This window comes from Ancylobacter moscoviensis (assembly GCF_007559435.1).
Lineage (GTDB): Bacteria > Pseudomonadota > Alphaproteobacteria > Rhizobiales > Xanthobacteraceae > Ancylobacter > Ancylobacter moscoviensis.
The window spans coordinates 614,766-729,710 of record NZ_VMBP01000002.1; the positions used below are offsets into that span (position 1 = coordinate 614,766).

99 protein-coding genes and 2 tRNA genes (2 of these 101 running past the window's edge) are annotated in these 114,945 nt (G+C 67.9%); 53 read left to right on the forward strand and 48 right to left on the reverse strand.

The genetic code is table 11. The annotated features are described in order from the left end of the window. Positions 1–6,510: the 3' portion of a GH36-type glycosyl hydrolase domain-containing protein gene (locus tag FO470_RS09020; RefSeq protein WP_210244916.1), read on the forward strand. The gene continues 2,022 nt to the left of window position 1, outside the view; only the last 6,510 of its 8,532 coding nucleotides appear in the window; its start codon lies off the left edge, out of view; it ends in the stop codon at positions 6,508–6,510. Between the two features lie 370 nt (positions 6,511–6,880). Here FO470_RS09020 and FO470_RS09025 read toward each other — a convergent pair whose 3' ends face one another. The 5 genes from FO470_RS09025 to FO470_RS09045 form a co-directional block, all read right to left on the reverse strand. Then, positions 6,881–7,720, reverse strand: coding sequence for a protein NO VEIN domain-containing protein (locus FO470_RS09025; RefSeq protein ID WP_144342593.1), 840 nt, complete (start codon positions 7,718–7,720; stop codon positions 6,881–6,883). Positions 7,721–7,762: 42 nt separating this feature from the next. After that, positions 7,763–8,188, reverse strand: coding sequence for a type II toxin-antitoxin system VapC family toxin (locus tag FO470_RS09030; protein ID WP_144342594.1), 426 nt, complete (start codon positions 8,186–8,188; stop codon positions 7,763–7,765). After that, positions 8,188–8,430: a type II toxin-antitoxin system Phd/YefM family antitoxin gene (locus FO470_RS09035; protein WP_144342595.1), complete on the reverse strand. Its 243-nt coding sequence runs from the start codon at positions 8,428–8,430 to the stop codon at positions 8,188–8,190. Before FO470_RS09035 ends, FO470_RS09030 begins: the two co-directional genes overlap by 1 nt. A 130-nt stretch (positions 8,431–8,560) precedes the next feature. Next, positions 8,561–9,190: a DUF6088 family protein gene (locus FO470_RS09040; protein ID WP_210244917.1), complete on the reverse strand. Its 630-nt coding sequence runs from the start codon at positions 9,188–9,190 to the stop codon at positions 8,561–8,563. A 107-nt stretch (positions 9,191–9,297) separates the two neighbouring features. Further along, positions 9,298–9,669: a helix-turn-helix transcriptional regulator gene (locus FO470_RS09045; RefSeq protein WP_144342597.1), complete on the reverse strand. Its 372-nt coding sequence runs from the start codon at positions 9,667–9,669 to the stop codon at positions 9,298–9,300. 584 nt (positions 9,670–10,253) lie between these two features. On the opposite strand from FO470_RS09045, the gene FO470_RS09050 reads away from it, so the two are divergent. Both FO470_RS09050 and FO470_RS09055 read left to right on the forward strand, forming a co-directional pair. Then, positions 10,254–10,958: a L,D-transpeptidase gene (locus FO470_RS09050; protein WP_144342837.1), complete on the forward strand. Its 705-nt coding sequence runs from the start codon at positions 10,254–10,256 to the stop codon at positions 10,956–10,958. Between the two features lie 93 nt (positions 10,959–11,051). Next, complete coding sequence (locus FO470_RS09055) at positions 11,052–11,276, forward strand: con-10 family general stress protein (protein ID WP_144342598.1); 225 nt, start codon at positions 11,052–11,054, stop codon at positions 11,274–11,276. Between the two features lie 109 nt (positions 11,277–11,385). Here FO470_RS09055 and FO470_RS09060 read toward each other — a convergent pair whose 3' ends face one another. Then, positions 11,386–11,667 (reverse strand): hypothetical protein, encoded by a 282-nt coding sequence (locus FO470_RS09060; RefSeq protein WP_246659529.1) that lies wholly within the window; start codon positions 11,665–11,667, stop codon positions 11,386–11,388. Between the two features lie 167 nt (positions 11,668–11,834). Between FO470_RS09060 and ku (FO470_RS09065) the strand changes: the two genes are divergently transcribed. Both ku (FO470_RS09065) and ligD read left to right on the forward strand, forming a co-directional pair. Beyond that, the gene (ku, locus tag FO470_RS09065) at positions 11,835–12,752 is read left to right on the forward strand and encodes a non-homologous end joining protein Ku (RefSeq protein WP_144342599.1); all 918 of its coding nucleotides are present in this window, start codon (positions 11,835–11,837) and stop codon (positions 12,750–12,752) included. Between the two features lie 3 nt (positions 12,753–12,755). After that, positions 12,756–15,290, forward strand: a complete 2,535-nt coding sequence (ligD, locus tag FO470_RS09070; protein WP_144342600.1) for a DNA ligase D — start codon at positions 12,756–12,758, stop codon at positions 15,288–15,290. Between the two features lie 30 nt (positions 15,291–15,320). Here ligD and ku (FO470_RS09075) read toward each other — a convergent pair whose 3' ends face one another. From ku (FO470_RS09075) to FO470_RS09125, 11 genes are all read right to left on the reverse strand, one after another. Beyond that, positions 15,321–16,133, reverse strand: coding sequence for a non-homologous end joining protein Ku (gene ku, locus FO470_RS09075; protein ID WP_144342601.1), 813 nt, complete (start codon positions 16,131–16,133; stop codon positions 15,321–15,323). An 85-nt stretch (positions 16,134–16,218) separates the two neighbouring features. After that, positions 16,219–16,893 carry an HAD family hydrolase gene (locus FO470_RS09080; protein WP_144342839.1) on the reverse strand — a complete coding sequence of 225 codons (675 nt, stop codon included), beginning with the start codon at positions 16,891–16,893 and terminating at the stop codon, positions 16,219–16,221. A gap of 69 nt (positions 16,894–16,962) precedes the next feature. Then, positions 16,963–17,913 (reverse strand): LysR family transcriptional regulator, encoded by a 951-nt coding sequence (locus tag FO470_RS09085; protein ID WP_144342602.1) that lies wholly within the window; start codon positions 17,911–17,913, stop codon positions 16,963–16,965. Between the two features lie 109 nt (positions 17,914–18,022). Further along, on the reverse strand, positions 18,023–18,697 hold the full coding sequence (locus tag FO470_RS09090; protein ID WP_144342603.1) for a DUF1028 domain-containing protein: 675 nt from the start codon (positions 18,695–18,697) through the stop codon (positions 18,023–18,025). Positions 18,698–18,716: 19 nt separating this feature from the next. Then, on the reverse strand, positions 18,717–19,130 hold the full coding sequence (locus FO470_RS09095; RefSeq protein WP_144342604.1) for a RidA family protein: 414 nt from the start codon (positions 19,128–19,130) through the stop codon (positions 18,717–18,719). A 79-nt stretch (positions 19,131–19,209) separates the two neighbouring features. After that, on the reverse strand, positions 19,210–20,730 hold the full coding sequence (locus tag FO470_RS09100) for a 4-hydroxyphenylacetate 3-hydroxylase family protein (protein WP_144342605.1): 1,521 nt from the start codon (positions 20,728–20,730) through the stop codon (positions 19,210–19,212). Positions 20,731–20,929: 199 nt separating this feature from the next. Continuing rightward, positions 20,930–22,078, reverse strand: a complete 1,149-nt coding sequence (gene argE / locus FO470_RS09105) for an acetylornithine deacetylase (protein ID WP_144342606.1) — start codon at positions 22,076–22,078, stop codon at positions 20,930–20,932. Further along, positions 22,075–22,773, reverse strand: coding sequence for an ABC transporter ATP-binding protein (locus tag FO470_RS09110; protein WP_144342607.1), 699 nt, complete (start codon positions 22,771–22,773; stop codon positions 22,075–22,077). Before FO470_RS09110 ends, argE begins: the two co-directional genes overlap by 4 nt. Further along, positions 22,760–23,572, reverse strand: a complete 813-nt coding sequence (locus tag FO470_RS09115) for an ABC transporter ATP-binding protein (protein ID WP_144342608.1) — start codon at positions 23,570–23,572, stop codon at positions 22,760–22,762. The genes FO470_RS09110 and FO470_RS09115 overlap by 14 nt, the downstream gene beginning before the upstream one ends. A 2-nt stretch (positions 23,573–23,574) precedes the next feature. Next, entirely contained in the window at positions 23,575–24,750 is a 1,176-nt protein-coding gene (locus FO470_RS09120) for a branched-chain amino acid ABC transporter permease (RefSeq protein WP_144342609.1), read from the reverse strand. Next, positions 24,750–25,667 (reverse strand): branched-chain amino acid ABC transporter permease, encoded by a 918-nt coding sequence (locus FO470_RS09125; RefSeq protein ID WP_144342610.1) that lies wholly within the window; start codon positions 25,665–25,667, stop codon positions 24,750–24,752. The genes FO470_RS09120 and FO470_RS09125 overlap by 1 nt, the downstream gene beginning before the upstream one ends. A gap of 305 nt (positions 25,668–25,972) precedes the next feature. On the opposite strand from FO470_RS09125, the gene FO470_RS09130 reads away from it, so the two are divergent. Both FO470_RS09130 and FO470_RS09135 read left to right on the forward strand, forming a co-directional pair. Next, positions 25,973–27,136, forward strand: a complete 1,164-nt coding sequence (locus tag FO470_RS09130) for a branched-chain amino acid ABC transporter substrate-binding protein (protein WP_144342611.1) — start codon at positions 25,973–25,975, stop codon at positions 27,134–27,136. A gap of 344 nt (positions 27,137–27,480) precedes the next feature. Further along, complete coding sequence (locus tag FO470_RS09135) at positions 27,481–28,767, forward strand: flavin-containing monooxygenase (protein WP_144342612.1); 1,287 nt, start codon at positions 27,481–27,483, stop codon at positions 28,765–28,767. 150 nt (positions 28,768–28,917) lie between these two features. On the opposite strand, the gene FO470_RS09140 is transcribed toward FO470_RS09135, so the two are convergent. Next, entirely contained in the window at positions 28,918–29,079 is a 162-nt protein-coding gene (locus FO470_RS09140; protein ID WP_144342613.1) for a DUF1127 domain-containing protein, read from the reverse strand. A gap of 200 nt (positions 29,080–29,279) precedes the next feature. Continuing rightward, positions 29,280–30,572, reverse strand: a complete 1,293-nt coding sequence (locus FO470_RS09145; RefSeq protein ID WP_144342614.1) for an O-acetylhomoserine aminocarboxypropyltransferase — start codon at positions 30,570–30,572, stop codon at positions 29,280–29,282. 235 nt (positions 30,573–30,807) lie between these two features. Between FO470_RS09145 and FO470_RS09150 the strand changes: the two genes are divergently transcribed. Beyond that, positions 30,808–31,407, forward strand: a complete 600-nt coding sequence (locus FO470_RS09150) for a tyrosine-protein phosphatase (RefSeq protein WP_144342615.1) — start codon at positions 30,808–30,810, stop codon at positions 31,405–31,407. Positions 31,408–31,414: 7 nt separating this feature from the next. Here the strand turns inward: FO470_RS09150 and FO470_RS09155 are convergent, their stop codons facing one another. Further along, entirely contained in the window at positions 31,415–31,855 is a 441-nt protein-coding gene (locus tag FO470_RS09155; RefSeq protein WP_144342616.1) for a CoA-binding protein, read from the reverse strand. A gap of 295 nt (positions 31,856–32,150) precedes the next feature. Here FO470_RS09155 and rplM point away from each other — a divergent pair, with 295 nt between their 5' ends. From rplM to FO470_RS09175, 4 genes are all read left to right on the forward strand, one after another. Beyond that, positions 32,151–32,612 carry a 50S ribosomal protein L13 gene (gene rplM, locus FO470_RS09160; RefSeq protein WP_144342617.1) on the forward strand — a complete coding sequence of 154 codons (462 nt, stop codon included), beginning with the start codon at positions 32,151–32,153 and terminating at the stop codon, positions 32,610–32,612. A gap of 2 nt (positions 32,613–32,614) precedes the next feature. Then, positions 32,615–33,091 carry a 30S ribosomal protein S9 gene (gene rpsI, locus FO470_RS09165; protein ID WP_144342618.1) on the forward strand — a complete coding sequence of 159 codons (477 nt, stop codon included), beginning with the start codon at positions 32,615–32,617 and terminating at the stop codon, positions 33,089–33,091. 171 nt (positions 33,092–33,262) lie between these two features. Then, the gene (locus tag FO470_RS09170) at positions 33,263–34,441 is read left to right on the forward strand and encodes a GGDEF domain-containing protein (RefSeq protein WP_144342619.1); all 1,179 of its coding nucleotides are present in this window, start codon (positions 33,263–33,265) and stop codon (positions 34,439–34,441) included. 108 nt (positions 34,442–34,549) lie between these two features. After that, the gene (locus FO470_RS09175) at positions 34,550–35,746 is read left to right on the forward strand and encodes a GGDEF domain-containing protein (protein ID WP_144342620.1); all 1,197 of its coding nucleotides are present in this window, start codon (positions 34,550–34,552) and stop codon (positions 35,744–35,746) included. A gap of 84 nt (positions 35,747–35,830) precedes the next feature. Here FO470_RS09175 and glnA read toward each other — a convergent pair whose 3' ends face one another. The 3 genes from glnA to FO470_RS19515 all read right to left on the reverse strand — a co-directional run bounded on the left by glnA (position 35,831) and on the right by FO470_RS19515 (position 38,081). After that, complete coding sequence (glnA, locus tag FO470_RS09180; RefSeq protein WP_144342621.1) at positions 35,831–37,240, reverse strand: type I glutamate--ammonia ligase; 1,410 nt, start codon at positions 37,238–37,240, stop codon at positions 35,831–35,833. Between the two features lie 134 nt (positions 37,241–37,374). Continuing rightward, on the reverse strand, positions 37,375–37,713 hold the full coding sequence (locus FO470_RS09185) for a P-II family nitrogen regulator (protein WP_013167021.1): 339 nt from the start codon (positions 37,711–37,713) through the stop codon (positions 37,375–37,377). Positions 37,714–37,922: 209 nt separating this feature from the next. Then, positions 37,923–38,081, reverse strand: a complete 159-nt coding sequence (locus tag FO470_RS19515; RefSeq protein ID WP_186291891.1) for a hypothetical protein — start codon at positions 38,079–38,081, stop codon at positions 37,923–37,925. Between FO470_RS19515 and FO470_RS09190 the strand changes: the two genes are divergently transcribed. The 12 genes from FO470_RS09190 (at position 38,080) to FO470_RS09245 (ending at position 49,789) form a co-directional block, all read left to right on the forward strand. After that, a complete protein-coding gene (locus FO470_RS09190; protein WP_144342622.1) occupies positions 38,080–39,570 on the forward strand; it encodes an NAD(P)H-hydrate dehydratase in 1,491 nt (496 codons plus the stop codon). The two genes, FO470_RS19515 and FO470_RS09190, sit on opposite strands and share 2 nt — an antisense overlap. A 147-nt stretch (positions 39,571–39,717) precedes the next feature. After that, positions 39,718–39,802, forward strand: a tRNA-Leu gene (locus FO470_RS09195). 135 nt (positions 39,803–39,937) lie between these two features. Beyond that, on the forward strand, positions 39,938–41,293 hold the full coding sequence (gene tig, locus FO470_RS09200; protein ID WP_144342623.1) for a trigger factor: 1,356 nt from the start codon (positions 39,938–39,940) through the stop codon (positions 41,291–41,293). Positions 41,294–41,449: 156 nt separating this feature from the next. Continuing rightward, positions 41,450–42,082: an ATP-dependent Clp endopeptidase proteolytic subunit ClpP gene (gene clpP, locus FO470_RS09205; RefSeq protein WP_144342624.1), complete on the forward strand. Its 633-nt coding sequence runs from the start codon at positions 41,450–41,452 to the stop codon at positions 42,080–42,082. Between the two features lie 378 nt (positions 42,083–42,460). Then, positions 42,461–43,732: an ATP-dependent Clp protease ATP-binding subunit ClpX gene (clpX, locus tag FO470_RS09210; RefSeq protein WP_144342625.1), complete on the forward strand. Its 1,272-nt coding sequence runs from the start codon at positions 42,461–42,463 to the stop codon at positions 43,730–43,732. Between the two features lie 252 nt (positions 43,733–43,984). Continuing rightward, complete coding sequence (gene lon / locus FO470_RS09215; protein WP_144342626.1) at positions 43,985–46,423, forward strand: endopeptidase La; 2,439 nt, start codon at positions 43,985–43,987, stop codon at positions 46,421–46,423. Positions 46,424–46,753: 330 nt separating this feature from the next. Then, on the forward strand, positions 46,754–47,032 hold the full coding sequence (locus FO470_RS09220) for an HU family DNA-binding protein (RefSeq protein WP_013167015.1): 279 nt from the start codon (positions 46,754–46,756) through the stop codon (positions 47,030–47,032). A gap of 285 nt (positions 47,033–47,317) precedes the next feature. Continuing rightward, a tRNA-Val gene (locus FO470_RS09225) sits at positions 47,318–47,393 on the forward strand. 46 nt (positions 47,394–47,439) lie between these two features. Beyond that, the gene (locus FO470_RS09230; protein ID WP_159599026.1) at positions 47,440–48,111 is read left to right on the forward strand and encodes an HAD-IA family hydrolase; all 672 of its coding nucleotides are present in this window, start codon (positions 47,440–47,442) and stop codon (positions 48,109–48,111) included. Next, positions 48,108–48,866, forward strand: coding sequence for an ATP12 family chaperone protein (locus FO470_RS09235; RefSeq protein ID WP_144342628.1), 759 nt, complete (start codon positions 48,108–48,110; stop codon positions 48,864–48,866). Before FO470_RS09230 ends, FO470_RS09235 begins: the two co-directional genes overlap by 4 nt. 24 nt (positions 48,867–48,890) lie before the next feature. Beyond that, entirely contained in the window at positions 48,891–49,367 is a 477-nt protein-coding gene (locus FO470_RS09240; protein WP_144342629.1) for a DUF1801 domain-containing protein, read from the forward strand. Positions 49,368–49,381: 14 nt separating this feature from the next. Further along, entirely contained in the window at positions 49,382–49,789 is a 408-nt protein-coding gene (locus FO470_RS09245) for a DUF1801 domain-containing protein (protein ID WP_144342630.1), read from the forward strand. An 88-nt stretch (positions 49,790–49,877) separates the two neighbouring features. Here the strand turns inward: FO470_RS09245 and FO470_RS09250 are convergent, their stop codons facing one another. After that, entirely contained in the window at positions 49,878–51,065 is a 1,188-nt protein-coding gene (locus FO470_RS09250) for an acetate/propionate family kinase (protein ID WP_144342631.1), read from the reverse strand. Positions 51,066–51,068: 3 nt separating this feature from the next. Then, entirely contained in the window at positions 51,069–52,193 is a 1,125-nt protein-coding gene (locus tag FO470_RS09255) for a phosphate acetyltransferase (RefSeq protein WP_335880644.1), read from the reverse strand. Between FO470_RS09255 and FO470_RS09260 the strand changes: the two genes are divergently transcribed. Beyond that, positions 52,192–52,893 (forward strand): fumarylacetoacetate hydrolase family protein, encoded by a 702-nt coding sequence (locus tag FO470_RS09260; protein WP_144342632.1) that lies wholly within the window; start codon positions 52,192–52,194, stop codon positions 52,891–52,893. The genes FO470_RS09255 and FO470_RS09260 overlap by 2 nt on opposite strands. A 6-nt stretch (positions 52,894–52,899) precedes the next feature. On the opposite strand, the gene FO470_RS09265 is transcribed toward FO470_RS09260, so the two are convergent. Continuing rightward, positions 52,900–53,292, reverse strand: a complete 393-nt coding sequence (locus FO470_RS09265) for a RidA family protein (protein ID WP_244616750.1) — start codon at positions 53,290–53,292, stop codon at positions 52,900–52,902. 303 nt (positions 53,293–53,595) lie between these two features. Between FO470_RS09265 and FO470_RS09270 the strand changes: the two genes are divergently transcribed. The 10 genes from FO470_RS09270 to FO470_RS09315 all read left to right on the forward strand — a co-directional run bounded on the left by FO470_RS09270 (position 53,596) and on the right by FO470_RS09315 (position 68,611). After that, positions 53,596–55,341: a hypothetical protein gene (locus FO470_RS09270; protein WP_186291892.1), complete on the forward strand. Its 1,746-nt coding sequence runs from the start codon at positions 53,596–53,598 to the stop codon at positions 55,339–55,341. Between the two features lie 175 nt (positions 55,342–55,516). After that, positions 55,517–56,248, forward strand: a complete 732-nt coding sequence (locus FO470_RS09275; RefSeq protein ID WP_144342634.1) for a hypothetical protein — start codon at positions 55,517–55,519, stop codon at positions 56,246–56,248. Positions 56,249–56,408: 160 nt separating this feature from the next. Further along, positions 56,409–56,717, forward strand: coding sequence for a hypothetical protein (locus tag FO470_RS09280; RefSeq protein WP_144342635.1), 309 nt, complete (start codon positions 56,409–56,411; stop codon positions 56,715–56,717). 531 nt (positions 56,718–57,248) lie between these two features. After that, the gene (locus tag FO470_RS09285; RefSeq protein WP_246659530.1) at positions 57,249–60,065 is read left to right on the forward strand and encodes a beta strand repeat-containing protein; all 2,817 of its coding nucleotides are present in this window, start codon (positions 57,249–57,251) and stop codon (positions 60,063–60,065) included. Positions 60,066–60,128: 63 nt separating this feature from the next. Beyond that, positions 60,129–61,883, forward strand: coding sequence for a type I secretion system permease/ATPase (locus tag FO470_RS09290; RefSeq protein WP_144342637.1), 1,755 nt, complete (start codon positions 60,129–60,131; stop codon positions 61,881–61,883). A 40-nt stretch (positions 61,884–61,923) separates the two neighbouring features. Beyond that, positions 61,924–63,291, forward strand: a complete 1,368-nt coding sequence (locus FO470_RS09295) for an HlyD family type I secretion periplasmic adaptor subunit (RefSeq protein ID WP_144342638.1) — start codon at positions 61,924–61,926, stop codon at positions 63,289–63,291. A gap of 379 nt (positions 63,292–63,670) precedes the next feature. Next, positions 63,671–64,378: a LuxR C-terminal-related transcriptional regulator gene (locus tag FO470_RS09300; RefSeq protein ID WP_186291893.1), complete on the forward strand. Its 708-nt coding sequence runs from the start codon at positions 63,671–63,673 to the stop codon at positions 64,376–64,378. Positions 64,379–64,646: 268 nt separating this feature from the next. Beyond that, a complete protein-coding gene (locus tag FO470_RS09305; protein ID WP_144342640.1) occupies positions 64,647–65,333 on the forward strand; it encodes a response regulator transcription factor in 687 nt (228 codons plus the stop codon). 394 nt (positions 65,334–65,727) lie between these two features. Further along, positions 65,728–67,989 carry a TonB-dependent hemoglobin/transferrin/lactoferrin family receptor gene (locus FO470_RS09310; RefSeq protein WP_144342641.1) on the forward strand — a complete coding sequence of 754 codons (2,262 nt, stop codon included), beginning with the start codon at positions 65,728–65,730 and terminating at the stop codon, positions 67,987–67,989. Positions 67,990–68,029: 40 nt separating this feature from the next. Next, positions 68,030–68,611: a biliverdin-producing heme oxygenase gene (locus tag FO470_RS09315; RefSeq protein WP_144342642.1), complete on the forward strand. Its 582-nt coding sequence runs from the start codon at positions 68,030–68,032 to the stop codon at positions 68,609–68,611. A gap of 31 nt (positions 68,612–68,642) precedes the next feature. On the opposite strand, the gene FO470_RS09320 is transcribed toward FO470_RS09315, so the two are convergent. Genes FO470_RS09320 through FO470_RS09330 form a run of 3 tightly spaced genes read right to left on the reverse strand, consistent with a single transcriptional unit; the run spans position 68,643 to position 71,413 of the window. Then, complete coding sequence (locus FO470_RS09320) at positions 68,643–69,404, reverse strand: heme ABC transporter ATP-binding protein (RefSeq protein WP_144342643.1); 762 nt, start codon at positions 69,402–69,404, stop codon at positions 68,643–68,645. 3 nt (positions 69,405–69,407) lie between these two features. Continuing rightward, the gene (locus FO470_RS09325) at positions 69,408–70,496 is read right to left on the reverse strand and encodes a FecCD family ABC transporter permease (RefSeq protein WP_246659531.1); all 1,089 of its coding nucleotides are present in this window, start codon (positions 70,494–70,496) and stop codon (positions 69,408–69,410) included. Beyond that, on the reverse strand, positions 70,493–71,413 hold the full coding sequence (locus FO470_RS09330; RefSeq protein WP_246659532.1) for a heme/hemin ABC transporter substrate-binding protein: 921 nt from the start codon (positions 71,411–71,413) through the stop codon (positions 70,493–70,495). The genes FO470_RS09325 and FO470_RS09330 overlap by 4 nt, the downstream gene beginning before the upstream one ends. 363 nt (positions 71,414–71,776) lie before the next feature. Here FO470_RS09330 and FO470_RS09335 point away from each other — a divergent pair, with 363 nt between their 5' ends. Next, entirely contained in the window at positions 71,777–73,399 is a 1,623-nt protein-coding gene (locus tag FO470_RS09335) for an ABC-F family ATP-binding cassette domain-containing protein (RefSeq protein ID WP_144342645.1), read from the forward strand. Positions 73,400–73,438: 39 nt separating this feature from the next. Here the strand turns inward: FO470_RS09335 and FO470_RS09340 are convergent, their stop codons facing one another. The 12 genes from FO470_RS09340 to FO470_RS09395 all read right to left on the reverse strand — a co-directional run bounded on the left by FO470_RS09340 (position 73,439) and on the right by FO470_RS09395 (position 84,550). Beyond that, on the reverse strand, positions 73,439–74,410 hold the full coding sequence (locus tag FO470_RS09340; RefSeq protein WP_144342646.1) for a YncE family protein: 972 nt from the start codon (positions 74,408–74,410) through the stop codon (positions 73,439–73,441). Next, positions 74,407–74,934, reverse strand: coding sequence for an SRPBCC family protein (locus FO470_RS09345; RefSeq protein WP_144342647.1), 528 nt, complete (start codon positions 74,932–74,934; stop codon positions 74,407–74,409). The genes FO470_RS09340 and FO470_RS09345 overlap by 4 nt, the downstream gene beginning before the upstream one ends. Before the next feature lie 11 nt (positions 74,935–74,945). Beyond that, a complete protein-coding gene (locus FO470_RS09350; RefSeq protein ID WP_144342648.1) occupies positions 74,946–75,923 on the reverse strand; it encodes a vWA domain-containing protein in 978 nt (325 codons plus the stop codon). Further along, on the reverse strand, positions 75,920–76,480 hold the full coding sequence (locus FO470_RS09355; protein WP_144342649.1) for a hypothetical protein: 561 nt from the start codon (positions 76,478–76,480) through the stop codon (positions 75,920–75,922). Before FO470_RS09355 ends, FO470_RS09350 begins: the two co-directional genes overlap by 4 nt. Then, entirely contained in the window at positions 76,477–77,544 is a 1,068-nt protein-coding gene (locus FO470_RS09360) for a vWA domain-containing protein (protein ID WP_144342650.1), read from the reverse strand. The genes FO470_RS09355 and FO470_RS09360 overlap by 4 nt, the downstream gene beginning before the upstream one ends. Further along, complete coding sequence (locus FO470_RS09365; protein WP_144342651.1) at positions 77,541–78,464, reverse strand: nonribosomal peptide synthetase MxaA; 924 nt, start codon at positions 78,462–78,464, stop codon at positions 77,541–77,543. The genes FO470_RS09360 and FO470_RS09365 overlap by 4 nt, the downstream gene beginning before the upstream one ends. Next, positions 78,465–79,328, reverse strand: coding sequence for a DUF58 domain-containing protein (locus tag FO470_RS09370; protein ID WP_144342652.1), 864 nt, complete (start codon positions 79,326–79,328; stop codon positions 78,465–78,467). Then, on the reverse strand, positions 79,325–80,356 hold the full coding sequence (locus FO470_RS09375; RefSeq protein WP_144342653.1) for an AAA family ATPase: 1,032 nt from the start codon (positions 80,354–80,356) through the stop codon (positions 79,325–79,327). The genes FO470_RS09370 and FO470_RS09375 overlap by 4 nt, the downstream gene beginning before the upstream one ends. Positions 80,357–80,590: 234 nt before the next feature. Then, positions 80,591–80,905: a methanol dehydrogenase [cytochrome c] subunit gene (locus tag FO470_RS09380; protein WP_144342654.1), complete on the reverse strand. Its 315-nt coding sequence runs from the start codon at positions 80,903–80,905 to the stop codon at positions 80,591–80,593. Positions 80,906–80,949: 44 nt separating this feature from the next. Next, the gene (gene moxG, locus FO470_RS09385; RefSeq protein ID WP_144342655.1) at positions 80,950–81,558 is read right to left on the reverse strand and encodes a cytochrome c(L), periplasmic; all 609 of its coding nucleotides are present in this window, start codon (positions 81,556–81,558) and stop codon (positions 80,950–80,952) included. Between the two features lie 69 nt (positions 81,559–81,627). After that, a complete protein-coding gene (gene moxJ, locus FO470_RS09390; RefSeq protein ID WP_144342656.1) occupies positions 81,628–82,509 on the reverse strand; it encodes a methanol oxidation system protein MoxJ in 882 nt (293 codons plus the stop codon). A 139-nt stretch (positions 82,510–82,648) separates the two neighbouring features. Continuing rightward, the gene (locus FO470_RS09395; protein ID WP_144342657.1) at positions 82,649–84,550 is read right to left on the reverse strand and encodes a methanol/ethanol family PQQ-dependent dehydrogenase; all 1,902 of its coding nucleotides are present in this window, start codon (positions 84,548–84,550) and stop codon (positions 82,649–82,651) included. Positions 84,551–85,011: 461 nt separating this feature from the next. Here FO470_RS09395 and FO470_RS09400 point away from each other — a divergent pair, with 461 nt between their 5' ends. Genes FO470_RS09400 through FO470_RS09410 form a run of 3 tightly spaced genes read left to right on the forward strand, consistent with a single transcriptional unit; the run spans position 85,012 to position 87,661 of the window. Beyond that, positions 85,012–85,539: a hypothetical protein gene (locus FO470_RS09400; RefSeq protein ID WP_144342658.1), complete on the forward strand. Its 528-nt coding sequence runs from the start codon at positions 85,012–85,014 to the stop codon at positions 85,537–85,539. Further along, a complete protein-coding gene (locus FO470_RS09405; RefSeq protein WP_144342659.1) occupies positions 85,536–86,999 on the forward strand; it encodes an ATP-binding protein in 1,464 nt (487 codons plus the stop codon). The genes FO470_RS09400 and FO470_RS09405 overlap by 4 nt, the downstream gene beginning before the upstream one ends. Next, positions 86,996–87,661, forward strand: coding sequence for a response regulator transcription factor (locus FO470_RS09410; RefSeq protein ID WP_144342660.1), 666 nt, complete (start codon positions 86,996–86,998; stop codon positions 87,659–87,661). Before FO470_RS09405 ends, FO470_RS09410 begins: the two co-directional genes overlap by 4 nt. A 34-nt stretch (positions 87,662–87,695) precedes the next feature. On the opposite strand, the gene FO470_RS09415 is transcribed toward FO470_RS09410, so the two are convergent. The 6 genes from FO470_RS09415 to FO470_RS09440 all read right to left on the reverse strand — a co-directional run bounded on the left by FO470_RS09415 (position 87,696) and on the right by FO470_RS09440 (position 96,421). Then, entirely contained in the window at positions 87,696–88,355 is a 660-nt protein-coding gene (locus tag FO470_RS09415) for a CoA transferase subunit B (protein ID WP_144342661.1), read from the reverse strand. Next, positions 88,355–89,074 (reverse strand): CoA transferase subunit A, encoded by a 720-nt coding sequence (locus FO470_RS09420; protein WP_144342662.1) that lies wholly within the window; start codon positions 89,072–89,074, stop codon positions 88,355–88,357. Before FO470_RS09420 ends, FO470_RS09415 begins: the two co-directional genes overlap by 1 nt. Before the next feature lie 109 nt (positions 89,075–89,183). Beyond that, complete coding sequence (locus tag FO470_RS09425) at positions 89,184–89,693, reverse strand: acetone carboxylase subunit gamma (protein ID WP_144342663.1); 510 nt, start codon at positions 89,691–89,693, stop codon at positions 89,184–89,186. Between the two features lie 65 nt (positions 89,694–89,758). Then, positions 89,759–92,089, reverse strand: coding sequence for a hydantoinase B/oxoprolinase family protein (locus tag FO470_RS09430; RefSeq protein ID WP_144342664.1), 2,331 nt, complete (start codon positions 92,087–92,089; stop codon positions 89,759–89,761). A 37-nt stretch (positions 92,090–92,126) separates the two neighbouring features. Continuing rightward, the gene (locus tag FO470_RS09435; RefSeq protein ID WP_144342665.1) at positions 92,127–94,280 is read right to left on the reverse strand and encodes a hydantoinase/oxoprolinase family protein; all 2,154 of its coding nucleotides are present in this window, start codon (positions 94,278–94,280) and stop codon (positions 92,127–92,129) included. Positions 94,281–94,474: 194 nt separating this feature from the next. After that, positions 94,475–96,421 (reverse strand): sigma-54-dependent Fis family transcriptional regulator, encoded by a 1,947-nt coding sequence (locus FO470_RS09440; RefSeq protein WP_144342666.1) that lies wholly within the window; start codon positions 96,419–96,421, stop codon positions 94,475–94,477. 321 nt (positions 96,422–96,742) lie between these two features. On the opposite strand from FO470_RS09440, the gene FO470_RS09445 reads away from it, so the two are divergent. The 11 genes from FO470_RS09445 (at position 96,743) to FO470_RS09495 (ending at position 111,021) form a co-directional block, all read left to right on the forward strand. Beyond that, on the forward strand, positions 96,743–97,435 hold the full coding sequence (locus tag FO470_RS09445; protein WP_144342667.1) for an HAD family hydrolase: 693 nt from the start codon (positions 96,743–96,745) through the stop codon (positions 97,433–97,435). Next, positions 97,432–98,391: a sugar-binding transcriptional regulator gene (locus FO470_RS09450; protein ID WP_144342668.1), complete on the forward strand. Its 960-nt coding sequence runs from the start codon at positions 97,432–97,434 to the stop codon at positions 98,389–98,391. The genes FO470_RS09445 and FO470_RS09450 overlap by 4 nt, the downstream gene beginning before the upstream one ends. 255 nt (positions 98,392–98,646) lie before the next feature. After that, positions 98,647–99,966 carry an ABC transporter substrate-binding protein gene (locus FO470_RS09455; protein WP_144342669.1) on the forward strand — a complete coding sequence of 440 codons (1,320 nt, stop codon included), beginning with the start codon at positions 98,647–98,649 and terminating at the stop codon, positions 99,964–99,966. 185 nt (positions 99,967–100,151) lie between these two features. Further along, a complete protein-coding gene (locus FO470_RS09460) occupies positions 100,152–101,024 on the forward strand; it encodes a carbohydrate ABC transporter permease (protein WP_144342670.1) in 873 nt (290 codons plus the stop codon). A gap of 2 nt (positions 101,025–101,026) precedes the next feature. After that, a complete protein-coding gene (locus tag FO470_RS09465) occupies positions 101,027–101,857 on the forward strand; it encodes a carbohydrate ABC transporter permease (RefSeq protein ID WP_144342671.1) in 831 nt (276 codons plus the stop codon). Positions 101,858–101,867: 10 nt separating this feature from the next. Then, positions 101,868–102,866, forward strand: a complete 999-nt coding sequence (locus FO470_RS09470; protein WP_144342672.1) for an ABC transporter ATP-binding protein — start codon at positions 101,868–101,870, stop codon at positions 102,864–102,866. Positions 102,867–102,979: 113 nt separating this feature from the next. Continuing rightward, a complete protein-coding gene (locus tag FO470_RS09475; RefSeq protein ID WP_144342673.1) occupies positions 102,980–104,416 on the forward strand; it encodes a mannitol dehydrogenase family protein in 1,437 nt (478 codons plus the stop codon). Between the two features lie 30 nt (positions 104,417–104,446). After that, positions 104,447–105,430: a carbohydrate kinase family protein gene (locus tag FO470_RS09480; protein ID WP_144342674.1), complete on the forward strand. Its 984-nt coding sequence runs from the start codon at positions 104,447–104,449 to the stop codon at positions 105,428–105,430. Between the two features lie 149 nt (positions 105,431–105,579). Then, on the forward strand, positions 105,580–106,665 hold the full coding sequence (recA, locus tag FO470_RS09485; RefSeq protein ID WP_144342675.1) for a recombinase RecA: 1,086 nt from the start codon (positions 105,580–105,582) through the stop codon (positions 106,663–106,665). Between the two features lie 270 nt (positions 106,666–106,935). Continuing rightward, positions 106,936–109,587 (forward strand): alanine--tRNA ligase, encoded by a 2,652-nt coding sequence (gene alaS / locus FO470_RS09490; protein ID WP_144342676.1) that lies wholly within the window; start codon positions 106,936–106,938, stop codon positions 109,585–109,587. A 195-nt stretch (positions 109,588–109,782) separates the two neighbouring features. Further along, positions 109,783–111,021: a cyclic nucleotide-gated ion channel gene (locus FO470_RS09495; protein ID WP_144342677.1), complete on the forward strand. Its 1,239-nt coding sequence runs from the start codon at positions 109,783–109,785 to the stop codon at positions 111,019–111,021. A gap of 87 nt (positions 111,022–111,108) precedes the next feature. Here FO470_RS09495 and FO470_RS09500 read toward each other — a convergent pair whose 3' ends face one another. After that, the gene (locus FO470_RS09500) at positions 111,109–112,320 is read right to left on the reverse strand and encodes an NADP-dependent isocitrate dehydrogenase (RefSeq protein WP_144342678.1); all 1,212 of its coding nucleotides are present in this window, start codon (positions 112,318–112,320) and stop codon (positions 111,109–111,111) included. A 292-nt stretch (positions 112,321–112,612) separates the two neighbouring features. Here FO470_RS09500 and FO470_RS09505 point away from each other — a divergent pair, with 292 nt between their 5' ends. The 3 genes from FO470_RS09505 to FO470_RS09515 form a co-directional block, all read left to right on the forward strand. Next, positions 112,613–113,467, forward strand: a complete 855-nt coding sequence (locus FO470_RS09505) for an RNA methyltransferase (RefSeq protein ID WP_144342679.1) — start codon at positions 112,613–112,615, stop codon at positions 113,465–113,467. A gap of 223 nt (positions 113,468–113,690) precedes the next feature. Further along, positions 113,691–114,500: a glutamate racemase gene (gene murI / locus FO470_RS09510; RefSeq protein ID WP_335880645.1), complete on the forward strand. Its 810-nt coding sequence runs from the start codon at positions 113,691–113,693 to the stop codon at positions 114,498–114,500. A 77-nt stretch (positions 114,501–114,577) separates the two neighbouring features. Then, positions 114,578–114,945, forward strand: the 5' end (the start) of a protein-coding gene (locus FO470_RS09515) for a lytic murein transglycosylase (protein ID WP_144342680.1). 886 nt of this gene lie beyond the right edge of the window; only the first 368 of its 1,254 coding nucleotides appear in the window; it begins with the start codon at positions 114,578–114,580; its stop codon lies off the right edge, out of view.

Here is a 114,945-nt window from a genome sequence, read left to right on the forward strand (position 1 = left end):
TACGGCATCCTCCAGCCGCGGGTCACGCCCTCGCTCCCGATCGGCCGCGAGGGCTCGTTCTACCAACGCGTCATCTCCGGCGGCGGCGGCATGGATCCCTATGCCGCGGCGGTGTCCGACGTCTATCAGGACCTGTTCGGCGAAGGCTCCTACACCGGCAAGGGCATCTACGAGATCGACGCCTTCGAGGCCGCGCTGGCTGGGCGCATCCCGGAAAACGCGCTGCTCAGCCACGATCTGTTCGAGGGCGTGTTCGCCCGCGCCGGCCTCGCCTCGGATGTCGAGGTGGTCGAGGAGTTCCCCGCGCGCTACGACGTCGTCGCCAAGCGACAGCATCGCTGGATGCGCGGCGACTGGCAACTGCTTCCGTGGGTCTTCGGAGAGGGAACGGCACGGCACGGGCTCACCCGCGTCGGTCGCGGCAAGATGCTCGACAATCTGCGGCGCTCCGTATTGGCCCCGTTCACGTTGCTGGCGCTATGTCTGTGCTGGCTTCTTCCCATGCCGGCGGCGCTGATCGGCACGCTCCTGGTCGTCGCCTGCGTCGCGGTCCCCGCCTTCCTGCCGATCCTGTTCGCCGTGCTTCCGGGCCGCCCCGGCATGCGTCTGCGCAGTCACCTCGCCCGGCTGCGCGCCGATATGTGGCTGGCGACCGCCCAGACCCTGCTGTCTCTCACCTTCCTGCCCGACCATGCCTGGCGGGCCGCCGATGCCGCGATCCGCACCCTGCTTCGGCTGATGATGACGCACCGCCACCTGCTGGAGTGGACGACGGCGGCGAAGTCCTCGGCGGGCCCGCGGCTGGACCTTGCCGGCTTCTACCAGCAGATGGCCGGCAGCACGGCGCTCGCCTTCCTGCTGGCTGCCGGCGCGCTCCTCGTCATGCCGTCCTCCTGGCCGCTGGTCCTGCCCTGCGCTCTGCTCTGGCTCGGCGCCCCGGCGATCGCGCAATGGGCGAGCCGTGCGCCGAAGGTGCCAGTGCGTCTCGCCGTCGGCGAGCGGGACGCGCGCGAACTGCGCCTCATCGCCCGGCGCACCTGGCGCTTCTTCGAGACCTTCGTCACCCCGGCCGACAACATGCTGCCGCCGGATAATTTCCAGGAAGTGCCGAAGCCGATCGTCGCGCGCCGGACCTCGCCGACCAATATCGGCCTCTATCTGCTCTCGGCCGTCGCCGCCCGCGACTTCGGCTGGGCCGGCACGATCGAGACCATCACGCGGCTGGAAGCAACGTTCGCGACCCTGAAAAGGCTGCCCCGCTTCCGCGGGCACTTCTTCAACTGGTACGGGACAGAGAACCTCGCATCATTGCCGCCCGACTATGTCTCGTCCGTCGACAGCGGCAATCTCGCCGGCCATCTCATCGCGCTGGCCAATGCCTGCGAGGAGTGGACGGATGCCCCCGTCGGCGTGAGCGCGCGCGCGGGCATTCAGGACGCTCTCGCGCTGGCGCGCGAGGCGATGACGGCCCTGCCCGGCGCGGGCAGCCCGCAGGGACTGGCGCTGGCGGCGGCCCTGGACGAGATCGACGCCCAGCTGAACGGCGTGCAGGCATTGGAAGCGACGGCCCCGGTGCTGAAGCGGCTCGCCGACAAGGCCGCGAGGATCGCGAAGGAAATCAATCCCGCGACCGGCGACGAGAGCTCCACCGATATCGCCTATTGGATCGAGGCGCTCGGCAGGGCGGTCAGCGAACATGAGCGGGACCGCCTTGAGCTTCTGGCGGTGCCGGCCGCCACGCGGGATCGCCTGACCGCGCTGGCCGACACGGCGCGGACCATGGCGATGGAGATGGACTTCGCCTTCCTGCTCGACCCCGAGCGGAAGCTGCTTTCCATCGGCTATTCGCTCACCGAGAACGGCCTCGACCCGAGCTGCTACGACCTTCTGGCGTCCGAAGCGCGGCTCGCCAGCCTGTTCGCCATCGCCAAGGGCGATGCGCCGACCCGCCACTGGTTCCGGCTCGGCCGGCTTGCGACGCCGCTCGGCAACGGCTCAGCGCTGATCTCGTGGTCGGGATCGATGTTCGAATACCTCATGCCGTCGCTGGTGATGCGCGCGCCGGCCGGCAGCGTGCTCGAACAGACCAACCGCCTCGTGGTCGAGCGCCAGCAATCCTATGCCCGGCTGCTGGGGATTCCCTGGGGCATGTCGGAATCAGCCTATAACGCCCGCGACATCGAGTTCACCTACCAATACGCCAATTTCGGCGTGCCCGGTCTCGGCCTCAAGCGCGGCCTCTCGGAGAGCGTCGTCGTGGCGCCCTATGCCACCGGACTCGCCAGCATGGTGAACCCCGAGCGCGCGCGGCAGAACTATGCCCATCTCGCCGAGCTGGGCGCGCAGGGTCGCTACGGCTTCTATGAAGCGCTCGACTTCACCCGTTCGCGGCTTCCGGAAGACGAGGACGTCGCCATCGTCCGCAGCTTCATGGCCCATCACCAGGGCATGACCATCGTCGCTATCGCCAACACACTGCTGGGCGGCGAGATGCGCGCCCGATTCCATCGCGAGCCGATGATTCGGGCGAGCGAGCTTCTGCTGCAGGAACGCTCGCCGCGCGACGTCGTCGTGGCCCGTCCCCGCGCCGAGGAGGTTCGCGCCGCCGCCGTCGATGCTCGCAGCGAGGGCGCGATGGTCCGCCGCCTGACCGCTCCCGCTCCGGGGGCGCCGATTACGCACCTGCTCTCCAATGGCAGCTACGCCGTCATGATGACAGCGGCCGGCAGCGGCTACAGCCGCTGGGGCGACATCGCGGTCACGCGCTGGCGCGAGGACGCCACGCGCGACGACTGGGGCTCCTTCATCTTCCTGCGCGATATGAGGGGCGGCAGTGTCTGGTCCGTCACTACGCAGCCGATGGCGGACGCTGCAGGTGAAAGCGACGTGGTGTTCGGCGAGGACCACGCCGAGTTCATCCGTCACGATGTCGGCCTGACCACGACGATGGATGTCATCGTCTCCGGCGAGCACAATGGCGAGGTCCGGCGCGTCTCGCTGACCAATAGCGGGCGGCGGCCTCGCGAGATCGAGCTGACCTCCTATGCCGAGCTCGTCCTGACCACGCCGGCCGCCGACGATGCCCACCCGGCCTTTGCCAAGATGTTCATCGAGACCGAGCATCTGCCCGACTTCGGCGCCCTTCTCGCCACGCGCCGGCTTCGGGCGCCGGGCGAGTCGCAGATATGGGCGGCGCATTTCGCGGTGGTGGAAGGCGAGGTCGCCGCCAATCCGCAATACGAGACCGACCGCGCCCGCTTCATCGGCCGCGGGCGCAGCGTCGGCACGGCCGAGGCCACGGCGGGCGGCCGGCCGCTCTCGAACACCGTGGGCACGGTGCTGGACCCGGTCTTCTCGCTACGCCAGAGCGTGCGCATCGCGCCGGGCAAGGTCGCGCGTGTCGCCTTCTGGACCGTCGTCGCGTCCTCGCGGGCGGAGCTGCTCGATCTGATCGATACCCATCACGACCGCAACGCGTTCGACCGGGCCAGGACCCTGGCGTGGACACAGGCACAGGTCCAACTTCGACACATCGACGTGGATGTGGAGGAAGCCGCCGACTTCCAGCGGCTCGCCGCGCCGCTGCTCTATGCCGACCGGCGCTTCAGGTCGCCCTCCGAGGCGATCATGCGCGGTGCCGGCCCGCAGTCCGGCCTCTGGCAGCATTCCATCTCCGGCGACCTGCCGATCGTGCTGCTGCGGATCGACGACGTTGAGGACATGGCGCAGGTGCGCCAATTGCTGCGCGCGCATGAATATTGGCGCATGAAGCGCCTCGCGGTTGATCTGGTCATCGTCAACGAGCGCGCCTCCTCCTATGTGCAGGACCTGCAGATCGCCATCGAGGCGGCGGTGCGTACCAACGCGTCGCGTCCGCTGCTCGACAAGGAACCGGCGCAGGGTTCCGTTTATGTGCTGCGTGCCGATCTCATGAGTGTGGAGTCGCGTGCGCTTCTGCGCTCGGTCGCCCGCATCGTGCTTTTGGCGCGGCGCGGCACCATCGCTGCCCATCTCGCCCGCCTGGGCCAGCCGTCGAATTTCCCGCCCGCCCGGCGCCGGGCGCGCGCCTTGACCTCGATGCACGGTCCCGGGCCGCGGCACAAGCCGCCTGCGCTCGAATTCTTCAATGGTCTGGGCGGCTTCGACAACGATGGGCGGGAATATGTGACCATCCTAGGGCCGGACCAGGTTACGCCCGCGCCTTGGATCAATGTCGTAGCCAATGCCGGCTTCGGCTTCCAGATATCCGCGGAGGGCAGCGGCTATTGCTGGGCGCAGAACAGCCGCGAGAACCAGCTCACCCAATGGTCCAACGACGCCGTCGTCGACCTCGTGGGCGAGGCGATCTATGTGCGGGATGAAGAGAGCGGCGACCTATGGAGTCCGACTGCGCAGCCGATCCGCGGCGATGGCATCTATGTCGCGCGGCACGGCTTCGGCTACAGCCGCTTCGAGCATGAGGCGAACGGCATCGCCCTCGACCTGCTGCACTTCGTGCCGCTCGACGATCCGATCAAGATCTCCCGATTGAAGCTCACCAACCTGTCAGACCGGCCGCGCAAGCTCTCAGTGACCGCCTATGCGGAGTGGGTGCTCGGCGCCTCGCGCGGAGCCTCCGCTCCGTTCATCACCACGGAGCTCGACGAGCAGAGCGGCGCGATGCTGGCGCGCAATCGCTGGAGCGCCACCTTCGGCTCCCGCGTCGCCTTCGCCGATCTTGCCGGGCGGCAGACCGCGTGGACCGCGGATCGCACCGAATTCCTCAGCCGCGATGGCAGGCCCGCATCACCTCTCGGCCTTGCGGGCAATGCGCCGTTGTCCGGGGTGACCGGCGCGGGCCTCGATCCGTGCGCCGCCTTGCAGACGATGGTCGAGCTCGGCATCGGTGAGACAATCGAGGTCGTCTCGTTCATCGGCCAGTGCGGGTCGGTGGAGGAGGTGCGGGCGCTGATCGCCCGCTATCGTCAGGCCGACCTCGATGCCGTCCTCGCCGCCGTAACGGCCCATTGGAACGCGGTGCTCGGCACCGTCCAGGTGAAGACGCCGGACCGGGCGATGGACATCATGCTGAACGGCTGGCTGCTCTACCAGACGCTGGCCTGCCGCATCACCGCGCGCTCCGCCTTCTATCAGGCGAGCGGCGCCTATGGCTTCCGCGACCAGTTGCAGGACGGCATGGCGCTGACGCTGGCGCTGCCGGCGGAGACGCGCGGCCATATAATGCGCGCTGCGGGGCGGCAATTCGTCGAGGGCGACGTCCAGCACTGGTGGCTGCCGCAATCGGGCCAGGGCGTGCGCACCCGCATCTCCGACGATCATGTGTGGCTCGCCTTCGCCACTGCCACCTATATCGACAGCTCGGGCGACGCCGCGATCCTCGACGAGCCTGTGCCCTATCTCGACGGACCGCAGCTGCTGCCGGAGGAGCACGAGCATTTCTTCCAGCCGATGCCGGCGGACGAGACCTCCTCGCTGTTCGAGCACTGCGCCCGCGGCCTCGACCATGCGCTTTCCCTCACCGGCGAGCTTGGCCTGCCGCTGATGGGGACGGGCGACTGGAACGATGGCATGAACCGCGTCGGCGAGGGCGGTAAGGGCGGGAGCGTCTGGCTCGGCTGGCTGCTGATCCGCACCATCGAGTTGTTCGTACCGCTGGCGGAAGCGCGCGATCCCGAGCGCGCCCGGCGCTGGCGCGCGCATGCGGCGTCAGTGCGGCGGGCGCTGGAGCGCTCGGCCTGGGACGGGGAATGGTATCGGCGCGCGACCTTCGACGACGGCACCTGGCTCGGCTCGAAGGATAGCGGCGAGTGCCGCATCGATTCCATCGCGCAATCCTGGGCGGTGCTGTCGGGCGCTGCCGATTCTCTGCGTGCCGCCACCGCGATGGCCTCGCTGGAACGCCATCTGATCCGCACTGAGGAGCAGCTCGCCCTGCTGTTCACGCCGCCCTTCGACCGGACGCCGCTTGAGCCCGGCTACATCAAGGGCTATCCGCCGGGCCTGCGCGAGAATGGCGGGCAATACAGCCACGCCGCCATGTGGGCGGTTCTCGCCTTCGCCAAGCTGCGTGCGGGAGACAAGGCGCATGATCTCTTCGCCCTGCTCAACCCGATCAACCATGCCCGCACGCCCGATGAGGTCGAGCGCTACAAGGTCGAGCCCTACGTCGTCGCCGCCGACATCTATTCCGTCGCTCCGCATGTGGGGCGCGGCGGCTGGACCTGGTACACCGGCTCGGCGGGCTGGATGCACCGCGCCGGCGTAGAGGGCATTCTCGGCATCCGGCGGGAGGGTGATTTCCTCATCGTCGCTCCCTGTATGCCAGCGGCGTGGCCGGGCTTCGCGGCAACGGTGACACTAGGTGGGGTAGTCTGCAGGATCGAGGTTCGAGTCGTCGGCGAAAATCAAGAGCCATACTCGGTGCTCGACGGCATCCACATCCCGTCACCGGACAGATCCGCTCGTATTCCCTTCGACGGCGAGAATCACGATCTCCTGATGTCCATCTGACGAGACAAACACATGAAAGCACCGTCTCGCCGACCCCGATAACGACGGTCGTGTTGGCCGACGACTTCGCAGGATTCGTCACTTTCATTCGCATGAATAGGCTCACCCTCAACCGATCGCCACATCATCGAACGGCTGCATAAAGGTGAAGGAAATTTGCTCTTAAATCAGCCGGTCTGCGCGCTTCATGCCAATGCTGCCGGACAATAGTTCGAGCATAAGTCAGCCAACGCACAGGAAGAGGACATTCTCAACTTTGGCGTCCGCTGCCGACGCGCTGAGCTGCCCGACAGCGGACGCTTCCAATGTCTGCAATGGGTCAACTCGAGGCATTGCGCCTGATACACCCACGATTGCCGGGGCTCGGCCGCTACAACAAGCTCGCCTGGAAGTTGGTCGCCATCAGCGATACATGTGCCTCCAACGGCTGCCGCAGCTCGAACGCCTTCGGCTCGCGGGCAAAATTCCACAATCGCACTAGCCGCCAATCCTCGCGCCGCTCACTCGCTAAGGCCAGCTCATTGCGCGTGATGTGAAACGGCGTGCGCTCCCAGCCATTGGTCGTCTTCACCTCGATCAGCCGATCGCTGCCATTGGTGTCGAAGCTCAGGATGTCATAGCCAGCGCCATCACCATCGACATGCGACACCCAGCGGATGCGCTCGGCGAGATCGGTCCGGCCGGCGGCAAGCAGGCTGGCACGCTCATGGGCGAGAACGCGTTCCTCGCCGGCGCGGCCTAACGCACGATTGCGGGCATCACGCTCAGCCACGTCGTACTTCCGGGCGATGAGGGTCATCTGCTCGAGCTCGTCGGGCAGCGGCGCATTGCTGTGCGTCGGTGGCGGGCCGATCCACAACATTGCTTCCTCGCGAAGCGCTGACGGCGACGACCCCATTGCCATCCGCGTGGCTGGTGCGAGCCAATCCGGATGACGGTTGAGCCAGCGCACCACCGCATCGACGAGCGAGGCCTGGAAATTGAAGGCCGGTTTGTAACCCGAGATCCAGTCCTCCCCGAGCCCCTTGAGCACGGCGCTGATGTTCTGGTGCTTATATTCGATCGAACCGCGAGGGCGGTTAATCACCGCCTGTAGGAGGCGGTTATGTTCAGCCTTGCTGTAGGGCCGCTCGGCGATGTCATCGCCAAGCATCGCGAAATAATCCGCCACGATCGCGTCATTCTGCTCGTCGGACCAGTCACCGGCCATGGTAGCTCCCGTGCGAGCCGGCCAAGCTGGAAGAGGCCCGGATCATGCCAGCAATTGCACCGGCACACCGAGCGCCGGTCCGGCCTCGGCGAGCCGCTGGTCAAGCGTGTGCACCGTCGCGCCATGCTCCGACGCGACGGCAAGATGCAGAGCGTCACCCGCGCGAAGCCCCAAGCTATGCTGATCGGCAAACCGCGCCGCCGCCCGGAATTGCCCGCCCGTCACGGGCAACACTGTGAAGCTCTCGGCGACCAGCTTGTTGAACATGGCGAGCGCCGCCGCGCGTTGTTCCAGGCTGATCTGCCCGGTCCGCAGCTTGATCGCCATGGCCGACGACATCTCGGTGACGGTCCAGTCACTGATCAGAAGCTGGGCCGGGTCCTGCTCTGACAGCCACGCCTGAACACGCGGCGTCATCGCTTCGTTGGAGAGCGCCGCGACGATCAGCGACGTATCGAGATAGAGCATCAGTAGCGGTCGCCATCCCGCATCGAGCGCACGAGATCGGCGGCGCTCTGAGACTGCGGTGGCATTGCCGCCGTCAGCGTTTGAAGCAACGCGGCGTCGATCGGCTTGCGAGGTCTGGCCACGGCGGTGAGCCGCGCAACCGGCTTGCCGCGACGGGTGATGTCGATCGAATCGCCCGCTTCGACCCGGTCGACCAGTTCGCTCAGATGGGCTTTGGCGTCCGCCAGATTGATCGCATCCATGTCACGCTCCTGACCATGTAGATGGTCATATAGCGTATCGAGCTTAAGAATTCCAGCGATAGGCTCTTCGACGTTGCATGTTCTGATGCTTCAACCGGAAAGGCTACTTGGCCACGTCGGTTCAGGAAGCTCATTTCGGCCCATCCTCAGGCCCGACGGCCGTGATCTCCAACAGCGCCGGCCGCATCCAGGCCGGCGCCTGACGAACCGACGCGGCAAGCCGCTTCTTGTCGGTCACAGACAATGATCGAGCGGCGATCTGAGCGACATCATCAGCTCGTGTCGGACCGAGATGGCGAAGGGCTTGAACGATGGTACCTGCTGCATTTCCCGGAAGGATCAGGTGCTTGGGCGACGCATGACGTAGGTCGACCACACGCTTCCCGAGGGCAACCCGCCGAGACGGTCCGTCGGTTAGATAATTGGTCTGAGCTGGCACCTGGGTCGTCAGCCCGAGCAGATGGGCTGCGCGGGCGCCGGCGACCTGCACCTTCGAACCCGTCTCCCGCGCCAAAGCGCGTGCTACATCGTCCGGGTCCGGGGAAAGCTGTCCGAGCCTGAGATGGAGCTTGGGCAGATCGTAGAGGCCTCGCGACAGGCGGCGCAGCTTGCCGCTGCTTGCAAGGCGAGAGAGGGCCTGGTCGACAGTGGGGCGCTCGGCGAGATCGAGGAAGTCGCTAGGCGTGAACACGCTTCCTCGTCCGCTGGCCAAGGCTCGGGCCAAGATCCTGTTGGGCGTTGAGGAGCTCGGCCGATCCATATGTCAGAAAATATACCTATTTTTTCTGACATACAACGACGTCGCGGTCCCGCCTCCCAACGGAGGCGGATGGAACCACCGCACCTTGAGATGCGGTGGTTCCCGTTTCAGTCCGCAGAGCCGTCAGTAGGCTTTACCGGCCGGGTCTTGCGCTGATTGACATCCGGTCCGGGCGCGATCTTCGCCCGGCCCTCAAAACAGGCCTGGCGGCGTGCCTCCAGCCACGTTTCGACCTCCTCCAGGTCCCAAACGATGCATCGCGGCGAGAGATTGAAGCGGCGCGGGAATTCTCCGCGTTTCTCCATCTCGTAGATCGTGCTGTCAGCGAGCGGTACGATCAGCCGGAGCTCATGGCGCCGGATCGTTCGTGGTAGCCCGGTCAGCACGGTGGCGGGACCGGCGTATCCCGTCGGGTCTTGGTCGTCGTCGTCCTGATAGGGCATCATCAGGATGCGTACGCGGCTTGGCTTCTTGGTCATGTCTATCCTCCTGTGGTTGGAGGAGGTTTGATGCAGGTTTGGTTTTCTCCGGTCGCGTAGCTATCGTTGGATCGAGGCCTGACGGTACTTTTTGAGCGCGCTCGCGCTTCGAACGTCAGACCTGGAGAGGCATGCCGAGAGCCGATAGTAGTCGATAGATAGCTCGCGGAGGTCGGTCGAAATCCGTCAACGAAATCAAGACTGTAGAATTCTGACGGGCCTTGGGGCGGTAGTATTTGGGCGAGAAAATATTTTCTCTAACAAATTCAAGTTGTTGACATGGCCCTGAACAATCGAGTGGGAGTGACGGATACGAACGGCGGCGGTTCTCGCTGCCGTGTCGCTACCGCCCCTGCCTGTTTCAATTCCGGATGCGTCGGCCGCCGGAGCGTTGACAGCGGGTCGGGAAGCGGGTTCATAGCGCGCGTTGCGCCATAGAATGCCGCTGAATTCGCCGAGGCGAGCTCCGGCTTGTCAGTCGAGGCCCGTGCCGGCAATCTCAGTCCAGCAGGATGCTTGATGGGCAATATGCTGGGCATTGTCGCGTCGGGCTGCAGGACACAGGAAGTTCCGAAATCATGAACATGGATGTTGAGGGCGCCGATACCGGCAATGGTGGCGACATCGCTCTGGCCGGGCATCGGGCCGCGCTTCTCAGCCGCCGGTCGTTTCTGGTCGGCTCGGCCGTCGGTCTCGGCGCTTTCGGACTGGCCGGATGCGCGACGCCCGATGGCATGAGCCTCGCCGAGGCCGAGAAAGTCTACGGGCCGGTGCCCAGTGAGAAGTTCCCGATACCGGCGGTCGATGTCAGCAAGGTCGACCGGAAATATTACCGCCGGACCGTTCGCTACGAGACGAAGGAAGAGCCCGGGACGATCATCGTCGACCCCAGCAAATACTACGTTTATCGCATTGAAGGTGACGGGATGGCCACCCGCTACGGCGCCAATGTCGGCCGCGACGGGTTCCGGTGGAGCGGTGACGCCTATGTCGGGCGCAAGGGCGAATGGGCGGTCTGGACCCCGCCCAAGGAGATGATCCAGCGCCAGCCGGAAGCGGCGAAATACGCCCGCGGCATGCCGGGTGGCCTCGACAATCCGCTCGGTGCGCGCACACTCTATCTCTATCAGAACGGCGCCTACACGCTCTACACCATCTACGCCACCAGCGCCCCCGAGACGATCGGCTCGGGGATCACCAGCGGCTGCGTGGGCCTGCTCAGCCAGGACATGATCGACCTGTACGACCGCACGCCGGTGAAGACGAAGGTGGTCGTCCTGCCGGCATAGCCGCGTTCGCCTCGGCCCGCCGATTTTACCTTGGAACGGCCGGCATTCTGACCCGTTGACCTCCCGGGGCTAAAACCTGAACGGAGAGTCGAAATGGCGAACACGCAGCATCGCGGCGGCTCCGGCAATTTTGCCGAAGATCGTGAACGCGCCAGCGAAGCCGGCCGCAAGGGCGGGGAACACTCCCGCAGCGGCCAGCAGCACAGCCAGTCCGGCGACGAACAGCGCCAGCAGGGCGGGCAGCACGGCAAACCCGGCAATCTCACCAATGACCGGGAGCGTGCACGCGACGCCGGGCACAAGGGCGGCCAGCACTGACCGTCGCAGCAAAGCCTTTCCATCACAGGCTTTCAGGGGTCGTCCCGGCATGTGCCGGGCGACCCTTTGACATTCGATCGCTCGGGCGTGGTGGCGGTCCTGTCCCGAACTACGTCAGGGACGACCAGGGAATACCGCCGGAATCCTCCTCGGCGAACGCCCTTTCGCCCGGCCGCGATGCCGGCACGAGAATGACGATCTCATGCCCCTCGCGCATGGCCGTTGAGGCGGCCGCGACGACGCCTTCGAAGGCGGCCTGCTTGCTGGCATAGCTCCTGTCGATCTGTCCGTTGAGCTCGACCTGCCAGTCCGTCTCATTGCCGCGGATACGATAAATGTCCTGCGGGATTCGCCGTGCCGTCCGCATCGCTTCCTCCTGCACCTCGAACATGAAACGGCCCGGCACCCTCGGCGGTTCCGGGCCGTGGCCGGTGCCACGCATCTGCCGTTTGCCGTGGTTCGCGCAAAGCGGTGGGAACATCGCGACGGCTTCGCGCCTTATCGGTCGACGAAGGCTCCGGCGTCCGGTCCGTCCCCGGGGCTCGAAGGGAGGAGTGCGTGTCCCTGCGCGCGACCTGGAAAGGCTATCTCAAGCTCGGCGAAGTGGTCTGCGCGGTGGCGCTCTACACCGCCGTCTCGACCAGCGAGCGCGTGCGCCTGCACATGGTGAACCGCCGCACGGGCCACGCGCTGAACCGTCGCTTCATCGACCCCGAGACGCGGAAGGAGGTCGAGCGGGCGGATCAGGTGAAGGGCTACGAGATCGCCTCGGACGAGTATGTGACGCTCGATCCCGAGGAGATCGCCGCCGTGGTGCCGGCAGGCGACAAGACCCTGTCCGTGGAGGGCTTCATCCCCTGTGGCGAGGTCGACGATCTCTATTTCGACCGCCCGTATTATCTGCGCCCGGCGGATGAGGTCTCGCGCACGGGCTTCGCCGTCATCCGCGAGGGGCTGCGCCGCAAGCAGGTCGCGGCGCTGGCGAGGGGAGTGCTGTTCCGGCGCCCGCGTTCGCTGCTGATCCGGGCCTATGATCAGGGCATCGTCGCCACCACGCTGAACTATGACTACGAGGTCCGCTCGGTGGCCGAGGCCTTCGAGGATATTCCCGACGTGAAGATCGAGGGCGAAATGCTCGATCTCGCCCGGCACATCATCGACACCAGGATGGGGACCTTCCAGCCGGAAACCTTCGTCGACCGTTACGACGACGCGCTCGCCGAACTTGTCCGCGCCAAGATCGAGGGGCGGAAGATCGCCGTGCCGAAGGAGCCGGCACGCGGCAAGGTGGTGGACCTGATGGACGCGCTCCGGCGCAGCGCCGGGCTTTCCGGCAAGGAGGGCGCGAAGGGAGAGGCGGCGACGCGCGCCGGCAAGTCTTCCGCCGGCAAGTCTTCCGCCGGCAAATCGTCCACGCGCAAGACAGCCGCGCGCAAGACGGTCGCGCGCAAGGCTCTGGCCCGCAGGGCAGGATAGGCCATGCCGCTCGACGTCTACCGCCGCAAGCGCGACTTTTCCCTCACCTCCGAGCCTCGCGGCGCGCCCGCTTCCCGCGCGGGACACGCCTATCTGATCCAGAAGCACGCCGCCCGCCGCCTGCATTACGATCTGCGGCTGGAGATGGATGGCGTGCTCAAGAGCTGGGCGGTGACGCGCGGCCCCAGCCTCGTCCCCGGCGAGAAGCGCCTCGCCGTCCACGTCGAGGATCACCCGCTGGACTATGGAAGCTTCGAGGGCACGATCCCCAAGGGCCAGTATGGCGGCGGCACGGTGATGCTGTGGGACACCGGCCGCTGGACGCCGGTCGGCGATCCGCATGCCGGCTACGCCAAGGGCCATCTGGAATTCGAGCTGCACGGAAAGAAACTCGGCGGCCGCTGGCATCTCGTGCGCATGCATCCCCGGCGCGGCGAGAAGGCGGACAATTGGCTGCTGATCAAGGGCGAGGACGAGGCGGCCCGGCCGGAAGGCGCGGCCGACATTCTCGACGAGCGGCCGGAATCGGTGAAGACCGGCCGCAGCATGGACGAGATCGCGCAGGGCGCGCCCGCCCATCGCGGCGGCCGGGCGCGGAAACGCGCCGCCGCGCGGCCCGGCGTCATCGGCAAGGCTGCCTCGATCACCGCCGCCTCAATCCCCGCCGCCCCGATGCCGGATTTCGTCGAGCCGGAGCTGGCGACGCTGGTCGCCGCGACTCCCGGCGGCAAGGGCTGGCTGCACGAGATCAAGTTTGACGGCTATCGCCTGGAAGCCCGCATCGACGCCTCTGCCTCCCCGGGAAAGCGGGTCCGGCTGCTCACCCGGTCCGGTCTCGACTGGACCGGGCGCTTCGGGTCTGCGCTCGTCGCTGCCCTGGGAAAGCTGCCCGTCGAGACGGCGCTGATCGACGGCGAGCTGGTGGTGGAGACCGAGGCCGGCGCCTCGAACTTCTCCCTTCTGCAGCAGGACCTTGCCGAAGGTCGGCGCGACCGCTTCGTCTTCTACGTCTTCGACCTCCTCTTTCTCGACGGCCGCGACCTGCGCGACAGCCCGCTGCGGGTCCGCAAGGAGGCTCTGGCGAAGGTGATGGAAAGCGCGCCGCCGCCGCTGAGGCTGAGCGAGCCCTTCGAGGTCGACGGCCCCACCATGCTGCGCCACGCCTGCCGCCTCAGCCTCGAGGGGCTGGTGTCCAAGCGCATGGCCTCGCCCTACCGTTCCGGCCGGGGCAAGGACTGGCTGAAGTCCAAATGCGCCTTCCGGCAGGAATTCGTCATCGGCGGCTTCGTGCCCTCGACCGCGCAGAAGGGCGCCGTCGGCTCGCTGGTGCTGGGCGTGTACGAGGATGGCCGGCTGCGCCATGTGGGCCGCGTGGGCACCGGCTTCTCCCAGCGCGTGGCGCGCGAGCTGCGCGAGCGCCTGTCCACCTTGGAGCGCGACCGCAGCCCCTTTGCCGGGTCGCTCTCGGCGGAGGAGCGGCGCGGCGTCGCCTATGTCACGCCCGAGCTGGTCGCGGAGATCGAGTTCCGCGGCTGGACCGGCGAGCAGCATCTGCGCCACGCGGCCTTCCGGGGCTTGCGCGAGGACAAGCCGGCGCGTGAGATCGTGCGCGAGGATGGGCCTGCGGCGCAGGGGGCGCCTGCCAGGGAGGGGAAGATGCCGCGCAGCGGGGTGAAGCTCACCCATCCGGATCGCATCTACTGGCCGGAAGACGGCGTCACCAAGCAGGGCCTCGCGGATTACTACGCGCAGGTCTGGTCTTTCATCGCCCCCTTCATCGTCGCGCGCCCGCTGGCCCTGTTGCGCTGTCCGGACGGCATTGCCCAGGCCTGCTTCTTCCAGAAGCACTCCTGGCGCGGCATCAATCGCGCGATCAAGGTGAAGAAGGACACGGACGGCGAGGAACTGCTCGTCATCGACGATTTCGACGGCCTGACGGCGCTGGTGCAGGCCGGCGCGCTGGAAATCCATCCCTGGGGCGCGCCGCTGGCGGATATCGAGCGGCCGGACACGATGATCTTCGATCTCGATCCCGGCGAGGATGTCGCGTGGTCCGACGTCGTTGCCGGTGCGCGCGAGGTGCGCGCCCGGCTGGAGGCGGTGGGACTGCCGACCTTCGTCAAGACGTCCGGCGGCAAGGGCCTGCACGTCGTCGTGCCGCTGGAGCCGAAGGCCGGGTGGAACGCGGTGAAGGACTTCGCCAAAGGCATCGCCGAGGCGATGGAGGCGGACGATCCGCAGCGCTACATCGCCGTGGCCACCAAGGCCCGGCGCAAGGGCCGCATCTTCGTGGATTATCTGCGCAATGCGCGCGGCGCGACGGCGATTGCCCCCTATGGCGTGCGGGCCCGGCCCGGTGCGGCGGTCGCCATGCCGGTGGCGTGGGAAGAGCTCGATCAACTGACGGGCGCGGCGCAGTTCACGCTCGACACCGCGCCGTCGCGCCTCGCCAACCTGTCGTCCGATCCGTGGAGCGGCTTCCGCAGGGCCGCCGCGCCGCTGCCCTCCGCTGCCGGCGGCAAGCGGCGCACGCCCTGACGCCGTCGGCGCGCGGGTGGGGCATGCGGGTCACTTGCCGGGGCGTTTGCGCGCTTCTTCGGCCGCGAGGCTCTTCTTCAGCGCCGCCGTGATGTCCACGACGTTGGTGGGCGTCTCGCCGCCGCCGCGCCCGCGCCGTGCCTTGGTGGGACGCCGGCGCTTCTTCTTGTCCTCGATCAGCGCCCGCAGGTTCTCCTGCAGGGGATCGTGCACGAGCGTCCTGTCCCAGTCGCGGGTGCGCCGGTCGATCAGCCGGGAGACGAGGCCGACGAGATCCGGGTCCGCCTTGCCGTCGATGTCCTCGAAATAGCCCTCCGGCGCGCGCAGCTCGTCCGCATAGTGCAGGGTCCACAGCACGATGCCCCGCTCGCGCGGCTCCAGCATCACCGGGCGCTCGCGCCGGTACATCACCAGCCGGGAAAGGCCGACCGTGCCGGTCAGGGCCATCGCCTCGCGGATGACGGCGAAGGCTTCCTCGCCGACGGGATCGTCCGGCATGAGGAAGTGCGGCTTGTCGTACCAGAGCCATTCGATGCTGTCGGCGCGCACGAAGGTCTCGATGTCGATGGTGCGCGTGCTTTCCAGCGCAACGGCATCGAGTTCGTCGTCCTCGATGACAACGTAGTTTCCCGGTTCGCGCTCGTAGCCGCGCGCCTGGTCGTCGTCATCGACCCGCCTGCCGCTTTCGGCGTCGATATAGATGCCCTCGACCCGGTTTCCGGTCGCCTTGTTCAGCGTATGGAACCGGATCTTCTCCGCCTCGCCGGTCGCCGGCGTCATGGCCACCGGGCAGGTGACGAGCGAGAGCTTGAGATAGCCCTTCCAGAAGCCGCGTGATGCCATGGGCGCTGCCCTTCCGCGACACGTTCATGCGTGTTGGGGGAACAAGCGGCGAGGCCGGCGGAGGTTCCCGAATTCGGGAACCGCGTCAGAGCCGGCCGCCCACCTCGTCGAGATGGCCCAGCAGGTCGGCGGGGTCCTCGAAGACGCGATAGGCGCCGGCGCCCCGCAGCTCGGCGTCGCCATAGCCGCCCGACAGCAGGCCGATCCCGAGCGCGCCGCACCGCACCGCCGCCAGCATGTCCCATATGCTGTCGCCGACGACCGCCGTCGTGCGGATGTCGACGCCCAGCCGCTCGGCCGCCGCGAGGAACAGGTCGGGGTCCGGCTTGGCGTAGCGGACCTGATCGCGGGTGACGATAGGCACGGCGCTCGGGTCGATGCCGAGCGCGGCGATGTTGGGCGCCGCGGTCTCCATCCGGCCGCTGGTCGCGATCGCCCAGTCGATGCCGTTGGCCGTCAGCGTCGACAGCAGCGCGCGTGCTCCCGGCAGCGGGCGGACCGTGCCCGACAGCCGGTTGTAGGCTTCCGCATGCCGGCGGCGAAGGCGGTCGATCCGCTCGTCGCTGATCTCCACCTGCGTCTCGCGCAGCAGCTGGTTGGTGAAGAGGCCGCCGCTCATGCCGATCTTGCGGTGGATGCGCCAGAAGGACAGCTCGATGCCCTCCTGGTCCAGAGCTTCCTTCCACGCGGCGACGTGCTGGTAGACGCTGTCGACCAGCGTCCCGTCGAGGTCGAAAAGAAAGCTCGTCTTCACATGCATCTCGACACCTCGCGATTGAGACATCCCGGCCTTCGCCGGGCCGGGCCCGATGAGGGGAGGTAGGGCGGGCTACGGCTTTTTCATCCGGCGCTCGACCGCCGGCGCCACCATGCCGGGAATATACGCGTCGGAGATGAAGGAACGGCAATGGGTCTCGAACGCCTGCAGCAGGCGGGATTTCTTGAACTGCGAGACCGTGGCGGTGCCGATCACCATCGGCCGGTGGTCGCCGGCGAGGCGCACCTTCACCACCCGCCGGCCGTCGAGCGCGAGGTCCGAGCGGGGGCGCACATTGGCGAGGGTGTAGCCGTAGCCGTTGGCCACCATGGTCCGCACCACCTCCTGATGGGCGGAGCGCGAATGGATCTTCGGCTGCAGGCCTTCCTTCAGGAACAGCGCGAGGAAATATTCGGAGCTGAGCGGCAGGTCGAGGAGGATGAGCGGCTGCTCGGCCAGTTCCTGCAGGCTGACGGCGGAGAGCCGCGCGAAGGGATGCGCCTCGCTCACCACCACATGCGCCGGCAGGCTGGCCAGCGGCGTGAAGGCGATGCCGTCGGGAATCTGCAGGTCGTAGGTGACGGCGATGTCGATCTCGGCCCGCCGCAGCCCTTCGAGCAGCCATTCCTGGTTCGCTTCCACATGGCGGATCTGCGTGCCGGGAAAAGCCGACATGAAGCCGTGGGACAGCTCCGGGATGATCATCGGCGCCAGCGTCACCATGCAGCCGACCGAGAGCTGCCCGCGTACCTGATCGGTAGCCTCCGAGGCGACGGCGTAAAGGCCCTCCGCCTGCTCGATCAGATGCTTGGCCTCGGCCAGCAGCTTGCGCCCCACGGGCGTCAGCGACAGGCCCTGAGCGTGATGGCGGACGAAGAGCTGGACCCCGAGCTCCTGCTCCAGATGGCTGATCGCCGTGGAGATGGACGGCTGGGAAATGCTGATGCGCTCGGAAGCGAGCGTGATCGAGCCGGTCTCGCCGGCGGCGATGAAATATTCGAGCTGCCTCAGCGTGTAGCGCATGGAGGGTTCCATACCCTGTTCCGAGGCGCCGCGCGAGTTGTCCCCGCGCGGGGAGCTTGCGCGAAGCCGGGCCCGCCGAAGGGAGCCCGGCTTCGGCCGTCGGAGGGAACTACTCGTCGCCGGGAACGCCGTAGCTCGGTGCCGCCACCGGCTCCAGCGCCCGCTGCACATAGGCCTCCATCTGCGGCTTGTAGAGTTCCCACAGCGCCGCGAGACGGCCGATCGGGTCGGTCTCGTCCCAGTCCACGCGCAGGTCGGCGATGGGCCAGGCTTCCTCTCCCGCCATCAGCAGGCCGGCGGAGTGGACGGGCCCGGCTTCGCCCCCGGAGGCAAGGCCGGCCTGAAGGGCGGCGATCAGCCGGTCGCCCAGCTCTCCTTCCGCCGCCTCGAACGCCGCCACCATCGCGGCGGGCACGGTGGGGGCGGCGAGCAGGTTGCCGGCGGCCACGCAATCGCGTCCCTCCGCCACGCCCCAGGTGCCGAGCGTACCGGAGCCGGAGAAGGTGGAGGTCCGGCCGGCGGCATCGACGGCGGTGAGCTGGCGGTGGTCGATATGGGCACGCGAGCTGGCCAGCGCCTCGAGTGCGGCCGGCGCGGAAGCGCCGAGCGCCATCAGGTCGAGCGCCGCGGGCCCCAGCCGCGGGTCGGTGATGTTCTGGGAACACACGGCGCCGACGCCCGCGCGCACATGGGCGCAGCGGGCGGCCACCGCCGGCGATGAGGAGGAGATGACGATGCCGAAGCGGCCCGTCTTCGCGCAGCGCGCGGCGATGGAGAAGGTCATGGCTTCGATCCAGACGCCATCAATCCGGGATCACGGCCGTGGCGTCGATCTCGACCAGCCAGCTGGGGCGGGCGAGGGCGACCACGACGAGGCCGGTGCACACCGGGTGCACGCCTTTGATGTACTCGCCCATGGTGCGGTAGACCGCCTCGCGATGGCGCACATCGGTGAGATACACCACCAGCTTGCACACATGCTCCATCGTGCCGCCGGACTCCTGGACGAGCTGGCGGATGTTCTGCATCACCTTGTGGGTCTGGGCGACGGGGTCGCCGATGCCCACGTCTTCCGCCGTGTCGAGATCCTGCGGGCACTGGCCGCGCAGGAAGATGGTGGCGCCGCGCGCGACGACCGCCTGGGCGAGATCGTTGTCGAGGCGCTGCTCGGGATAGGTCTTGGCGGTGTTGAACGGGCGGATGCGGCGATGGATCATTTCATTACCTCGAAGTGACGTCAGGTCGTGGAAGGCAGTGTCGGGGCGGTCCGTCTTCAGTTCCGCGCTCGGGGGCGGCTCACTCGGCCGCCGCGCGGTTCATGGACGGGTCGAACCATCGGGAAATGGCGCTGTCGCCGGCCGTTCGCGTCGCGGTTCCCAGCACCCGGTCGGAAAGGCCGGCGGACTTCTTCACCAGTTCCAGCGGGCCGTCCCAATCGAAGTTGCGGTAGACCGCGGCCAGATGGGCGAAGGGCGGGGACTGGGCGAAGAGCTGGAAGGTCAGGCGGTGGCCCGCATGGTCCGAGTTCAGGATGTCGCGGGCGAAGGCCAGCAGCTTGCGCCGGTCGTCCGCCACCCAGTCCTCGTTGACGGTATAGAACTTGTCGAGCCAGGGCTTGGTGTCCGGGTGGGCGAAAGCCGCCGCGTCCGGCGTCACGCAGATCTGGCCGCCGCACAGCTCGCGCGCGATGTGCATCATCTCGTGGAGTTGCGAGCAGGCCAGCACCCGCCCGGCATAGAGCAGCGACTGGTTCGGCATCAGCAGCCCGCCGGGCGAGCGCTCGGCGAGGGTGACGGCGGCGGTCAGGTGGGCGTTGATGCCCTCCCGGTAGACCGCGAGCTGGGAGAGCTTCTCCTGCACCGCCTGCTGCCGGTCGAGCCCGGTCTGGCGCACGTTGAACAGGGCCGCGCCGATGAGCATGTCGGCGAACATCAGGTTGCGCTGCACGAAGGCGAAGGCCGAATAGCGGTGCAGCGTCGCGCGGATGAACATCGCCGCCCGGGTGTGCCGGTAGAACAGCACGTTCTCCCAGGGGATCAGCACGTCGTCGAAGATGACGAGGGCGTCCACCTCGTCGAAACGGTTGGAGACCGGATAGTCCTCGATGGGCTTCTGCCCGGCGAAGCCGGTGCGGCAGATGAACTTGATGCCCGGCGAGCCGAGATCGCAGATGAAGCCCACCGCATAGTCCGAATAGGCGCTGTCGCCCCAGTTCGCGATGGTGGGCTTGGTGAAGGCCTGGTTGGCGTAGGCGGCGGCGGTTTCGAACTTCGCCCCGCGCACGACGATCCCGGCATCCGTCTCCTTCACCACATGCAGCAGCATGTCCGGGTCCTGCTCCTGCGGGGGCTTGGAGCGGTCGCCCTTCGGGTCGGTGTTGGCCGAGACGTGGAACGGGTCGGTGTGCAGCACCTTGTCGATGTGGTTGCGGATGTTCTCGGAGAAGCGCGGGTCGACCTCGTTGAGCACGTCCTGCCCGTCGAACAGCGACCACATCTCCCCGACGGCCTCGTCCCCGACGCGGGTGACGACACCGCCGACGTCCTGCAGCACGCAGTCGGTGGCGCGGCGCTTGTCCCACCAGTCCTGCTGGGTGATGGGCAGTTTGTTGCCGATGCCGTTGACCTCGCCGTCCTGGGTGAAGGTCATCACGTCGCGGGTCTTGGCGTCCCACTGCATGTCGTAGATGCGCGCGCGGATATCGACCAGCGGCTTGAACATGGGGTGGGACGGCACGTCCTTCACCCGTTCGCCGTTGATGTAGACCTCGCGGCCGTCGCGGATCGACTCGAGATACTGCGCGCCCGTGCGGATCATGAGGTGACCTTTATGGAGTGGCAGGGATCCCGGGGCGGTCCGGCCGGCGACTGTGCGTCCATGGGCCCGATCTTGGCGCGGTGCCGGTACCAAGGGAAATATTCGTTTCCGGCCCCTTGCTTCGGAAAGGCCGAAGCATCCGGCCTTCGGTGCGACACTCTTCCTAGGCAGGCGGTGCCGTGGAAGAAGGCCGGCAGGCCTAGGCGGCCAGCCGGTCGAGCAGGCGGTCCATCATGCGGTCGCACGAGGCGAGCTGGTCGAGGCTGATGAACTCGTCCGGCTTGTGCCCCTGATCCATGGAGCCCGGCCCGCAAATGACGGTCGGGATGGAAAGGCGGCTATCGAACAGCCCGCCTTCCGTGCCGAAGGCCACCTTGAAGGTCGCGGGATCCTCGACCAGAAGCCGCACGAAATCGACGATCGGCGCGTCGGCCGGCGTGGCGAGGCCGGGATAGGTGTTCACCACGTCGACCACGATGTCGGCCTGCGGAAACGCGCCCTTGCGCTGCTCGACCAGCTTCGCGGCGCCGTCCATCAGCCGGTTCAGGATCTGCGAGGCGTCGTCCTGCGCGATATTGCGGATCTCGAAATCGACCGTGCAGCGGTTCGGTACGATGTTGAGCGCCGTGCCGCCGCCGATCACCCCGGCATGTACCGTCGTGTAGGGAATGTCGTAGTCGGGATCGCGCGCGCCCTCAGTGGCGAGACGGTCCTGCTGCTCGCGCAGCACGCCGACGAAGTCGCAGGCCAGATGGATCGCGTTGAGCGCCTTGGGGGCGAGCGCGGAATGGCCTTCCACGCCGCAGCAGGTGGCGCGCGCCGCCAGCTTGCCCTTGTGGCCCGTGGCGATGCGCAGCGCGGTCGGCTCGCCGACGATGCACATGTGCGGGCGCACCGGCGCCTGTTCCATGCGCTCGATCAGCGAGCGCACGCCGACGCAGCCGACTTCCTCGTCATGGCTGAGGGCGAGGTGCAGCGGCGTTGAAAGCTCGCGCCCCGCCGCCCGCTCGGCGAGAGCGAGCGCCGCGGCGACGAAGCCCTTCATGTCGGCGGTGCCGCGCCCATAGGCGCGCCCGTCCTCGACCCGCAGGCGGAACGGATCGCTGCTCCAGGATTGGCCTTCCACCGGCACGACGTCCGTATGGCCGGAGAGCATGATCCCGGGCCTGTCGGCCGGGCCGATCGTGGCGAAGAGGTTGGCCTTGCGCCCGTCCGGCGTCGCGACGATCTGCGCCTCGATGCCGCGCGCGGCGAGGAAATCATGCACGAAGGCGATCAGCTCGCGGTTGGGATCGCGGCTGACGGTCGGAAAGGCGATCAGCCGGTCGAGAAGCTCGAGCGTATTCATAGGTACAGATGACGCACCGCGTCGTTCTCCAGCAGCTCGGAAGCCTTGCCGGAGGCGACCACGCGCCCCTTTACCAGCATGATGCCGCGATGGGCGATCGACAGGGCGGTCTCGGCGTTCTGCTCGATGAGCAGCACCGTCGTGCCGCGCCGGTTGATCTCCGCGACCGTGTCGAAATACTCGTCGATCAGCTTCGGCGAAAGCCCGAGCGAGGGCTCGTCCATGATGACGAGCTTCGGCGCACCGATCAGCGCGCGCGCCAGCGCCACCATCGCCTGCTCGCCGCCGGAGAGCGTGCCGGCGCGCTGGCTGATGCGCTCGCGCACCCGCGGGAACAGCTCCAGCATGGCCTCCAGCCGGTCGGCGAAGCGTCCCTCAGCCCGCTGCGCCTCGAAGCCGAGGCGGATATTGTCGCGCACGCTGATGTCGGCGAACAGGCGGCGGCCTTCCGGCACGAAGCCGATGCCGAGCGCACTCAGCGCTTCGGTCCGCGTCGCCGCGAGCTCCTGCCCCATGATGCGGATGCGGCCGCCGGCCAGCGGCAGCAGGCCGGAGATGGCGCGGAAGGTCGTGGTCTTGCCGGCGCCGTTGGGGCCGAGAACGCAGACCACCTCGCCGGCCTCGACCTTGAAGGAGACGTCGCGCAACATGGCGACGACGCCGTAATTGGTGTCGACCTTGTCAAGCTCCAGCATGCTGCGCCGCCTTGCGTCCGAGATAGGCTTCCTGAACCCGCGGTATCTTGCGGATCTCCTCATAGGGCCCGTCGGCCAGCTTCTGCCCGTAATCGAGCACCATCACCCGGTGCGGCAGGCTCGCCACGAGCCGCATGTCGTGCTCGATGATCATGAGCGCGAGATCGGGCCGCTGGGCGCACACGGCGCGGATGTCGTCCATCAGCGCGTCGGTGTCGGCGTCGTCCATGCCGGAGGAGGGCTCGTCCAGCAGCAGCACCTTGGGATCGGTGGCGAGCGCCCGCGCGATTTCCAGGCGCCGACGGTCCGCCTGCGCCAGTTCGCCGGCCGGGCGGTGGCGCTGCTCGTGCAGGCCGCGCGAGACGCTCTTCAGCAGCGTCTCGGCATGGGCGGCGGCGGCGTCCAGCTCCGCCTTGGCGCGCCCGCGCCGGAAGATGGCGTCGAACACGCCCGCCTTCGTGTGGGTGTGGCGGCCGATGATCACGTTGTCGAGCACGCTGAGGTCGCCGAACAGCCGGCTCGATTGGAAGGTGCGGGCGATGCCGCGCGCGACGATCTTGTGCGCGGGAACGCCGTTCAGGCGCTCGCCCTCCAGCCGCACCTCGCCCGAGGACGGGATGTAGATGCCGGTGATGATGTTCAGCAGCGTCGACTTGCCGGCGCCGTTCGGCCCGATGATGCCGAGGATTTCGCCGCGCTTCAGCGTGAAGGCGACTTCCGCCATGGCGACGAGGCCGCCGAAGCGCATGGTGAGGTTTTCGCCCTCGAGGACGACGGGGGAGGAGGCAGTAAGGCCCATGGTCAGTGTCCGTAGCGACGCAGGCGCTGAGGGAAGAGGCCCTGGGGACGGATCATCAGGAAGACGATGACGGTCACGCCGAAGAACAGGATCCGGTAGTCGGAGAAGGCGCGCAGCTTCTCGGGCAGCAGCGTCAGCAGGAAGGCGCCGACGATGACGCCGAGAATGTTGTCCATGCCGCCGGCGATCACCATGGTCATGATGGTGACCGAGACCAAGAAGGTGAAGTTGTCCGGCGAGATGAAGCCCACATAGAAGGCGTAGATCGTGCCCGCGAAGCCGGCGAGGAAGGCGTCCACCGCGAAGGCGAGCACCTTGTACCAGGTGACGTTGATGCCCTGGCAGCGCGCCGCCAGCTCGTCGGTGCGCAGCGCGTTCCAGGCGAGGCCGACGCGGGAATCGTGCAGGCGTCGGGCGAAGACGATGGAGATCAGCACCAGCAGCGCCGAGAGGTAGTAAAAGTTCGCCTGCGACGGCAGTTCCTGGCCGAAGATCACCAGCGGGGAGGCGAAGGAGTGGCCGAACAGCTCGGGGGCGGGAATACCGACGAGGCCGTTCGGGCCGCCGGTGAATTCCAGATTGTTCAGGAGCTGGTGGATCACCACGCCGAAGGCGATGGTGACGAGGGCCAGGTAGCTGTCCCGCGTGCGCATCGAGGGGATGCCGAGCAGGAAGCCGAAGATAGTCGCCACGACCGCGGCTACCGGCAGCGCCAGCCAGAAGCTGACGCCGAAGTTCAGAGCCAGCAGCGCCGACGCATAGGCGCCGATGCCGTAGGAGGCGCCGGTGGCGAAGTTCGGGATGTTGGCGCTGCCGAGCTGGAAGTTCAGGGCCAGCGCGAGCACCGCGTAGAGCATCGAGATGACGCACAGGTGCAGTGCATAGGTGTTCCCTTCGAGCACGAAGGGGAACGCCAGCACGATGGCGATGCCGAGCAGCAGCGCGAGGCGCGAATGGCGCGCGAAGGCGGCCTCCACGCGCGCTTCAAGCGACGGCACCCGTTCCATGAGCACGAGCGCCGCGCCGAACAGCAGCAGCAGGCCGATGACGAGGCGCCAGTCGTCGATCAGCAGGAACTGGCGCAGGAACAGGGCGCCGGCCAGCTGGACGGCGATCACCGTGAGGGCGCTGACGACCGGGTTGGACGTGTCGCGCGGCAGGGCCAGGCTCTCCGCCATCAGACTTTCTCCACAAGGCTGCGTCCCATCAGCCCGGACGGGCGGAACACCAGAACGCCGATGACGAGCAGGAAGACGAACACCAGGCGGTAGGAGGCGCCGTTCGGCACGGTGGCCTGGACCAGCGTGTCCAGCCCCGCGATCAGCAGGCTGCCGATGATGGCGCCCGGCATCGAGCCCAGCCCGCCGACCACCGCGGCCGAGAAGCCGATGAGGCCGACATCGATGCTGAAGTCGAAGCGGGCCATGCCGGCATAGCTGGAGAAGAACAGGCCGCCGATGGCGCCGATGGCCGAGGCGACGAAGAAGGTGGCGCGGAAGATGCGGCCGGGATTGATGGCCATCAGCCGGGCGGCGTCGCGATCCTGCGAAACCGCCTTGATGTGCAGGCCGAGGCGCGTGTTGTTGAGCATGAAGAACAGCGCGCAGACGGCGAGCACGGAAACGACGATCACCATCACGCTGAACAGGGGAATCGTGAAGCCGGCGATGGTCACGTCACCCTCGACGAGGCGAGGGAAGGCGTGCGGGTTGCTGCCGTTCGGGAAAAGGTGGCGGATCAGCTCGCGCAGCACGATGCCCAGCGCCACCGTCGCCACCAGCGCCATCATCGCGGGCGCCTGCCGGAATCTCTGTATCACCACGAGATCCAGCAGCACGCCGATCACCCCGGTGATGGCGATGGCGACCAGAAGCGCGAGGAGGAAGGTGCCCAGCGAGCCGGCATCCCCCAGCGCGGAGCCGATGGCGGAGATGACGGAGAGCGCGAGGAACGGCGCCAGCAGCGAGACGTCGCCATGCGAGAAATGGATGATGTTCAGCACGCCGAACAACAGGCTGAACCCGACGGCGATGAGCGCATAGATGCTCCCCAAGGTGATCCAGTTCAATAATTGCTGGAGGAAGAGCTCGCTCATGGGTCGGCCTCTTGGGTGGCTCTGCTTAAGGTCGCGCGTGGCGCGGACACTGCCCCAAAGCAGCGCGGGATCAGAATAGTTTTTTCCAAATCAATGGGTCCGATGTTTTGAAGACCGGACGCCATGCCTTCGACTCTTCGCGCGCGCGAGAAGCCTGATTTAGAAAATCCAAGGTCAAAGGTTCCAAAGTTCCGATTTTCTTTCCGACGGCGGCAAGTCCAGATTTCAGCACGTGGGAGGTCACGGGCCTCCCGGCAAACCGTGAATGGTCACGCCTACCGGCCGTTCCAGAGGAGAAAAAGATCATGGCCTTCGTGTCTGCCGAGCGCCCGAAGCGCTCCCATCATTCCCAGCGGCCCCTGCGTTTGGCCGCTCTCGCCGCCGTCCTTGCCTTCGCGGGCATTGGCGGGGCTGCTCCGCTGCAGGCTCAGGAGACCGTGAAGATCGGCTTCATCGGTCCGCTGAGCGGCGGCAACGCCCAGCAGGGCATCGCCGCCCGCAACGGCTTCCAGCTGGCGATCGACCAGGCCAACGCCGCCGGCGGCCTTCCTTTCAAGATCGAGCCGGTCATCCTCGATGACGCGGCCAATCCGCAGACCGGCGTCGCCGCCGCCCTGAAGCTCACCAACGATCCCAAGGTCGTCGCCGCGACCGGCCACTGGAACAGCGGCGTCGCGCTTGCCACCATCCCGGTGTTCAGCCGTGCCAACGTGCCCTTCGTGGTCTGGGGCGCGATCAGCCCGAAGATCACCGAGAAGAACAACCCGATGGTCTCGCGCGTCGTGACGACGCTGGTGAACACCAATGCGCCGCTCGCCAAGTGGGCGGTGGGCAACATCGGCAAGCGCATCGCCATCGTCTCCGACACCAGCGACTACGGCGCGGCCAATCTCGCCAACTTCAAGAAGTTCTTCGAGGCTGACGGCGGCACCATCGTCGCCGCCGAGAGCGCTCCGGTGGGCACCACCGATTTCCGCGCCCTGCTCACCAAGATCAAGGGCGAGAACCCGGACGCCATCTATTTCGGCGGCGTGGTGGCCGAAGCCGGGCTGGTGCGCCAGCAGATGGTGCAGCTCGGCATGAACCAGCCGATGATCGGCGTGGACGGCTTCTACGATCCCGAGTTCCTGAAGATCGCCGGCTCGGCCGCGAACGGCACGATCTCGGGCATCGCCAAGGAAGTCGGCAACGCCAAGCTCGACGCGATGACGGCCGCCTATCAGGCCGCCAACTTCGCCGAGCCGGTCGGTTCCTACACCAAGAATGCCTATGACGCCGCGAACATCATCATCGAGGCGCTCAAGACCGCCGGCATCAAGGACAAGGCGGCCATCGCCAAGGCCATTCGCGGCATCGAGTTCGATGGCGCCATGGGCCACACCAGCTTCGACGAGAACGGCCAGACCAAGCGCGAGGTCGTGCTCGAACTGCGCGAAGTGAAGGACGGCGTCTGGACCACCCGTCAGTGACGTGCGGCAGCGGCGGAACGGAAAGGCTCCGTGTGCCGCCGCTGCTTCCAAAGCCTACGGGGAGGGTGCCGGCGGGGCCGGCACCCGATCTCCCGGCCCATGATCGGGATGGCCCGTTCGCCGTCCTGTTCGTCCGCCCCTCGCACATCGCGATGTCTTCCGGTCCCCCGGCTCCGGCCGGGGAGCGGGGAGGCTCGACCCGAGAGGGTTCGAAAACGTCAGGCGTGCCGGCGCATCGCAGCGTTCTGCGGGCCGCCAGGCCCCGTGATCCGAATTTGAAGCAAGTCGCCACTCAGATCTCCGCACTTCCCGCGCGAATTCTGGAAGGCCAGAAAGGACGGCAAATGTCAGTTGAGAAGATAGACACGCTGGTCATCGGCGCCGGACAGGCCGGGTTGGCCATGAGCGAGCACCTGGGCAAGAACGGCGTGCCTCATCTCGTCCTGGAACGGCACCGGATCGCCGAACGCTGGCGCTCGGAGCGGTGGGATTCGCTCGTGGCGAACGGCCCGGCGTGGCACGACCGCTTTCCGGGCCTCGAATTCTCGGCGGTCGACCCCAAGGTGGGTCCCGACGATTTCGCTCCCAAGGAGACCGTCGCCGACTATTTCGTCGCCTATGCCGACAAGATCGCGGCGCCCATCCGCTGCGGCGTCGAGGTGCTGAAGGTCGAGCGGAACGCCGGCCGTCCCGGCTTCCGCGTCGAGACCTCCACCGGGGTGATCGAGGCCGACCGGATCGTCGCCGCCACCGGCCCGTTCCAGCGTCCGATCATTCCTCCCGTCGTTCCCGCCGACAGCGGGATCCTGCAGATGCACTCGACCGGCTACCGCAACCCCGGCCAGCTTCCTGAGGGGGCCGTGCTGGTCGTCGGCGCGGGCTCGTCCGGCGTCCAGATCGCCGAGGAGCTCCTGCGGGCGGGCAAGCGCGTCTACCTGTCGGTCGGCCCGCACGACCGCCCGCCGCGCGCCTATCGCGGCCGCGACTTCTGCTGGTGGCTGGGCGTGCTCGGCAAGTGGGACGCCGCCGCCCAGGAGCCCGGCAAGGAGCACGTGACGATCGCCGTCAGCGGCGCGCGCGGCGGCCACACCATCGATTTCCGCCGCCTCGCCGCGGACGGCATGGTCCTCGTCGGCAAGACCGAGTCGTACAAGGACGGCGTGGTCCGCTTCGCCCCGGATCTGGTCGAGAATCTCTCGCAGGGCGACGCCAACAACCGCTCGCTGCTCGACGAGGCGGATGCCTATGTCGTGCGCAACGGCCTCGACCTGCCGCAGGACCCCGACGCCCGCGCCACCGTCCCGGACGCTCCGTGCGTGACCGATCCCGTCCTCTCGCTCGATCTGGCGGCGGCGGGGATCACCACCATCATCTGGGCCACCGGCTTCGCCGTCGACTACAGCTGGATGAAGGTCGACGCCTTCGACGCGAGCGGCAAGCCGAGGCACCAGCGTGGCGTCTCCACCGAGCCGGGCATCTACTTCCTCGGGCTGCCCTGGCAGTCGCGGCGCGGCTCCAGCTTCATCTGGGGCGTATGGCACGACGCCAAGTATCTGGCGGACCAGATCGCGATCCAGCGCAGCTACATGGCCTATCACGACGCCGCGCCGCGCGCGCCCGAAAAGGCATAGTTCCCGAGCCCCCGGCCTCGCGAGCCTGTTGCGGGGCCGGGGGCTTCGTCGTCACCTCACCGACCGCACAAAAGCAAACGGCCCCGGAGATGTCCGGGGCCGTTTCATTCGTGTCGTGGACCGGACGCGACGTCCGGTCGATCCGTCGGTTCAGGCCGCAGCGGCAGCACGGCGCGCAACATTCGCGATCTCGCCGCGCGAGACGTTGATGTCGGCGAGGGTGCGGTCGTCGAGCTGGGAAAGCTCAACGAGAGTGCGGCGGTAAGCCTGCCAGCGGCGGATCTGCTTGGCAACGAGGCCCCAGAGCAGCATGTCGATCTCCATCGGTTAGGAAACGGATCGCGGCATCCCGACGACCGGGGCGCTGCACGTCCATTAATCATGTTGATGCCTAGATATTCGACATCCTGCCCATTTGGTAGGAAATATACCGCAGCCCAGCTTTGCGCGCCGCGCATGACGCGCTGCACAATTCGTTCACAATCGGCAAGGCGGGCCGAAAGATGGCGGAATCAGGCGCTTTTCAGCGCCTGCTCCAGATCGGCGATGATGTCCGCCGCGTCCTCGATACCGACCGACAGCCGCACCACGTCCGGTCCCGCGCCGGCCAGCGTCTTCTGCTCGTCGGCGAGCTGGCGGTGGGTGGTCGATGCCGGGTGAATGATCAGCGAGCGGGTGTCGCCGATATTGGCGAGGTGCGAGAACAGCTTCACGCCCGACACCAACGCCACGCCCGCCTCGTAGCCGCCCTTCAGCCCGAAGGTGAACACCCCGCCGGCGCCCTTCGGCGCGTATTGCCGGGCGAGGTTGTAATAGCGGTCTCCCGGCAGGCCCGGATAGCTCACCCACGAGACCTTGGGGTGCTCGGCGAGGAATTGGGCGACGGCGAGGGCGTTGTCGCAATGGCGCTGGATGCGCAGCGGCAGCGTCTCGATGCCGGTCAGGATGAGGAAGGCGTTGAAGGGCGAGAGCGCCGGCCCGAGGTCGCGCAGGCCCAGCACGCGCGCGGCGATGGCGAAGGCGAAGTTGCCGAAGGTCTCGCCGATGACGATGCCCTCATATTCCGGGCGCGGCTGCGACAGGAACGGGTAGCGCCCCTCGCGCAGCCAGTCGAACGAGCCGCCGTCGACGATGACGCCGCCGATCGAGTTGCCGTGGCCGCCGAGGAACTTGGTGGCCGAATGGATGACGATGTCGGCGCCGTGCTCGAAGGGGCGGATGAGGTAGGGCGTCGCCAGCGTGTTGTCGACGATCAGCGGCACGCCCGCGCGCTTGGCGATCTTCGCGATGGCCGCGATGTCGGTGACGATGCCGCCGGGATTGGCGATGGATTCGATGAAGATCGCCTTGGTGCGCGGCGAGACGGCGCGCTCGAAGGAGGCGAGATCGTCCGAATCGGCCCACACCACGTTCCAGCCGAAGCTCTTGAAGGCGTGGTTGAACTGGTTGATCGAGCCGCCATAGAGCTTGCGCGCGGCGATGAACTCGTCGCCCGGCGAGAGCAGCGTCTGGAAGGTGAGGAGCTGCGCGGCGTGGCCGGAGGCGACGGCGAGCGCGGCGGTGCCGCCTTCGAGCGCCGCGACGCGCTCTTCCAGCACGGCGTTGGTCGGGTTGCCGATGCGCGTATAGATGTTGCCGAAGGCCTTGAGCCCGAACAGCGAGGCCGCGTGGTCCACATCGTCGAAGACGAAGGACGTGGTCTGGTAGATCGGCGTCGCGCGTGCCTTGGTCGTCGGGTCCGGCTGGGCGCCGGCATGGACGGCGAGGGTGGCGAAGCCGGGGCTATGCTGGGGGGCGTCGGTCATGGCGTTCTCCTGTCGGCGCGCGAAACGGCACTGTTGGACGGCTTCGGTCGAGCGGTCGAGGGCAGTCTCATTGCTTCGTTAAAAAACGCAATATCGGTGGCAAAATATTTAAACAGCATGCTCGTCATGTTGTTTGCATCGCGCGCCCTGACAGCCGGCTGACAGCTTCGTCGTCCTAGCGTGCCGCCGCCTCTCGAAGGGCAGGGGGCGTGCGAAGGGGCGTGCGGGGCGGAACATGCCGGCTGGAACATCGCGCGGGAGCGGCAGGAAGCCGGCACTCTGGAGACGCGGCCTCGCCGCGCTGGCCGGAGGCGGCCTGCTGCTGATCGGCCTCTATGCCGGCTGGTTCTACCTCAACGGCAATCTGCACACGGTGGTGCCCGGCGAGCTTTATCGCTCGGGCACTCTCGCGCCGGACCGGCTGCGCGAGGTGATCGAGAGCCGGGGCATCCGCACCATCATCAATCTGCGGGGCCGTGCCGAGGCGCGCGACTGGTACCGCGAGGAGGCCCGCATCGCCGGCGAGGCGAATGTACGGCTGATCGACATGCGATGGTCGGCCCAGCGCGAGCTGACGGAGCAGCAGGTGGCGGAGTATTTCCGCGTGCTCGCCGATGTTCCGCGCCCGATTCTCATCCATTGCCGGTCCGGGTCGGACCGCACCGGGCTCGCCGCCGCGCTCTATCTCGCCGCGGTCAAGAAGGCTGACGAGTTCACCGCCGAGCTTCAGCTCTCGCCGCTGTTCGGGCATATCGGTCTGCCCTTCGCCCCCTTCTACGCGATGGACGAGACGTTCGAGCGTCTGGAGCCGAGCCTCGGCTATCCCGACAGCTAAGGCGCCGTCAGGCCACGCGCGGCAGGTGCAGGCGCGGGATCTCGATGGCCGGGCAGCGGTCCATGATGACCGCGACGCCGGCCGCTTCGGCCTTCGCGGCCGCGCTGTCGTCGCGCACGCCGAGTTGCGTCCAGATCAGCTTCGGGCGCGGCGAAAGGGCGAGGGCCTCGTCGACGACGGCCGCGAGATATTCCGGCGCGCGGAACACGTCGACCATGTCGATCGGCTCGGGCACATCGGCAAGCCGTCCATAGGTCGGCAGGCCCGCGATGTTCCGTCCGGCCTGGCCGGGATTGATCGCGAACACCTTGTAGCCGTGGAGCGCGAGGAAGCGGGCGACGCCGTGGCTCGGCCGTTCCGGCTTGGGGCTGGCGCCGACGACCGCGATGGTGCGGACCTTGCCGAGCCAGTCGGCGATATAGGCGTCGTCATAATGGTCGTGGTTCATCTCGGCTTCCCGGAGGCGTTGATCGGCAGGGGCGGAATTCGCCGGAGGCGCCTTCTCATATGGTGTCGCCTCCCGTCCGGGGGAGGGCGGCCGGTGCCGGGAGCGGGGGGACGCGCCGTGGGGGTGCCCATTTCAAGGGGTTAGAGAGAGGTATAAAAATACCTATCTTGCAACTCATTGATTTTACGTATTTATTTCTCGTATCCCTGCATTGACGTTGCGGGGGCTCTCGGCTAGAAGCACCGCCACGAGAGAAGTGCGGGGTGCTCCCGCGCCCTTGGCAATGGACAATCTCATGAAGACCTACTCGGCAAAGCCGGCCGACATCGAGAAGAAGTGGGTCGTGATCGACGCTTCCGGCCTCGTGGTCGGCCGTCTCGCGACCGTCATCGCTACCCGCCTCAAGGGTAAGCACAAGCCCACCTACACCCCCCACGTCGATTGCGGCGACAATGTCGTCGTCATCAACGCCGAGAAGGTGGTGCTGACCGGTCGCAAGCGCGACGACAAGGTCTACTACCACCACACCGGCTTCCCGGGCGGCATCAAGGAGCGGACTGCGAAGTTCATCCTCGACGGTCGTTTCCCGGAGCGCGTGGTCGAGAAGGCGGTCGAGCGCATGCTGGCGCGCGGTCCGCTCGGCCGCAAGCTGATGGGCAATCTGCGCGTCTACAAGGGTGGCAGCCACCCGCATGAGGCCCAGCAGCCGGAGACGCTCGACGTCGCCGCGCTCAACCGCAAGAATGTGGGGAACTGATCATGGCTGAGCTCATTCAGTCGCTCGACGGGCTCGAGGCCCTCAAGACCCAGGCCGCCGAGGCCCCCAAGCACGTCCAGAAGCTGGACAAGCAGGGCCGCGCCTATGCCACCGGCAAGCGCAAGAACGCGGTCGCCCGCGTGTGGGTGCGTCCGGGCACCGGCAAGATCCTCGTCAACGAGCGTGACGTCGAGACCTATTTCGCCCGCCCGGTGCTGCGCCTCATCATCCAGCAGCCCTTCACCACGGCGGCCCGCACCGGCCAGTACGACGTCGTCGCCACCGTTTCCGGCGGCGGTCTTTCCGGCCAGGCCGGCGCGCTGCGCCACGGCATCTCCCGCGCGCTCACCTATTATGAGCCCGAGCTGCGCAGCCCGCTGAAGAAGGGCGGCTTCCTGACCCGCGACAGCCGCGTGGTCGAGCGCAAGAAGTACGGCAAGGCCAAGGCCCGCCGCAGCTTCCAGTTCTCGAAGCGCTGATATCGCCTTTACCGGCAATCTCGAAGGGCGGACCTCGGTCCGCCCTTTTTGTTTGGCGGTCGCCGTGATGCCCTTTGTTCCCCGATACCTTTTCGCTTGGGCCTGCGGAAAGTTTCGCCGATAGTCGGGGCCGGGGGAGTTCATCGCGGCGGGCAGTTCGCTCGGCATATCATGTTGCTTGATCCCTGGACCTTGTGGCTTGTGGTCCTGGTCGTCGGCATGCTGCTGGCCGGGTCGATGCTCTTTGTCTGGCTGCTGACCCCGGAAGAGACGGCGCTCATCTATTGGGCGGCCTTCACCGGGTTTCTGGTGGCCGGTGTCTCCGCAGGCATGGCCCGCGGGCTGATCCCCGATTTCGTATCCATCGAGCTGGGCAACGCGGCGATTCTGTTCGCCTACGGGGTGATGTGGTGCGGCCTGCGCCGCTTCGACCGGCGGCGGCCGTGCCTTGGCTACGCGTTCGTCGCCCCCGTCCTCTGGATCGCGCTGTGCCAGTTGCCGGCATTCGGTGAGTCGGTCGGCAACCGCGTGATGCTGATCTCCGCCCTGATCGGCGTGCTGGTGACGCTTTCGCTGGTGCAGGCCTGGCGTGGCTGGGTGGTGCCGTCGCAGCCGCGGCTCGCCGTGTTCGTGCTGCTGGTCGTCGTTCTCGTGCTGAACCTCGCCCGTATCCCGCTGGCCTCGACGCAGGTGTCCGACAACCAGCTCGTCATCTTCACCCATCCCCGCAATGCCATCATCGGCCTCGTGGCGATCGGCATCACCATCTTCCTGAACTGCGCGCTGGTGCTGCTGGTGCGCGAGCGCGCCGAGCTGATCCATCGCAGCGCCGCGCGGCGCGACGAGCTGACGGGGCTTCTGAACCGGCGCGGCTTCGCGGAACTCGCCACGCTGTGCTGCATGGGCGCCGGGCCGATCTCGCTCATGCTGCTCGACCTCGACCACTTCAAGCAGGTCAACGACCGCTTCGGCCATGCCACCGGCGACCGCGTGCTGGTGGCCTTCGCGCAGGCGCTGCGCCTCAATCTGCGCCAGGCCGACATCGTCGCCCGTATCGGCGGGGAGGAGTTCGCGGTTCTGCTACCCGGTGCGACGGAGACCGCCGCGCTACAGGCAGCGGAACGCATACGATCCGGATTCCAAAGTACGATCAATGAGTTGGGAGAAGAAGCGCTACGCTGCTCCTGTAGCATAGGAGTAGCCCACACCCCCCTCCCACCAGTCGAGGTGGATACGATGGCGCGGGCGCGGCTGGAAATGCTGCAGCGCCGAGCGGATGGGGCGTTGTATGAGGCGAAGTCCAACGGTCGCAATCGGGTAGCAGTGGCACCGTTCTCACTCGTGCACTGACCCTCCGTCAATTCGGCCCGTGTGGCGAGCGGTTGCGGCCGGGTCACTTGCGTCCCGGCGCGTCTTGTTGCCAATAGTTACGTAGCGATTCAGCCGCGTTGCCGCCGCATGATCTTCGATCCGTTGACGTTGTGGTCGGTCGTCCTGTTCGTGGGACTGATGCTGGCGGCTGCCATGGTGCTGGTCTGGCTGCTGACGCCGGAGGAACCGGCGCTGCTGCACTGGGCGGCGTTCTGCGCGCTGTTCGTGGCCGGAACCGCCGGCGTCATGGCGCGGGGGGTGATTCCCGACTTCCTGTCCATCGAGGTGGCCAACGGGTCGATGCTGCTCGGTTACGGGCTGCTCTGGACCGGATTGCGTGTCTTCGACCGCAAGCGTCCCGGCTTCGGCTGGATTTTCATCGCGCCGGCGCTCTGGATCCTGCTCTGCCAGCTTCCGCCGTTCCGCGAGGGGATCGCGAGCCGCATCGTCCTGGGGGCGGGTCTTGCCAGCGCGCTGGCCTTGCTGTCGATCCGGCAGCTCTGGCGTGGCTGGGTCCTGCCGTCGCGTATACGCGGCGCCGCGCTGGGATTTCTGGCGGTCGCGTTCGTCGCGATGCTGGCGCGCATTCCCGCGGCCTCCGCGCTGGGGGAGGGCAACCATGTCCGCCTGTTCACCGATCCCCGCTATGTCTGGGTCGGGGTCCTCGGCATCGCCGTCATGATACTGGCGACGTTCACGCTGGTGCTGATGGTGCGCGAGCGCTCGGAACTGCTCTACCGCAGCGCCGCCCAGCGCGACGCGCTGACGGGCCTGCTGAACCGGCGCGGCTTCATGGAGGAGGCGCTGCCCGTCTGCCGCAAGGGCGGGCCGATGGCGTTGATGATCCTCGATCTCGACCGCTTCAAGCAGGTCAACGACGCCTACGGACACGCCGCCGGCGACCGGGTGCTAGTGGCCTTCGCCGAGGTGTTGCGTTTTCGGTTGCAACCGGACGCTATCGTCGCGCGGATCGGTGGCGAGGAGTTCGTAGCATTGCTACCCGTAGCGCAACCGCTACCCGCCCGCCACGCGGCCGAGGAGGTGCGGCGCGGCTTCCGGGAGGAGCTTCAGGCGGACTGGTTCGGCAGCGGGCCGATCACCTGCTCGGCGAGCATCGGCCTCGCCGTCGGCGACGTCGTTCCCTCGCATACGGCGCTGCACGCCGAAGCCTCCCTCGCGGGCGTGATGGAGCGGGCCGACGCCGCGCTCTACGAGGCGAAGGCGAAGGGCAGGGACCGCGTGGAAGTGGTCTTCTTCGGCACGGCGCGCGCGCCCGCCGCCTGAGGCAAGCTTCGCGGGCGGCCGCCAACCCAAAAAGAAAGGGCGCCACCGGGGCGCCCTTTCCGTTTCCGATGAACGACCGGCCGATCAGACCGAGTAGTACATCTCGAACTCGACCGGGTGCGGCGTCATTTCGAAGCGCATGACCTCGGTCATCTTGAGCTCGATGTAGGAGTTGATGAAGTCGTCGTCGAAGACGCCGCCCTTCTTCAGGAACTCGCGATCCTTGTCGAGCGAGGACAGCGCCTCGCGCAGCGAGCCGCAGACGGTCGGGATCTTCTTGAGCTCCTTCGGGGGGAGATCATAGAGGTCCTTGTCCATCGCCGGACCGGGATCGATCTTGTTCAGGATGCCGTCGAGGCCGGCCATCAGCAGCGCGGCGAAGGCGAGGTAGGGGTTCGCGCCTGGGTCCGGGAAGCGGGTCTCGACGCGCTTCGCCTTCGGCGAGGTGGTGTAGGGGATGCGGCAGGAGGCCGAACGGTTGCGCGCCGAATAGGCGAGCAGGACCGGCGCCTCATAGCCCGGGACCAGACGCTTGTAGGAGTTGGTCAGCGGGTTGGTGAAGGCGTTCAGCGCCTTGGCGTGCTTGATGATGCCGCCGATGTACCACAGGCATTCCTGGCTGAGGTCGGCATATTTGTTGCCGGCGAAGAGCGGCTTGCCGTTCTTCCAGATCGACTGGTGCACGTGCATGCCCGAGCCGTTGTCGCCGAAGACCGGCTTCGGCATGAAGGTCGCGCTCTTGCCGTAGACGTTCGCCACCTGATGGATGCAGTACTTGTAGACCTGTAGGTGGTCGGCCATCGTTACCAGGGTGTTGAACTTCAGGCCGAGCTCGTGCTGGGCCGAAGCCACCTCGTGGTGGTGCTTCTCGACCTTGGCGCCCATGCGGGCCATGGCCGCCAGCATCTCGCCGCGCAGGTCCTGGCAGCTGTCGACCGGCGGGACCGGGAAGTAGCCGCCCTTGGTCTTCACCCGGTGGCCGAGGTTGCCGCCTTCATATTCGGTGTCGCCATTGGTGGGCAGCTCGACGGAATCGAGCTTGAAGCCGGTGTTGTACGGATCCGCCTTGAAACGCACGTCGTCGAAGATGAAGAATTCGGCCTCGGGACCGATGTAGACGGTGTCGCCGATGCCGGTCGACTTCAGATAGGCCTCGGCCTTCTTCGAGATGCCGCGCGGATCGCGCCCGTAGGGCTCGCCGGTGGTCGGCTCGAGCACGTCGCACACCACGACCAGCGTGGTCTCGGCGAAGAACGGATCGATGCAGGCGGAATCGAGGTCCGGCTGCAGGTGCATGTCGGACTCGTTGATCGCCTTCCAGCCGGCAATGGACGAACCGTCGAACGCCTGTCCTTCAGCGAAGAAGTCCTCATCGACCATCGAGATGTCGAAGGTCACATGCTGCCACTTGCCGCGCGGATCGGTGAAGCGCAGGTCGACATATTTTACGTCGTTATCCTTGATAAGCTTCAGTACATCCTTGGCCGTCGTCATATTATTCGTACCTCTTTCGATACTGCCGTTTTTGTCATGGCAGATGGGTCCCAAGCGGATGGTCGAACAACGATGCGCGCCGCATCGGCCAGGATGCGGCGCGCTCGATAGGCTCTAGCATCTTACGCTTGCTGTCAGATGGCGTCGACGCCCGACTCGCCCGTGCGAATGCGGATGGCTTCCTCGATGTTCGACACGAAGATCTTGCCGTCGCCGATCCGGCCCGTCTGGGCGGCGCGACGGATCGCGTCGATGGCGGTCTCGACCGTCTCGTCGCTCACCACGATCTCGATCTTCACCTTGGGCAGGAAGTCGACGACGTATTCCGCGCCGCGATACAGTTCCGTATGCCCCTTCTGCCGGCCGAAGCCCTTGGCTTCCGTGACGGTGATGCCCTGCAGGCCGACTTCCTGCAGCGCTTCCTTCACCTCGTCCAGCTTGAAGGGCTTAATGATGGCCTCAATCTTCTTCATCTGATCCCGTCTCCCTGACTCGACGATCCGCGACGCCCGGCCGAGTCGGGTCGCGTAGAAGCAGAACCCATGCCAAGCCCTTTCACCGTCTCCAAAACACTGCGATATCACATCATTGCACGGCGGCTAGGGGGACCCCAAACCGGATTTTTCAATAAGATGGCTAAGAAATAATCATTATGCCGACTTATTGAGCATGGATCACGGTGTCATGCCGCCCGGAGGCGCGCGAAATTTGAGCAGATGCCGACGATTGCCGCTTCCTGCCCGGTTTCTCGCTCGCGGCCCCGATTTTCGCCTAAGCTCGCCCGGTCTTCGAAATGCGCCATCCGCCACGGGTGAATGGTCTTTACGCGGGATGCGTTCATGGAACTTCTCACCCCTGACGAGATGGGGCGGGCCGATGCCTTCACCATCGCCGCGGGCGTTCCCGGCGAGGTGCTGATGGAGCGGGCCGGCCTTGCCGTCGCCCGGGCGGCGGCGGGGATGGCCAGCGTCGGATCGCGGGTCCTGGTGCTGTGCGGGCCGGGCAACAATGGCGGCGACGGCTTCGTGGCGGCGCGCCATCTGGCGGGGGCGGGCTACGGTGTCCGGCTGGCCGTGCTCGGCGAGCGGGAGAGGTTGCGAGGCGACGCCGCCATCATGGCGGGGCGCTGGAGCGGTCCCGTGGAGGCCGCGCCCGAGGCGCCGCTGGAGGATGTCGATCTCATCGTCGACGCGCTGTTCGGCGCCGGGCTGGCGCGCGATCTCGACGGCGCGGCCCGCGCGCTGGTGGAGCGCGTGAACGCGAGCGGCCTGCCGGTGCTGGCGGTCGACCTGCCCTCCGGCATCGACGGGGCGACCGGGGCGGTGCGAGGGGCGGCCATCACGGCGCGCCGGAGCGTCACCTTCTTCCGGCCGAAGCCCGGTCATCTGCTGCTGCCGGGCCGGTTGCACGCCGGGCCGCTGACCGTCGCCGATATCGGCATCCGGCCCGAGGCGCTCGACGTCCTGCGGCCGCGCGCCTTCGAGAACGTGCCGGAGTTCTGGGCGGGGCATTTTCCGGTGCCGCGCCCGCAGGGGCACAAATATTCGCGCGGCCATCTGGTGGCGGTGTCCGGCCCGGCGCGGGCGACGGGCGCCACCCGGCTCGCCGCGCGGGCGGCGCTGAGGGCGGGGGCGGGCCTCGTGACCGTGGCGTGCCCGGAGGCGGCGATGGTCATCCACGCGACGAATCTGTCGGCGGTGATGGTGCGTCCGGTGGAGGACGCGGCCGGGCTGGCGCATCTGCTGACCGACCGGCGGCTGTCGACGGTGGTGATCGGCCCCGGCGTGGGGCTGGGGCAGGGCGCCCGCGACCGGCTGCTGGCCTGTGCCGACCGGCGGCTGGTGCTCGACGCCGATCTCATCACCTCCTTCAAGGGCGATGTCGACACGCTGGCGGCGATCATCAAGGCGTCTCCCGCCGCCGTGGCGACGCCCCATGACGGCGAATTCGCCCGGCTCTTCGCGCGGTGCCCGGAGGTGCTGGAGGCGCCCTCGCGGCTGGAGCGGGCGCGGGCCGGCGCCGCGCGGCTCGGCGCGACGCTGCTGCTGAAGGGGCCGGACACCGTGGTCGCGAGCCCGGACGGGCGGGCGGCGATCGCCGCCAACGCACCGCCCTGGCTGGCTACCGCCGGGGCGGGGGACGTGCTGTCGGGCATCGTCGGCGGGCTGCTCGCGCAGGGCATGCCGCCGCTGGAGGCCGCGGCGGCCGGCGTCTGGCTGCACGGCGAGGCGGCGCGGGAGGCCGGGCCGGGGCTGGTGGCGGACGACCTGATCGAGGCACTGCGGCCGGTCTATCGGCGGTTGTTTCTCGATCTCGGACTCTCCATATAGGAACAGGCCGGGACGGGCTTTCGGCAGGACGCGCGCCCGCGCATTTAGGGCTGGCGCTGCGGCAGCGCCGTGTTATAAGCCCGCACCCGGCAGGCGGCTCCCTCTCGGGTACGCGTTTGTGCGCCCTGCGGGGTGTTGGAACGCTACGCGGGCGTGGCGGAACTGGTAGACGCGCTGGATTTAGGTTCCAGTGGCGAGAGTCGTGGGGGTTCGAGTCCCTCCGCCCGCACCAGCTCTCGCCCTTGTCCGGCGCCGCCTCCCGACCGATGTGCACCGAAGCGAGGCTCATGGCGCCGAGGCGCCGTGCTCGCACCCAGAAATTCGAGAGCTCCGCGCAAGCGGCAAACAAGACGAAGGCCGATTGAAAATGCAGGTCACCGAACTCCTCGCCGAAGGTCTCAAGCGCGAATATCGCGTGGTGCTGCCGGCCGCCGAACTCGACGCCAAGGCCAATGCGCGCCTGAACGACCTCAAGGACAAGGTCCGTCTCAACGGCTTCCGCCCCGGCAAGGTGCCGGTCGCGCACCTCAAGCGCATGTACGGCAAGTCGGTGCTCGCCGAGGTGATCGACCAGGCGGTGAACGAGGCCAACACCAAGATCGTCGAGGACAACGGCTTCAAGCTCGCCATGCAGCCGAAGGTCGAGCTGCCGCAGGACGAGGCGGCGGTCAACGAGGTGATCGAGGGCAAGGCCGACCTGTCCTACACGGTCGGCATCGAGGTGCTGCCGAAGATCGAGCTCGGCGACTTCAAGTCGATCGCGCTCGACAAGCCGGTGCTCGCGGTGAGCGACGAGGAGGTCGCGGAGACCGTCAACCGCATCGCCGAGGCCAACCGCCCCTACGCCGCCAAGCCGGACGCCGCCGCCGAGAACGGCGACCGCGTCACCGTCTCCTTCGTCGGCTCGATCGACGGCGAGAAGTTCGAGGGCGGCTCGGGCGAGGACGTCCCGGTGGTGCTGGGCTCCAACAGCTTCATCCCCGGCTTCGAGGAGCAGCTGGTCGGCATCAAGGAAGACGAGACCCGCACGGTCAACGTCACCTTCCCCGAGAACTACCAGGCCGCGCATCTCGCCGGTAAGGCCGCCTCCTTCGAGGTGACCGCCAAGATGATCGAGTCGCCCGCCGAGCTGACGATCGACGACGAATTCGCCAAGACGCTCGGCATGGACAGCCTCGACGCGCTCAAGGAGCAGGTGAAGAGCCGCATCGCCCAGGAGCACAACGCGCAGAGCCGCAACAAGGTGAAGCGCCGCTTGCTCGATGCGCTGGACGGCCTGCACCAGTTCGAGGTGCCGCCGACGCTGGCCGAGCAGGAATTCCAGGGCATCTGGGATTCGGTGACCTCGGAGATGCAGGCGCAGAACCGGACCTTCGCCGACGAGGGCACCACCGAGGAGGCCGCCCGCGCCGACTACGAGAAGATCGCCCAGCGCCGCGTGCGCCTCGGCCTGGTCCTTGCGGAAATCGGTGAGAAGAACAACATCCAGGTCACCGACGACGAAGTGACCCGCGCCGTCGTCGAGCGTGCCCGCCAGTTCCCCGGGCAGGAACAGCAGGTCTGGGAATTCTATCGCAAGAACGCCCAGGCGCTCGCGAGCCTTCGCGCGCCGATCTTCGAGGAGAAGGTCGTCGACTTCCTGCTCGAACTCGCCAAGGTCAACGAGATCCCCGTTTCGCGCGAGGAACTCTACGCCGAGGACGAGGAAGACAAGGCGGCCTGAGGTCGCCGGTAGCCGGCGGAGCCGCGCCCCAAAGGCGTGGCTCCGTTGTCCGCGGCTTATTGGCCCTGCGGACTGGCGGGGACGCGCTTTCCCATTATTGTGGGTGGGGGTGGATTCGCGGGAGGCGTTCGCCGCCGGCCCGCTGAGGAACGGAATATGCGTGACCCGATTGATACTTACATGAATTATCTGGTCCCGATGGTGGTCGAACAGACCAACCGGGGCGAGCGTTCCTACGACATTTATTCGCGCCTCCTGAAGGAGCGCATCATCTTCCTGACCGGCCCGGTCGAGGACAACATGTCGACCCTCATGGTCGCGCAGCTCCTGTTCCTCGAGGCGGAGAACCCGAAGAAGGAAATCTCGATGTACATCAACTCCCCGGGCGGAGTGGTGACGTCGGGTCTCGCCATCTACGACACGATGCAGTTCATCAAGCCGGCGGTGTCGACGCTGTGCATCGGCCAGGCGGCCTCGATGGGCTCGCTGCTGCTGACCGCGGGCGAGAAGGGCATGCGCTTCGCGCTGCCGAACGCGCGAATCATGGTGCACCAGCCCTCGGGCGGCTTCCAGGGCCAGGTGACCGACATCATGCTGCACGCGCAGGAGATCCTGAGCCTCAAGAAGCGGCTCAACGAGATCTATGTGAAGCACACCGGGCAGGACCTGCAGGCGGTCGAGGACGCGCTGGAGCGCGACAACTTCATGACCTCGGATGTCGCCAAGTCCTTCGGACTTATCGATAATGTGATCGACAAGCGCCCGGATGAGGCGCCGGCCAAGCCCTGACGGGCGTTGACGCCGTGTTTCCGAAGCCACGCCGGCTTCCTATATTGAGGTGCAGGTCCGCGCGGATGTGAAGCGCGGACTTGCGTGCATCGCGGTATCGCGCTTGCATGACATCTGGATGAAGTGTCGCCGGGAGGTGTGACAGGGGACGACGGGGCAGGCGCCCTATCCGCGCTAAGTCGGGGATGGTTCGAATGCCTTCTTGATCGTGTCGATCCAAGCATGCTTGGCTAGGTCGATCGATTGGACCCTTTAGTCGCTTCCTTTTGACGGCCTTTTCGAGCCGTCGCGTTTCTCCCCCCTTGGAGGCCCGCGGCGGCCTGCGAGACTGGGGCGGTCCCGGGCGAAGCCTGGATCGCCGAGCGGACGGAGAGACGCATGAGCAAGGTTGGCGGCGGCGACAGCAAGAACACTCTTTATTGCTCGTTCTGCGGCAAGAGCCAGCACGAGGTCCGCAAGCTTATTGCGGGACCGACCGTGTTCATCTGCGATGAATGCGTCGAGCTGTGCATGGACATCATCCGCGAGGAGAACAAGTCCTCGCTGGTGAAGTCACGCGACGGCATTCCGACCCCGAAGGAAATCTGCAAGGTCCTGGACGACTACGTGATCGGCCAGTTCCATGCCAAGCGCGTCCTCTCGGTGGCGGTGCACAATCACTACAAGCGCCTGAACCACGCGACCAAGCACGCCGGTGACGTCGAGCTGGCCAAGTCCAACATCCTGCTGATCGGGCCGACCGGCTCGGGCAAGACGCTGCTCGCGCAGACGCTCGCCCGCATCCTGGACGTGCCCTTCACCATGGCGGACGCGACCACGCTCACCGAGGCGGGCTATGTCGGCGAGGACGTCGAGAACATCATCCTCAAGCTGCTGCAATCGGCCGACTACAATGTCGAGCGGGCGCAGCGCGGCATCGTCTACATCGACGAGATCGACAAGATCAGCCGCAAGTCCGACAACCCCTCGATCACCCGCGACGTCTCGGGCGAGGGCGTGCAGCAGGCGCTGCTGAAGATCATGGAAGGCACGGTCGCCTCCGTGCCGCCGCAGGGCGGACGCAAGCATCCCCAGCAGGAGTTCCTGCAGGTGGATACGAGCAACATCCTGTTCATCTGCGGTGGCGCCTTCGCCGGCCTCGACAAGATCATCTCCTCGCGCGGCAAGGGCACCTCGATCGGCTTCGGGGCGGTGGTCGCCGCGCCCGAAGACCGCAAGCCGGGCGAAGTGTTCCGCGAGGTCGAGCCCGAGGATCTGCTGAAGTACGGGCTGATCCCGGAATTCATCGGCCGTCTGCCGGTGATCGCCACCCTCGGCGATCTCGACGAGGAGGCTCTGAAGAAGATCCTCGCGGAGCCGAAGAACGCGCTGGTCAAGCAGTACCAGCGGCTGTTCGAGATGGAGAACGTCGAGCTGACCATTCACGAGGAAGCGCTGGGCGCCATCGCCCGCAAGGCCATCGAGCGCAAGACCGGCGCGCGCGGCCTGCGCTCGATCATGGAAGGCATCCTGCTCGACACGATGTTCGATTTGCCCGGCCTGGAAGGGGTCGAGGAGGTCGTCATCTCCAAGGAGGTCGTCGAGCAGAATGCGCGTCCGCTCTACATCTACGCGGACCGCGCGGCCGGCGATGCGGGCGCGAGTGCCTGAGGGGCCGGCGGCGGGCAGGGCCGGGCGTATGCGCCCGGCCAGGGACATGGGGGGCTCCCTTGACGGGCAGCCGGGCCATATCCATCTGAGCCCTAACCACCGGTCCTCGACCGCATCGACGTGCTTCGCGCGCCTCACGCTGCTCCCGCACAGAGATCCACGTTCGCGTTCCGGCCGCATTGCGGCACGGTTCCGCCTCGCGACGCCCGTCGCGGGGGCACGGCGCCGGCCGTCAACAGAAAGGAAAGAGCCATGACGAGCCCCAAGCCTCGCACCGCGCTCACGCCCGGCGTCCCGCAGACCTTTCCCGTTCTTCCGCTGCGCGACATCGTTGTCTTCCCGCACATGATCGTGCCCCTGTTCGTCGGCCGCGAGAAGTCCATCCGCGCCCTCGAGGAGGTGATGCGGAACGACACCTTCATCCTGCTGGCGACCCAGGAGAACGCGTCCGACGACGACCCGTCCACCAGCTCGATCTACAAGATCGGCACGCTGGCCTCGGTGCTGCAGCTGCTGAAGCTGCCTGACGGCACGGTGAAGGTGCTGGTCGAGGGCATCTCGCGCGCCAAGGTGAGCCACTACACCGACCGCACCGACCTCTACGAGGCGGAGGCGATGGCGCTGGAAGAGGACACCGGCTCCAAGGTCGAGGCCGAGGCGCTGGGGCGTTCGGTGCTGGCCGAGTTCGACAGCTATGTGAAGCTGAACAAGAAGGTCTCGCCGGAGGTCGTCGGCGTCGTCACCCAGATCGAGGACCACTCGAAGCTGGCGGACACCGTGGCCTCGCATCTCGCGGTCAAGATCCCCGAGAAGCAGGCGGTGCTGGAGATCCTCAAGGTCACGACGCGCCTTGAGAAGGTGCTCTCGCTGATGGAAAGCGAAATCTCGGTCCTTCAGGTCGAGAAGCGCATCCGCACGCGCGTCAAGCGCCAGATGGAGAAGACCCAGCGCGAGTACTACCTCAACGAGCAGATGAAGGCGATCCAGAAGGAGCTGGGCGACGGCGAGGACGGCCGCGACGAGCTGGCCGAACTGGAAGAGCGCATCAAGACCGTCAAGCTCACCAAGGAAGCCCGCGAGAAGGCGACGCACGAGCTGAAGAAGCTCCGCCAGATGTCGCCCATGTCGGCCGAGGCGACCGTGGTGCGCAACTATCTCGACTGGCTGCTGTCGATCCCGTGGGGCAACCGGAGCAAGGTCAAGAAGGACCTGCCCTTCGCCCAGAACGTGCTCGACACGGATCACTTCGGCCTCGACAAGGTGAAGGACCGCATCGTCGAGTATCTCGCCGTGCAGAGCCGCCAGAACAAGCTGACGGGCCCGATCCTGTGCCTCGTCGGCCCGCCCGGCGTCGGCAAGACCTCGCTCGCCAAGTCCATCGCCAAGGCGACGGGCCGCGAATATGTGCGCGTCGCCCTCGGCGGCGTGCGCGACGAGGCGGAGATCCGCGGCCACCGCCGGACCTATATCGGCTCGATGCCCGGCAAGATCATCCAGTCGATGCGCAAGGCCAAGAAGTCCAACCCGCTCTTCCTGCTCGACGAGATCGACAAGATGGGTGCGGACTTCCGCGGCGATCCGTCCTCGGCGCTGCTGGAGGTCCTGGACCCCGAGCAGAACCACACCTTCAACGACCACTATCTCGAGGTCGACTACGACCTCTCGAACGTGATGTTCGTGACGACGGCGAACACGCTGAACATCCCGCCGGCCCTTCTGGACCGCATGGAGGTGATCCGCATCGCCGGCTACACGGAGGACGAGAAGGTCGAGATCGCCCGCCGCCACCTCATCCCGCAGGCGCTGGCCAAGCACGGCCTGCAGCCCAAGGAGTGGTCGATCGACAACGAGGCCCTGCTCACGCTGGTCCGCCGCTACACGCGGGAGGCGGGCGTGCGCAACCTGGAGCGCGAGATCTCCAACCTCGCCCGCAAGGCGGTGAAGGACCTCATGCTCACCAAGAAGAAGGTGATCAAGGTCACGGCCAAGACGCTGGAGGACTATCTCGGCGCGCCGAAGTTCCGCTACGGCGAGGCCGAGACCGAGGACCAGGTCGGCGTTGTCACCGGCCTCGCCTGGACCGAGGTCGGCGGCGAGATCCTGACGATTGAAGGCGTCATGATGCCCGGCAAGGGCAAGATGACGGTCACCGGCAACCTGCGCGACGTGATGAAGGAATCGATCTCGGCGGCGGCTTCCTATGTCCGCTCGCGCGCCGTCGATTTCGGCATCGAGCCGCCGCTGTTCGACCGGCGCGACATCCACGTCCATGTGCCGGAGGGGGCGACCCCGAAGGACGGGCCCTCGGCCGGCGTCGCCATGGCGACGGTGCTCACCTCGGTGCTGACCGGCATCCCGATCCGCCGCGACGTCGCCATGACCGGCGAGGTCACGCTGCGCGGCCGGGTGCTGCCGATCGGCGGCCTCAAGGAGAAGCTGCTGGCGGCGCTGCGGGCCGGCATCAAGAAGGTGCTGATCCCCGAGGAGAACGCCAAGGATCTCGCCGAGATCCCGGACAACGTGAAGAACGCGCTGGAGATCGTGCCGGTGTCGCGGATGGACGAGGTGCTGCACCACGCCCTGACGCGCCAGCCCGAGCCGATCGTCTGGGAGGAGAAGCCGATTGCCCCGGCCGCCGAGGTCGAACCCGTGATCGCCCGCGACGAGGCTGGCGGCCTCGCGGCGCACTGAGCTGAAGAAGGTCCGTCCCGGGTGGCGCCTCCGCGTCCCCGGGCCGGTTTCCCGCCCAACCGAGCGGCGGCGTCCCCAAAGGGTGCCGCCGCTTTTCTTTTCAAGGCCCGGCGGGCGAGGGACGAAAGGTCGTAGTCGCCCAAATTGCAGGCGATGGGACTTGCGCGGTTTTGAGGTGTTTCAATACCGCAGAATGTGCGGAAGTCGTGTATTTGTGCGGGTTCCTGAGCCGGGACGCTTGCAATCGCCGCATTTTGGAGAAAGGGTGCCCGCCCGTCGTCGGTGCATGCGATCGACGATTCTTGTGCAATCAAGGGAAGGACCGGTCAAATGACCACGAAGAACGAACTCGTCGCCGCCGTGGCCGAGCAGGCCAAGCTGACGAAGGCCGCCGCCGCGGCTGCGGTCGACGCGACCTTCGACGCCATTGCCGCCTCGCTGAAGGCCGGCGAAGAAGTGAAGCTCATCGGCTTCGGCAGCTTCTCCGTCGTGACCCGCGCTGCGCGCGAGGGCCGTAACCCCCGCACCGGCAAGCCGGTCAAGATCGAAGCCTCGAAGGCTCCGAAGTTCACGCCCGGCAAGGGCCTGAAGGAAACCGTCAACGGTTGATCCTTTCCGCGCTGAACGTCGCGCCCCCCGTGCAAGGCTGCCGGGGCGCGGTGCGGCGTCAGCGGCGCGCATCCGCCGGCTACGGCCGGCGGATCGGCGTCCGGCCTGCAGGGCCGGGCCGCGACCCCTCCGGCCAGCTGCGCCATGCAATGCGGCACCGCGGGGTCTTGTCGCATCGCTTCACGGATGCTTAATGGCGGCTGGCTCGGCGCTGTGGCTGGAGCCGGCTACGGCAGGCAGGTTGGGAGCGGATCGCGCTTCCTGCGCCTGCCGGCGGGTTTCCGCGGGCGGTTAGCTCAGTTGGTAGAGCATCTCGTTTACACCGAGAGGGTCGGCGGTTCGAGCCCGTCACCGCCCACCACCGGCCCCGGCGCCATCACCCTGTTGCCTTGCCGGAAGTCCGCGTCGTGAAACTTGTTCTCTTCGATTGTGACGGCACGCTGGTCGACAGCCAGCATGTGATCGTCGCCGCCATGACCCGCGCCTTTGCGCGCGCCGAGCTGGCGCTGCCGCCGCGCGAGGCGGTGCTGGGCATCGTCGGCCTGTCCCTCGTCGAGGCCATGCGCCGGCTCGGCGACGACGATCCGCATTTTCCGGCCGAGCGGCTGGCCGACCTCTACCGCGAGGCGTTCCGCGAGCTGCGCACCGAGCCGGGTTTCTTCGAGCCGCTGTTCCCCGGCGTGCGCGGCGTGCTGGACAAGCTCTCGGCGCGCGAGGACGTGCTGCTCGGCATCGCCACCGGCAAGTCGCAGCGCGGCGTGGCCGCCGTGCTCGGCCATCATGGCCTCGACGGCCGCTTCGTGACCATCCAGACCGCCGACGACGCGCCTTCCAAGCCGCACCCGGCAATGGTGCTTCAGGCCATGGCCGCGACCGGCGTCCATGCCGAGGACACGGTGCTGATCGGCGACACCAGTTTCGACATGGTGATGGCCCGCGCCGCCGGCGCCCGCGCCATCGGCGTCACCTGGGGCTATCATCCGCGCGAGACGCTCCGCCAGTCCGGCGCCGAGCGACTGGTGTCCGACGCCGACACGCTGGTCGGCGTCATCGACGAGATGTGGGAGCCCGTGGCGTGAGCGAGGAACGCGACAAGGCCGCCGCGCTGCCACCGGGCTTCGGCGGCGAGCGCAAGCTGCCCAAGCGCTTCTACACGGCCGCCGAGGCGAACGCCGCCGGGGAGGGCCTGTTCCGCATCGAGCTGGACGGCCGCCCCGTCCGCACGCCGGGCCGTAATCCGGTGGCCGTGCCGAGCCGCGCACTGGCGGAGGCGCTGGCGGAGGAGTGGCGTGGGCAGGGCGAGTTCATCGACCCGATGCGCATGCCGATGACCCGCCTCGCCAATTCGGCTCTCGACGGCGTGGCCGGCGCCATGGGCGAGGTGGCCGGCGAGATCGTGCGCTATGCCGGCAGCGACCTTCTCTGCTACCGGGCCGCCGCGCCGGAGAAGCTGGTGGCGCTGCAGGGCGAGCTGTGGGACCCGCTGCTCGACTGGGCGCGCGAGACCTTCGGCGCGGTGTTCATGCTCAGCGAGGGCATTCTCTATGTCGAGCAGCCGCCGCGCACGCTGGAACTGATCGGCGCCGCGCTGCCGACGGACCCGCTGCGCCTCGCCGCGCTCAATCTGATGACCACGCTGAGCGGATCGGCGGTGATCGCGCTGGCGGTCGCACGCGGACGGCTGACAGCGGAGGAGGGCTGGCGCGCCGCCCATGCCGACGAGGAGATACAGGAGCAGCTCTGGGGCGCCGACGCGGAGGCGCTGGAGCGCCGCGCGACGCGCTTCCGCGACTTCGAGGCCGCGGCGCGGCTCGTGGCGCTGCTGGAGGATTAGAGATCCGGCCGACAGGAGGGTTCCATGAAGGAAGCACCCGCCGCCTCCGCCAGGAATGCGTCCGGCAAATCCACGAAGGCCGACAAGGACGGGGCCGCTCCCCCGAAGCTGCTCTCCGGCGGTAATCCGCAGATCGCCAAGGGCTATGGCGACGCGCCCGTGCAGGCCTATATCGCCGCCATGCCGGCCTGGAAGAGCGAGGCCGGACGCCGCCTCGACGCGCTGATCGAGCGCACGGTGCCCGGCGTGCAGAAGGCGGTGAAATGGAATTCGCCGCTCTACGGCGTGGAGGGCCAGGGCTGGTTCCTCGGCGTCCACTGCTTCAACCGCTACATCAAGCTGACCTTCTTCCGCGGCGCGTCGCTGGACCCGCTGCCGCCCGTCGAGTCCAAGGACGCGAACACGCGCTACCTCCACATCCGCGAGGGCGAGCCGATCGACGAGGAACGCGTGGCGCGCTGGGTCCGGCAGGCTGCGGTGCTTCCCGGCTGGGCGGGCTAGCGAGAGGGTCCCTCATGATGAAAAACGAGCCGCAAGAGGGCAGACCTGCCTCCGATCTCATCGACGAACGGATCGCCGAACTCGGCGGCTGGCGCGGCGAGACGCTCGCCCGCGTCCGCGCGCTCATCCGGCAGGCCGATCCCGAGGTGGTGGAGGAATGGAAGTGGCGCGTGCCGGTGTGGTCGCATGCCGGCATCCTCTGCACCGGCGAGGCCTATAAGAGCGTGGTGAAGCTGACCTTCGCCAAAGGCGCCTCGCTGGAGGACCCCGCCGGCCTGTTCAATTCCAGCCTCGAGGGCCATGTGCGGCGGGCCATCGACATCCGCGAGGGCGAGGCGATCGACGCGGACGCGCTGAAAGCGCTCATCCGTGCCGCCGTGTCTCTGAACAGCTCGACGCCCGCCGCCCGCCGCCGGAGCTGACTGGCGCTCATGGACCCCGGCCCATAGCTCCCCCGTCCCGTTGGGGAGAGGGAGCCCGGCCACTCCCGCGGCCGTGCGAGGTCGGTTTTCACGTCCCCGCGCGCAGCAGCCTCAGCGTGGCGAGGGCGATCATCCGCTCCTCGTCGGTCGGGATGACCAGCACGCTGGGACCCGGCCCGTCGGCGTCGATCCACGTTTCATTGGCGGCGTTGGCGACCTCGTCGAGCGACATGCCGAGCAGGCCGAGCCGGGCGCAGACGCGGGCGCGGACTTCCGGCGAGCGCTCGCCGATGCCGGCGGTGAAGACCAGGGCGTCGAGGCCGCCGAGGGTCACGGCCAGCTGGGCCACCGCCTGCGCGACGTGCAGGGTGAAATAGTCGATCGCCATGGCGGCGGCGGGCGCATCGCTCGCCAGCAGCTCGCGCATGTCGTTGCTGACGCCCGAGAGGCCCTTGAGACCGCTGTTGTTGTAGAGCAGGCGGCCGACTTCGGCGGTGCTCATGCCCTTCTGCTCGATGAGATGCAGCACCACGCCTGGATCGAGCGCGCCGCAGCGCGTGCCCATGGGCAGGCCGTCGAGGGCAGTGAAGCCCATCGTGCTTTCCATGCTGCGGCCGTCGAGCAGGCCGCAGGCGGAGGCGCCCGAGCCGAGATGGCAGATCACCACCCGCCTGCGCGCCAGCTCCGGCGCCAACTCGCGCAGCGCGCCGGACACGTATTCGTAGGAGAGGCCATGAAAGCCGTAGCGGCGCACGCCGTCCTCATAGAGGTCGTTCGGCAGGGCGAAGCGGTCGGCGATCTCCGGGTGGCCGCGATGGAAGGCGGTGTCGAAGCAGGCCACCTGCGGCAGGTCGGGCCGCCGCGCGCGGATGACGCGGATCGGGTCGAGATTGGTGAGCTGGTGCAGCGGCGCCAGCGGGATGAAGCTCTCCAGCGTGCGCAGCACCTCGTCGTCCACCAGCTCCGGGTGGGAATAATGCGGCCCGCCATGCACGACGCGGTGGCCGACACCGATCAGCTCGTGCTCGGCGAGATAGGGCACGATCCAGTCGCCGATGGCGTGCTGGGCGTCGGAGGCCTTCGCGACCTCGTCCGGCGCGAAGCTGCGGTCGGTGAGGACATTGCCGGCCTCGTCCTTCGCGTGGAGGCGCGGGCGGGCGCCGATGCCGTCCAACGCGCCGCCGAGGATCAGCGCCACATCGTGGCCGACCGCGCGGTAGAGCTTGAACTTGATGCTGGAGCTGCCGGCGTTGACGACGAACAGGGCCTCGCTCACCGCTCAGCCCCCCAGACCGGGCGCGGCCTGGCGGGCCTTGGCGTAGAGCACCGCCACGGCGCAGGAGGCGAGGCGGGTCTTCAGCGTGTCGGCGCGGCTGGTGAGGATGATCGGCACGCGCGCGCCGAGCACGATGCCGGCGGCATCGGCCCCGGCCATGAAGGTGAGGTTCTTTGCCAGCATGTTGCCGGCCTCGAGGTCCGGCGCGACGAGGATCTGCGCGCGGCCGGCGACGGTGGAGACGATGCCCTTGATGCGGGCGGCCTCCGGCGAGATGGCGTTGTCGAGCGCCAGCGGCCCGTCGAGATCGGCGCCGGTGATCTGGCCGCGGTCGGCCATCTTGCAGAGGGCCGCGGCCTCCAGCGTGCTGGGGATGCTGGTCGTCACCGTCTCCACCGCCGAGAGGATGGCGACGCGCGGCCGGCCGAGGCCGAGCCCGACATGCAGGTCGATGGCGTTCTGCACGATGTCGCGCTTGGCGTCGAGGTCCGGGAAGATGTTGACCGCGGCGTCGGTGACGAAGAGCGGCTCGGGATAGGACGGCACGTCCATGAGGAAGACGTGGCTGACGCGCCGGCCGGTGCGCAGCCCGGTGTCGCGGGCGGTGACGGCGGCCAGCAGCTCGTCGCTGTGCAGGCTGCCCTTCATCAGGAAGGCGGCGCGGCCCTCCCGCACCAGCTCGACGGCGCGGGCGGCGGAGGCGACGGAGTGCGGCGTGTCCACGATCTCGGCGTCACCGATATCGATGCCCTCGCTCTCGGCGACGGCGCGGATGCGGGCGGTGGGACCGACGAGAATAGGGATGATGAAGCCCGCCTGCGCGGCATCCATCGCGCCGCGCAGCGAGGAGGCGTCGCAGGGATGCGCGACGGCGGTGGGCAGCGGCTCGACCTCGCTGGCGCGGGCGATGAGCTCCTCGTAATTGCCGTGGCCGCGCGCCGGCCGGGTGGCGGTGTCCATGTTTTCGTCTCCGCTCCTCGTCTTCGCGTTCGGGGCCAGTGTTGCGGTCGCCCTTGACGACAGGACGACACAGATCGCCGTCGGACGCCAGCGTCCTTGACCTCGCGCAACGGGCGTGGAAATCCCGATGGGCGTCATATCCGCCGCCAACTCCGGGAAACCCGCCATGAGCTCCTCCGCCGCTTCCGCCTATGTGATCGTGCCGCCCGGCATACCGGCGCTTCCGGTGGCGGGGACGGACCGGCTGTTCCCGATCCACCGCATCTACTGCGTCGGCCGTAACTATGCGGAGCACGCCATCGAGATGGGGCACGACCCGGACAAGGAGCCGCCCTTCTTCTTCCAGAAGAACCCGGACAATGTGATCGTCGACGGTACCTTCCCCTATCCGGGCCACTCGAACGACGTGCATTACGAGCTGGAGATGCTGGTCGCCATCGGCCGGGGCGGGGTGGATATCCCGGTCGCCGAGGCGCTCGACCATGTGTGGGGCTACGGCGTCGGGCTCGACATGACGCGGCGCGACCTGCAGGGCGAGGCCAAGAAGCTCGGTCGCCCGTGGGAAGTCGGCAAGGCGTTCGAGGCCTCGGCGCCGTGCTCGCCACTGGTGCCGGCGGCCGAGATCGGTCATCCCGACACGGGGAAGGTGTGGCTGACGGTGAATGGCGAGCTGCGCCAGCAGGGCGACCTCAACCAGATGATCTGGAAGGTGCCGGAGATGATCTCCTACCTCTCCGGCCTGTTCACGCTGCAACCGGGCGATCTGATCATGTCCGGCACGCCGGCGGGCGTCGGGCCCGTGGTGCGGGGCGACCATCTCAAGGGCGGCGTCGAGGGCGTGGGCACCCTCGACGTGCGGGTGATCTGAGGCGCGTCAGCCCGGCCGGTGGGCGATGAAGTCGATCTCGACCAGCGCGTCGCGGGCGAGGCCGGTGACGCCCACGCAGGTGCGCGCCGGCCGCCGGTCCTGCGGGAAATAGGACGCATAGACGGCGTTCATCGCGGCGTAGTCGCGCTTGAACTCGGTGAGGAAGACGCGCGCCTGCACGACATGCGACAGGTCGAGGCCGATGCCGGCCAGCACGAGGACGAGGTTGTCCATCACCCGCCGCGTCTGCGCCTCCACGCCTTCCGGCAGGGCGCGGGCGTCGTCGTCCGGCCAGGTCGGCATCTGGCCGGTGACGAAGACCCAGCCGTCCGCTTCGACCGCATGGCTGAAGGGAGCGACCGGCCGCGGCGCGTCGGGGATCATGTGGAACTGCGCCATCGGCGTCTCCTGAGGTTTGGCTGGGCGGGGATGATGCGGCGCAATGTCGACGGCGGACGGCGTTCGGTCAACGTCGCAGCGCCGGCAAACCCCTGCGGGCAAGCGCTGCCGTTCTCCTTCCGGCATTGTTGAGTCCTAAGGTCATAATCCCTTCAGGCAGGTTTCACTCTAAGGTTTCATCGCCCTTTGCCGCCGTACCCCGCGCGCCCGGCAAGTAATATTAATGGTTGAGAACACCAGACGTGGGGAAGTGCGATGGCGACCGACAGCTCTGCGGCAGTGCCCGATACGTCTTCTGGCGCAATGGGCAGCAATCCCGAACAGATCATCGCGGAGCTCCTGGCGAGCGTCGCGCTGCCGGATTTCTTCGAGGACCTGATCTCGAGCGTGTGCTGGGTTCCCGAGATCGGCGATTCCGGCCTGTCGGTCGGGGTGTCGCCCATGGCGGTGGCCGTGGGGCAGGACACCAATGTCGACGTCTTCGCGATGCTGGAAATCACCTCCTTCAGCTGGGGCGCGCTGGCGCAGGGGCAGGCGAACCTGTCGTCCTTCGCCAGCGGTGGCTTCGACCAGGCCCTGCTGGCATCGGCCGACGCGGCGTTCGACACTTGTGGCGCCGACATCGTCCTGCAGATCCAGACCACCACGACGATGGGCGGACAATGCGGTCTGATGGCGTGGACGGCGCAGGAGGTCGAGGTCGAGTATCTGGCCATCGACATTGCCGGCTATACGCCCGCCGGCGGGCCGCTGGTTCTCTCGATCGGCACCGACATCACGCTCTCCGGCAACGGCTGGAGCCCGCCGCTCACGATGTTCGGGAACCTTGCAACCTTCGAACTCGCCAACACCGCCTGGGGGGTGGACAGCTTCGTCGAGAGCGTGGTCGAAGCGCTGACGGTCGAGGACCAGATGTCGAGCGTGACCGCGAACCTGCTCGGCGCCGTCGATTTCAATCTGGCGGTGCCGACGGATCCTACCGATCCGACAGACCCCACGGATCCCACGGACCCAACCGATCCCACGGATCCGACCGACCCGACGGACCCCACCGATCCGATCGATCCGGGCCAGCCCGGCGTGGTGCCGAAGCCGGGTGTCGTGTTGATCGACCCGCCGGGAGGCGGCGACGGGCCGGTCCATGGCGGCGCTGGCGGCGGTCGCGGCTCCTCTCCCGATCCCGATGTCGGCGACCTGCTGGTGGTGCCGCGCGTGGGCGGCAGCTTCAGCTCCGGCGGTGGCGGCGGCGGCCTGAACCTGATCAGCGCGTCGGGGGATGGCGGCGACGTCAACCTGTTCGGCGTCGATCTTGAAGCCTGCGGCGCGGACCCCTCGATTTCGGTGACCTGCGGCAGTCCCTATGGGGGCGACGGCTCGGGAGAGGCGGCCGCCGCGGAAGGCGGCGGTGGCGGCGAAGAGGTCCAGGCCGCCGAGGCGGTGGATGAGGAACTCGACGAGGAGATCGACGCCGGGGACGGCGCGCCGGACGATGCGTCCGTACAGGATGGCGATGCTGGCGAGATGGGCGACGGCGATGCCGGCAGCGGCGATTGCCCGTCCTGCGATGCGCTGACGCCGGCCAATTCCGAATATTCCTGTGACGATGCGGCCATGGTCTGCCAGACCGGCGCCGATGTGTACGACCTGTCGGATCTCCAGGGATGCGGGACGGTGCAGGAATTCAACCTTCGCGAGGGCGACCGGCTTGTCGGCTTCAGCAACTGGTCGACGGACGCCTCGCTCGGCGCGGCGAATGGCGAGACGCTCTTCCTCGAGCGGGCCGACTGCGACCCGAACGACCTGATCATCACCTTCGTCAGCAACGGCTACGAGGTCAGCGTCCGGCTCGACGAGTTCTTTGTCATCAATCCCGAGTTCGACAGCGTTTCGGCCAGTGACGTGCTGCCGGATGCCGAGGCCGTACCCATCCTGCGGTCGGTCCTGCGGATGGGCAGCGAGATGCAGCAGATGGCATCCGCCAATGGCCATTCGGCACCGCTGCCGGACGCGGCCATGACCCTCGGCGGCGCCATCATGCTTCTGGCATAGGCGGCGAGCCCGCCCCGACCGGCAGCGGTCGCGGGCGGGTGCTGCGTGCCGGGGGATCGGACGGGGGGATGCGCAGCCGAGCGTTCATCGGGTGCCAGCCCCCTTCTTTATTGGACCGCCTGACGGGCAGCCCGGCGCGGCCGGACCCGCCACAGGCACGAGCACGGGTGGCGCCATGTCATTCACCGTCAATTCCAGTGTCGGCCAGACTTTTGACTTCGCGGTTTCGGAGATCTCGGCGACGGAGGACGGCGAGACCGTCCACGCGCTGGAGATTGCCTCGGATGTGCAGTCGGGCCCCTCCAGCGGCGATGGCGGGACGGGCATGGCGATGGCCATCGGCGGAGAGGCGACGGCCGTAGGCGAGGACACGCTGGCGGTGGCCGAGGTGGAGGCCATCCTCGCGGGCGATGCCGACATGCAGATCGCCTTCGGCTCCGCCAGCTTCGTTGCCGCCGGCGAGGGCGACGGAGGCGCCTATGCGGGGGCCTTCTCCTATGCCGAGCTCACGGGCGATGCGGATCGCGGCGTGACGCTGAACACCTCGGTGACGGAATACGTGCAGGAGCCGGAAGGTGCGGCCTGGTACGCGAGCGCGCAAAGCGTGCTTTTCGCCCTCGACATCGATGGCATGCCGGGCAGCACCGACGCGGCCGGCGCGGTGGAGGACCCTCCCGATGCGGGCGAGCCGGCGCCGCTGGAGGAACTGCCGCCCGCCGCTGGCTATGACTGCGGGTGCGGCGGCGATGGAGATCCCGCTTTCACCATCGACGGCAATCTCGCCTGGTTCGATGTATCCGCCGCTGCGGTAGCCGAAGACAGCCTCGTGACCGTCGATGTGGTGGCTCTTGCGGTGGAGGATCAATTGTCGTCCGCGATTGTAAATGTCGTACTCGGGATCGATTGAAGAAATAATTCCGATTACCGGATCGAATTATATTTTAACCGGCAAATACAATCCCATACCACTTCGGATCATACACCCATTGCCCTTTTGAATTGAGAATTTGAAGAACATACAGTTTTGATCGTCGGCGATGTGCCGATCTTGGGAAATGGAGAGCGTCATGACTTATCCGTACAATGGCGGCGGTGACCATGGTGGCAGCAGCGACTTCGATTGGGAACTCGACGTCAACTATGACTTCAATCTCGACGTTTACGTCGATTTCGAAACGGACGTGAACTACGACAGCGAGTACAACGCCGATCCCGAGGTCAATGTCTGCGTGGACATTGAAGGCAACTTCGCCGGCTTCGCGGTCGACGTGCAGGCGATCGGCGAGGATACGGCGACCGAAGTGAATCTCGCCGTGATCACCCTGGAGGATGAGTACTCCAGCATCACCCTGACGGGTTACTCGGCGGTCGGCTGAGCCGAGTGGAGCCGGAGATCCGGTTCGATCCTTCGGTGGTCGAAAGAGCCCTGGGGCGGTCCACGCTCCAGGGCTTGTCGTGTGTGTACGTCTATTGTCCAGTCATTGTTGCCGGATTGTTTGTTGGCATCGCATCTGCGCGCGGTGCGGAGGTAAAATTCGTTCGTACATATTTCGTATTTTACAAGAGTTACTTAGCGCCTGTGCTGTCTAAGTGTTGGGCATGCCCCGATCTGGGCTCTACCCCCTAAGGTGTATCCAGCCAACTGCCTACAATGGCGCGTCATACCTCTAAGGGTGCTTCCACGACAGAGCCGTTGTTGCCCGCTCAAGCAAAGCATTAGCTTCAATTCATACAGCTATTGGCGGGTTTTTGTGCCGGCGGGAGGAAGGACTATGGCGTCTATCAAGATAACCCGATCTTATTCGCCGACTTCATCTTTGAAGACGTCTTCGCCGCTCCTGGCGGCGGCCGGCAGCCTGACGGGTGGCTCGACCGGTGCGGAGTCGTCCTCGACCCTGATGGGGCTCATGTCGACCACGTCGGCGCCCATCTATCAGCTCCGCACCCTGACGACGAACGGCGACTCGGTCGAGATCACCGCCTCGGGGCGCTTCGAGGTGCGGGGCCTTGCCGGCAACGACGTCATCGCGATTCGCCCCGGGACCACCGGCGGCGACCTGCTCGACGGCGGCGACGGCAACGACACGCTCAACGCGGCGGAAAGCGACGACGTGCTGATCGGCGGGGCCGGAACCGATCGCCTGAACGGCGGTGCCGGCAACGACGTGCTGAACGGCGGCGCGGGCGGCGACACGCTCAATGGCGGGGACGGGATCGACACCGCCGTCTATTCGTCGTCGCCGGCCGCGGTCATCATCTCGCTCAATCTCGATCCGCTGAGGTCGACGCGCGGCGCCGGCGGCGAGGCCACCGGCGACACGCTGACGAGCATCGAGAACCTCACGGGCTCGTCCTACAACGACGTGCTCTCGGGCAACGCGCTCGACAACCAACTCGTCGGCATGCTCGGCAACGACACGCTGCGCGGGGGCGACGGCAACGATCTGCTGATCGGCGACACGATCATCGACGTCGACGGCAACGGCGTGCCGGACGACGACGATGGTGACGGCATCCCCGACGGCGTGAACGACACGATGGCGGGCGGCAACGACACGCTCGACGGCGGCGCTGGCAATGACCGGCTGTTCGGCGGGGGCGGCAACGACACGCTGGTCGGCGGCTTCGGCAATGACGAACTCTATGGCGGCTATGGCGACGACCTGCTGACCAGCGGCGATGGCGACGACCTGCTGGACGGCGGGGAGGGCGACGACCAGCTCATTGCCGGCTTCGGCAACGACACGCTGCGGGGCGGCGGCGGCAAGGACTGGCTGAACGCCTCGCTGGGCGACGACCTGCTCTATGGCGGCGCCGGCGACGACGACCTCAACGCCGGCGACGGCCTCGACCAGCTCTATGGCGAGGAGGGCAACGACGTCCTGCTCGGCGGCGCGGGCGACGACCTGCTGTATGGCGGCGATGGCGACGACAGGCTCGACGGCGGTTCGGGCAACGATCTCCTCGATGGCGGAGCGGGCTTCGACACGGCCGACTACTCGGCCGGCGGGGCGGTCGGCGTCGATCTCGGAGCGGGGGCGACCTCGGGGGCGGCGGCGGGCGACACGCTCGTCTCCATCGAGGCGGTGATAGGCTCCGGGTTCGACGACATTCTTGCGGGTGACGGCGGCAACAATAGCTTCCGCGGCGGCGGCGGCGCCGACACGCTGGTCGGCCAGGGCGGCATCGACACGGCGGACTACTCGACCTCGGACGAGGCGGTGACGATCCAGCTCAATTCCAGCGCCGCCGATCCGACCGCCGCGGGCACCGGGACGGGCGGGGACGCCGAGGGCGACACGCTGATCCTGATCGAGCGGATCATCGGCTCGGCCTTCGCCGACACGCTACTGGGCGGCGAGCTGGGAGACACCCTCGTCGGCGGGGCCGGCGCGGATGTGCTGAACGGCAATGGCGGGACGGACACGGCGGAATATTCGACCTCCGCCGCCGGCGTGAACGTCGCCATCGATGGGGGCCTGACGACAGTCGGCGTCGGCGGTGACGCCGAGGGCGACCAGCTCACCAACATCGAGAACCTCATCGGTTCGGCCTATGACGACGTGCTGAGGGCCGGAGCCGGCAACAACCGCCTCGATGGCGGGGCCGGCAACGACCGGCTGATCGGCGGGCTCGGCGCCGACACGCTGATCGGCGGCGACGGCGTGGATACCGTCGACTATTCGGAATCGAACGCCGCCGTCGGCCTCGGCCTCACCGATGTGCCCGGTCAGGCGACGCAGGGCAACGGTGGCCACGCGCAGGGCGACATCATCGCCCAGATCGAGAACATCATCGGCTCGGCCTTCAACGACACGCTGCAGGGCAGTGCCGGCGCCAACCGGCTGGAAGGCGGCGACGGCAACGACACGCTGCGCGGCCAGGGCGGCGCGGATGTGCTGATCGGCGGGCTCGGCGTCGATACGGCGAGCTATTCGACCTCGGCGAGCGGCGTCAACGTGTCGATCAGTTCCACCGGGACCACGGTCGGCTCCGGCGGCGACGCGCAGGGCGACCAGCTCAGCGGCATCGAGAACCTGACCGGCTCCGCCTTCGCCGACGTCCTCACGGGCAGCGACGGCGACAACCGGCTGGAGGGCGGGGCGGGCGACGACCGGCTCGTCGGCGGGCTCGGCGCCGACACGCTGGTGGGCGGCGACGGGTTCGATACGGCCGACTACTCGGCCTCCAACGCCGGCGTGACCATACAGCTCTCCGCCAATCCGGCGGCGGGCACGCTCGGCTCGGGCGGGCACGCGGCCGGCGACGTGCTCAATACCATCGAGGCGGTGATCGGCTCGGCCTTCACCGACACGCTGCTGGGCAGCACGGGCGCCAACAAGCTGGTTTCCGGCGCCGGCAACGACATCATGCGCGGGGGCAGCGGCGCCGACCTTCTGGTCGCCACCGGCACGGGGTCGAAGACCCTGTACGGCGACGGCATCTCGGACGGCGGCACGGCCGGGATGGACATCTTCCAGATCATGGGCGGCACCAATGTGATCGCCGACTACCAGACCGGGGAAGACATCTACGTCAACAGCCTGAGCAATGCCGCGCTGGTGCAGCTTTCCGGGGGCAACAACCTCGCTTTGCGCCTCACCGGCTCGACCCACACGACCTATGTGATTGTCGGTACGACCGCGGATCCGACTGCAGCCACCCAGGCCGCCAACACGATCCTCAGCACCGATCTCTTCGTGAATCCGAACCTGATCGCCTGACGGGAGGGGCGGGCCCGCGCGGCCCGCCCTCGGGCACCACGCTCACATGCAACGGGGGCTTCGATGTCGACGCGTGACAAATGGTTCCGCAACAACGAAACGGATCTCGAACTGGCCATGGCGCAGTGCCGGCAGGCGCTGGGGCCGCTTATCCTGTTCAGCCTGGCGATCAACCTGCTGACCCTGGCCTCGCCGCTCTACATGCTGCAGGTCTACGACCGGGTCATGGTGACGGGCAATGTCGACACGCTGGTGATGCTCACCGTCATGGCCGCCGCGGCGTTGCTGCTGTTCGGCATGCTGGACAGCATCCGCTCGGTGCTGACGGTGCGGATGAGCACATGGCTGTCGGATCGGCTGGGGCCGGTCTATCTGGCGCATTCCGTCCGTTCCCGGCTGCTGGGCGACGGCTCCGGCGCGCAGCCGCTGCGCGACCTGCAGCAGATCCAGAACTTCATCTCCTCGCCGGGGCTGGGCGTGTTCTTCGACGCGCCCTGGGCGCCGGTCTATCTCCTGCTCATCTGGATGCTGCATCCGGCGCTGGGAACGCTCGCCATCGCCTCGACCATCGTGCTGCTGCTGCTCGGCCTCGCCAACGAGGCGATCACCCGCCGGTCGACGCAGGTGGCCAGCCAGTCGCAGATCGTCGCGACGATGCAGGCCGAGACCACGATCCGAAACGCCGAGGTCGTCTCCGCCATGGGCATGCTGCCGGCGCTGATCGACCATTGGCGCACGGCCAACAATGTCGGGCTGCAGGCGACGCAGAAGGCGAGCGAGCGCGGCGCCTTCCTGCTCGGCCTGACCAAGTTCGCGCGGCTCTTCATGCAGTCCGGCATTCTCGGGCTCGGCGCCTATCTGGTTCTGAAGGGGCAGGTGTCGGGCGGCGTCATGATCGCCTCGTCCATCCTGCTCGGCCGCGCGCTGGCGCCGGTCGAGATGGCCATGGCGACCTGGCGCAATTTCTCGGTGGCGCGCGTCGCCTATGCCCGGCTGAAGACGCGACTGGAAAGCCTGCCGGACGAGAGCCGCCGCATCAGCCTGCCGGAGCCGAAGGGGCAGGTGAACCTCCAGCATGTCAGCTTCGTGCCGCCGGGCTCGTCGGCGCCGGTGCTCCAGCAGGTGAGCTTCCAGGCGACGCCCGGCGAAGCGATCGCGGTGATCGGCCCTTCCGCCAGCGGAAAGAGTTCGCTGTGCCGGCTTCTGGTCGGCGTCGCCCGGCCGACCGGCGGGGTGGTGCGGCTCGACGGCTCGGACCTGAAGCACTGGAACCCGGACGAGCTGGGCCGCCACATCGGCTATCTCCCGCAGGAGCCCGAGCTGTTCCCCGGCACGGTGCGCGACAACATCGCCCGCATGAACTGCACGGACGAGGCCGCCGTGATCCAGGCCGCCATGCTGGCGCACGCCCATGAGATGATCCAGCTGCTGCCGAACGGCTACGACACGCCGATCGGCGACGGCGGGCTGCGGCTCTCCGGCGGGCAGCGCCAGCGCATCGGGCTGGCGCGGGCCATCTACGGCGTGCCGAAGCTGATCGTGCTCGACGAGCCCAACGCCAATCTCGACCAGGCGGGCGAGGCGGCGCTCTCGGCGGCGATCGAGGAAATGAAGGCCAAGGGGGCGACGCTGCTCATCGTCGGGCACCGGCCCTCGACCATCGCCCAGGCGGACAAGATCCTGCTGCTGCGGGAGGGGCGGGTGGAGGCGTTCGGCGTCCGCGACGAGATCCTCAAGCGGCTGCGCGTGGCGGCGACCGGGCCGCTGCCGGCCGAAAGGGAGCAACAGGAGCGTCTGACGGCGGAAGCCGCCGGATAGTCAGATCAGCCGTCAGCACCCGCTTCACAGGGGTAATGCCATGCGCTCCGAATCCAAAGCTCTTGTCGTGCTGGACCGTTACGGCACGCCGCGCCTGTCGGCGGCCAGCGATGCGGCCTCCTTCCGTCGGGCCGTGCGCGGACCGAAATGGATGGGCGGAATAATGATCCTCGCCTTTCTCGGCAGCTTTCTCGCCTGGGGCTTTCTCGCCCCGCTGGCGGGCGGCGCGGTCGCGGCCGGCATCATCAGCCCGGATGGCAGCCGGCGCGTCGTCCAGCACCTCGAAGGCGGCATCATTGCCCGCCTCAACGTGAAGGACGGCGACGAAGTGACCGCCGGCCAGCCTCTGGTCGTGCTGCAAAGCATCCAGCCGGAAACGGTGATGCGCACGCAGCTGAACCGCTACCTGACCCTCGTCGCCATGCGGGCCCGGCTCATCGCCGAACAGGAGGGGGCGAAGGAAATCAGGTTTCCCGACGAACTGCTGGCGGAGAAATCGCCCGAGCTGCCCACCATTCTCGATGGGCAGCGGACGATGTTCGAGACCCGCCGCAACTCGGACCAGCGCCAGCGCGAGATCCTGCGCCGGCGCATCGAGCAGTCGCAGCACCAGATCAAGGCGCTGGAGGCGCAGGCTTCCTCCGCCGTCCAGCAGCTCGAGCTGATCGCCGAGGAGCTGAAGGGCAAGCGCTACCTGCTGCAGAAGGACCTCATCCGCAAGGCGGAGGTGCTGAGCCTGGAGCGCGCGCGGGCCGAGATCGAAGGCCGGCGCGGCGAGTATCTGGGCATGATCTCGCGAGCGGAGCAGCAGATCGGCGAAACCGAGGTGCAGATCCTCGCGCTCGACGCCGAACGCGCGGATGCGGTGTCCGAGCAGATGGACAAGGTGCGGGTCGAGCTCGCCGACGTGACCGAGCGCCTGCAGTCCAGCCGCGACATCTACGAGCGGACGATCATCACGGCGCCGGTGAACGGCACCGTGGTCAATCTGCGCTTCAAGACGATAGGCGGCGTCATCAAGGCCGGCGAGCCGATCCTGGACATCGTGCCGGTCGAGGAAACGCTGCTGATCGAAGCGCGCATCTCGCCCGTCGATATCGACGTGGTGCATCCCGGACTGGCGGCGCAGGTGCACCTGACGGCCTTCTCGCGCTGGGCGCTGCCGCGGATCGACGGCGTGGTCCGGTCGGTTTCCGCCGACGCGATGGTCGACGAGACCACCGGCCAGACCTACTACATGGCGCGGGTCGAGGTGGACCCGAGCGAGCTGAAGCAGTTCAACGACCTGATCGAGCTCCAGCCGGGCATGCCCGCGGAGGTGTTGATCGTATCGAAAGAACGTACATTTCTGGACTATCTGGCCGAGCCCTTCCGCAATGTCATGCGCAGGAGCTTCCGGGAAGCCTAGGCAATATATGCCGGGACGGTTCCGCGGGCGTTCAGGACTTAAGTATTCGTGGATTTTAGATGGAAATGTGCGGGTGACTACAATGTCTTTTGCCTGTTTCCGGTGGCGAGTAGGGTGCGGCATTTAGCTGAACTTGCGGTGGCAAAACCGCTCGGGAGGCTATAATATGACATTTGGCGGGTTAACGTGCTTGAACTCTATCTTGCGGGGCCGGGATCATCTTCATGGTGAAGTTGGCCGGTGGAGGAAAAGTATCATGACCGAAGAAGGTGTAGAGAAAGCGGGCTGCGTTAGTATAGTTTTGTTAGACGACCTACCTTTGAGACGCGCGAGCATCAAATCCCTGCTGCGGGATTGGGCTCTCGAAGAGCGAGTTTCATTGGATACAATCGAGGCGGACAGCTCCGACCGGCTAGATCATATCGAGCGTCGCCCGGAACTGCTCGTCTACAACTCAGGCTACGTCGCTACCGCCGTGGGCGAGTGGCGCGCGCGGATCGACCGGCTGCGGCAGGCTTTGCCGGATGTGCCGCTGGTCATCATCTCCGAAGGCGACAACGCGCATGAGGTGATCGAGGCGCTGAAGGCCGGGGTTCGCGGCTTCATCAGCGCGCAGATGCCGCCCGCCATCGTGTTTCAGGCGCTGCGGTTCATCCTCGGCGGGGGCGTGTACTTTCCGCCCAGCGCGCTGCTCCAGGCGCAGGCCGGTACCTACAGCGCCGAATGGCGACGTACCGGTCCCACGACGGTCACGGCGCGATACCGCGTGCAGTGCTCCGGCCTGACTGAGCGCCAGGCGGCGGTGTGGCGGCTGCTCCAGCACGGTCACTCGAACAAGGTGATCGCGCGCGAGCTGTCGATGTGCGAGTCGACCGTGAAGGTCCACATGCGCCAGATCATGCGCAAGCTGGGCGCGACCAACCGGACGCAGGCGGCGCTGTGCAGCGTCGAGGCGGTCTCCGGGAACGAGGAAGCCGATGCCGCCGCCGGCGGCCTCGACGAGCCGGCGCGTCCCTGCGCGCTGGTCGGGGCGGAGCCGGACGGCGTACGCGCCGTGAACGGGCAGGTAGTCGGCTCGGTTCTCTAGGCGCCCGGCATTGTTCTGGTGTCCGATCCGGTACCGGAAGCGTTATTCCGCTTTTGTATGAGAATGTCTTGCGTTCGGCGGATGTAGTTTCGGTTATACATCTTCTGATATATTTGTTTTTACTTAGTATTGCGCAATATTCGTTGTGTTCGTTCCCGATGGCATGGACCGCTCGCCGGCACGGCGGCGGCCCTGCACGGGACGGGGATGCCAACGAATATTGGGTGCGGTCTTGCCGGAAGCGGTCATCAAGGAGCTCGAGCCGAGGGTGCTCATCGCCGATGTCCTCCCGCTTCGCGGGGTGGGCATCAAGGGGTTGCTGCGGGATTGGGCGCAGCTTCATGGGGTCGAGCTGGACCTCATGGACCCCTCCGCGGCGGAAGAGGGCGAGCAGCCTTCCCACACTTATCGGATGGTCATCCTCAGCCTGGGGCACCTGTCGGTCGTCGACCGGCTGTCGCTGGGCTGGCTCGCCCGGCTGCAATATCTCTATCCCGACGCGCCGATGGTCATCTGGTCCGACCGGAACGGGCCGCAGGAGGCGTTGCAGGCGCTGCGGCACGGGGCGCAGGGCTTCGTGCCGACGATGACCACGCCGCAACTGGCGCTGCAGGCGCTGACCTTCATCATGAGCGGGGGAACTTTCTTCCCGCCGGAGGCCCTGACCGACCTGCGGCCTTCCGACGCCGAGGAGCGGGGGACGACCTTCATCGGCCGCTCGGAGCCCGAGGACGGGCCGAACGGCCATGGCCGGACGATGATATTGCATCGCGTCCCGCCGCCGGCCGGGTCGACGGTAAGGCGCGGCCGGGCGCTTTTGCGCTGTACGATACGAACCCGCCGCCGTCCGTCCGGGATCGGCGAGGGGAAGGGCGAGGGCGATCCGACGGCGCGCCCTGCAGCCGTCGGGGCGGTCCTGCGGTTGCGCCTGCGCGGGAGATGCCGGCCGGGGTAGGGGCGGGTGCCGGCGAGCGGCGCCGTATGCTCCCCGTCGTGTTCCGCGCGGATGGGAGAGAATCAGTCCGCTTTTCAGCTAAAGAGCATTTCTTGCGAATAGAACGCATCTCTGCCCGGAAATTGGGCATTGCCCATGCGCATGAGTATCGTTTATTCAGTTTATAATTATTACATATATGAATAATGGCCTTTTCTGGAGCGATTAAACCGATACAGATTTTAATCGTTCCAAGAGTTGGCTTGAAGTAGAATTCCTAAAAATCAAATATATACGTGATTTGACTCAAATATTTACTTTTAATATCTGTCCCCGCTGAAACGGGCGCAGCGTAAGGCAGCGTCTTCATGGGAAGCGGGCGCCAGCGCGCCCTCGGGGACAGACGACGATGCGAATGGCGAGCCGGCAGGGGCGTATTCTTTCCAACGGACACTCTCTTTCCGGCGTCGCCCGCGCGGCCGGCTGGGGCGTGTCGTGGCTGGCGCTCCTCGCCGCCGTACCCGCCGCCGCCCAGCAGGCGTCTTCCCCGGCCGGCGAGCCCGCCTCCACGGCGCAGGTGGTGCTCAGCGACGAGTTCATCGAACTCGACCCCGTGACGGTGGTGGCGACGCGCACGACGGAGAACTGGATCGACACGCTGGCGGGTGTCAGCGTGGTGCGCGAGGACCAGCTCGAGATGATCATGCCCTCCCGTACCGCGGACCTGTTCCGCGGCATGCCGGGCGTGACCGCGATCCAGAACGGCAACTCGTCGCAGGCCTCCATCAACATTCGCGGCCTGCAGGATTTCGGCCGCGTCGCGGTGATCGTCGACGGCGCGCGGCAGAACTTCACCCAGCTCGGCCACGCCAACGGTGCCGGCTCCTTCTTCCTGGAGCCGGGCCTGATCGCCGACGTCGACGTGGTGCGCGGCCCGGTGTCGAACATCTACGGCTCGGGCGCCATCGGCGGTGTCGTCACCATGCGCACCAAGGATGCGGACGACATCATTGCCGAGGGCAAGAGCTGGGGCGTCGAGGCGGACGCCGAGGCCGGGAGCAACGGGCCGATGGGCTACGGCTCCGTGCTCGGCGCGGCGCGCGTGGGTGAGAATGTCGACCTGTTCGTCGGCGGCACCTACCGCAAGCAGGACGCCTATGACGACGGCAATGGCGACGTGGTGCCCGACACCGACTACGAAACCTGGACCGGCATCGCCAAGGCGACCTTCCGCCCGGCGGACTTCCACGAGATCAAGCTGACCGGCCTCAACTACGAGAGCCAGTACACCACCAGCAACGACGAGAGCGCCACGGCGACCCAATACGGCACGGAAGTCGCCAACCGCTCGGTGACGGCGAGCTGGAACTACGAGAACCCCGACGACAACCTGTTCGACTGGCGCAGCACCGTCTACTGGAACCAGGTCGAGCAGGACCAGGTGAAGGTTTCCGGCAGCTCCAACCCGATCACCGGCGCGGTCGGCGATCCGCGCAGCTTCACCATCGACACGGTCGGCTTCGACGCCAACAACACCAGCCGCTTCAGCTGGGGCGACTGGAACAACGCCATCACCGTCGGCGGCGACTATTTCCACGACGACGTGGACAACATCGACGAGTACGGCTTCGGCGAGGGCTACAACCCCTCGGGCGACCGCGGCGTCGGCGGCGCCTTCGTGCAGTGGAAGGGCAACTATTCCACCTGGCTGGAGGCGATCGCGGCCGTGCGCTACGATGCCTATTCGCTGAACGCGGAAGGCGGCGGCGGCACCAGCGGCGACCGCGTCTCGCCGAAGTTCACCCTCGGCGTCACGCCCTGGTCCTGGCTGACCGTCTACGGCACCTATGCGGAAGGCTACCGCGCCCCGTCCGTCACCGAGGCGCTGGTCAGCGGGCCGCATCCGCTGCCCTTCAACACGCCCGGTACGATGTTCTACTTCCTGCCCAATCCCGGCCTGCGGGCCGAAGTCGGCAAGAACAAGGAAGTCGGCGTCAACATCAAGCAGGACGACCTGTTCACCGCCGGCGACAAGCTGCGGATCAAGGCTAACTACTACCAGAACGACGTCGACGACTACATCGAGCTGGTCGAGTTCGGCGATCCCACCTCGACGATCTGCCCGATCCCGAGCCGGCCGAGCATGTGCTTCCCGCTCAACATGGGCGTGCCGGGATATGCCCAGTACCAGAACGTGCAGGAAGCGCGGCTGAAGGGCTTCGAGTTCGAGGGCGTCTATGATGCCCGCAAGTGGTTCCTCGGCCTCTCCGGCCAGGTCTCCGAAGGCGAGGTGTCGGCCGGGCCGGATGCCGGGCAGCCGCTTTCCACCATCCAGCCGGACCAGCTCACCACGACCCTCGGCTTCCGCTTCCTGGACGACAAGCTGACGCTCGCCGTGCGCTGGACCGCCGTCGCGGCGGTGAAGGCTTCCGACCTGCCGACCAATTCGGTCTATGAGCCGACCGACAGCTTCAACCTGGTGAGCCTCTATGCCGGCTACCAGCCGAACGAGAACACGCTGTGGCGGCTCTCGGTCGAGAACCTGCTGGATGAGCAGTACACCCAGTACCAGACGTTCCTGCCGAGCGCGGGCCTGACGGTCAAGGCCGGGCTGACCGTCCGCTTCGGTGGCGGCGAGGTGGCATCGGCGGCGCAGCCGGCCCGCTACGTCAAGTGATGCGCGCCTGCCCCGTTGGCAGGATGAGAGGGAGCCTACAATGACGATACATGCCGAAATCGAGACGCCGAGCCGGGCCAAGCGCCTCAAGGCGGTCTCCTCCGCCGCTCACGAGCGGGTGGATAACGGGGTCATGGCGGCCGCGCCCTTTGCGAGCCGCCAGGCCTATGAGCGCTTCCTGCGCTTCCAGTACCGCCTGCATCGCCGGGTCGAGACACTCTACGCCGACGCGGCGCTGCAGCCGCTGTTGCCGGACCTCGCGGCCCGTTCGCGGCTCGCGGCGCTGGAGCAGGACTTCGCCGATCTCGGCCTCGTGCTGCCGCCGGCCGAAATCGGCCCGGCGCTGGAGACCCCCGAAGCGCTGGGCTGGCTCTATGTGGTGGAAGGCTCGAACATGGGCGCGGCCTTCCTCGCCAAGGAAGCCGTGAAGCTCGGCTTCTCGGACGAGCTCGGCGCGCGCCATCTGGCGGGCCATCCCGACGGGCGCGGCCTGCACTGGCGGCGCTTCACCGCCGCGCTCGATGCGGTCGAGCTGACGCCGGCGGAGGACGCGCGCGTCGAGAGCGCGGCGACGGCGGCCTTCGACCATGTGGAGAAGCTGATCGGCGAAGAGTTCGCCTGAGGCTGGACGACGACGCTGGCTGGTCCGCCGGTCAGCGCTGCGCCGATTGCGGCAGCAGGAACGGCGTGGACGGCGCCCAGCCGATCCGCGCCGTTATGCCGTAGAGCTCGGCGATGCGGGCGTTGGTGAGGACATCCGCCGGCGTGCCCCGCGCGGCGACGCGGCCGCCCTTCAGCGCGACGATCTCGTCGGCCGCCATGGCGGCGAGGTTGAGATCGTGCAGCACGGCGAGGACGCCGACCCCTTCTTCCGCCAGCTCCCGCATCAGCCGTAGGACCAGAAGCTGCTGGGCGAGGTCGAGGCTCGCGGTCGGCTCGTCGAGCAGCAGGTAGCCCGGCCCATCCCCGGCTTCGAGCTGGACGAGGGTGCGGGCGAGCTGCACGCGCTGCTTTTCGCCGCCGGACAGGCGATCATAGGCGGCACCCATCAGCCCGGAGAGCTCGACCCGCGCCAGCGCGCGCTCCACGCGGGCCTGTCCATGGCGCCCGTCGGCGACGCCGATCCCCACCACTTCCGCGACGCTGAACGGAAAGGCGACGTGCACGCTCTGCGGCAGCACGGCCCGCAGCCGGGCGAGCCGGGCGGGCGGCACGCCGACGATGTCGGCGCCGGCCAGCGTGACGCGCCCGTGGCGCGGGCGCAACTCGCCGGCCAGCACCTTGAACAGCGTGGATTTGCCGGCGCCGTTCGGCCCGATCAGCACGGTGACGCGGCCGGGGACGGCGACGGCGGTCGCGCCGTCGAGCAACCGGCGGCCGGCGGCGTCGAAGGTGATGTCGTCCGCGCGGTACATGGCTCAGCCGAACAGCGCCGCGCGGCGGCGCAGCAGCAGCCAGAGGAAGAAGGGCGCGCCGATGCCGGCGGTGACGACGCCGAGCGGCAGCTCGGCCGGGCTCACCGCCGTGCGGGCGACGACGTCGGCGCCCAGCAGCAGAGCCCCGCCGAGCAGCGCCGCGCAGGGCAGCAGCAGCCGGTGGCCGGGGCCGAACAGGATGCGGATCAGGTGCGGCACCACGAGGCCGACGAAGCCGATGACGCCGGCCACCGCGACGGAGGCGCCCGCACCGGCGGCGATGCCGACGATCGCCAGCCATTTGGTCCGCTGAACGTCGATGCCGACATGGAAGGCTTCCGCCTCGCCCAGCGCCAGCGCGTCGAGCGCCCGCCCGAGCCGCATCGCGATGAGCGCCAGCAGCAACATGAAGGGCAGGGCGGCGAGCACCTTCTGCCAGGTGGCGCCGCCGAGCGAGCCGAAGGTCCAGAAGGTGAAGTCGCGCAGCTGCTGGTCGGAGGCGGCGAACACCACCATGCCGGTGCCGGCGGCGGCCAGCGCGCCGAGGGCGATGCCGGCGAACAGCATGGTCGCGACCGAGGTGCGCCCGTCCCGGGTCGAGATGAGATAAAGCGCGACGGTGGCGACGAGCGCGCCGGTGAACGCCATCAGCGGCAGGCCGGCATCGGCCAGCGCCGGCGTCAGCGCGGCGGCGAGGGAGCCGCCCAGCACGATCCAGGTGGCGGCGGCGAGGGCTGCGCCGCTGGAGATGCCGATCAGCCCCGGATCGGCCAGCGGGTTGCGGAAGATGCCCTGCGTGATCGCGCCGGCGAGCGCGATGCCGCCGCCGACCAGCAGGCCGAGCAGCGTGCGGGGGAGGCGCACGTCGAGCACGATGATGGTCTCGCGCAGCGCCGCCCCGGTCGTCCGCTCGCCGTGGAGGGCCGCGCCGAGGATTTCGAGGATCCTTCCGGGTGCGATGGTGACGGGGCCGATGGCCAGCGAGGCGATGAAGGCGGCCGCCACCAGAAGGAGGCAGGCGCCGAGCGCGAGGCCGGCGCGGCGCGGCCGCCAGCGTGTGCCTGCCGTCATGGCGAGGGCGGCGTCGGTCATGGTGCCGCGCTAGCCCAGGCGCGGGTCGGCAGCGCCGGCAGGTTCAGCTCGGGATAGACCATGGCGGCGAGATCGCGCGCCGCCTGCGGCGTGCGGGGGCCGAAGCTGAGCAGGTAGCCGCCGTCGATGCGGTAGACATGGCCTTCCGTTACCGCCTTCGTGCCGGCGAAGGCGGGCATGGTCCGGATCGCGTCGTCGGCGAGGGCGTGGTTGCGGTCCTTCATCAGGACGATGGCGTAGGGATCCGCGCCGAGGATCGCCTCGCCCACCGCCGGCTTGTAGCCTTCGACCGCCAGCAGCGCGTTGCCGATGCCGGCGAGGGCGAACATCGCGTCGGCGCTGCTGCCGGCGCCGCCGACCACCGGCGCGGCGCCGGAGGCGGAGAGCACGAACACCGCCTCGCGCGGCGTGGCGATGCGGCCGCGCAGCTCGGCGAGTGCGGCGAAATCGCTCTCCACCGCCTTTGCCAGCTCCTCGCCGCGCTCCGGCACGCCAGCCAGCTTCGCGATCCGGCGGATATTGGCGACGACGGCCTCGCCGTTCCGGGCCTCGGGAATGCTCTCGAAGGGCACGGCGGCGGACTTCAGCACCTTCACCGCATCCGGCGGGCCGGCGCCGTCGAGCGCGATGATGAGCTCGGGGCCGACCGAGAGCACGCCTTCGGGGGAGAGGGCGCGGATGTAGCCGACATTGGGCTTCCCGGCGAGCGCGCGGGGCGGATAGGTGCTCGACGTGTCGACTGCGACGACGCGGTCCTCCAGCCCGAGAGCGTAGAGGGTCTCCGTCACCGCGCCGCCGATGGCGACGATGCGGCGGCTGGTGGTGGGCCCGGCCTCCTCGCCGTGGGCGGACGGGGCGAATGCGGACAGCATCAGCGCGAGCACAAGCAGGGCGTGCTTCAGGGGAGCTGTCCGCATGATTCATCCTCGCTCGATCATCCGCCGGTCCCGTGGGGAAGGACAGGCTCTTGCGCGAACGGGAACACCTGAGGGGTGGTTGAGGTCAAGTAAAAATACCGAAATATCTTGTTCGTTCATTGTAATAATTAAAATGAAGATGAGAAAATCTATATGTGCCGACGGGTCGAGTTTGCCCGTTGCTGCGTGGCGGCCGAGACAAGGATGTGAATGATCCGGCCGCCCGCCGGATCACTGGAACGGCCTCTCGTCCCGTTCGTGCCTGCGCGGGGCTGGCGCGCGTTGGCCGCACTTCCCCCGGCGCGTCAAATGGCCTAAGCGCCTCGCAATCCCTTCGCACCTCATCCTGGGTTTCCCGCGCGCATGATCCGGCTCGACTCCATCGGCAAACAGAACGGCAAGCAGATCGTCTTCATCGAGGCGTCCGCGACGCTGCTGAAGGGCGAGAAGGTGGGTCTCGTCGGACCCAACGGCGCCGGCAAGACCACGCTGTTCCGCCTGATCACCGGCGAGGAGGCCCCTGACGAGGGTCAGGTCTCGGTCGATCGCGGCATCACCATCGGCTATTTCAGCCAGGATGTGGGGGAGATGGCCGGCCAGACCGTGCTCGCCGCGGTGATGGACGGCGCCGGCCCCGTCAGCACCATCGCCGCCGAGCTGCGCGAGCTTGAGGCCGCCATGGTCGACCCCGACCGCGCCGACGAGATGGACGCGATCATCGAGCGCTACGGCGAGGTGCAGGGCCGCTTCGAAGAGCTCGACGGTTATTCGCTGGAGGGCCGTGCCGCCGAGGTGCTGGCCGGCCTCGGCTTCAGCCAGGAGATGATCGACGGCGATGTCGGCAAGCTCTCCGGCGGCTGGAAGATGCGCGTCGCGCTTGCCCGCATCCTGCTCATGCGCCCGGACGTGATGCTGCTCGACGAGCCTTCCAACCATCTCGATATCGAGAGCCTGATCTGGCTGGAGGCGTTCCTGAAGAATTTCGACGGCGCGCTGATGATGACCTCGCACGACCGCGCCTTCATGAACCGCATCGTCAACAAGGTGATCGAGATCGATGCCGGTACGCTCACCAGCTATTCCGGCGACTACGAGTTCTACGCCCAGCAGCGGGCGCTCGCCGACAAGCAGCAGCAGGCGCAGTTCGAGCGCCAGCAGGCCATGCTCGCCAAGGAGATCGCCTTCATCGAGCGCTTCAAGGCGCGCGCCTCCCATGCCGCGCAGGTGCAGAGCCGGGTGAAGAAGCTCGACAAGATCGAGCGCGTCGAGCCGCCGCGCCGCCGGCAGACGGTGGCCTTCGAGTTCCAGCCGGCGCCGCGCTCGGGCGAGGACGTGGTCAGCCTGAAGAACGTGCACAAGAGCTATGGCGCGCGCCGCATCTATGACGGGCTCGACTTCCATGTGCGCCGGCGTGAGCGCTGGGCGGTGATGGGCGTCAACGGCGCCGGAAAATCGACGCTGCTCAAGCTGGTGACCGGCGCGACGGAGCCCGACGGCGGCAGCGTCGCGCTCGGCGGAAGCGTGAAGATGGCCTATTTCGCCCAGCACGCCATGGAAGTGCTGGATGGCGAGCGCACCGTGTTCCAGGCGCTGGAAGACGCTTTCCCGCAGGCGGCGCAGGGTTCGCTCCGCTCGCTCGCCGGCTGCTTCGGCTTCTCCGGCGACGACGTGGAGAAGCGATGCCGCGTGCTCTCGGGCGGCGAGAAGGCGCGCCTTGTGATGGCGAAGATGCTCTACGACCCGCCGAACTTCCTCGTGCTGGACGAGCCGACCAACCATCTCGACATCGCCACCAAGGAGATGCTGATCGCCGCGCTGGCGAATTACGAGGGCACGATGCTCTTCGTTTCGCACGACCGGCATTTCCTCGCCGCGCTGTCGAACCGGGTGCTGGAGCTGACACCGGACGGAATCCACCAATATGGCGGCGGCTATACGGAATATGTCGCGCGCACCGGGCAGGAAGCACCCGGGCTGAGGAACTGAGCCGCCGTCGCGCGCCGCGGTTCCTGGGACGCGAGTCGCCTAGGGCGCGAGGATCGTGATGTTGCGTGGTCCGGTCGCCACCGGCACACGTTCGCGGCAGGAGGGCGGCTCGCTCAGGACGATGAGGCAGAGGCTGTCGTCGGCCCAGTTGGCGACGACGAGGCGCCCGTCCGTGGTGATCGCGGCGCCCTCGGGATAGTCGCCGGTTCTGGCCTTGCCGATGACCTTGCGCGTCGCACGGTCGAGCAGGGCGACCTTGCCGCTCTGCTGGTTGGTGACGGCGACGGTCGCGCCATCCGCCGAGACGGCGACCCCGTAGGGCATCAGGCCGATGCGGATCCGCGCCACCTCGCGCGTGGTCGCGGTCTCGACGATCGAGAGATCGTTGCTCTGCACATTGGCGACGTAGAGTTCGCCGCCGTCCGGCGACAAAGCGAGCGCGAAGGGCGCCTTGCCTGTCGGAACGACGGCCACGCGCCGCATCGTGGGGATGTCGACCACGCTGATCTGGTTGCTCTCGCGGTCGGCGACATAAGCGCGCCCGGAGCGGGGCTCGACGACGAGGCTCGCCGGTGAACGGCCAATGGCGGCGCGAGCGGTCTCCCGGCCGGTCGCCGCGTCGAGGCGGATCAGCGCATCCGCGCTCCAGTCGCTGACCAGCAGCGCGCGGCCGTCCTCGATCACGGCGATGCCGAAGGGCTCCTTGCCCACCGGGAAGCTCGTTTCCACCCGGCGCGCGGCGACGTCGATGCGCGAGACGAGGCCGAGGTCGGGATGGGTGACGTAGAGGGTGCGCCCGTCCGGCGTCGCGGCGAGGGCGGCGGGGACCCGAGGGGTCTTTATCTCCGCCAGCCGGCGCGCGGCGCGGACGTCGACGAGCGTCACCGCGCCCGCCTGCTGGGAGACGATGGCGGCGACGGGACCGGGCCCCTCCTGCGCCGCCACCGGAGCAGGAGCGAGGAGGGCGGCCGCGAGGAGGGGCGCGGCCAGCCCGGCGTATAGGCGCGTCATTTGCCGGCGGCCTTCGCCTTAAGCCCTTCCAGCCCCTGCTTGATGAAGTCGGTCATCGCCGCCACGGCGGCCTCGTCGTTGCGGTCCTCCGGCGGCTCATTGGTGGTGTCGGCGCGGTAGAAGCGGGCGCTCCACGCCACCTCGCTGCCGTCGCCCGCCGGCTTCACCTCGATGGTGGCGGTGTAGAAGCTGACGGGCAGGGCTTCCGGATTCTCCTTCAGCAGGCGGTAGGAGAGGCGCTTCGCGCCCGTATCGACCTCGTCGAGCCCTTCGGTGATCTCGCCCTTGGCGAGGGTGAGCACACGCTCGGCGCCGGCCGCCTCGCCGCCGGTGACGGCGACCTTCTGGACCAGCGGGTGCCAGTCGCCGATCGTGCCGAAGCCGGAGACGAGCTTCCATACGGCGTCGGGCGGAGCGGCAATGGCGAGGGTCTCGTCGGCGCGCTGCGGCGTCGGGCCATGCGCGGTGGCCAGGAGCGGGCCGAGCAGCAGCAGGCCGAACGCAAGCGCAAGTCTTTGTAGCATCGTCTTTTCCTTCATCGGGAGGGGAGCCGGCCTCGGCGCCGGGAAGACGCGGCGCCGAGGCCGAAGAGAACGGCGAGGCAGAACAGCGCGAGCGCGGCCGGCACCGCGGCGGTGGCCACGCGTACCTGCACCGGCCGGGGGCGCGTGTTCGCCTCCACGTCGGCCAGCAGGGCGGGGGCGGTGCCGAGGGCGGCGAAGCCGAGCCCGGTCTGGGCGGCGAGGGCGCGCAGATGCTCCTCGCGCATGGCGCTCAGATGCTCCGTGCCGGATGCCGGCTCGCCGCCCCACGGCGCGTTGCGCGGATTCCAGCCGGCGCGCGAGGGAGCGTCGGCCGGCGGCGCGCCGGTGCGGTTCTCCTGCGGCACATCCTGCTCGTCGTAGAAGCCGATCTCGCGGCCGTCCTCGTCGAATTTCGGGATCGGCGAAGGCTCGGTGCCGCCGACGCCGACGAGCAGGCCCTGAACATCGCCGGGCTTTGCGTCGAACCCCGGCAGGCCGCCCGCCAGAGGCGGGGCCTCGTGGCCGTCGGTCATGAAGAGAAGGTCCGCCTTCAGCCCGCCGGCGATGGCGAGGGCCGAGTGGACGCCGCGCGCCACGTAGCTGTCGCCCTCCCACGCCATGTGCCAGTCCAGCCCGTCGATGGCGCCGTCGATGGCGGCGAAGTTCTCGCAGACCTCGGCCGGCTCGAAGAGCAGGAAGGTCCGCCGCTCGGTGAAGATGCCAAGCCCGAGGCGGGACTGGCAGGGCAGGCCGGCGAGCAGCGCGCGGGCGCCGCGCCTGGCGGAGGCGAGGCGGGTCGCCGGAGCGCCGTCGAGGACGGTGTCGCGCACGTTCATGCTGCCGGTCACGTCCACCACCAGCAGGATGTCGCGGGCCGTGCGGGTGAGGGCGACGCGCGGCGCGACGAGCGCAGCGAGGATGGCGACGAGCGCCAGCGCCAGCAGCCAGAAGCGCCAGTCGCGCGGGAGGTGGGACAGGGCGCTGCTCATGGCAGTCCCTTGGGCAGGCCCGGAAGATCGGTCCAGAGCCGCTTGGCGGCTTCCGGCGGCATTTCCTCGCCGTCGACGTCGATCTGCGGGAAGTCGCGCACCAGCCGCATGGCAACGTCGAGATTGTACTTGGCGTCCCAGAAGCCGGGATCGAGCACCAGCGCGCGGCGGTAACCTTCCTTGGCGAGGCGCACGAGGGGAACGGCCGGATCGATGCGGTTCGAGCCGAGATGGTCGATGGCGATCCGCAGCCGGGCGTTCGCCATGTCGTAGAGCGCGGCGACGGCGAGGCGGCGGTCCGTGTCGGTCGCCAGCCGGTTGAGGAGCGGCTGGGTCTCGTCGAGCCGGTCGCGCGTGGCGAGGAAGAACAGCCGCGCGAAGCGCAGCTCGGCGGGATCGTCCGGGCTGGCGGCGAGGTCGTGGCCGGTGGCGAGGGAGGCGATCAGCGCGTTGTCGCGGTGGTCGACGACGAGCCGTCCGCCGAACCACGCCGCCGCCGCGAGGCTGAGCGCGAGTATGGCCGAACTCGCGAGGATGATGAGGCGCCCCGCGTTCATGCCGCCCTCCTCATATCCGTCGGGATGGCGACGCGGGCGGCGCTTGCGGGGGCGAGCCGGCGCTCGGCCAGCTTGGCGCCGAGAAGCATCGCCACCAGGATGCCGGCAAGCGCAAAGGCCGGTCCGGCGAGGTCCTGGCGGGGGATGCGCTCGAGGTAGCGAATGGGGCGCGTTTCCTGCCGGTCGATCTCCGCGATGGCCTCCGCAACCGCTTGCGGGCTGGTCGCTTCGAAGGCGCGATAGGGCAGGCGCAGGCTCTGCAGAAACAGGTGCAGATGCCGCTCCGGATTGGCTTGCGGCGTATCCTCGCCGGGCGGCGGCACGTCGAAGATGCCGCGGGCACCGCGCGAGCGCAGGAACAGCCAGTAGAGATGCACCGGCGTGCGGGCGGCGGCGTCGCGCAGCGCTTCCTGCACCCGGCGATCGATCAGCGCGGCGCCATCGGAGACGAGCAGCACCGCGCGGGAGGCTTCGGCGGTGTCGCCGGCGAAGGAGGAGAAGGCGAGGGCGAGACCCCGGCCGACATCGGTGAAGGCGAGGCCCGGCCGGTCGATGGCGTCGATGGCGGCGTCCACCACCTCGTGATGGTCGGTCAGCGGCAGCACCGGCATGGGCGAGGTGGAGAAGGCCGCCACCGCGATGCGGTCGTGCGGCCGGCGGGCGACGAACTGCGCGAGCAGGCGCTTGGCGGCGGCGGACTTGGATTCCTGGTCGCCGGTCGGGGCCCGGTCGGCGAAGTTGTTGTCCATGCTGGAGGAGCGATCCAGCAGCAGGACCAGATGGGCGCCGGTGCCCTCGCGCTCGACGCTCTGCTCACGCCGGTGCAGGCCGGCGAGGCCCAGTACCAGCGCGGCGATGGCCGCGATGCCGGCGAGGCACAGGACGGCGGACAGGATGCGGGACAGCGGGTCCGTCGGCACCAGCGCGACGGCGGGAACGGGGCCGCGCCGGAAGACCGAGCCGAGGAGGGGCAGGAGGGCGAGCGCCAGCAGGCCGAGCACGAGGGGATGGTCCACGCCCCACTCCCGCGTCAGGCCGTCGATGATGGCGCTCGCCCAGCTCATGCGCCGCTCCGCTCGATGGAACGCAGCCGGCGCGCCAGTGCCGCCAGCTCCGGCGGCGGCAATTCCTTCAGGGCACCAGCCGTGTCGTCGCCGAAGAAGGCGCGGCGCGAGGCGGAGAACAGCCGGCGCACCTCCGCTTCCGCCGTCCCGAAGGGGGGATGGCCGGCGAAGAAGGCCGGCAGGTCCTCGGCGAAGACGCCTTTTCCGGCGGTGCTGTCGAAGGCGCGGTGCAGGGCGAGAAGCGCGCCGCGATAGGCATTGGAGGTGACATCGGTCGATGCCGCCAGAAGCGAGGTGACGGCACGCGCGGCACGCGCGAAGGGGCGGGAGCGGCGCCAGCCGAACGGCCCCCAGCCCATCTGCCAGGCAAGCACGCCGAGGGCGGCGAGGGCCACCGTGAGGGCGGCGACCAGCCCGCGCCATGCGGGGACCATCGGGATCGGCTGTGGCGGCAGGTCGGGACGCAGCGCCAGCGCCTGCCCCGGCCCGGTGCCGACGATCTCCCGCAGCGGCGACATCAGGAAGGACCAGGCGGGCACCTGCACGGGCACGCGCCGGGTGCCGTCCACCGCCGAGAGCGCGAGCGCGGGAATGTCGAGCCGGCGCGGCTCCAGCGGCGCATAGAAGGTCTGATAGACGAGGTCGAGCGTGTAGCGGCGGACGCCGGCCTCGATCCCGTGATCCGAAAGCCGGACGTCGCGCAGGTCGAGCCAGTAATCGAGGGCGCGGGGCTGAGGCAACGAGGCGGGATCCAGCACGAAAGGCGCGTCGAGCGCGATCTCGGCGGTGAGCGTGAGCGTGTCGCCGATGACGTGGCCGAAGGGGCGCGGGGCGTAGAGCTCGACCGAGCGGAGCTGCGCCAGCGCGGGGGCGGGCAGGAAGGTCAGCAGCAGGATCGCCACGCGCGCGAGCCGCCCCATTCAGCCCTCCATCAGGCGGCGCGCCAGCGCGTCGGTGTCGAGCGCGTCTTTCAGTTCGACGGCACGCAGGCCGCGCCGCGTGAATGTCGCCGTCAGCGCCTGCCGGCGCGCCTCGGCCTCACGGCGCCAGCGCGCGCGCAGCGAGGGACGCAGGAAGACCAGCCGCGTGGCGCCGGTCTCCAGATCGCCGATTTCCATGAGCCCCCAGCGCGGCAGGCGTTCTTCCGCCGCGCTGTCGCGGACGACGACCGGGACAACGTCATGCCGCCAGAGCGCATCCAGCAGGCGCTCGATGTGCGCCGACGGCATCAGGAAGTCGGAGACGAGGAAGACCAGGCTGCGGCGCGAGGGCAGGCGTTCCGCCGCCTCGACGAGGCCATCGGTTCCCGATCCGCCGGGCCGCGCGGCGAGAAGGCGCTCGCGGACCTCCTCTTCCAGCCCCCGGCGGCGGGCGAGGGGGATCGTCACGTCCTCGCGCAGATGCACGTCGGCGCCGTAGAGGGCGAAGCTGTCGCCGGAGCGGACGGCGGAGAGTGCCGCCAGCGCACACAGGTCGGCGACCCGGCCGGCAACGGCCTCGCCGAAGCGCATGGAACCGGAGAGGTCGACGAGGGCGACGACGGGTACCGACCGGCGCGGCGCGAACTGGCGCACATGCAGCTCGCCATGGGGATCGCGCAGCGAGACGCGCAGGTCGATGCGGCGCGGATCGGGCTGGCGCAGCAGCGGGACATGGCGCCGGAACTCGCCTTCCGTGCCCTCGCCATGACCGGGATGGGCGCCGGGAAAGATGCCTTCCGGCCGCCAGCGCAGCCGGTAGGGGATCGGCCGCCGCTCGTCCGTGCCGTCCTGCGGCGCCGTCATGGCGCCGGCACCCGCTCGAAGACGCCGGCGATGAGCGCCCCGACGATCTGCTCGCGGCGCAGCTCGTAGACCGGATCGATGAAGACGCGGTGGGCCATGACTTCCGGGAAGACGGCGCGCAGGTCCTCCGGCACCAGCATGTCGCGCCCTTCGAGCCAGGCGCGCACGCGGGCGGCGCGTACCAGATAGGACATGCCGCGCGGACTGGCGCCGCCCTGCACCAACCGGCCCATATCGACGCCCTCGACGACGATGCCGTGGCCGGCGGGATCGCGCAGGGCTTCCCACAGGGAGACGACATAGGCTTCCAGCGTCGGGCTGGAGTGCACGCCGGATTGGATGGCACGCGCCACGGTCTCCAGCGCCTCGGGATCGAGCACGCCGCTCTCGACCTCCATCAGCAGCGCGTCGACGTCGTGGAAGCGCGGGTCGAAGACGAGGCTGCGGCGCGCCTCCGCATCGGCGGGCATGGCGACCTGCACCTCCATGAGGAAGCGGTCGCGGGCGGCGGCGGGCAGTTCGAAGGTCTCCTCGCGCTCCACCCGGTTGCGGTCGGCGAAGACCTGAACGTGCGGGAAGCGGTATTCCCGGTTGAAGGCGGAGACCGAGCGCTCCGCCATCAGGCGCAGCAGCAGCGAGTGCACCTGCGGGCGGGCGCGGTTGATCTCGTTGAAGAAGAAGACGGAGAGCTGCTCGCCCTGCCGCAGCAGAGGGCCGGGATCGATGCGCGGACGCCCGTCCTCGCCGAGATGGGCGTGATAGATGAGATCGGCGGGCATCAGATCGATGGTGCCCTCGATGCGCTCGAAGGCACCACCGATAGCCCGGGCCAGCGCCCGCAGCAGCGTGGTCTTGCCGACGCCGACATCGCCTTCGAGCAGCACGTGGCCACGGGCGAAGGTGGCGATGGTGAGCAGGCGAATGACCCGCTCCTGCCCGAGCACCACCTTGCCGATCTCGCGCTCGAAACGCAGCGCATGGCCCTGCCAGTCCGACAGGACGGAATCGGTGTCGCGAACGATGCGCATCCGGGCAACCCTTCAAGCACGCGGGCGCGGCGATGGCCGGCGCCCCAAAAGGGCGCGGCCCACGTCGAGGGCAGAACCCGTCGAACGTTGGCCGCGCCAGTTGCCCACAAACCGGGCGGCTTGCCCGGAGGATCGCGGGGTGGACAGGAGAATGACGTCCACCCGCAAGTGGGTTCGTGAAAGCCAAATGGCCGGGACGCCGCAGCGCCCCGAGGGAAGCGTCCGCGAGGACGCTCAGTTCGCGCTGATCTTGCTGACGTCGAACACGAACTTGCCGGTCTTCTTGAAGTTCTCGACGCGCTGGGCGTTGCGCTGCTCCATCGCCTTGATGGATTCCGACTGCTTGTTCAGCTCCTTCGGATCGTGCTTGGGATCGTACTTCGACCCGGCGACCTTGTCCGGGTAGCCCGGCTTGGGTTCCCAGCAATTGCCGGGAGCCTTGCAGTTGGTGCCGTCATAGGCGCTCGCGCCTCCTGCCATGGCGAGGGCGAGAGCCCCGGCGCCGGCGAGGGAAAGGGCGAACTTCACGCTGCGATCGATCATTCTCATGGGACGTCTCTCCTCGTCGTTTCCACCCGTCTTCAGCCGGCGGTTCAGCCCGCCGGTCCGCCGCACGCCTCGGGCAGCTCTTCGGCCGGCTCGATGTGCTTGGCGCTCGCGTCGAAGGGCTTGAACTGGCTGCGCTGCTCGTCGGTCAGCCAGACCGCGCCCTTCGGATCGTCCTTGTAGAGGTGCCGGACCCAGGCCATGACGAGCAGCATCTCGTTCATGTTCAGCGCGCCGTACATCGGGCCCATCTGACCCTGCGCGCCGCCGAAGATGGTCTCGAAGAGGCCCTGGTCGGTCTCGTTCTTCGGATAGGTCCAGTAGGAATCGTTGAGCCCCGGCCCGATCTTGCCCTCGGCGTAATGGCCGTGGCAGCCCGAGCACATGGACAGGAAGAGCTCATGCGCCTTCGGCAGGCACGCGAGGTTCTCGTTGTAGATGTTGACCCCGGTCTCGAGGAACGTCTTCACCGCCTTGGTGTCGCGGCCCTCCTCCGGCGCTTCCGAAAGCTCCAGCGGCTGGCCGGTGACGGTGTTGGTCAGCATGATCGCGGCGCGGGCGCCGAGGGATGCGAGGTCAAGACCCGCCACGCCGGCCCCGAGGGCTCCGGCGACCAGCAGGGCGGCCGCCTTCCTGGTGAAAATCTTCTTCTTCATTGAACCTTGTTCACATGCGAGATCGGGGAGGCGCCGGCGGCCCCGGGCGGGCCTGCCGGCGGATCGGGATCAGGTATTCGGCTTCAGCAGCGGAATGCCTTCCTGCGAGAGGATCTGCTCGATCTGCGGCCGCGCCTTCTCCAGCGCCGCGTCGATCTCCTTCAGCAGGGCGGGGTCGTTCTTGCGCACGCCGATGGCCTGGTCGTAGTGCATCGGGATCGGCTTATCGTTCGGCCGGTCGACGTCCTTGCTGATGACCGTCATGCGCAGCGGCGTGGAGGACGCCTTCACATAGCGCGCGACCTCGGGGGCGAAGGCGATGCCGACGTCGGCCTCGCCATTGGCGACCTCGGTGACGATGCGGTCGCCGGGCACCTGGACCCACTGGTTGCGGCGCGACTTGAAGTTGACCAGCGAGTACATGTAGGCCGCGTTGTCCTCGAAGCGGCCGATGCGCTTCAGCATCGTCTCGGCCGGCGAGTAGAAGCGGACGGCGAAGCGTGACTGGTCCTTGATCTGCTGGTCTTCCCAATCGCTGGCGGTGATGTCGCGGTCGGCCTTCGTCACCAGCACGTAGCCGGTGCGGTAATAGGGCTTGGAGGTGAGCATGCGCTCGTCGCCGACGTCGACGCCCATCACCACGTCGCAGTTGTTCTTGTCGAGCTGGTCGCGCACCAGATAGATGCCCGGCTGGTCGGTGCGCACGAACACCGCCTTGCGGCCCATGGCCTGCGCCAGGACGGTGGCGATGCGGTCCTCGAAGCCGGTGGAGTCGGCGGCCGAGAACGGCGCCTCGGCATTGGAGGCGCAGATGCGCAGCTCGTTCGGGTTGCGGCCGGCGTTCTTGTCCGCCTCGACGGTCGCGGCGGATGCGAGGCTGGCGAGGCCGCATCCCGCGAAGGCAAGGCCCGCGGCGAGGGCGAGCCGGCTGATGGCCTGTCGCTTGGACATGGGGGATCCTCCTTGACCGGGGTGGTTGCGGCGGCGGGCAGGGGCTGCCCGGCCGGGCGCGGATCGATTTCGGGGCGAAGGGGCCGCCCGCCGCGTCAGGAGGGCGCGGCGGACGGCCTTTTCAGGTGCGGCGAGAGGGTCAGCCGCCCTGGATCACGGTGGTGGAGTATTCACCCACGTTCGGGTCGTCATACGGGCCCGCGCCGTCGAGCGAGAACACCATCACGCCGCCACCCATCTGGGTGTAGTGCTGGAGCTGCTTGAACGCGCCCACCGAGCCGAGGCCCGCGGTCGGGTCGTTGAGGTCGAACACCAGGCCGACGCCCGGCCAGCCGCCGACGCCGTAGTAGATGGCGACGTACTGCTTGCCCTCATGGGTGTAGGTCATCGGATGGCCGATCACGCCGGAGGGCAGCTTGAACTTCCAGAGCAGCTCGCCGGTGTCGCTGTCGCGGGCCTTGATGAAGCCGTCCAGCGTTCCGTAGAACATCACGCCGCCGGCGGTGGCGAGCGTGCCGCCCCAGGCCGCGAAGCGCTCCATCACCTGCCACTTGTACTTGTTGTTGATGGCGTCGTAGGCCTTGACCTGGCCGAGGCCCTCATAGGTCTGGCGGTCGCCCTTCGGGCCCGGATACATCCACAGGGTCGCGCCGACGAAGAACTGGCCGGCACGGTAGGGAAGCATGAAGGGCTCCCAGTCCATGCAGATGTGGTTGATGCCCATGAAGAAGGACTTGCGCTCCGGATCGTAGGAGTCGTGGCCCTGGTTGTGGTAGCCCATCGCCGAGGGGCAGATGTCGCGCGCCTTGTGGTCCATGCGGGTCGCATATTCCGGGTCGCGCTGCGGCAGGCCGGTCTTGAGGTCGACCTGCTTCACCCAGTTGACGGTGTCGTCGAGCTTGTCCGCCGAGACCAGGTCGCCGTTCTCACGGTCGAGCGTGTAGACGATGCCGTTGCGGTCGGGATGGGTGAGAAGCTTGCGCATCTTCCCGTCCTTGTCCTGCTGCTCGGAGAGCATCATGACGTTGACGCCGGCGTAGTCCCACTCGTCATGCGGGGTCTTCTGGTAGCCGAACTTGGCGTTGCCGGTGTCGATGTCGCGGCCCCATATGGTCATGGTCCACTTGTTGTCGCCCGGACGCATCGTCTCGTTCCACGGCGCCGGGTTGCCCGAGCCGTAGTAGAAGAGGTTGGTGTCGGGATCGAAGGCGTACCAGCCCCAGTTGGTGCCGCCGCCGATCTTCCACGCCTCGCCTTCCCAGGTCGCCTTGCCGAGGCCCTTCTGGCCGTAATGCGGGTTGGCGCTGTTGAAGTCGTCGGAGAGACGCACTTCCTCGTCCGGGCCGGTGGCGTAGGCGCGCCACTTCTGGGCGCCGGTGGCGATGTCGTAGGCGGTCACGTAGCCGCGCACGCCGAGCTCGGCGCCGGAGGAGCCGACGAGCACCGTGTCCTTCACCACATAGGGGGCGATGGTGAGGGTCGAGCCGACCTTGATGTCGGAGTTCTCGAGCTTCCAGTACTCTTCGCCGGTCTTGGCGTTGAGGGCGACGACATGGCCGTCGAGCTGGGTCTTGATGATCAGCGGGCCGACCGTGCCGTTGCCGGGCCAGTAGGCGAGGCCGCGGTTGACGACGTCGCAGCAGGCCACCGCGCGGGCGGTCGGATTCTGCTTCGGCTTGTGCTGCCAGAGGATCTTGCCCGGATCGTCCAGCCCGACCGCGAAGGTCGTGTTGGGGAAGGGCGAATGGATGTACATCACGCCGTCGACGACGAGGGGCGTGCCCTCATGACCCGACAGCACGCCGGTGGAGAAGGACCAGGACGGACGCAGCTGCTTCACGTTCTGCTTATTGATCTGGTTCGCTTCGCTGTAGTTGTTGGCGCTGTAGTTCTTGCCCGTCATCGGCCAGTTGTCGGTGCTCTTCGACAGCTCGACGAGCTTGTCGTTCGCCACCGCCGGCGCCATGGCGCCGAGGCCGAGCGCCGTCGCCATGGCGGCGGCGACGGAGAGCGCGGACACCGAAGTGTGCAGTCGGCTCATTGGACTTTCCTCGCGTTTCCTATTCCCAGGCCGGTCCGCATCCCCTTTTGGCGAGGGAGCGGACTTCTCGCTTTCTTCCGCGCCGCGCCCGCCGGAAACGCCCCATCCCGGAAGATGCGGCGTTTGTACGGGTGTTATTTGCGGCGCGGAGAGAAATTCTTATGAAGTTTTCAATATCTTCGTTATTGTCTGAGTATTGTTTGCCGTGTTGGCTTTTCGTGTCTGTAGGCAAGTTGGAAATTCTCGACGGGAACTTTTCCATGCCCGCCCAGAGAATGTGCCGAAGCGCGCCGGCAATCTTGCCGATGGTTCAGAAAAATGATTTCCTGACAGTGCATTGGTGTGATGGCGCGGGTGCTCGCGCTGCTCGTCACTATCAATGCTGAACGCTGTTTCCGGCTCACGGTGAGGCGGTGGCTGAGTTCTTTCGGGGAAAGATCATAAGAAGTTTATAAGTATAGATGAACGCCGTTCCGCTTCTCCTCATCCGCGCGCTTTTCGGCGCGGCCGTCGTCGTCGCTCTCGCGGGCTGCTCGGACGAGCGCGAGCCGGAGCGTCGCGAACGCGTGGCGGCGCCGGCGGGCGATGCGGTAGCGCGGCTCACCTGGCTGTCGCCGACCGACGGGACCGAGCCCGCCCTGTGGCTGGCGAGCCGCGAGGCGGGCAGCGACGTCGCTCCGTCCGATCCCGCGGTGGCGGACTGGCGGGTGCGCCTCGCCGATGCCGATGACCGCTTCGGCGAGACCGACCGGATGATCGCCAACCGGGCGGTGCAGCTGGAGACGATGCTGGGGGAGATAAAGGTCGCCGAGCCGGCGCGGGAGCTCCTGGCGGACTTCTCGGGGCTGGCGGCGAAGGGCTCGCGCAGCGGCTTCAGCGACCTCTGCCAGCATTATTACAATCTGCGTGCCCGGGGCCTCTCGCGCGACGCGGCTCTCGCCGCGCTTCGCTCCGAGGGCGGGGGCAAGGCCGGGGAGGGGGCGCCATGAGCGCCTTCGCCCCCGAGCCCCCCTTCAGCTTCTGGCACGGGCGTTCGCTGCGCTGGCAGATGATGGCGGCGGTGATCGCCATCAATCTCGGCGCCGCGCTGGTGGCGGTCGTGGTCATCATCGCCAATGCGCGCCGGGCGACCGAGATCGAGATGAACGCCTCGCTTTCGGTGGCGGAGCGCTTCGTCGCCGAGACGGTGGAGCGGCTGGCCGGGAATCAGGACGGCGGGAACGGTGCCGCCTCGCTCGCGCAGCTGCCGCTGCATATCGGCGGACTGCGCCATGTGCGCATCCGCATCGAGGACGCGCAGGGCAATGCCGTCGATCTGGCGCCGACGGGCGACGACGACGGTGAGGATGGCGCGGACGAAACGCCGGTGCCGGGCTGGTTCGCGGCCCTGGTGAGCGTGGACGGGGTTGAGCGCGATATCCCGGTCGTGGAGGGCGGGCGCGTCATCGGCCATGTGCGGCTGGCGGGAGAGGCCTCGGACGAGATCGCCGAGGTCTGGAACGACATGTCCGACCTCGCGCTGCTGGCGCTGGTGGTGAATATTGCGGTTCTCGGCGCGCTCTATCTCGTGCTGGGGCGGCTTCTCCTGCCGCTGAAGACGCTCTCCGCCGGTCTCCACGAGCTGGAGGAAGGCCGATTCGGGCACCGGCTGGCGCGGCCGAAAGTCCGCGAGCTCGCCCTGATCGCCGACCGCTTCAACGCGCTCGGTACCGCGCTGAACGGGGCCCGTGACGACAATGCCCGTCTCAACGAGCACATCATCCACCTGCAGGACGAGGAGCGCCGGCAGATCGCCGCCGACCTTCACGACGAACTCGGCCCCTGCCTGTTCGGCCTGAGGGCGAATCTCGAATCGGTGGATCGGCTGGCGGGGCGGGCGGAGCCGGACCTCGCCCGTCGCATCGGCGAGCGCACCGGCACCATGGCGGAGATCCTCGACCGGGTGCAGGACCTCAACCGGCGCCTGCTGCGCAAGATACGGCCGATGGCGCTCGGCCATGTGCCGCTGGCGGCGGTGATCGCCGACCTCGTCGCCGATTTCGAACGCCATTCCCCCGGCCGCTCCTTCCGCCTCTCGGCCGAGGGCGTGGCCGACCGCTACGGCGACAGCGTGGACATCACGGTCTATCGTTGTATCCAGGAAGCGGTGACCAATGCGCTGCGCCATGGCGAGGCGCGCAACATCGCGATCACGCTGCGTGACGAGACGGCGGCGGGCCGGCTCTGCCTCGTGGTCGAGGATGACGGGCTGGGCGTGCCGGCCGGCGCGGCGCGCGGCTTCGGACTGCTCGGCATCGAGGAGCGGGTCGGGGCGCTCGGCGGAAGCTGGCGGCTCGTTCCGGCAACGCCACGCGGCACGCGGGTGGAGATGAGCGTGCCGGTGCGTGTCGCCCCGGCGGACGGCGCCAACAAGCAACCCGGCAAGCGGGAAGGGGCCACGACGACATGACGAGCGTGCTGGTGATCGACGACCACCCCATCGTTCTGCAAGGCTGCCGGCGGCTGCTGGAGGATGCCGGCGTCGAGCGGGTGCTGGAAGCAAGCACCGTGCTCGGCGGCTATCGCGCCTTCCGCCGGGAAAAACCGGACGTGGTGATCGTCGATCTCGCCCTGCACGGCAACGGGCTGAGCGGGTTGATGTTGGTGCGCCGGCTGCGCGCGCAGAACACCCGCACGCCGATCCTCGTCTTCTCCATGCACGGCGATCCGGTGATCGCCAGCCGGGCGCTGGAGGCGGGCGCCACCGGCTATGTGCTGAAGGATTCCTCCTCCGGCGCGCTGCTCGAAGCCTTCGAGCGGGTGCGGCGCGGCCAGCCCTATATGAGCCACGACCTCGCCATGCAGGTGGCGCTGCTGGGCTCGCGCAAGGAGGCGCCGCTCGCCGACATCACGCCGCGCGAATTGCAGACGCTCTCGCTGCTGGCGGAGGGCAAGGACTACGCCCTCATCGCCCACGAGCTGGGCATCAGCTACAAGACGGTGGCCAATACGTGCTCGGCGCTGAAGTCCAAGCTCGGCGCCAACAGCCTGCCCGAGCTGGTGCGCTGCTCGATCCAGTATCTGTCGTCCTCGCCGGCCGGCATGGGCGGGCGCCCTTCGCGGCTGTCCTAGCGCGGCCCGCCGTGGAGCGGGCCGCGGCTTCGGCTCAGGCGGAGGCCCCTGCGAGGTACCAGTGCGGGATGTCGAAGGGCACCGCCGTGCGCTCCTCCACCGTCGCCACATCCACGCCCGGCGCCAGCTCGACGAGGGCCAGCCCGCCGCCGCGCCAGACCTTGAACACGCACAGATCGGTGATGATCAGGTCGACGACGCCGCGGCCGGTGAGGGGCAGGGTGCACTCGGGCAGGATCTTCGGCTCGCCTCTGGCGGTGTGTTCCATCAGGACGATGACGCGCTTCACGCCCGCCACCAGGTCCATCGCCCCGCCCATGCCCTTCACCATCTTGCCGGGGACCATCCAGTTGGCGATGTCGCCGGTCTCGGACACCTGCAGGGCGCCGAGGATCGACAGGTCGATATGCCCGCCGCGGATCATGGCGAAGCTGTCGGCGGAGGAGAAATAGCTCGTCGTCGGCAGCTCGGTGATGGTCTGCTTGCCGGCGTTGATGAGGTCGGGGTCCTCCTCGCCCTCGAAGGGGAAGGGGCCCATGCCGAGCATGCCGTTCTCGCTCTGGAGCTGTACGGAGATGCCGGGCGGGATGTGGTTCGCCACCAGCGTCGGCAGGCCGATGCCGAGGTTCACGTAGAACCCGTTCTCCAGCTCGCGGGCGGCGCGGGCGGCCATCTGATCTCGTGTCCAGGGCATCAGGCGGGCTCCTTCTCGCGCGTGCGGACGGTGCGCTGCTCGATGCGCCTGGGCGCATCCGGCACCGGGACGAGCCGGTCGACGTGGATGCCCGGCGTGTGGATGTGATCGGGGTCTATGGCGCCGGGCTCGACGAGGATCTCGACCTCGGCGACGGTGACCCGCGCGGCGGTCGCCATCATCGGATTGAAGTTCCGGGCGGTCTTGCGATAGGCGAGGTTGCCCTCGGTGTCGCCCCTGTGGGCGTGGACGATGGCGAGATCGGCGGTGAGTGCGCGCTCCATCACGTAGTCGGCCCCGTCGAAGTGCCGGACCTCCTTGCCCTCGGCGACGATGGTGCCGACGCCGGTGCGGGTGAAGAAGGCGGGGATGCCGGCGCCGCCGGCCCTTATGCGTTCCGCGAGGGTACCCTGCGGGTTGAACTCCAGCTCCAGCTCGCCGGACAGGTACTGTTCCTCGAACAGCTTGTTCTCGCCGACATAGGACGAGATCATCTTCGCGATCTGCCGGGTCTCCAGCAGGATGCCGAGGCCGGCGCCGTCGATGCCGGCATTGTTGGAGATGACCGTCAGCTCGCGGACGCCGGAATCGCGGATGGCGTCGATGAGGGCCTGTGGGATGCCGCAGAGCCCGAAGCCTCCCGACATGATGGTCATGCCGTCGAAGAGGAGGCCGTCGAGCGCGGCGACGGAATCAGGGCGAAGCTTGCCTTGCGCCATCGCGTCTCTCTTTCAGGGTGGGAATGGAGGATGGGGCGGCCGGAAGGCCGCCGGAGCGGGGGACGCTCCGGCGGCAGAGGCACGCCGGCCGGCGTGAGCCCGGCCAGGCTCAGGCGGCGTCGGCGCGCTCGGGGACCGGCAGGCCGAGCCAGTCCTTGTAGAAGGTGTCGATGTCGGGCTCGAAGTCGCGGATCACCGGATACCAGGGCGTCGGCGCCTCGACGTCATGCAGCGTGCCGCATTCCGCGCAGTAGTACTCGCGCAGCACCTGCCAGGAGGAGGTCGGCGCCATCAGGCGCGGATAGAGCTCCTCGAGCTCCTCGGCGGTGTCGCGGACATGGATGTGCGCGTGCAGCTTCCAATTGTCCCGCCAGTCGCAGAAATCGTGGCCGCACTGGCAGCGGACCGTCCATTTCTTGCTGACCTTCTGCTGCACGATGTACAGCTTCGGGCCGAGCGGCAGCACGATGCGGTCGCTCCACGGCACCCGCTCCTGAAGGATCTCGATATAGGTCGCGAAGCGCTCGGGGTCCTTCGGGGTTGAGAGCATCTGGTGCAGCGTGTCGTGATCGACGGTGCCGTCGATCAGGTCCGCGATCTTGGCGCGCGTATAGGCCATGGTGTTTCCTCGCTTTGTTTGTTGATGAGGTGAGCGGGCCGACGTGACCGCCGGCCCGCCTGGCGTCATTCCTCGACGAACTGCACCGTCTTCACGTCCGGCAGCTCGGACACGTCCATGGAATAGCGCGAGCCGTAATGCGGCACGCCGATCTCCTCCTCGGTCAGGATCCAGCTCTCCGGCAGGTCCCAGAAGGAGCGGAAATCGGCCTCGAAGCGCGGCCCGAGCTTGAAGGAGGCGGCGAACATCTGCCGGACCTGGGTGCCGGCATCCTTGGCGAGGATCTTCTCGCGTTCGCCGCGCATCCAGTCGCGCGTCGGCACCGAGGTGGCGATGCGCTGCTTGCGGATCGCCACGCGGCGTTCCTCGGTCGCGGGGGCGTCGAGCACATAGGCGCCGTCCGCTTCCTTCTTCGCCACCACGCCATAGACGGAGAGGGCGAAGCGCTCGATCAGGTAGCCGCCGTTGAGGTCGTCCACCACGCTCTGGGGCACGCGGTCGAGCGGATCGCCGAAGCCCGGCCCGCCGCGCATGTAGTTGAGGTAGAGATCGTAGTCGGCAAACATTTCCTCGGTGGTGATGGCCTGCTTGTCGCGCTTGATGACGGCGCCCTTGATCAGGTCGTCCCAGACGGGGTTCTGCGGATCGGTGTCGCCGCCGAGCGGGATCGGCTTGCCGGAGGCGATCAGCTCCTTGAGGCCGGTATCGTGCGCGGCGAAGCGGTAGCCGGAGGCCGCCGGATAGCCGCCCATCAGGCCCCAATCGGACGAGATGTGGCCGTTGCCCATGAAGAACATGGTCCAGTCCTTGGCGTTCCAGACCAGACGCAGGCTCTCGAAGCCGCAGCCGCCGCGGTACTTGCCGGCGCCGCCGGAAGACGCCTTGATCTGGCGACCGAGATAGACGAGCGGCTCGGCCAGCTCCCAGATCTCCATGTCGCCCATGTCGCCTTCGGGGTTCCAGATGGCGGCGGCGTGGGAGAGGCCGTCCTGCACCGCGGTGGCGCCGGTGCCGTTCGCGGCGCATTCGAACGAGTTCACGGCGTGGATCTCGTCGTACTGGTTGAAGCCGCCGCCCTGCAGCCAGTTGGAGGTGTTGGCGTTGCCCGCGTTCACCTCCTCCAGATAGCCGCGCCCGAAATAGGAGCGCGACAGGCCGCGCCACAGCGCCGTCCACGCCGAGACGAGGAAGTGCCAGCTGTAGGAGAAGGCGACGCGGCGGTCGTCCGGGTTCATCCACGTGCCCTTGGGCAGGCGGAACTCGGTGCCGTAGGCCGCGCCGTCATTGATCATTTCCGACGGGATCAGCGTCTGGGTCATCATCACCCAGATGCCGGAGGTGAAGCTCACCTGATGGGCGTTGTAGGTGTGCCAGCCCCAGCGGCTGGAGCCTTCGAAGTCGAGGCGCCAGGTTCCGTCGCCGCGGATGGTGATCTCCGAGGGGGCGTGCATGATGGTGTCGAGCTTGGCGAAGTCCGAGGGCACGCGCACGTCGGGATGGGCGTAGGGGACGTCAACGAAGCCGACCTGCCGGTACTTGCCGGGGATGGTCATCGCCTTGATGCGGTTCTGCAGGCCAAGCCGGCCGTGCTCGACCGCCTCGTAGGCGAACTTCCAGTAGGCATCGATGCCTTCCTCGGAGATCACCTCCTCCACCAGCTTGCGGATCATGTGGCAGCCGGCGATGCGGGTGCGCTCGTCCAGCATCCAGTAGCGGGTGGTGCGCACCATGCGCTGGCTCTCGTGCAGCCAGTCGCGGAACAGCGTGTCGTTCTCGCCGACCTTGCGGCAGGTGATGGAGTAGCCGTCGCCGAAGCGCTGCACCTGGCCCGTCGCCATCGAGCCGGGGCCGACGGCGCCGGTGTCGATGACATGGGTGACGCCGCCGACCCAGCCGATCAGCTCCCCCTCCCAGAAGATCGGGACGATGGTGTGGATGTCGCAGGGATGGACGTTTCCGATCAGCGAGTCATTGTTGCAGAAGATGTCCTTGTCGCGCACGCCCGGGTTATGCTCCCAGCCGTTCTCGATCATGTACTTGATCGCCGCGCCCATGGTGCCGACGTGGATGATGATGCCGGTCGAGGTGAGGATGCTGTCGCCGGCGGCGTTGTAGAGGGTGAAGCAGAGCTCGCCCTCCTGCTCGACGATCGGCGAGGCGGCGATCTTCTTGGCGGTCTCGCGGGCATCGACCACGCCGGCACGCAGCCGCGAGAACAGCTTGTTGTAGAGGATGGGCTGACTGTCGCGCAGCGCCATCGTTTCCATACCGGCGTAGCAGCCGGTCTGCTTGGTCGCGTCCATGATGCGGTCGCGGTGCTGCTTGAGCGTTTCGCCGCCGCGGACGATGCCGCCGGTCGACGCGTCGAGATCCTTGTCGCGAACACGGATGTTCATCTTCGGTTTCCTCCTGGTTTTCGGCTTGTCGTGGCGGTCAGACTTCCTTGAGGTGGAACAGCCGGTGGCCGTCCAGGAAGGTCTCGAAGCCGTCGGGGACGACGAAGGTGGTGGCGTCGGATTCGATGATGGCCGGCCCGACCACGCGGTTGCCGGGACGCAGCGCTTCCATCCGGTAGAGCTGCGCATCGACCCAGCGCTTCTTGCGGTAGAACTTGCGGGTGCCGATCTTCGCCTCTTCCGGGGGCGTCTCGCCTTCCAGCGGCTCCTTCGGGATCTTCGGCTTCGGGATCGGGACCGCGCCGCGCATGATGGCTCCGGTGACCGAATAGCCGAGCTCCGGCGAGCGGGCGGAGGCGGCGTAGACGCGGCCATAGGTGGTGTTGAAGGCGTCGACGAGCTGTTCCCAGTCCTCGGCGGTCGAGGCGTTCGGCAGCGGGGACTCGATCTCGAGGTCGTTGAGCTGCCCGCGATACTGCATGCGGTAGCCGGGCTGCAGCGTCACCTGCTCGGGCGCGTAGCCGTTGAGCTTGAACTCCTCCAGCACGTTGTGGGTGAGCTCCTCCCACGCCGCCTGAAGCGTCTTTGCCGCCGCCTCGCGCTGATCCGCCGGGGCGTCGGGCGCGAGGTTGATGTCGAGCGACTTGTCGTAGCGGTACTCGAAATCCGCCGCCGCGCAGCCGAAGGCGGAGAAGCCCGCCGCCCAGGCCGGCACGATGACGTCCTCGAAGCCGAGACCCTCGGTGTAGCCGTAGGTGTGGACCGGGCCGGCGCCGCCATAGGAGAAGCACACGAAGCTCTGCGGGCTGTAGCCCTTGCCGGAGATCATCGAGCGCAGATAGTCGCGCAGGTCGCTGTCGAGCAGCTCGATGACGCCGGCCGCCGCGTCCTCGACCGACAGGCCGAGCGGATCGGCGAGCTGCGTCTTGATGGCATCGACGGAGCGCTGGCGGTCGAGCTTCACCGCGCCGCCGAGGAAGTTGTCGGGGTTCAGATAGCCCAGGACCATGTGGCAGTCGGAGACGGTGACGGTCTCGATGCCGCTTTCCTTCCAGCACACGCCGACGCGGTAGCCGGCCGAGTCCGGGCCGAGCTTGATCGCCTTGGTGTAGGGATCGAGCCGGATGAAGGAACCGGCGCCGGCCCCCACCGAATCCATCGCCACCAGCGGCAGCGACAGGACGAGGCGCGCCATGTCCGGGTCGTTCTTGATGGTGAGCTCGCCCTGGGTAATGAGGGCGACGTCGAAGGAGGTGCCGCCGATATCCGAGCAGGCGATGTTGTTGTAGCCCAGCACCTCGCCGAGATATTTCGCGCCGATGACCCCGCCGATGGGGCCGGACACGATGGTGCGGGCCAGTTCCTTGGCCTTCCACGAGATGGTGCCGCCATGGGTGGCCATCACGCGGAAGTCGAACTTGGTGCCGCGGTCCTTGAAGGCGTCCGAGATCTTCTTCAGCGTCTGGCGGGAGGGCTCCGCCGCGTAGCCTTCGAGGATGGTGGTGTTGGTGCGGTGGGTCTCCTTGCGCACCGGATAGTAGTCCGCCGAGGCGAAGACCGGGATCGTCTTGCCGCTCCTGCCGATCTCCTCGGTGACGATGTCGCGCACGCGGCGTTCATGCGCCGGGTTCTTGTAGGAGTGGAGCAGGCTGATGACGATGCCTTCCACGTCGGCGGCGATCAGCTCACGGGCGGCCTCGCGCACGCTGTCCTCGCGCAGCGGGATGACCACCGTGCCGGACATGTCGATGCGCTCGACCACGCCTCGCGTGAGATTGCGCGGCACCAGCGGCGGGTCGTAGCGGTGGGTGTTGAGGTGGATGCGGTCCTCATAGGCGTAGCCGAGATAGGCCTGGATCGCCCGGCCCATGCGGTGGAAGTCCTCCAGCCCGCGATTGACGATGAGGCCGCATTTCAGGCCCTTGCGCTGCACCACGCGGTTCAGCATGGCGGTGCCGGAATAGACGCCGGTCTGGAGCTGCTTGAGGGCGGCGTCGAGCGAGAGGCCCCAGTTGCCGAGGCCGTCCTCGCTGGAAGCGATCAGGCCGAGGGCCTCATTCTGCGGCGTGCTCTGCGCCTTGCCGACGACGAAGTCGCCATCGGAATCGACGAAGAACGTGTCCGTCATGGTGCCGCCGGCGTCGATGCCGAGCACCTGCACGTTTCTGTTGGTCGGAGAATGGATGTTCACAGGCGTCCTCCTGGTGTTCAGCCGGCTTCTGCCGAGCCGGGCCACAGGGAGAACGCAGAAGGCGTGCCAGTATCGGCGCGCCGTTGCCTGTCGAGTATTCGCAGATACTTACCGCGACCGCGAAGAGTGTCTTCGCGCTTGCATCCTGTCCGATTGTCGGACGACGGACGGATGATCGGCGGACGAGGCGGTGTTCAGCGGACGGTGCCGCCGCCGCGATACCCGTTGAGGCGCAGATAGAGGGTGGAGCGGGCGATGCCGAGGCGCCGTGCCGCCTCCGTCAGATTGCCGCCGCAGGCTTCCACCTGGGCGAGGATCGCCGCGCGCTCGGTCGCCTTGAGGTCAACGGCGGGGGCAGGGGCATCCGGAAAATCCGTCGCCGCCGCGCCGGGCCGGGGCACGAGGGGGGCGTGGCCGTCGAGCTCGGGCGGCAGGTCGTCGAGGCCGATCACGTCGCCATCGGCGAGCGCGATCATCGCGTCGACGACGTTGCGCAGCTCGCGCACATTGCCGGGCCAGGAATAGTGACGCAGGCGCTCCAGAACCTCTGGCGCGAAGACGGGGACCGGCCGGCCCTGACGCGCGGCGGCGGCCTGTGCGAATCCGCCGGCCAGCGTCACGACGTCCTCGCCGCGCTCCCGCAGGGAAGGGATGCGGATGCGGGCGGCGGCGATGCGATAGTAGAGATCGCGGCGGAAGCGGCCGGCCTCGACCTCGGCGGCGAGGTCGCGATTGGTCATGGAGAGGATGCGGATGCTGACCCGGCGCCCCACATGGTCGCCGACCCGGTAGACCACGCCGTCCTCCAGCACGCGCAGCAGATAGGATTGCAGGTCGAGTGGCATCTCGCCGATCTCGTCGAGACAGAGCACGCCGCCGTCCGCCTGCTCGATGCGGCCGGGGCGGCCCTTCTCGTCGGCGCCGGTGAAGGCGCCCTTGGTATAGCCGAACAGCTCGCTGGCGATGAGGTCGCGCGGCATGCCACCGCAGTTCAGCGGCACGAAGGGACCGCTGGCGGCCGGGCTGGCGCTCCTAATGGCGCGGGCGAAGAGTTCCTTGCCGACGCCGGTCTCGCCCTCGATGAGGATCGGCAGGCTGTTGGCCGCCAGCTTGCGGGCCCGCTCGCGGGCCTCGCGCATCGGCGCGCTGGAGCCGAGGATGCGGTCGAAGCCGATCTCCGGCTCGATCGCCTCGCGCGGGCTCTCCACCGATGCGGACGAGCGGCCGCGGCTGCGGTGCATCACGATCAGGCAGCCGATGGCCTCGCCGTCCGAGCGGACGATCTCCACGCTGGCATTGGGAAAGCGGTGGCGGCAATTCTCCTCCCACGCCTCGTGTTCGGCAGCGCCGATGAGGTGGCGGACCTCCTCGGCCAGCCGCTCGGGCGCCGCATCGGACTGGCGCCGGGCGGAATCCGCCGCGTGCACGAGGAAGCCCCGCCGGTCGACGACGAGAATCTCCTCGCTCAGCCAGATCGAGCGTTTCGAGACGAAGCTGCGCAGCAGCAGCTCATGCTCGAGCTTCGCGGTGCGATACAGCCCGGCTTCGATCTCCTGACCGATGGCGACGGCCAGCGCGAGGCTCTGCGGATTGAAGTGATCGACGGGGCCGGAAATGTCGACGATACCGAGCAGTTGATGGTCGAGCGGATGGCGGACCGGCGTAGCGGCGCAGGTCCAGCGCTGCACGTCCTCGCAGAAATGCTCGGCACCGCGGATCTCCGTCGGCCGCCCGTCGATCAGCGCGGTGCCGATGGCATTGGTGCCGATCACGCCTTCGTCCCAGCGCCCGCCGGTTTCCAGATGGTTGCGGCGGCCATGGTCGACGACGCGCGGGTCGCCCGCCGTCTCGATGATGAAGCCGCTGGCGTCGCTCAGGATCATCATGGAGGAGGCGTCGGCGAGGAAGAGGCCGGAACGTTCGAGCGCCGGGCGCGCCACGTTCAGCAGCGCCGCGTTGGCGGAGCGGCGCCGGTAGATCTCGGGTTCCGCCGCCAGCGGCGCCTGCGCGCGCTCGATGCCGATGCCCCCGGCGCGGGATCTTTCCCATGACGCGGCCAAGGGACGGGGCACGCCGGCAAGCTCTGGCGCGCCGTCACTCAGGAAACGTTCCCAAGCCGCACGGATCGCATTCTGCTCCATGCCGCTGTCCTCCCCTGCAGAGGAGGAGCGCCGAATGTCCCGGTTCTCCGTTGGCGTGCGGAGAATGAGGGCATGTCGCGGGATCCCGATCGGGTTCGAACAGAAAGGATCCGGCCATGCGACGTCCGGGTCGCGAACGCTCCGTCCTAGGTCTGCTTTTAATGCCGCGCTTCTTTCTTCGGCGCGTGCGCGGTGAAGGTAGGACGCTTTCGCGCTCCGGCGCAATGCACAGCAAAACGGCGGACGGCAAATGTGATTTCGCGCCGGTCGCCGGATACACGTCGCTGGACGCCGGGCGGGATGAAGACTAGATCGCTAGCCATGCGCCCGGCCCTCATCATCTTCGATTGCGACGGCGTGCTGATCGACAGCGAGGTTCTCAGCGCCCGTGCGCTCATCGACGAACTGGCCTGTCACGGCGTTGCCGTCGACATGGGCTTCGTCGCGCGCCATTTCATCGGCCGGGCCTATCCGGTGATCGTGGCCGAGGTGAGCGCGCGCTTCGGCGTCACGCTTCCAGACGATTTCGAGGAACGCTATCGCGGCCGGCTGCTGGCCTCGTTCAGGACCGACCTTGCCGCAATGGCCGGCGCGATGGAGACGGTCGAGGCGCTGCAGGTGCCGGCCTGCGTCGCGACATCGTCGAGCCCGGCGCGGCTCGCCGCCTCGCTCGCCATGGTCGGGCTCGACCGGCATTTCGACGGCCGGACCTTCACCGCCAGCGAGGTGCCGCACGGCAAGCCGGCGCCGGACCTGTTCCTCCACGCGGCGGCGGTCATGGGCGCCGACCCGTCCACCTGCGTGGTGGTGGAGGACAGCGTGCCCGGCCTGCTGGCGGGTCTCGCCGCCGGAATGCAGGTGTGGCGCTTCACCGGAGGCAGCCACCTTGCCAATATGGACGTGCCGCTGCCCGTCGATTGCCGCCCGCATCGCAGTTTCGCGAGCTTCGCCGAGCTGAGGGCGGCGCTGCCTCACCTGTTCCACCCGTCCGCTGGCGTAGTGAACCCCGCATGAGCCTTCTTCCCGACGCCGACCCTTCGACCGACGACCAGGCCGCCCGCGCCGCCTGGCTGTATTACGTGGGCGGCCTGACGCAGGACCAGATCGCGGCCGAGATGGGCGTCTCCCGCCAGCGCGCCCAGCGACTCGTCAGCCGGGCGGTGGCGGCCGGGCTCATCCATGTGCGGCTGAACCACCATCTGGCGACCTGCCAGTCGCTGGAGGCGGCGCTGCGCGAGCGCTTCGGCCTCGTGCGCTGCCGCGTGATGCCCGGGCTGGGGCCGGATCGCGATCCCGTGCGCGCGATTGCGCCGGCGGCGGCGGCGGAGATGGAGCGCGTGCTGCGGGAACCGCGTTCGCTGGTCATCGCGCTCGGCACCGGGCGGGCACTGCGCGGCATGGTCGAGGCGCTGGCGCCGGTCGAGGCGCCGCAGCACCGGCTCGTCTCGCTGCTCGGCAACATCGCGCCGGACGGCTCCGCCTCCTATTTCGAGGTCATCATGCGGCTGGCCGAGAAGGTCCACGCGCCGCATTATCCGATGCCGGTGCCGGTGATGGCGGACACGCCCTCGGAGAATGCGGTCCTCCAGTCGCTCGGCGCGGTGCGCAAGGTCCGCGAGCTGGCGCAGGAGGCCGACGTGACCTTCGTCGGCATCGGCCAGATGACCGACGACGCGCCGCTGCTGACCGACGGCTTCCTCACCCCCGACGAACTGCGTGAGATCCAGGCGGTCGGCGCGGCCGGGGAGATCGCCGGCTGGATCTTCGACGGGGAGGGGCGCTACCTCGACCTCGCGATCAACCAGCGGATGACCGGCGTGCGGGTGCCGCCGACTGGCCCGGACCGTCCGGTGATCGCGATCGCCGCCGGCGAGGTGAAGATCGCCGCCGCCGCGGCGGCGCTGAAATCCGGCATCATCAACGGGCTGGTGACCGACGAGCCGACGGCCATCGGCATTCTCGCGCGCTGAGGCCCCGCCGGGCGGGCCATTCCCGCCCTGATGGGCAAACACCATTCACATACAAGCGCGCAAGCCCCTCGTGCCGCCCTCCGGGCGCGTGCGCGGCCTTGCCGTGGAAGCGTTTCCCCCTAGCTCAGAACGGGCATGGACAGCCGCCGGTCTCTCGCGTCCGCAGCATGGAAGGGGGTTGACGGGCGTCAGGGTGACGTGAATATTTGCCCACAAGGCGATGAAATGCTCAATTCGCCGCAAGGGAGGAGAGTCATGACCGTTACGTTCCGCGCCCTCGTGGGCGCGTCGATGATGCTTGCCTTCGCCGGCACCGCATCGGCCCAGACGACCATCACCGTCGCGACGGTGAACAACGGCGACATGATCCGCATGCAGCGCCTCATGTCGGACTTCTACGCCAAGCATCCCGACATCAAGGTCAACTGGGTGACGCTGGAAGAGAACGTGCTGCGCCAGCGCGTGACCACCGACATCGCCTCGAAGGGCGGCCAGTACGACGTGCTGACCATCGGCAACTACGAGGTGCCGATCTGGGCCAAGCAGAACTGGTTGCTGGCGCTCGACAATCTCGGCGCCGACTACCAGCAGGACGACCTGCTGCCGCAGGTGGCCCAGAGCCTCACCGTCGACGGCAAGCTCTATGCGGTGCCGTTCTACGCCGAGAGCTCGATGCTGATGTACCGCACCGACCTGCTGGAGAAGGCCGGCCTCAAGATGCCGGAGAATCCCGACTGGGACTTCATCACCGACGCGGCGGCCAAGATGACCGACAAGAGCGCCGGCGTTTACGGCATCTGCCTGCGCGGCAAGGCCGGCTGGGGCGAGAACATGGCGTTCCTCACCTCCATGGTGAATTCCATGGGCGGAAGCTGGTTCGACATGCAGTGGAAGCCGCAGTTCGACCAGCCCGAGTGGAAGGCGACGCTCGACACCTACCTGAAGCTGATGTCGAACTACGGCCCGCCCGGCGCCTCCTCCAACGGCTTCAACGAGAACCTCGCGCTGTTCCAGACCGGCAAGTGCGGCATGTGGATCGACGCCACCGTCGCCGCTTCCTTCATCTCCGATCCGAAGGAGTCGAAGGTCGCCGACAAGGTCGGCTTCGCGCCGGCGCCGACCCGTGCGGGCGGCAAGAACCACGGCAACTGGCTGTGGTCGTGGAACCTCGCCATTCCCGCCACCTCGACCAAGGCGGACGCGGCCAAGACCTTCGTGGCCTGGGCGACCTCGCCCGAATACACCAAGCTGGTGGCCGAGAAGGAAGGCGTCGCCAACGTGCCGCCCGGCACGCGGACCTCGCTCTACAAGAACCCCGACTATCTGAAGGTCGCACCCTTCGCCGAGATGACGCTGAAGGCGATCGAATCCGCCAACACCGCGCACCCCTCGGAGAAGCAGGTGCCCTATACGGGCGGCCAGTTCGTCGCGATCCCGGAGTTCCAGGCGATCGGCACCGCCGTCGGCCAGCAGTTCTCGGCCGCCGTCGCCGGCAAGTCCAAGGCGGAGCAGGCGCTCACCGCCGCGCAGGCGCTGACCGTCCGTGAAATGACCCGCGCCGGCTATCCGAAGTAGGCGTTCGCATTCCCGTCCACCGGCGCCATCGCGCGCCGGCGGGCCGAGCTGCCGCGGTCCGGGAATTCCCGCCCCCGTGCCGCGGCAGGCCGGCAGACGAGACCAGCCCGCGTCCGTCGCGGTCTCACTTTTGCGCACCACCCGCGGGACCCGCCCGCGAGCGGCACCAGCCAAGGTATCCGTCCATGGCGACGCAAGCCTCACGCACTGCAGGCCGGCTCATGCTGTCCCCGGCGGTCATCCTGCTGTTCCTGTGGATGATCGTGCCGCTGGCGATGACCGTCTACTTCTCCTTCCTGCGCTTCAACCTGCTGATGCCAGGCACGGAGGAGTTCACGGGCTTCGAGAACTATCTCTACTTCTTCACCGATCCGTCCTTCTGGCCGGCGCTGATCAATACGCTGACCCTCGTGCTCGGCGTGCTGGTGATCACGGTGGTCGGCGGGGTGGCGCTGGCGGTGCTGCTGGACCAGCCGATGTGGGGGCAGGGGATCGTCCGCATCCTCGTCATCGCGCCGTTCTTCATCATGCCCAGCGTCTCGGCGCTGGTGTGGAAGAACATGCTGATGAACCCGGTGAACGGGCTCTTCGCCTCCATGGCGCGCGGGCTCGGGCTGGAGCCCTTCGACTTCTTCGCCGAGGCACCGCTCGCCTCCATCATCGCCATCGTCGCCTGGCAATGGCTGCCCTTCGCCACGCTGATCCTGCTCACCGCGCTGCAGAGTCTCGACCAGGAGCAGATGGAGGCGGCGGAGATGGACGGGGCCGGCTGGTTCTGGCGCTTCCTGCACCTGACCATCCCGCACCTAATGCGCTCGATCACCGTCGTCGTGCTGATCCAGACGATCTTCCTGCTCTCCGTCTTCGCCGAGATCCTGGTGACGACCAATGGCGGGCCCGGCACGGCGTCCACCACGCTCACCTTCCTCGTCTACATGCAGTCCATGCTGCAGTTCGACGTGGGGCTGGGCTCCGCCGGCGGCATCGTCGCCGTCATCCTCGCCAACATCGTCGCGATCTTCCTCATGCGGATGATCGGCCGGAACCTGGAGGCCTGACCATGGCGCGCGAGGTTTCGAAAGGCCGCAAGGCCGCCGTTACGGCTCTCGCCTGGGGCATCGGGCTGCTGATCTTCTTCCCGATCCTCTGGACGGTGCTGACCTCCTTCAAGACCGAGGCCGAGGCGATCGCCTCGCCGCCCTCGTTCCTGTTCTTCGACTGGACGCTGGAGAACTACGAGACGGTGAACGAGCGCTCCGACTACCTCGTCCATTTCTGGAACTCGGTGGTGATCGCGCTCGGCTCGACGCTGGTCGGGCTCCTGGTCGCGGTCCCGGCCGCCTGGTCCATGGCCTTCGTGCCGGGAAAGCGGACCAAGGACGTGCTGATGTGGATGCTCTCCACCAAGATGATGCCGGCGGTCGGCGTGCTGGTGCCGATCTACCTGCTGGCGCGCGACACCGGCCTGCTCGACACCAAGCTCGGCCTCGTCATCGTGCTGACGCTGGTGAACCTGCCGATCATCGTCTGGATGCTCTACACCTACTTCAAGGAGATCCCCGGCGAGATCCTCGAGGCCGCGCGCATGGACGGCGCCTCGCTGAGCTCCGAGATTCTCTACGTGCTGACGCCCATGGCGGTGCCGGGCATCGCGTCCACCCTGCTGCTCAACGTCATCCTCGCGTGGAACGAGAGCTTCTGGACGCTGAACCTCACCGCGGCCAACGCCGCGCCGCTGACCGCCTTCATCGCCAGCTATTCGAGCCCCGAGGGGCTCTTCTACGCCAAGCTCTCGGCGGCCAGCACCATGGCGATCGCGCCGATCCTCATCCTCGGCTGGTTCAGCCAGAAGCAACTCGTCCGCGGCCTGACCTTCGGCGCCGTGAAGTAGGGGGAAACCAATGGGCGAAATCGTCCTGTCCCAGGTGAAGAAGTCGTTCGGCGGCGTCTCCATCATCCAGGGGATCGACCTGCGCATCGCCGACGGCGAGTTCGTGGTCTTCGTCGGCCCGTCCGGCTGCGGCAAGTCCACGCTGCTGCGCCTCATCGCCGGGCTGGAGGATGTTTCCTCCGGCAATATCTCCATCGACGGGCGCGACGCGACCGACCTGCCGCCGGCCCGGCGCGGCCTCGCCATGGTGTTTCAGAGCTACGCGCTCTACCCGCATATGAGCGTGCGCAAGAACATCGCCTTTCCCCTGCGCATGGCCGGCGTTCCCGCCGCCGAGCAGGAGCGCAAGGTGGAGGCGGCGGCCAGGGTGCTGAACCTGACGCCCTATCTCGACCGCAAGCCGAGCCAGCTCTCCGGCGGCCAGCGCCAGCGCGTCGCCATCGGCCGGGCCATCGTGCGCGAGCCGGCGGCCTTCCTGTTCGACGAGCCGCTGTCCAATCTCGACGCGGCGCTGCGCGTCTCGATGCGGCAGGAGATCTCCGAACTGCACCAGTCGCTCAAGACGACGATGATCTACGTCACCCACGACCAGGTGGAGGCCATGACCATGGCCGACAAGATCGTGGTGCTGAACGCCGGTCGGATCGAGCAGGTCGGCAGCCCGCTGGAGCTCTACCGGCGGCCGGCCAACCTCTTCGTCGCCGGCTTCATCGGCAGCCCGAAGATGAACTTCATCGAGGGGGCGGAGGCGGCGAAGCACGGCGCCCATACGCTCGGCATCCGGCCGGAACATATCGACATCGCCGCCGCCGGCCCGTGGAAGGGCAGGGTGGGGCTCTGCGAGCATCTGGGCTCCGACACCTTCCTGAAGGTGGATGTCGAGGGCGTCGGGCAGATCAATGTCCGCGCCAGCGGCGAGGTGGCGCTCGCCTTCGGCGACACGGTCGGCCTCGCCCCCCAGCCGGACAAGCTCCACCGCTTCGACGAGGCGGGCAACGCCGCGACGTGACGCGGTGACGTGACACGGGAGGGCGCGGCCCGGCCGTCCCTCCCATTCCCGAGATCGACCCCTGCGTCGCCCGGCGCCCCGGCGCGGACGGCGACAACCCGAATGGCACGACAATGAGCAGCCCCGCCGTATCGCTTCCTTCCTATGACCGCTCGACGCTGACGCCGGGCATCGTCCATATCGGGCTGGGCAATTTCCACCGCGCCCATCAGGCCGTCTATCTCGACGACCTGTTCGCGCTCGGCGAGGACCATGACTGGGCGATCATCGGCGCCGGGGTGCGGCCGGCGGACGCGCGCATGCGCGAGGCGCTTCTGGCGCAGGACTGCTTGTCGACCGTCATCGAGCTCGATCCGGCCGGCCGTCGGGCGCGGCGGGTCGGCGCGATGATCGATTTCCTGCCGGTGGAGATCGGCAACGCCGCGCTGATCGCCGCCATGGCGAAGCCGGAAATCCGCATCGTCAGCCTGACCGTGACCGAGGGCGGCTACTTCATGGACCCGGCGGGCCGGCTCGACACCGGCGCGGCGGAGATCGCCGCCGACGCGGCCAACCCGTCCGCGCCCGGCACGGCGTTCGGCGCCATCCTCGCCGCGCTGAAGGCCCGCCGCGCCGCCGGCATAGCGCCCTTCACGGTGATGTCCTGCGACAACCTGCCGGGCAATGGCAGCGTGACCCGCCAGGTGGTCGTCGGCCTCGCCCGGCTGTTCGACCCGGAGCTGGCGGCATGGGTCGACGCCCATGTCGCCTTCCCGAACGGGATGGTCGACCGCATCACCCCCGCGACGGGCGAGCGCGAGCGGGCCATGGCCGCCGCCTTCGGCATCGCCGATCCGGCGCCCGTGACCTGCGAGCCGTTCCGGCAGTGGGTGCTGGAAGACCGCTTCCCGGCCGGCCGCCCGGCGCTGGAGAAGGTGGGCGTGGTGTTCACCGATCACGTCCATGCCTATGAGACGATGAAGATCCGCATCCTCAACGGCGGCCACGCGATCATCGCCTATCCCGGCGGGCTGATGGACATCGATCTCGTCCACGAGGCGATGGAGGAGCCGCTGATCGTGGCCTTCCTCGACCGGCTGGAGCGCGAGGAGATCATCCCGATCGTGCCGCCCGTGCCGGACACCGACCTCGGCGACTACTATCGCGTGATCCGCGCCCGCTTCTCCAATCCCGAGGTGGCGGACACGGTGCGGCGCCTGTGCCTCGACGGCTCCAACCGGCAGCCGAAATTCATCGTGCCCTCGATCCGCGACAACCGCGCCACGGGGAGGCTTCCCAAGGGGCTGATCCTCGCCTCGGCGCTGTGGTGCCGCTATTGCGCGGGCGTGACCGACAGCGGCGCAGCCATCGCCCCGAACGACCCGAACTGGGACGAACTCTCGGCGCGGGCGCGGGCGGCCAAGGCCGATCCTTCGGTGTGGTTCAGCATGCAGGATGTCTATGGCAATCTCGGAGCGGATGTGGAAGTGGTGGCGGCCTTCTCCGCGGCGCTCGACGCGCTGTGGAGCCGTGGTACGCGGGCCGTGCTGACCGACTATCTCGCCGGCTGAGCCTCCCTTCATTCCAGGACGGTAATTCCCATGCCCGCTTCGTCTTCGCCCCGCTCGCCGGCGCTTCTGTGCGCGGGAGAGGCGCTGATCGACATGGTGCCGCGCGACACGCCGGAGGGGCGGGCCTTCCTGCCGCTGCCCGGCGGGGCGGTGTTCAACACCGCCATAGCCGCCGCCCGCCTCGGCACCCCCACGCTGTTCTGGTACGGCCTCTCGACCGACCTGTTCGGCGACCAGCTGCGCGCCGCCCTCGACGCCGCCGGCGTCGATACCCGCCTGTGCCGCCCGGTCGACCGGCCCACCACGCTCGCCTTCGTCACCCTGGTCGAGGGCCAGGCGCGCTATCTCTTCCTCGACGAGAACACCGCCGGCCGCCTGCTCGCCCCGGATGACGTGCCCGAGGTGCCGGAGGAGGTGGGGGCGCTGTTCCTGGGCGGCATCAGCCTGGTCGGCGAGCCTGTCGGTAGCGCGATGGAAGCGCTGGCGGGCCGGGTCGCGGCGGACGGCCGGGGGCGGCTGATCATGCTCGACCCGAACATCCGCCCCGGCTTCATCCGCGACGAAGCGGCCTATCGCGCCCGCATCGACCGCCTCATCCGCCTCAGCCATGTGGTGAAGCTCTCCGACGAGGACCTGTTCTGGCTGACCGGGCCGGGCGACCTCGCCACCCAGGCGCGCCGGGTGCAGGCGCTGGGCCCGCGTCTGGTGCTGGTCACGCTGGGCGCCCGTGGCGCGCGCGCCTTCTGCCGCGACGCGCAGGGGGGCGACATCGAGGTGTCCGTGGCGGCGCCGGCCGTCACCGTGGCGGATACGGTGGGGGCGGGGGACACCTTCAACGCCGGCTTCCTGTCGGCGCTGGCGGAGGCCGGCGCGCTGGCGCCGGATCGGCTGGCGGCGCTGCCGCCCGCGACGCTGCAGGCCGCGCTCGCCTTCGCCGCCCGCGCCGCCGCCGTCTCCGTCACCCGCGCGGGCGCCAACCCGCCCTGGCGTAGCGAGATCCTCGAAGGGGAGTGAGGGGTGGGGCGGCGCGGGCCGATCGCACCGGAAACCGCCTCGAAGGAACTTGATGAGAACATATTGCGAACATCGAACAAACCGGGTACAACTGCACCAACTTATCCGAAACCCTATTCATCCTCTTGCGTGCAGCCCGGAGCCCGGCGATGACTCAAGCGACTCTGCGACTCGTTGAAGGATCTTCCATGGACAAGGCCAAGGCGCTCGACGCCGCGCTTTCCCAGATCGAGCGCCATTTCGGCAAGGGCTCGATCATGCGGCTGGGCAAGAACGAGCGGATCATGGAGATCGAGACGGTCTCCACGGGTTCGCTCGGTCTCGACATCGCGCTCGGCATCGGCGGCCTGCCGCGCGGGCGCATCGTCGAGATCTTCGGGCCGGAATCCTCGGGCAAGACCACGCTCGCTCTGCACACCATCGCGGAGGCGCAGAAAAAGGGCGGGGTGTGCGCCTTCATCGACGCCGAGCACGCGCTCGACCCGATCTATGCCCGCAAGCTGGGCGTCGATCTCGACAATCTGCTGATCTCCCAGCCGGATGCCGGCGAGCAGGCGCTGGAGATCGCCGACACGCTGGTGCGCTCGGGCGCGGTGGACGTGCTGGTGGTCGATTCGGTCGCCGCGCTGACCCCGCGTGCCGAACTCGACGGTGAGATGGGCGACAACCAGCCCGGCATGCAGGCGCGGCTGATGAGCCAGGCGTTGCGCAAGCTGACCGCCTCGATCAACCGCTCCCACACCATGGTGATCTTCATCAACCAGATCCGCATGAAGATCGGCGTGATGTACGGTAGCCCGGAGACCACCACGGGCGGCAACGCGCTGAAGTTCTATTCCTCGGTCCGTCTCGACATCCGCCGTATCGGCGCGATCAAGGAGCGCGACGAGGTGGTGGGCAACCAGACCCGCGTGAAGGTGGTGAAGAACAAGCTGGCGCCGCCCTTCAAGCAGGTCGAGTTCGACATCATGTATGGCGAGGGCGTCTCCAAGATGGGCGAGCTCATCGATCTCGGCATCAAGGCCGGGGTGGTGGAGAAGTCGGGCGCGTGGTTCTCCTATGACAGCCAGCGGCTCGGCCAAGGGCGCGAGAACGCCAAGAACTTCCTGCGCCAGAACCCGGAGGTCGCCGGTCGCATCGAGGCGACGATCCGCCAGAATGCCGGCCTGATCGCCGAGCAGATTCTCGCCGGTGCCGAGGGCGGCGAGGAGGACGAGGGCGACGCCGAGGGTTGAGGCGTCGTCTCCCCCCGGTTTCCCGACGGCGTGTTCCGACCGGTGGGAGTGAAGCTGGCGCGCTTCTCGCAGGGCGCCGATTCGGGTTCCGGGAAGGGTGTTGCATGGCGCGCCGCGGCCCAGTGGGGCCCGGTTCTGGAGGGGCCGAGGACAGTGCTGTCGCGCTTTCTGGACAAGGTGTTGGCGCGTCGTTAGAACCGTTGCGCCCGCACCGTCTTGTGCGGGCCGGTGCCACCGGCGCCGAATGTGTCATCGGCGGATCCGGGTTCAATGAGCGGCGTTAACGAGATACGTGCGACCTTCCTCGACTACTTTGCGAAGAATGGTCATCAAGTGGTTGAATCATCGCCACTTGTTCCGCGCAACGACCCGACGTTGATGTTCACCAATGCCGGCATGGTGCAGTTCAAGAACGTCTTCACCGGCATCGAGAAGCGCCCCTATTCGCGCGCCGCGACGTCGCAGAAATGCGTGCGTGCCGGCGGCAAGCACAACGACCTCGATAATGTCGGCTACACGGCGCGGCACCACACCTTCTTCGAGATGCTCGGCAACTTCTCCTTCGGCGACTATTTCAAGGAGAACGCCATCGAGTTCGCGTGGAACCTGATCACCCGCGAATTCGAGCTGCCGGTCGATAAGCTCATGGTCACCGTCTACCATGAGGACGACGAGGCCTTCTCGCTCTGGAAGCGCATCGCCGGCCTGCCCGATTCCAAGATCGTGCGCATAGCGACCTCCGACAATTTCTGGCAGATGGGCGACACCGGGCCGTGCGGCCCGTGCTCGGAGATCTTCTACGACCACGGTTCCCACATTCCCGGTGGCCCGCCCGGCTCGCCCGATGCCGATGGTGACCGCTTCATCGAGATCTGGAACCTCGTCTTCATGCAGTTCGAGCAGCTGCCGGGCGGCGAGCGCGTCGTGCTGCCACGGCCGTCGATCGACACCGGCATGGGGCTGGAGCGCATCTCGGCGGTGCTCCAGGGCACGCACGACAATTACGAGATCGACCTCATGCGCGCCCTCACCGGCGCGGTCGAGGAACTGACCGACGTACCGGCGGACGGCCCGCAGAAGGCGAGCCACCGCGTCATCGCCGATCATCTGCGCGCCTCGACCTTCCTCGTCGCCGACGGCGTGCTGCCCTCCAATGAGGGGCGCGGCTACGTCCTGCGCCGGATCATGCGCCGCGCCATGCGCCACGCGCAGCTGCTCGGCGCCCGCGACCCGCTCATGCACCGCCTGGTGCCGGTGCTGGTCCGCGAGATGGGCCGGGCCTATCCGGAGATCGTGCGCGCCGAGGCACTGGTCACGGAAACGCTGCGGCTCGAGGAAACCCGCTTCCGCAAGACGCTGGAGCGCGGCCTGTCGATCCTCGAGACGGAGAGCGAGGGCCTCAATGCCGGCGCCAAGTTCTCCGGCGAGACGGCGTTCAAGCTCTACGACACCTACGGCTTCCCGCTCGATCTCACCGAGGACGCGCTGCGCGCGCGCGGCGTCGGCGTCGACGTCGACAGCTTCAACGCCGCCATGGAGCGCCAGCGCGCCGAGGCGCGCGCCTCCTGGGCGGGCTCCGGCGAGGCGGCGACGGATACGGTGTGGTTCGCCGTGCGCGAGGATGTCGGCCCGACCGAGTTCCTCGGCTACGGCACCGAGACGGCGGAGGGCACGGTGACCGCGCTGGTCGCGGAGGGGCGCCGCGCCGGCGAACTGCCGGCCGGCGGGCGCGGCCTCGTGGTGCTGAACCAGACGCCGTTCTACGGCGAATCCGGCGGTCAGGTCGGCGATACCGGCGTGCTGACGGGCGAGGGCGGGCTGCGCGCGCGCGTCGTCAACACGCAGAAGAAGCTCGGCGACGTCTTCGTGCACGAGGTGGAGGTGGAGAGCGGCACGCTGGCCGTCGGCGCCGCCCTCGCGCTCGTCGTCGACAGCGATCGCCGCCAGGCCGTCCGCGCCAATCATTCGGCGACGCATCTGCTGCACGAGGCGCTGCGCCGGGTGCTGGGCGATCACGTGGCGCAGAAGGGCTCGCTGGTGGCGCCGGACCGCCTGCGCTTCGACTTCAGCCATCCCAAGCCGATGGACGAGGCCGAGCTGCGGCAGGTCGAGGACATCGCCAACCGCATCGTGCTGCGCAACGAGCCGGTCGTCACCCGGCTGATGGCGGTCGACGATGCCATCGAGTCGGGCGCGCGGGCGCTGTTTGGCGAGAAGTACGGCGACGAGGTCCGCGTCGTGTCCATGGGCACGGATCCGGGCAACGGCGCTCCCTATTCGGTGGAACTGTGCGGCGGCACCCATGTGGCGCGCACCGGCGACATCGGCATCATCAGCCTGCTCGGCGAGAGCGCGGTAGGCGCCGGCGTGCGCCGCATCGAGGCGATGACGGGCGATGCCGCCCGCTATCACCTGAACGGCGAGAGCCGGGCGCTGCACGCGGCCGCCGGCCTGCTCAAGGCGCCGGTCGGCGAGGTCGAGGCGCGCCTTGCCCAACTCGTCGAGGAGCGCCGCAAGCTGGAGCGCGAGCTCGGCGAGGCTCGGCGCAAGCTGGCCATGGGCGGGGGCGCCGCCGGCGAGGAGCCGACGCGCACCATCGGCGCCATCAAGCTGCTGGCACGGCAGGTGACGGGTATCGAACCGAAGGACCTGAAGAGCCTCGTCGACGAGGGCAAGAAGCGTATCGGCTCCGGCATCGTCGCCATTGTCGGGGTGACCGACGAGGGGCGCGCCGGGCTCGTGGTCGGCGTCACGGATGACCTCATCGACCGCTATGACGCCGTCGCGCTGGTTCGCCACGGCGCCGAGGCGCTCGGCGGTAAGGGCGGCGGCGGCCGGCGCGACATGGCGCAGGCCGGTGGGCCGGATGGCGGCCGCGCCGCCGAGGCGCTGGCGGCGATCGAGAGCGCTCTGGCCGGCTAGGTTCCTGCCGGCGGCCTGGCCGCTGGGAGGGCATTTTCAGTTGTGCTCGTTCCGTCCGGATGAAAGGTGTCAGGACGGAACGAGCACTCGTTTCAACAGGCCGGAGCATTTCTGGCTCGGCCCGATGCCCCCATCGGACCGGGAAGTGCGCCGAGGGCCGCGCTGCCGGGCGGGTCCGGTCGGGGGAAGGCCGTCATGGCGGCCCGCAGGCATCAAGGAAAATGGTTCTCGGGCGCGTGGCAGCGTGCCAGGCGACGGCGTTGCTATGAGATCCTCGAGCGCGACGCCGCTGATGACCGGTGGGCGGAGCGGGTCAATCTGGCCCTGATCGTCCTCATCGTGCTGAACGTGGTCGCGGCGGTGCTCGAAACAGTGCCGAGCCTCTTCCTGCGCGACTACGTGCTGTTTCGCGCGTTCGAGCATTTCTCGCTGGCGGCCTTCGCCGTCGAGTATCTGCTGCGGGTCTGGGTTTCGCCGGAGAACCCGCGCTATCGGGGCCTATCCGAGGGGCGAGCCCGGTGGCGCTATATGCTGACGCCGGTCGCCATCATCGATCTGCTCGCCTGGCTGCCCTTCGTGGTCTCGGCGATGTTCGGCGTGAACCTGCGCACGCTGGCGATCCTGCGGCTGGTGCGCTTCATCAAGCTCGCGCGCTATTCGCCGGGCATGCAGTCCCTGCTGGAGGTGCTGTACCGCGAGCGCCAGTCGCTCGTCGCCTGTTTCTGGCTGCTGGTGGCGGCGGTTCTGCTGTCAGCGTCGGCCATGTACGTGGCCGAGGGAAGCGTGCAGCCTGACCATCTGGGCTCCATCCCGGCGGCGATGTGGTGGGCGATGGCGACGGTGACGACGGTCGGCTATGGCGACGTCTATCCCGTGACGGTGCCGGGGCGTGTGGTCGCGGGCCTCACCATGATCACCGGCATCGTCATGATCGCGCTGCCGGTCGGCATCATCGCGACCTCCTTCGTCGACGTGATCAAGCGGCGCGACTTCATCATCACCTGGGGCATGGTGGCGCGCGTGCCGCTGTTCGCCGACCTCGACGCCGCCGGCATCGGCGAGATCCACAAGGCGCTCTCGGCCCATACCGCGCAGCCCGGCGAGATCGTCGCCCGGCGCGGCGACGTGGCGCGGTCGATGTATTTCATCGCCTCGGGCGAGGTGGCGCTGGAATTTCCGGACGAGGTGATGATCCTCGGCGAGGGGCAGTTCTTCGGCGAGATGGCGCTGCTGCACTCGGCCCGCCGCGCCGCGACGGCGCGGGCGCATACGCGCTGCATGCTGCTTATGCTGGGAGCGGACGATCTTGCCGACGTGATCCGGCGGCATCCGGCGATCGGCGAGCGCATCCAGGCCATGGCTCGGGACGAGGAAGGGCCGCGGGCGCTGCGCCGCAGTGCCGATATCGCCGACGACGAGATAAAGGGCGCCTGAGTGGCCGACGCGGGGAGGGGCCTTGGGAAGGACCCGGGGCGCGCGGCGCGTCCCGGGTGAAGCGTGCAGGTCAGGCGCGGGTCCTGCTCAGGCGAGGGCCTTGCCGAGGTTCTCGGAGATCTTGTCGAGGAAGCCGGTGGTCGAGAGCCACTTCTGGTCGGCGCCGACGAGCAGGGCGAGGTCCTTGGTCATGTCGCCGCTCTCCACCGTGTCCACGCACACCTTCTCCAGCGTGGAGGCGAAGGCGGCGAGGTCGGCGTTGTTGTCGAGCTTGGCGCGATGGGCGAGGCCGCGCGTCCAGGCGAAGATCGAGGCGATGGAGTTGGTCGAGGTCTCCTTGCCCTTCTGGTGCTCGCGGTAGTGGCGCGTCACCGTGCCGTGGGCGGCCTCGGCCTCGACGGTCTTGCCGTCCGGCGTCATCAGCACCGAGGTCATCAGGCCGAGCGAGCCGAAGCCCTGCGCCACGATGTCGGACTGCACGTCGCCATCGTAGTTCTTGCAGGCCCAGACATAGCCGCCGGACCACTTCAGCGCGGAGGCGACCATATCGTCGATCAGGCGGTGCTCGTACCAGATCTTGCGCTTCTCGAACTCGGCCTTGAACTCGGCCTCGTAGATCTCCTGGAAGATATCCTTGAAGCGGCCGTCATAGGCCTTGAGGATGGTGTTCTTCGTGGAGAGATAGACGGGGTAGTTGCGCATCAGCCCGTAATTGAGCGAGGCGCGGGCGAATTCCCTGATCGACTCGTCGAGGTTGTACATCGCCATGGCGACGCCGGCGCCGGGTGCCTTGTAGACCTCGTGCTCGATGACCTGGCCGTCGTCGCCGACGAACTTGATGCTCAGCGTGCCCTTGCCGGGGAACTTGAAGTCGGTGGCGCGGTACTGGTCGCCGAAGGCGTGGCGGCCGACGACGATCGGCTGCGTCCAGCCCGGCACGAGGCGCGGCACGTTCTTGCAGATGATCGGCTCGCGGAAGATCACGCCGCCGAGGATGTTGCGGATCGTACCGTTCGGCGATTTCCACATCTTCTTGAGGTTGAATTCCTTCACCCGCGCCTCGTCGGGCGTGATCGTGGCGCACTTCACGCCGACGCCTACCCGCTTGATGGCTTCGGCGGCGTCGATCGTCACCTGGTCGCCGGTCGCATCGCGGTTCTCGACGCTGAGGTCGTAATATTCCAGCGGTACGTCCAGATAGGGATGGATCAGCTTGTCCTTGATGTACTGCCAGATGATCCGGGTCATCTCGTCGCCGTCGAGCTCGACGACCGGATTCGCCACCTTGATCTTCGCCATGAAATTCACCTCGCACGGAAATCGTTGTCGGAGGGTCGCGGCGCGTGTCCGCGCGGGCAGACGCCGGATGGGCGGGTGATACCCTGCCATGCCGGACAGGGAAAGCAGGTCCCGGGCCAAATTTCGACCAAAGGACAAGGCGCGCGGCCCTTCTCCACCAATGGTTCCTGGCATCTGGTATGCCTGATCGCGAAACGGGCTGTGGCGCCGCGTCGGGCAGGGTGCTTCGCAAGCGCGCCGTGCGCGGCTATATCAGCGACCTTTCCGCAGGATGACGAAACGAGGAACCGCGATGCCCGGCGCCGGCACCGACAGCACCAAGCCCTGGCAGGAGGGCGGGCCGGTCGTGATCCTCGTCGAGCCGCAGCTCGGCGAGAACATCGGCTCGGCCGTGCGCGCCATGGGCAATTTCGGCCTGACGCGGCTGCGCATCGTCAATCCGCGCGAGGGCTGGCCGAATCCGAAGGCGGTGACCTTCGCCTCCGGCGCCGACCGCATCCTCGACAATGCCGAGCTGTTTCCCGACCTGCGCTCGGCGCTGGCGGACCTCAATTTCGTCGCCGCCGCCACGGCGCGCGAGCGCGGTATGCAGAAATCCGTGCTCGGCGCGGATGTCGTGGCCGCGGAGGCGGCGACGCGAATCGCAGCCGGTGAGACGGTGGGGCTGGTGTTCGGGCGGGAACGCACGGGGCTCTACACGGAAGAGGTGTCGCTGGCCGACGTCATCCTGACCCTGCCGGTGAACCCGGCCTTCGCCTCGCTCAATCTCGGCATGGCGGTCGCGGTCGTCGCCTATGAGTGGTTCAAGCTGGCCTCCGGCGGGGCGTTGCCCTTCCAGCAGCCGGACCGCTACCCGATCGCCGACAAGGCGGACCTGTTCGCCTTCTTCGACCATGTGGAGCGCGAGCTGGACGAGGCGCTGTTCTTCCGCTCGCCGGAGAAGCAGCCGGTCACCACGCGCAACATCCGCAACATCTTCCACCGGGTCGGGCTGACCCGTCAGGACATCGCGACGCTGCATGGCATGGTGGCCGCGCTGGTGGAGGGGCGGCGCACCCGTGAGGAGCGTACCGCCGCGCGGCTCGGCGGGAAGAAGCGGCCGGCGAAGGCGGCGCCGGACGAAGGCGGGGCCGGGCCGGAGAGCTGAGCGGCGGACTGGCGGGGACAGGCGGCAAGATAAGGAAGCGTTCACCAGGATGCGCCACAATGATGCCCGGGATGGAGGACATCAGATGCGCATCGAGGCTTCTCCCGTTTCCGGTTCGTCCGGCAGGCATGGCGTCTCGCTCGTCGCTTCGTCAACCGGGCCGTCCGCCGTGTCGCCGCCGCTTCACCCGCCTGCCGTCGCGCTTCGCGCGCCGACCATTATCGTGTTTGACTCCGGTCTCGGCGGGCTCTCGGTGTTCCGCGAGCTGGTGCGGGCGCGGCCGGATGCGCGCTTCGTCTATGCGGCTGACGATGCCGGCTTCCCCTATGGCCCGCGCAGCGAGGAGGATCTGGTCGCCCGCGTCGTTGGCGTCATGGACGCTCTGATTGCGCGGCTGGCGCCGGATGCCGTGGTCATCGCCTGCAACACGGCTTCGACGCTCGTGCTGCCGGCCCTGCGCGCGCGCTATTCCATTCCCTTCGTCGGCACCGTGCCGGCCATCAAGCCGGCCTGCGAGGGGTCTCTCACCAAACAGGTGAGCGTGCTGGCGACGCCGGGCACGGTGAAGCGTGACTACACCCAGGCGTTGATCCGCGACTTCGCCGGCGATTGCCGGGTGACGCTGGTGGGCAGCGTCCATCTGGCGGCGCTCGCGGAGGCGGCGATGGCCGGCGTGGACGTGCCGGACGAAGCCTTCGCCGCCGAGATCGCGCCGGCCTTCGTGCGCGAGGGCAAGGCGCGCACCGATACGGTGGTGCTGGCCTGCACCCATTATCCGCTGGTGCTCGACCGGCTGCGCAAGGTGGCGCCCTGGCCGGTGCGCTGGGTGGACCCGGCGGCGGCCATCGCCCGGCGTCTCAGTTCGCTTCTCGGTCCCGTCGCCTTCGCCGCGAGCCCGGCGCCGATGCGGCTGTTTTCCACCGGGAGCCCGCTCGACGCGGCGCTGGTGGAACGAATCGTCGGCCGACGCGCGCGGGCCGGCGAACTCGTGCCCATGGCGTCCGCTCCGGCATCGATGCCGACACCTGCTTGAGAAGGCTGCGCTTTTTACAGGTGCCTTGCCAGCGCCGCGATCCCTGCCCAGCATGCCCGTAGGGCAGGAGATGCAAAGTGACTGGCAGTGTTCTTGACGACGCGCGGTGTCCGACCCGGCGGGCATTCCTGCTCGGTGCCGGCGCCACTGCGCTGGCGCTCGGAGGAGGCGATGCCTACGCGCAATCCGCCAAGCAGTCCTTCGACGCCTGGATCGTCGCCTTCCGCGCCCGCGCCAAGGCGCGTGGCATCTCCGATGCGGTGTATGACCGGGTCACGCGCGGGCTGAAGCCGGATACCTCCGTCTACGCCAAGGACCGGGCGCAGCCGGAGTTCCGCGAGGAGCTCTGGCAATATCTCAACCGGCGCATCTCCGACTGGCGGCTGATCACCGGCCGGGCGGCCGCGAAGGAGAATGCGGCGCTGCTCAAGCGCCTGCAGAAGGA

Bases quoted from the DNA above. Each gene is read 5' to 3' on its own strand.
- FO470_RS09025 (WP_144342593.1), bottom strand. From the start codon at position 7,720: ATGGCCGGTGACTGGTCCGACGAGCAGAATGACGCGATCGTGGCGGAT.
- FO470_RS09030 (WP_144342594.1), bottom strand. From the start codon at position 8,188: ATGCTCTATCTCGATACGTCGCTGATCGTCGCGGCGCTCTCCAACGAA.
- FO470_RS09035 (WP_144342595.1), bottom strand. From the start codon at position 8,430: ATGGATGCGATCAATCTGGCGGACGCCAAAGCCCATCTGAGCGAACTG.
- FO470_RS09040 (WP_210244917.1), bottom strand. From the start codon at position 9,190: ATGGATCGGCCGAGCTCCTCAACGCCCAACAGGATCTTGGCCCGAGCC.
- FO470_RS09045 (WP_144342597.1), bottom strand. From the start codon at position 9,669: ATGACCAAGAAGCCAAGCCGCGTACGCATCCTGATGATGCCCTATCAG.
- FO470_RS09050 (WP_144342837.1), top strand. From the start codon at position 10,254: ATGGATGTTGAGGGCGCCGATACCGGCAATGGTGGCGACATCGCTCTG.
- FO470_RS09055 (WP_144342598.1), top strand. From the start codon at position 11,052: ATGGCGAACACGCAGCATCGCGGCGGCTCCGGCAATTTTGCCGAAGAT.
- FO470_RS09060 (WP_246659529.1), bottom strand. From the start codon at position 11,667: ATGTTCGAGGTGCAGGAGGAAGCGATGCGGACGGCACGGCGAATCCCG.
- ligD (WP_144342600.1), top strand. From the start codon at position 12,756: ATGCCGCTCGACGTCTACCGCCGCAAGCGCGACTTTTCCCTCACCTCC.
- ku (WP_144342601.1), bottom strand. From the start codon at position 16,133: ATGGCATCACGCGGCTTCTGGAAGGGCTATCTCAAGCTCTCGCTCGTC.
- FO470_RS09080 (WP_144342839.1), bottom strand. From the start codon at position 16,893: ATGCATGTGAAGACGAGCTTTCTTTTCGACCTCGACGGGACGCTGGTC.
- FO470_RS09085 (WP_144342602.1), bottom strand. From the start codon at position 17,913: ATGCGCTACACGCTGAGGCAGCTCGAATATTTCATCGCCGCCGGCGAG.
- FO470_RS09090 (WP_144342603.1), bottom strand. From the start codon at position 18,697: ATGACCTTCTCCATCGCCGCGCGCTGCGCGAAGACGGGCCGCTTCGGC.
- FO470_RS09095 (WP_144342604.1), bottom strand. From the start codon at position 19,130: ATGATCCATCGCCGCATCCGCCCGTTCAACACCGCCAAGACCTATCCC.
- FO470_RS09100 (WP_144342605.1), bottom strand. From the start codon at position 20,730: ATGATCCGCACGGGCGCGCAGTATCTCGAGTCGATCCGCGACGGCCGC.
- argE (WP_144342606.1), bottom strand. From the start codon at position 22,078: ATGAATACGCTCGAGCTTCTCGACCGGCTGATCGCCTTTCCGACCGTC.
- FO470_RS09110 (WP_144342607.1), bottom strand. From the start codon at position 22,773: ATGCTGGAGCTTGACAAGGTCGACACCAATTACGGCGTCGTCGCCATG.
- FO470_RS09115 (WP_144342608.1), bottom strand. From the start codon at position 23,572: ATGGGCCTTACTGCCTCCTCCCCCGTCGTCCTCGAGGGCGAAAACCTC.
- FO470_RS09120 (WP_144342609.1), bottom strand. From the start codon at position 24,750: ATGGCGGAGAGCCTGGCCCTGCCGCGCGACACGTCCAACCCGGTCGTC.
- FO470_RS09125 (WP_144342610.1), bottom strand. From the start codon at position 25,667: ATGAGCGAGCTCTTCCTCCAGCAATTATTGAACTGGATCACCTTGGGG.
- FO470_RS09130 (WP_144342611.1), top strand. From the start codon at position 25,973: ATGGCCTTCGTGTCTGCCGAGCGCCCGAAGCGCTCCCATCATTCCCAG.
- FO470_RS09135 (WP_144342612.1), top strand. From the start codon at position 27,481: ATGTCAGTTGAGAAGATAGACACGCTGGTCATCGGCGCCGGACAGGCC.
- FO470_RS09140 (WP_144342613.1), bottom strand. From the start codon at position 29,079: ATGCTGCTCTGGGGCCTCGTTGCCAAGCAGATCCGCCGCTGGCAGGCT.
- FO470_RS09145 (WP_144342614.1), bottom strand. From the start codon at position 30,572: ATGACCGACGCCCCCCAGCATAGCCCCGGCTTCGCCACCCTCGCCGTC.
- FO470_RS09150 (WP_144342615.1), top strand. From the start codon at position 30,808: ATGCCGGCTGGAACATCGCGCGGGAGCGGCAGGAAGCCGGCACTCTGG.
- FO470_RS09155 (WP_144342616.1), bottom strand. From the start codon at position 31,855: ATGAACCACGACCATTATGACGACGCCTATATCGCCGACTGGCTCGGC.
- rplM (WP_144342617.1), top strand. From the start codon at position 32,151: ATGAAGACCTACTCGGCAAAGCCGGCCGACATCGAGAAGAAGTGGGTC.
- rpsI (WP_144342618.1), top strand. From the start codon at position 32,615: ATGGCTGAGCTCATTCAGTCGCTCGACGGGCTCGAGGCCCTCAAGACC.
- FO470_RS09170 (WP_144342619.1), top strand. From the start codon at position 33,263: ATGTTGCTTGATCCCTGGACCTTGTGGCTTGTGGTCCTGGTCGTCGGC.
- FO470_RS09175 (WP_144342620.1), top strand. From the start codon at position 34,550: ATGATCTTCGATCCGTTGACGTTGTGGTCGGTCGTCCTGTTCGTGGGA.
- glnA (WP_144342621.1), bottom strand. From the start codon at position 37,240: ATGACGACGGCCAAGGATGTACTGAAGCTTATCAAGGATAACGACGTA.
- FO470_RS09185 (WP_013167021.1), bottom strand. From the start codon at position 37,713: ATGAAGAAGATTGAGGCCATCATTAAGCCCTTCAAGCTGGACGAGGTG.
- FO470_RS09190 (WP_144342622.1), top strand. From the start codon at position 38,080: ATGGAACTTCTCACCCCTGACGAGATGGGGCGGGCCGATGCCTTCACC.
- FO470_RS19515 (WP_186291891.1), bottom strand. From the start codon at position 38,081: ATGAACGCATCCCGCGTAAAGACCATTCACCCGTGGCGGATGGCGCAT.
- tig (WP_144342623.1), top strand. From the start codon at position 39,938: ATGCAGGTCACCGAACTCCTCGCCGAAGGTCTCAAGCGCGAATATCGC.
- clpP (WP_144342624.1), top strand. From the start codon at position 41,450: ATGCGTGACCCGATTGATACTTACATGAATTATCTGGTCCCGATGGTG.
- clpX (WP_144342625.1), top strand. From the start codon at position 42,461: ATGAGCAAGGTTGGCGGCGGCGACAGCAAGAACACTCTTTATTGCTCG.
- lon (WP_144342626.1), top strand. From the start codon at position 43,985: ATGACGAGCCCCAAGCCTCGCACCGCGCTCACGCCCGGCGTCCCGCAG.
- FO470_RS09220 (WP_013167015.1), top strand. From the start codon at position 46,754: ATGACCACGAAGAACGAACTCGTCGCCGCCGTGGCCGAGCAGGCCAAG.
- FO470_RS09240 (WP_144342629.1), top strand. From the start codon at position 48,891: ATGAAGGAAGCACCCGCCGCCTCCGCCAGGAATGCGTCCGGCAAATCC.
- FO470_RS09245 (WP_144342630.1), top strand. From the start codon at position 49,382: ATGATGAAAAACGAGCCGCAAGAGGGCAGACCTGCCTCCGATCTCATC.
- FO470_RS09260 (WP_144342632.1), top strand. From the start codon at position 52,192: ATGAGCTCCTCCGCCGCTTCCGCCTATGTGATCGTGCCGCCCGGCATA.
- FO470_RS09255 (WP_335880644.1), bottom strand. From the start codon at position 52,193: ATGGCGGGTTTCCCGGAGTTGGCGGCGGATATGACGCCCATCGGGATT.
- FO470_RS09265 (WP_244616750.1), bottom strand. From the start codon at position 53,292: ATGGCGCAGTTCCACATGATCCCCGACGCGCCGCGGCCGGTCGCTCCC.
- FO470_RS09270 (WP_186291892.1), top strand. From the start codon at position 53,596: ATGGGCAGCAATCCCGAACAGATCATCGCGGAGCTCCTGGCGAGCGTC.
- FO470_RS09275 (WP_144342634.1), top strand. From the start codon at position 55,517: ATGTCATTCACCGTCAATTCCAGTGTCGGCCAGACTTTTGACTTCGCG.
- FO470_RS09280 (WP_144342635.1), top strand. From the start codon at position 56,409: ATGACTTATCCGTACAATGGCGGCGGTGACCATGGTGGCAGCAGCGAC.
- FO470_RS09285 (WP_246659530.1), top strand. From the start codon at position 57,249: ATGTCGACCACGTCGGCGCCCATCTATCAGCTCCGCACCCTGACGACG.
- FO470_RS09290 (WP_144342637.1), top strand. From the start codon at position 60,129: ATGTCGACGCGTGACAAATGGTTCCGCAACAACGAAACGGATCTCGAA.
- FO470_RS09295 (WP_144342638.1), top strand. From the start codon at position 61,924: ATGCGCTCCGAATCCAAAGCTCTTGTCGTGCTGGACCGTTACGGCACG.
- FO470_RS09310 (WP_144342641.1), top strand. From the start codon at position 65,728: ATGGCGAGCCGGCAGGGGCGTATTCTTTCCAACGGACACTCTCTTTCC.
- FO470_RS09315 (WP_144342642.1), top strand. From the start codon at position 68,030: ATGACGATACATGCCGAAATCGAGACGCCGAGCCGGGCCAAGCGCCTC.
- FO470_RS09320 (WP_144342643.1), bottom strand. From the start codon at position 69,404: ATGTACCGCGCGGACGACATCACCTTCGACGCCGCCGGCCGCCGGTTG.
- FO470_RS09325 (WP_246659531.1), bottom strand. From the start codon at position 70,496: ATGACCGACGCCGCCCTCGCCATGACGGCAGGCACACGCTGGCGGCCG.
- FO470_RS09330 (WP_246659532.1), bottom strand. From the start codon at position 71,413: ATGCGGACAGCTCCCCTGAAGCACGCCCTGCTTGTGCTCGCGCTGATG.
- FO470_RS09335 (WP_144342645.1), top strand. From the start codon at position 71,777: ATGATCCGGCTCGACTCCATCGGCAAACAGAACGGCAAGCAGATCGTC.
- FO470_RS09340 (WP_144342646.1), bottom strand. From the start codon at position 74,410: ATGACGCGCCTATACGCCGGGCTGGCCGCGCCCCTCCTCGCGGCCGCC.
- FO470_RS09345 (WP_144342647.1), bottom strand. From the start codon at position 74,934: ATGCTACAAAGACTTGCGCTTGCGTTCGGCCTGCTGCTGCTCGGCCCG.
- FO470_RS09350 (WP_144342648.1), bottom strand. From the start codon at position 75,923: ATGAGCAGCGCCCTGTCCCACCTCCCGCGCGACTGGCGCTTCTGGCTG.
- FO470_RS09355 (WP_144342649.1), bottom strand. From the start codon at position 76,480: ATGAACGCGGGGCGCCTCATCATCCTCGCGAGTTCGGCCATACTCGCG.
- FO470_RS09360 (WP_144342650.1), bottom strand. From the start codon at position 77,544: ATGAGCTGGGCGAGCGCCATCATCGACGGCCTGACGCGGGAGTGGGGC.
- FO470_RS09365 (WP_144342651.1), bottom strand. From the start codon at position 78,464: ATGGGGCGGCTCGCGCGCGTGGCGATCCTGCTGCTGACCTTCCTGCCC.
- FO470_RS09370 (WP_144342652.1), bottom strand. From the start codon at position 79,328: ATGACGGCGCCGCAGGACGGCACGGACGAGCGGCGGCCGATCCCCTAC.
- FO470_RS09375 (WP_144342653.1), bottom strand. From the start codon at position 80,356: ATGCGCATCGTTCGCGACACCGATTCCGTCCTGTCGGACTGGCAGGGC.
- FO470_RS09380 (WP_144342654.1), bottom strand. From the start codon at position 80,905: ATGAGAATGATCGATCGCAGCGTGAAGTTCGCCCTTTCCCTCGCCGGC.
- moxG (WP_144342655.1), bottom strand. From the start codon at position 81,558: ATGAAGAAGAAGATTTTCACCAGGAAGGCGGCCGCCCTGCTGGTCGCC.
- moxJ (WP_144342656.1), bottom strand. From the start codon at position 82,509: ATGTCCAAGCGACAGGCCATCAGCCGGCTCGCCCTCGCCGCGGGCCTT.
- FO470_RS09395 (WP_144342657.1), bottom strand. From the start codon at position 84,550: ATGAGCCGACTGCACACTTCGGTGTCCGCGCTCTCCGTCGCCGCCGCC.
- FO470_RS09400 (WP_144342658.1), top strand. From the start codon at position 85,012: ATGAACGCCGTTCCGCTTCTCCTCATCCGCGCGCTTTTCGGCGCGGCC.
- FO470_RS09405 (WP_144342659.1), top strand. From the start codon at position 85,536: ATGAGCGCCTTCGCCCCCGAGCCCCCCTTCAGCTTCTGGCACGGGCGT.
- FO470_RS09410 (WP_144342660.1), top strand. From the start codon at position 86,996: ATGACGAGCGTGCTGGTGATCGACGACCACCCCATCGTTCTGCAAGGC.
- FO470_RS09415 (WP_144342661.1), bottom strand. From the start codon at position 88,355: ATGCCCTGGACACGAGATCAGATGGCCGCCCGCGCCGCCCGCGAGCTG.
- FO470_RS09420 (WP_144342662.1), bottom strand. From the start codon at position 89,074: ATGGCGCAAGGCAAGCTTCGCCCTGATTCCGTCGCCGCGCTCGACGGC.
- FO470_RS09425 (WP_144342663.1), bottom strand. From the start codon at position 89,693: ATGGCCTATACGCGCGCCAAGATCGCGGACCTGATCGACGGCACCGTC.
- FO470_RS09430 (WP_144342664.1), bottom strand. From the start codon at position 92,089: ATGAACATCCGTGTTCGCGACAAGGATCTCGACGCGTCGACCGGCGGC.
- FO470_RS09440 (WP_144342666.1), bottom strand. From the start codon at position 96,421: ATGGAGCAGAATGCGATCCGTGCGGCTTGGGAACGTTTCCTGAGTGAC.
- FO470_RS09445 (WP_144342667.1), top strand. From the start codon at position 96,743: ATGCGCCCGGCCCTCATCATCTTCGATTGCGACGGCGTGCTGATCGAC.
- FO470_RS09450 (WP_144342668.1), top strand. From the start codon at position 97,432: ATGAGCCTTCTTCCCGACGCCGACCCTTCGACCGACGACCAGGCCGCC.
- FO470_RS09455 (WP_144342669.1), top strand. From the start codon at position 98,647: ATGACCGTTACGTTCCGCGCCCTCGTGGGCGCGTCGATGATGCTTGCC.
- FO470_RS09460 (WP_144342670.1), top strand. From the start codon at position 100,152: ATGGCGACGCAAGCCTCACGCACTGCAGGCCGGCTCATGCTGTCCCCG.
- FO470_RS09465 (WP_144342671.1), top strand. From the start codon at position 101,027: ATGGCGCGCGAGGTTTCGAAAGGCCGCAAGGCCGCCGTTACGGCTCTC.
- FO470_RS09470 (WP_144342672.1), top strand. From the start codon at position 101,868: ATGGGCGAAATCGTCCTGTCCCAGGTGAAGAAGTCGTTCGGCGGCGTC.
- FO470_RS09475 (WP_144342673.1), top strand. From the start codon at position 102,980: ATGAGCAGCCCCGCCGTATCGCTTCCTTCCTATGACCGCTCGACGCTG.
- FO470_RS09480 (WP_144342674.1), top strand. From the start codon at position 104,447: ATGCCCGCTTCGTCTTCGCCCCGCTCGCCGGCGCTTCTGTGCGCGGGA.
- recA (WP_144342675.1), top strand. From the start codon at position 105,580: ATGACTCAAGCGACTCTGCGACTCGTTGAAGGATCTTCCATGGACAAG.
- alaS (WP_144342676.1), top strand. From the start codon at position 106,936: ATGAGCGGCGTTAACGAGATACGTGCGACCTTCCTCGACTACTTTGCG.
- FO470_RS09495 (WP_144342677.1), top strand. From the start codon at position 109,783: ATGGCGGCCCGCAGGCATCAAGGAAAATGGTTCTCGGGCGCGTGGCAG.
- FO470_RS09500 (WP_144342678.1), bottom strand. From the start codon at position 112,320: ATGGCGAAGATCAAGGTGGCGAATCCGGTCGTCGAGCTCGACGGCGAC.
- FO470_RS09505 (WP_144342679.1), top strand. From the start codon at position 112,613: ATGCCCGGCGCCGGCACCGACAGCACCAAGCCCTGGCAGGAGGGCGGG.